Origin of the sequence: Pedobacter paludis, assembly GCF_003173575.1 — a bacterium.
In the GTDB taxonomy this organism is placed as follows: domain Bacteria; phylum Bacteroidota; class Bacteroidia; order Sphingobacteriales; family Sphingobacteriaceae; genus Pedobacter; species Pedobacter paludis.
Map to the genome: position 1 here is coordinate 173,014 of NZ_QGNY01000007.1, position 107,094 is coordinate 280,107.

The following is a 107,094-nucleotide window of genomic DNA, read 5'->3' on the forward strand; positions in this document are numbered from 1 at the left end:
GAAAAGAAGGGATATGGTGTTGTAAGAGATTTTGTTGGTCACGGACTTGGAAAAAGCATGCACGAAGATCCGCAGGTACCCAACTATGGTAAAAGAGGCAGTGGTTTATTGCTAAAGGAAAATCTGGTATTGGCAATCGAACCCATGATTAATCTCGGTAAAAAGGAAGTATTTATCGAAAAAGATGGGTGGACAGTGAGAACGAAAGACGGAAAACCTTCGGTACACTTTGAACATGATGTGTGCATTAAGAAAGGTGAAGCACTTATTTTATCTGATTACACACCTATTGAGGCTGCAGAAAAAAACAATGCAAATCTGAAATTAAGCTCCTAATCGTTAATGATAAAACAAATCCCGAATCAGGTTTGATGCTTTTTAAATGGCAAACAAGCCTGAAATAAAATAAAATTAAGGTGCTCAAATTGAAATAATTCTTTTGAACACCTTAAAATGGAGCGCGAAAAATTTATTTGAATTTTATCTCATCAAAGCTTTGCCCATAAAGCTTAGCAAAACTTTGGTCGGCACGCAGATGGTTGCGGTTCTGCTGAACCTGGCGATGTTTATTCCATAGAAATTTCCATTTAAATCAAATATGGGCGTTCCACATGCTGTGGGTTTAATGGCGCCATCCTGCGCAAAAACCTGCTCGAAACCATCTCTCCTCACGGATTTTCCACCTTCAAATTGCTCTGCAGGATGATTAAAAACAGCCTGTGCTTTTTGCTCTAGAGGAATAATCTTGGTTTTTTTTATGCCATCACTAATCCATTCAAAAGTCACTTCATCATCTGCCCAAAAATTAAGAATTGCCGGTGCAAACTCACTGGCTTTGGTTAGGCTTTTACCATTAATGGAAACAAGCTCATCTCCTACTTTTAAACCTGCTCTACCTGCTGGGCCATCTGGTTTAATTAATGAAAATTGAATCGGACTAGAATTGTAAACCACCATCGCACCCAAATAAGCCTGACTATTTACCTTTGGCAAACTAAAGACAGAACTACTTAAAATGCAATGAGTTAAACCACCATCTGGCATAACGGTATATAAAAACTTTCCCATTTCAATTTTTTGTTCATTGCCAGCCGAACTCAAATGGATTCCACCGTCTATATTTTTATCGGTCTGCAGAAGTATCAAATCATCATCTTGGTCTTTTGCAATTATCTTTAGGGGCATTTTTACACCACCCATAACCACCACCGGATTAGAGCCCACCATGGTGTTTTTGCTAAAAAACACCTGCTTTTTTTCTCCATTTAAACTTTGAAAATTAATAAGCGTTGCCCCGATATTTGCCAACGAACCTTTGAGATTGCTCTCTATAACGAAACTAACATTAGAAGCGGGCTTAATCCGGCTAAAATCTGGTTTTAGAAGCATTGATTCATTCTCCTGCTGGATAATCTTTTGCATTGGATCAACCGCAACGCTGTCTTTATTTTCTGGAAAACGATTATAATTATACCCTAAGTTTAGAGCTGTCCAATATTTTCGATAAAGATCAATCGGAATTTCGAAATTTTGATCTTCAGATACATCGATTGCACTATGCAGCCCAATAACCCTACCCATATAATCAAACAATGGCCCACCAGAATCGCCCGGTTCCATTTTACAGCTCGAGCGTATAAAGCCATAGGTATTTCTCACTTCTTCAATTCTTCCTAAGCGCAGGGTTGGCAAGTTTTGGTTCAAACTCTCCGGATAAGATATACTGATGCAGGGCTCATTTTTAACTAAACTGGAAGAAAAACCCATTTCTGCAAAGGGCCAAATCCCTTTATCCACAATTTTCATCATGCCCACATCGGGTATACCTGGTGTTTCCTTATTGTCTATTCTCCCCAAAGCCATTGCGATACATTCTTTTCCATCTGGAAAAAAGACCTTATAATTGTTTCCAGGGATAATGGTATGCGCAGCGGTAAGGATATATCCATCAGCAGATACTACAACTCCACTAAACTGAGCACTTGTGCGCTGGTTTTGCTGTACGTCAAACCCCCACATCCGAACACTTGCGCCATACGCTTTTTTAACTGCTGTGTTAATTTTAGTTTGAAATTTATCAATTTGCTTAGTCTGCGCATCAACATAGTGGTTAAAGCACAACAATAAAATTAGAGTGAAAAGACTTGGTTTTATTTTCATTGTTAAATTTTATATTTAATCAAGATCGGCAATAAAAAAGGTATGGCCATTTTATAGACCATACCGATCGCATAGGTAAATGAGTAATTAATTTTTTTTAGCTTCCTATAAATTTGCTTAATTAAATAGTTCTGCAAGTTTTTTATTTAAGGGTTCCCCTCTTAAACCATTTCCAATAATTTTGCCTTGAGCATCTACCAAGAAACTTGCAGGTACCGCACGAACGCCGTACAAACGACCAACCTCGTTATTCCAGCCTTTCAAATCGGAAACATGCAACCAGTCCAGTTGATCTTTTTCAATGGCTTCCAACCAGCGCTCCTTAACGTTATCTAACGAAACAGAGATAATTTCGAAACCTTTATCTTTATATGTTTTATATTGTTTTACCAGGTTTGGGTTTTCCGCTCTGCATGGTCCGCACCAGCTTGCCCAAAACTCTACCAATACAACTTTTCCTTTTAAACTAGCTAAAGAAATCGGTTTACCGACTACATCGTTCTGGGTAAATAAGGGCGCTGGCTTTCCAACAGCTGTAATTTCATTTGCTGAAATCCGCTGTGCAAGTTCTTTGCCCATATCCGTGGTTTGATATTCTTTTTTCAGTGCATTAAACAAGGGTTGCACCTTTGCTACATCCACCTTACTACCCGCAGCTTCAGAAAGTGCGACAAGCGCAAAATAAGATTCGGGGTGTTCTTTCGCGAAAACGAACTGCTTATCTGTACGATTTTGGATGTTTTTTCTAAAACGCAGATCAACATGACTTTTAAAGGTACTGTCTTTCTGCTGTTCTGGAGTACCGCTGTTAAAATCGGCATTCACAGCTTTGGTAAGTGCCATGATGGTACCACCGATTGCTTTATTGTAAGCATCATATTCCTGATATACCTTAGAACCGGAAAATACCGCGTTTTCTAAAGAATCCTTTGAAGTAATCGTTACCTGTTCTTTTCCAAAATAGAAATAGATCACGTCGCCAGTGTAAACCGCTTTTCCTTTTCCTCCTCCTGAATGATCGAGCGCCATCCGTGCATATGAATTGCCAGAAACATAGCCGGTAAATTTAAAACTGCCGTTAACTAAAGCAACAGAATCTTCATGTCCTACACCATTATCCATGTAATCGATATATGCCATGGCAGGTTTTCCTAAATTCCCGATTTTTCCCGTTAAGCTAAAATTCGGAGTCTGCGCCCAGGCCATTGCTGGCAACAAAAGAACGCTTAATACTAATTTTGATATTTTCATTTTCGTGTTTATGTTAAAGGTTTGAATGTGGCTTGTGGGCCAATTGTTATTTTCGGATTACGATATCTACAGGAGCTCCCGGTATACCATTAATGGTTTGTGTAATTACTCCGTTTTTGCCAACGCTTACATCAACCGTATAAACGGCGCCGGTTGCACCAACCGTAAGTGTGTTGTCGTCTGTACTAATCTTAAGCATAGATACCTTTTTGCCACCAAAGTCTGCATCCAGAACTCTCAAATCTTCATTAAGCGGATTATATCTGTAAATTTTATCGTTAGAGGTGAAATAGAATACATTTAAACTGTTTCTTTGCCATTTGGTGTCGGCATTAACCAAGGATGCACCTTTAAAAATGCGCTTGTACTCAGCTTTGATTTTCTTGTTTACCGAATCAAATTGATAGGTGAATGCCAGTTCATAAATACTTCCATCAGCGGCTTTGAAAAATGCATAGTATGTGCCAGATTGACCAGTTTGCATAAAAAGCAAATTATCCATCCCAATATTCATTGGATCGAAACCTGTTCCTGTTTGATCCACAATATAATCTTTACCGAGATAGCTTCCATCGCCTGCAAAGGTTACAAAGCCCTTAGATTTTGTATCAAAAGCAAAGTAGAAAGATCCCGCATGCGTAAAATATTTTGATAACGAATAATCGCCAGCCTGCTCGTTTGCAAACTTGCCGTAATCTGGCGCAAATGGAGCGGTAGAAAGAACGCCCACATAGAGTTTGCCATTTACAACACCAGTTGGCACCGTACCCATATAAGCCTCCAGATAACCGGGAACTATGGTGCCAGGCTGGGTAAAGAACTGGTCGTTAAAGTAACTTTTCCTCAACAGGGTACTGGCATCTAAAACAGGGCTTTTTTTAGTTTGATCGTTGCACAATATCCAAAACTCCTGTTTGGTAATGGGCTGGTATGGAAGCGGATCAGAAAAGTAGAGCTGTACCGGATTATTGGGTAAAACCTCTCCATGAAATGCATTGTAAATATCTGCGATTACCGTTTTATTATCGGGTTTTATAAATGATAACTTGGTTACCCCATTATCCACAGTCAGCACCAATTTACCTGAGGTAAACTGGGTACTTCCATTTACTTTAAAAGGCAATACATATTTAAGTCCATTACGTTTATCGGTAATAATCAGCTTTGCTGTACGTAAACCAGGACCCAGATTGTAAACAATTCTTAATGGATATCCTGTATAAACGGCTTCGCGAAGTTCTTCCTGTACGGTAATTCTCCACTCATAAGATAAATCGGTGAGCGGGTTTGCGCCCTCTAAAGCAACCTTGGGTTTTAACACCAGCGAATCACCAAGAAGTGCTGCAAAGGTAGAATCCTTGAAAGCACTTAAGGTTGGTTCTGACGGTGGATGATAATCGTAATTGCCCAAATCCTTTTTACAGGCCGTATATAAACTGGCCACAATGGCCAGTATTAAAATCAGTTTTAATTTCATCTTACTTTGTTTTAATGAAATGTTAAATAATAATTTGTTTTCCGCTCTCATCAATAAAGAAATAGCCGTTTACAGCTGCAAAGTATTTTAAGGTATAGCGCTTGGCAGGTGTGGCTTCGCTGTAGAAATCGTAATCGTTTGTGCCATCAGTTTTCTTGGTTAGCACATACCCCTTAGTCGGATTTCTTGCAATCCAGGTTGCCGGATCTTTAAGAAAAACCCTAAAGTTTTCGATATAATACAGGGTTCTCGGAATCTCTAAAAAGGCATTGGGTTTAGACATGTCTACCAAATCAACTGTACCTGAAGAGATCAAAAAGAGCTGATGTTTTATTCTGCCATACTCCCCAAGTGAAGATTCCCAATACATCCACCAAGCTGGTTTCTCCAATCGATTGGAGAAAATAATCTTCTTGCTTCTAAGTGCAACCGGTAAATCAGCAGAAAAATCTCCGCCCGAAACCGTTCTAAATCCAATGGTTACAGATTTATTCGACAAAGCATCATCCGTGTTTTTGATGATTAATGGAATTTTTGTTTTCCCAGAATCAGCAGGCAAAGTATACGAAGCTTTTAAAGCCTCGTAATGGATTCCTTTTACGGCTGTTGTTGAAGAATCTACAATATTTAGCACAAATTGTCTAGCATGCGAAACCCGTGGACCAGTAACTACAATTGGAACCCATATTGTATCCTGCGCCAAACTTGGATTGTATGCAAACGAATAACTTAGCGTTGTGGTGTCCTGATTCCCATCTTTATCCAGATAGCGGAGATAAACATTATCCTTTGATTGATAAGGCATCATCTCGTTTTTTTTGCAGGCAAATAATATCATGCTCAAAAGCAAAATATAAATGATATTCTTTTTCATCTTTATTGTCTGTTTAGGTTAATTTCTATAAGCCTGCTCATCTACCGGAAGTGGAAAAACAAAAAGCTTATCCGATGGCTGGTAGATTAATCCAGTAGTGGTAATGATATTTAAATTAAGACGCTTGTGCATAAAGAAATTTTGGCTCTCACCGTAAAATTCCTTGCGGTACTCTCCTTCCAGCTCGTTAATAAAATCTAATTTCGAAATACCGGCACTTAAGCTTGCGCCTATGCCTCGATGTGTGCGGAGTGTATTGAAATAATCTACAGCAACGCCCGGATTGGTATCAAAGCTTGCCTCGGCCGCAATCATGTACATTTCGCTTAAGCGCAAGGCAGGTGCTACAAGTGGATGCAGATTCTCAATCGGACTAGAATTTACAAGATATTTCTGCAGGTAAAATCGATCTGTATTGCCCGCACTTTTTACAATTCTAAACCATTGTTTGTACCGCCAGTCATCAGCGCCCACTGTGCCCAAATTATATATCGCGTTAATTTGATCGGCTGTTGCGGAGTAATCTGGGTTATCTCTAGAAAAAAGCCCAATTAACTGATCCTGAGACTTTGGAATAAACCAGCCAAATAAAATCTCGTTATAAAATATCCGGTCTCGTTTTGCAACATCTGCATTAAAGAAATCTTCCTTAATTGTCCACGGAAATTTTAAAGATTCTATTACTTCTTTTGCACTGCTTAAAGCATTTGCATTATCCGATTTATACAGATAAACCCGAGCCAATTCGCCTACAACCGCATAATAATTCATGCGATGTCTCCTGTTTTGCAGAAATAGAGATCCATTTTTCAGCTCTGTGGTCTTCTCTCCTTTTGGATAACCCACAACATAAGTTCCTGGAATTATGGGATCAATCGTTTTTAGCAAGGTCTTCGCCTGTTGCAAGTCTGCAATCACCTTGTCCATAATTTCAGATACGGTAGAGTAAGGTGTGGTTTTGGTACTAACCGTAGTTACATAGGGCATGGCCTTAAAAGAGGGGTTGTTTTTAAAAGAGGTACCAAACATCCTCAATAAATCGAAATGCATATAGGCACGCAATGCCAGCGCTTCCCCTTTAATAATCTCATAGTTATGGTCCCTAAACAAACCTTTGCGTTCATCTATCACTTCCAAAATCTGGTTTACATTGCCAATAGATTTGTAGGAGCTTGTCCATATGGTGTTTATCTTATCAACAAAACTTGGAAGGGTGTAATCGAAGGCCGCAATCCTTTGGTAGTTGCCATCGCTAAACTGATAGTTCTGCGCCATAATATCCAGATTGCTAAAGGTTAAATTTCCGCCGTACAAATTAGTGCTGGCAAAGCCTACATAGGCACCGTTTAAAGCCTCCTTAAAGCCTTCTTCGGTAGTAAACAGCTCTTCTTTAGAAACTTCGGATTCCGGCTGGATATCCAAAAACTTTTTACAGGAAGAAAAAGCGATAAGCGTGAATAATATAAATATGTATTTTTTCATTTTCTTAGATTTAGAATGAAGCCAATAATGAAACCGTTAAACTCCGTGCAAAAGGATAGCTTGTACCTCGCTCCATTTGAATGCTTGAAGTTCTAAAAATGTCGTTCAAAGTCATGGTAGTTCGTAGATTTTGGAAGCCGATCTTTTTGATTAATTCCCTTTTAAAATCGTAAGAGAGATAGATTGATCTAAGCTCCAGCAAATTGTCTTTTTGCACAAACCTCGATGAAACATTGGTAATCGATAAATCGGCAATATTTTTAAAGAAAGTCTGATCGCCAGGCTTAATCCATCTTTGATCCAATACCCTACTATCTACGTTAAAGCGTGGATCCGCATTTTCTATTCTGTCTACAAGTGTCTGATTATAGCTATACCCGCCAAAACGATAGTAAAAACTTAGGCTTACCATAAAATTTCTGTAACCAATATTGGCCGATAGGTTGCCCTCTGCCTTCGGTGCGCCATCAGCAACGGGCATAATGTCTTTCACATCCCATACATAACTTAGGGTTCCATCCTTTTTCAAAAAGATTTCCTTTCCGTTTTCCGGATCGATTCCCAATGAACGAACTGCATAAATAGCCGATAAAGACTGTCCCTCATTGTAGCGCAACAATGGTGTAGATTGCGCTTTTTTATCTGGGTTGGTTTGATACTGATCAATCTTATCATTAAGTGTTTTTAACGAATTAGAAAGCTTTACCAAGGTATTAACATTGTGGGCCAAATTACCCGTAATGTTAATGTTGAAATCTTTGTTTCTGAATGCATTCGCCGTTAAATACAACTCATAACCTTCATTGGCCATATCGCCCAGATTTTCCTTGTAGGTTGTAAAACCGGTTGATGGCGATAAGTCGATATCGGTAATTAATCCCTTGGTTAGCTTATAATAATACCTCGGCGAAATGACAAAACGATCCTTAAATAAGCCCAAATCGATTCCAACATCATAAGTCTTTGTTTTCTGCCACTGTAAATTACTGTTTCCATACCCCAGAACCTGTGCACCTAAACCGGTAGAATACCAGTTCGATGGATCATACTGATAAATAGATCTGGATAAATAAGCCGGGAAAGAAACCGAACCTACAATACCAGTGCTTGCTTTTAAACGCAACTGACTAACCACCTTCACGTTTTCCATAAAAGGTTCTTTGTGCATATTCCAGCCTATACCGGTTGACCAAAAGGGAGCAAATCTTTTATTGGAGCCAAAGGCTGATGAACCCTCGTATCTGAAAGATGCATCCAAGAGATATTTATTTTTAAAAGAATAATTGCCCGAGAAAAATGCACCGGCCAATCTATTTTCGGAAACATTACCGCCTGGTGCAGAATTCTCTTTATAAATCCGGGCAAAGCCGATATTGGTAAAACGATCGTTAGAAAAACCCTGCGCCTCAATAAATTTATCATCGCTTCTAACTGCAACCACATTTGTACCGAGCACCAAGTTAAAATACTGATCGCCTATTTGTTTATTATACCCCAAAGTGGCTTTTCCATCAATCGCCAAACGGTCACTTTCGCTCAGCGCATAAGAGCCTTTATTGTTTAACTTATCGCTTGCATAAGCATAAAAAACACTGCTCAATGGCGAAACAAATTTATCTCCGGTAGTTTTGCTTTTGTTTAAGCTAATCTGGCTTTTAAAAGTTAAACTAGGTGTAAGTTTCCAGTCTACAGAGAAAGCATCAATTAACTCTAAGTTTGATGATTTATCAAAACTGGCCAAACTGCCTTCAAAAAGCGGATTAAAAACATAGGTAGTTTTAATTTGATCTGGCCCATTCTGATGTGTATCTACCCTCCAGTTGGCAATTTCCTGAATTAAATCTCCATTCTGATTGGTTTTCGGATAGTATGGATTCATCCGTACATAGGTAGAAAAGTCGCCATAAGGAGAATTATTTCCATTAACCTGTGTAATACTAATCTCGTTTCTAAACAACAGTTTGGAACTTGGGTTGTAAGTAAAATTCATACCCCCACTGTAGCGATTGCGATCTGATTTTTGCATAACGCCGGGTTGCGTTTCGTAACGCAAATCAACCCCATATCTAAATTTTTGATCGCCACCTTGTACGTAAATAGAGTGTTTCTGGCGATAGGCATTCCTCAGCGCTTGAGACAACCAATAGGTATCAACCCCACTGGCCACATTTTTAAGCCTTGCAAAATACTCAGCATCCAGCTGATCTTGGTTATAAGCAGTTGTTAAACCGCCATCATATAAACCCGCCAGTTTTTCATAAGCCAGTTTATCCGCAGCATTTAAAACATGATAATCGGTTAAATCTGGTGCATTAACACTTAATTCATAGTTGTACGAGAGCTGAAGTTTTCCCGCAATGGGTGCTTTCGTTGTAATTACAATAACGCCATTGGCCGCTCTTGAGCCATATACGGCAGTCGCCGCCGCATCTTTTAACAACGTTACAGATTCAATTCTGTTGATATCGAGATCGGTTACCTTTTGGAGTGTAACTTCAAAGCCATCCAACATAAAAGCCGGAAGATTGTAATTGCTCGAAAGGTTATTTCGATCAAGTATGTTCTCCGTATCTTCTATGGATGGCAGAGCTGTTGCCCCACGGACATTAATTTTTGGTAACGCATTCGGATCAGAACCAAATAGATTATTGTCAAGTACCTTAAACGATGGATCGAAACTCTGGATACTCTTTAATAAATTCTGCGGATTGTTTTTCTTGAGTTCATCTCCACTTAGAGTAATGGCGTTTCCCGTATAGTTTTCTTTTTTAATGGTTTGATAACCGGTAACCACAACATCGTTCATCTGTGTAAGCTTGGAAGCCAGCTTGATGCTCAGGTTCTTATTGCTGGTAACTTTGGTTTCAAAGAGTTCATAGCCAACATAGCTAAAAACAAGAATCGTTCCTTCGTCTACACTAATTCTAAATTCGCCCTTATCATTGGTCATGCCAATACTTGAACCATTTTTAATTGAAATGTTTACGCCCGGCAGTGTTTCGCCTGTAGATTTGTCTGCAACCACACCCTTAATTTCTATTTTGGAAACGGGACGATTATTTTGATCCGGCAAATTTTCTTTATTACTGATTACAATTGTTTTGTTAACAATATTAAAACTCAAGTCCTGCCCTTTTAAAGAGGCACTCAATGCTTCCGTTAATGAGGCATTCTTAAGTTCGATAACAACATCAGGTCTACCCTGCAGCAACTGCCCTTTATAGAAGAAAAAATAACCGGTCTGTTTTTTAATTTCTTTAAATACGCTTTTAAGCGAAGTAGTTCTACGCGATAGGGTTACGGTTTGAGAAAAGCTGGCTGCCGATAAATGCATGGCACCAACAAGTAAAAGAATTGTAGTCAATTTCATGACCAATAAAAATTTAATCCTTACCCTCCGCATTTCGCATGCGGGGTTGTAAAGGGTAGTTAATTTCATACCTTTGTATTGAATGAGGTTAATAAATAGCAGCTTGCTTCGAAACCCAGCTGCTGGCCCAAATTTCTACCGGAAGCGTTCAAGCGCTTTCGGTTTTTTTTTAAGGTACGATTCTAAATTTCTGGTAATTTTTTCATCATAAAGTTTAGTTTGGTGGTTAATTGGTTGATTGGTTTTTGAGGTTGATGTTTGTTAATTTATTTCGTTCCTGATATGGTTAATACTTTTCCTTTAATATCTGTATGAACGTGGTTCAGTTCTAAGATTTCAAATACATCAGAAAGATTACTGTTTCGCGGAATCTCGCCCACATATTTTTCGTTTTTGATTTTGCCTTTATACACAACATCTATGTCGTACCAGCGTGAAATCTGACGCATAACCGTCTCCAGATCATCGTTATCAAAAGAAAAAATATTGTTTTTCCAGGCCATCTCTTTATCAAGGTCTAGCTGTTTATCTACAATTAGATTATTGTTTTCTTTATTCAATTGAGATTGCTCTCCAGGATGCAGCTTAACATTTGCCAAGCCACTGGTTACTTTTACCGAGCCCTCCAAAAGCGTTGTTTTTACAGCACCTTCATCATTATAAGAATTGATGTTAAAATGTGTTCCCAAAACTTCAACCGTTTCCTCTGCTGTTTTTACTCTAAAGGGTCTGGTTTTATCTTTGAAAACTTCAAAATAAGCTTCTCCATTAAGCTCAACCAAGCGCTCGCCCTTGCCAAAAGAATATGGATATTTTAATGTTGTGGCTGCGTTAAGCCAAACTTTAGAACCATCGGGCAGGCTGATTTGATATTGACCGCCCCTGGGAGTAGAAATTGTATTGATTCCGGAAATATCTGATGCACCCGCTTGGGCAACGTACTCAATTTCGCCGTTTTTAGTTTTGCGGATCAGGATGCCATTTTGATTGGCGATTTGACCCTCTTTTGCATCATCCAGATCCACCTTGCGCCCATCAGCCAAAGTAAGCACTGCTTTGTTGCCACCAGGTAAAACATCTTTTAGTTGCCTCTTGGCTGTAAATTGATTCAGATCGCTTTTGCGATTAAGAAAATAAAAGCCCACGGATAAGCAAAGTACAATGCTTGCGGCAACGCCAACCATTTTTAATAAAGGTAAAATGCTCGGTTTCCTGTTTTTGATCAATAGACTCCAAACCAAATTCTTGCTTTCTTCGATAATAGCCTGGCTGGGTGCCTCCTTTTCTATCGGCATCTGAATGTACCATTCTTCTACAAAAGAAATTTCTTCGGGTGTACAATTTCCCGAAAGGTATTTATCCAAGAGTTTTTTGGCATCTTTCTCCATTATAACAAAAATCTAGTTTGGTTGATTACTATATATACGGCGAAGCCATTACCTTGGGGGTAGATGAAAAATAGATTTTTTATAAAAAACCAGAAAAAGACCTTAAAAATCTTGGAAACGAATAAGATAAAAATTCATTCGGATAAAAATCAATGAATTTTTAATAGAAAAGCGAGATAAACAAATATACCTAAACGAGACTTTAGTATTCTAAGCGCATTTTTTACCTGAGTTTTAACTGTTAACTCAGAAAGGCCCAGTTCTATTGCAATTTCCTTATGCGATTTATTTTCTTTTCTGCTTAAAAGAAAAATCGTTCTCATTTTCGGTGGAAGTGCATTAATTTCCTGCTCAATTAGCGAAGCCATCTGTTTTTCTCTCACCAAATGATCGGTAAGCACATGATCCTGATCCAAGAAACTTTGTAGGGAATCAACATATTTATGCTCTACCTTTTGATGGGCGAAAACATCTAAAATTCGATTCCGAACAGCAGTATACAAATAGGCAGAAAGATTGCCATGCTGTTCCAATTGCCCTCGCTTAAGCCATAACGTTTCAAACAGTTGATGCACCACGTCTTTAGCCTCTTCCTCATCATTTAATCGCTTGCTGGCATGAATAAAAAGCAGCCCGAAAAAGCGATTGTAAATTTCTGTATACGCCTTCTCATCATTCTTGCTGAGCAAAAACGCCAATTCACTATCAGAAAGGGAATTATAGGAATACATAATAAGGATTACGCAAAGATAATATTAAATAAACCGAAATTCTAACGCTGTTTACGGTTCAAAGGGGAACGGCTGAGATCATCAAAATAGGTTTCAATTTGCACATCACTATAGATGTTATATCAAATTTCAGCTAGATTTCTTTATCATCCTTTTTATCAGTATGCAAATAAACCTCTTGCTGTGGAAATGGCACTTGAATTTGATTGGCTTTGAACGCTTGATTGATGGATATTAACAAATCACTGCGGGTAGGATTATTTTCTGACATATGTTTGGTCCAAAAATAAATCTTGATATCAATTGAACTGGCTCCGAACTGTTCAAACTGTACTACAGGAGCAGGCGTTTTACTAATTCTTTCTTCTGCTTCAAGGATCTCCCTTAAAAGCTGCCTACATTTTTCCAAGTCAGTATCGTAAGCAACACCAATAACTAGGGCCACCCTTTTTCGATTGCCGGCTAATGTCCAGTTCATAAGATGAGAATTTAGCAAATCACCATTGGGCATCACCAAATCTGCACCATCCCAGGTGGTGATTACACTACTTCTAAATCCAATTGATTTCATGGTACCGCCCTGACCATCAACATCAACAATGTCGCCAACGTTTACAGGTTTTTCAAATGCAATAATTAAACCGCTCACCAAATTATTAACCAGGGTTTGCAAACCAAAACCAATACCCACGCCCAATGCACCAATAATTATGGTAATCCGATCCATTGGAATACCCGAAGCTGCAATGGCGAGAAATAGACCGGTTGATAAAATAAAAATACGCACCAAAAGCACCCAACTGCCGAGTCTTTGCTTTTTTTGAGCTTTATCTTTACTCATCGTAAGGTGCTCATCCGAAGCAAAAAACGAAACAACTTTCGATACAATAACCGAAATCGTCATGATTGCAAAAAATAAAAACAAGGAGTTTATACTAAACGAATAATCTCCAATGGTTCTGCTTTTACTCAAAAAACCGAGCAAAGGCTGAGACAGGTATTCGAACAATGGAAAATTATGCCCCACTAAAATGATCCATCCAAGAACCAAAAAGACATAAAGTAAAAATGGAGCCCTTGCACCAACCCTTCCAAAGTTTAAATAAAATAGCTTTTTATCCTGCACAGTATACACATCAAAAGCCAATACCAAGCCTTCGTTGATGAATCTGACCACCCACAGGAACAGAATCGCAACAACCACATTAAGAAAGCCACCAATAAAAAGTGTTTTTGAAACATTATAGCGGCCAAAAATATTCATACCAGCCGCACCCAGCTCTAAAATCACCATAAATGCGATGGAATAGGCAATCCATTTCTCTTTCAGCTCATGATGGCGCTTTTGAAAAAGGATAACAATTCCGGATAAAATGCCCAATATCGACACCAAAAACATAAACCAACGTTCTATCCTTGATGCTTGAAGAACCATATTATCTACCGCAGCCAGAAAGAAAAAGACAACCATTAGCAACCAGACCGACATCCAGTATCTGGTAATATAACCTCTAAAAATAAGGGTGAGGCAAATGCAGGAAATAATCCAAAAAATAAAATTGAGAATAAATGGCGGCGAAATAAAGATAAATTGAAAAATACTGATCACCAATAAAAGCGCAGATAGCAAAGGATACCTAATAACGAGTTGTCCTTCATAATCTTTTGTCAACAATCTTTTTGCCGTATAAATATGCTTTAATGACCGGAGATAAATAAAAGACAAAACGGTTAGTCCGAACAATGATAGCAATTTCCCGATGTTATTTAAGGTATAAAACTCAAGTGTAAGGATACCTTTTATCCTAGAGAAACTCAAAATTTGTTCGAATGGACGGTAATAGCCCGGTTTATCTCCAATATTTGGAAATTCTCGCTGAAGTGTAGCCACGGCCATTTTCTGTTCATCACGTTCAATCTCATCAATACTCAATTTGAGCTGGTTAATTTCAGAATTGTAGTCATTAAGCAAAAGCTGCACATTTCGGCTAGCAAGCTTTAGTCCGGTATCTACAGGTTCAATTTCTTTCGCAACGGTTACTAGGCTATGGAGATAATCCATCAGCTCCAAAGAATCTTTCGGAAACTTAAAAAGCTCGGCAGTGGTTAACAGCGAGTCAAGTCGAAATCGATACCCATTGAGGTCTTTTTGTCGAGCATCAAGTCTGTTTTTTTTCTCCCTTGCTTCGCCAATCAACTCATTGATTATTTTTTTTGTGGCGGTTAGGTTACGATAGGTTTGGGCTGTTCCTTTATGAACAAAAACCCCATCAGCCGCTACCTTATAATCATCTCTAATCTCTTTAAGGGTTTCTTTAAGTGCCATCGTGTCAAGACCCGATTTTATGTAGCTTTTTGCATTCTGCATCGTAAGCCTCACTTCTTCGAAAATCTTCACCTGAACAGCTAGGGCTTTGTCAGATTCAAATTCTGCCCTGCTCCTGGTTGCAGATTGTTTGGCGAATTCCTGCATTCGCGCTACGAAGCCTTTGGCCGTGCTGTCTTTGCGGATCGAAGCTTTCGTATGATCATTGCCTTGTGCAAAACTGTATGCGCTTAGGCCACATAAAAATGCAAGCAGAAAAATCCTAAATAAGATTGGGAGATTCATAGTTGGGAGACTTAATTCAATAATACGGAAAAGGCCATTTTAAAACAATAAATCATTAAAAAAAGAACAAATTAATTTACATATACAACTGATTATAAGCCACCTACCCTCCTACTAATTTTTAAAATTAGATTATAAAAAAAACCAGCAAATGATTATTTTTGATTAAACATCACCTAAAATGAAAAAAATCTATCTATTCATCATCTGCACTACAATTGCATTTGGCAGCATGGCACAAAGCAATAAACTAGACATTTTGCAAAAAAACAATGGCGAAGAACTTAAAGGAAAAATAATTCGCATTACAGATACCGAAGTATCATTTGTATACGCTGGAGAAACCGCAGAGTACGTCATTAAGAAAGCCGACATCACAAAAATTACACATTCAAGCGGCAGGGTCGAAACCTTTGCTCAACAGCCGCTCCCTGTTGCAGAACGACAAAAAGATCCAGTTTCAATGACGGCGAGCCCAACAGATCATCATAATAAAATTGCCATTCTACCATTTACTTTTTTAATGGATAACCAACCAGGAGCCGACGCTATTGGATTAAAAGCACAGCAAGATGCTTACGGCCTGCTGAGTCAACATGTTGCAGGTTATACCATTTTAGATCCACGCACAACTAATGCAACATTGGTTCAGGCAGGTGCCACCAGAGATAAGATGATGGGTTTTACAATGAAAAACATTTGCGATATCTTGGGTGTAGAATATATTATTGATGGAACGGTAACTCAAGCTAAGGGTTACATGACCAGCTCAAGCAGTACCAGTGGAAACACCACCATTAAAAGAGATGATGCAGATAAGGTAAAAGCGGCTTCAGGTTATTCTTCATCAAATAGCAATGCAGCTCAGCGTTACGACGTTAGCGTAAGCCTGCAAATTTACATGGATAACAATGCAAGCATTTACAATGAAAACCATAAAGCCTTTTTTAGCAATACAGATGGCTCTTACAGTGGACCTCTTGAATATTTACTAAAAAGATGCCCGCTCTATACAAAGTAATCTATATTCCTTTTACAAGTCAATTTAAAAATTTTAAAGAAAGATAATTGCATCTTTACTTCAAAAATTTTTAAGCGCCAATTTCACAATGCCGCCCACTTTTAAAATTTGTTTAGGGATTTTAAATCAAAAACCGGACTTTGAATGGCTCAAAATCCGGTTGTATCTCGAAGGATTAAATTACATACTTAACTGACTTCTTACGGTCTTAGAGCAATTGTTGATGACAAAAATAGCATAGAATTCATATAAAAAATCTAGTTTTTTTTGAAAAGTGGTAACCGTTTATGTTAAGAATTTAGAATACATAAAATGGTTAACGAGTTATAATTTGTTACGAACACTTTTCTTTTGGTTAAATAAATTTTTCTTTAATATATAATTCCATTTAAAAATCTATTTTTTCTTAGCGTCCAATGTTAATCCAATTTCTACATCCTTAGAAATCACCCAGTTTTCAGGGCTACCTTCTGACTTATAATTAATTCCCCAGGCAGTTCTGTCTATAATAAACTTTGCCTTTGCGCTTACGCCCGATTGGCTTATAACAACCTTTGCAGGGAAAGTTACATTAAGTGTACTGTCTTTAAGTGTTAAATTTCCACTAATCAAATAATTAGGATCTGGCAATAATTCCGATTTTTCGCCCTTGAAAGCTTCAGCTTTTGTAATGACAAATTTTGCTGTTGGCATTTTAGCTGCATCAAAGAAGTCAGGACTTTTTAAATGACCTTCAAGATCGGTTGATTTTTTATCCTTTTCTGTTACAGATGCAGGATCAACATATACCGAATTCATATCAATTGTAAAATCACCACCACTAAGCGAGTCCTTATCAACCGAAAGCGATCCAGTAGTCACGCTGATTTTACCCCATCTTGGAGCAAGACCACCTTTGTGTGTTGCTTTCCAACTAATAGAAGTTGATGTTGTATCGATGTTAAACACCTCACCCTTTTGCGAGGCAACCACCTGTTCACTCGTGGTTTTTGCGGATTCATTATTTTGGTTCCCACATGAAACAAGGAAAAAAAGGGCTGGAAGTGCAGCCATTAAAATTTTAATTTTCATCTCTTTAAATGATTTAAACACTGTAAACATTATTTTTAAAACTTAGTCAAATGTATAAACTCAATGCGTAGCTGTAATTGATGTATGGTAATAATTCTGGGAGGTTAATATCCAACAAACAGCTCTGAAAAAAAAGCAAAATCTTATTTTGCATCATAAAATTTCGCCAACCTTTTAATCATGGCCGCTAACAATATTAAAGATGTCTACTTGATATCCAGTCGCTCTACAAAATATTACCCATCAAACGAACCTTAACTTCGTTGATGTGAATGCTCACCAATTCATGGATTTATTAAGAACCATAATTTTAGTTAACCCTAACCACTCAATGACAACAGCCATTCAGCAAAATTCCATTTGCCAAAGGCACCTAAAAATATTTCAGTATAAAAATATGCAACTTTGTTAATACTGGTGTGTCTATTATGCAAATTATTCTGGATAATGCGACATCGGAACAAAACTGAACCTGCTATTTTGGATGTTCATGTTTCAAGGCGCAAACCATCATAATTCCAAACATGCACTTACATTATACACATACCAATGAACAGATTGATTAAAACGATTCTATTTTGTGGACTTACATTCCTAATTTTCAAGACGACTAATGCACTGGCTAAGAATTTAGATTTTAGCATCCATACCACAGGGATGCGACTAAGGAACAACTCCGCCCATGCAGATCCTGACAGTACACTCAACAAACCGGCACCTCCCTTCACATTAAAAGACCGCTCTGGAAAATCAGTTTCACTTTCTGATTACAAAGGCAAAATTATCGTAATCGACTTTTGGGCAACCTGGTGTGTTCCGTGCAGAGAGTCTTTTCCAGCAATGAGGTTGGTTATGGATAAATACAAAGAAGACAGGGATATCAAATTTCTTTTTATCGATACCAGGGAGGTCAGTAAGGATAGTCAGGCTCTGGTAGAAAATTTTCTAAAAGAAACCGGATATAGCTTTGATGTTTTATTCGATGAAAAAGGTAAAGATGGAAAAATGAATAGATATTATTTAGAATACGTCATGCCAGGCATCCCTACCAAAATATTTATTGATAAGCAGGGTATTCTGCGGTCAAAATCCATTGGTTTCAAACCTGGCCAAACAGCAGAAGAAGGTGCAAAAGATATTTCCATAGAGATTGAAAACCTAAGAAAATAAATACCTTAATGGGTAGAAGAAAACCTGCATAATGTACCGCGAAAAGACATTACTACTTTCCGCGGTACATAAAAGTCCGTCCTGCAAATCAGATCAAAGGTATACTAGGGAAATACGTTATTGTGGGTATAATTGGTCCAGCTTAAAAAGCTGATATCCCCACCCGGAAGTCCGTCGCCATCAGGATTATATTTAGTATGGAGAAAATTTGTTTCGGTGGTATCATAACGTCTGTTGGCGATTTCTATTCCCGGCCAAATTTTACTTCCAACCGAACAGCTAACACAGCTTGGAGGGTTGGGTAATGTATTATTATAAAATTTATATTGGTATTTATAACCAGCCAGCAAACGGCTTGAGGATGCGGTATAGATTGAAATGTCACCTTGTATAGCCGCAAGGTTTGCCGCATAGCTAAAACCGGTAAGCGCATACTGAAAATGTACGCAGTCATTGTGCCCGCCCCCGCATATTTCACCTGGCATTGCCCCATCATCCTTAATCACAATTGGCAATACGTTTTTTATGATGTTCATCCCGTCCTGATATACCGCTTGGTCATCAATAAAGATCCCGATAGCCATTTTCGCATAACCCGCCGAAACCGTCCAGTTGTTGTTGATATTGTATCCAACGATATTGTTAATGTACTGGTTTTTAAGTCGATTGAGGAAGGTGACAAATTGTGTATTTTCTGAAGCGCTCCATGAGGCTGGCTGTCCGCCCACTGGCGTATAGTACTTTAGAATTTCAGCGGCAGCTGTAAATGTCGGAGCTGCCCAAGCTGCTTCAAGGGCAGGCTGGCGCCCTTCCGATCCACTCTGTACATAAATCGTTCTGAATGCACTGGCCCAGCCATTTAAAATTTGTTTTGCAGCAGCAGCATACGAAGCTGTCCCGGTTTTTGCCCAGCGAAGTGCTAGCGCATAAGCCAGTAGCGCATCTCCCTTGAAACTGGTTTCGTCTGCGGTAACCACACCTCCTGCTACCCCAACATTTGCTTTATAATTGTTGCTGGGGGAATGCTGATTACAATAATTCAATAGATTTTGATACGCAGAAAGCCTGGCTTGATCGTTACCATTTGCTTGTGAGGCAATAATATCCAGGCTTGATTTGGTGTTTAGGATTCCAGGATGCACAAATGTTACGGCCAGTCCTAATGCAGGGCTCGCAGATTCTTTCGTAATCGTTAACTGTTGTTCTGCCGATTGCTGATTTAACTGATCTTTACTGCAGCCCGTGTAAATAAGGTTCAGCATCAATACCATCAGCAATGCTACTGGATGAAATTTTTGTTTTTTCATTTTTTTAAGATTTGGTTAGAAGTTATCCGGTCTCCTTCATGATTATTGATTTTTCATTATGTTCTTATTCGTGAATCCAAAAAGAAAAACAGTCCAGAAATACATCAATCAAAAAGGAAAACCTAAACACAAATAACAGTTAATTAATTGAAATATAAGAACATACAAAATCTGCAATACGCTTTAACAGCATTGATATTTTTAAATATTTAAGTTGACAACGTCATCTACCCCAATATTTTTTTTTGAAAAAAAATCTTATGATACGCATGGGAAACATCAGGTTTTTAGTTTTTTTGGGCATTTGTAAGAGATATTTTCAAAACGAGTTCTTTTATCCGAATCCGTTTTCTATTCTTTTGCAATCTCAGCTAATGATGATTTGCCTCATTAGAGCTTGGCCAACAGCAGTACTTATTTCTCCCTCCCGGATTAAAATTCTTCAGATTATAAGAAAACAGCAACCAAATGCTTTAGGAAAGTTCATCCAACTGGATGTTGCAGAATTGGTCATTGATTTTTCAACGATCACCTTCTTTTATCCAATAGGGAGATTTAACCAATAAATAACAGCAGCATCATATTTTTAATAACTGCTAAAATTTAAATGATTTTGCAGGACTTCAAAAACCGCCAACTTTGTACAGGGTATACTGAAAAACAATGTGTCCGGAATCCATTGCCTCAAGGGGCGTCTCTTAAACCATTATTTAAAAAAATATGAAAACAAAATTATCAATCCAAAAACCGGCCAGGGTAGGAACTTTGGCCTTGTTATTACTTGCAGTAATCGTAACGCCGCAGAAAGTATCCGCACAGGCACCAAAAGTCAAAAATATTGTGTTGGTACATGGAGCTTTTGCCGACGGTTCGGGATGGAGTGCCGTCTACTCTATACTGACCAAAAAGGGCTATAAGGTAACAGTAGTTCAAAATCCAATGACTTCATTAGAAGACGACGTGGCGACCACTAAACTTGCATTGGATAAACAAGATGGTCCTACGATTTTGGTAGGCCATTCTTATGGTGGCGCCGTAATTACCCAGGCAGGAGACCACCCCAAAGTTGCCGCATTGGTTTACGTCGCAGCCTTTCAGCCAGATAAGGGCGAAACTGTGTTGCAGTGGGTAATGACCGCTCCACCAGCTCCTGAAGGCGGAATACTTAATCCAGATGAAAAAGGAATGGTTTATTATGATCTTGCAAAATTTCATGCAGGTTTCGGAGCGGATATTCCAAAAGCGCAGGCTGAATTTATGGCCGCTTCACAGGGTGCCTTCAATGTGAAGGGCTTTGTAACGCCACTTACGATTGCGGCATGGAAAACAAAACCAAGTTATGCCGTAGTTTCTACCGAAGATAAGACACTTGTTCCCTCAATTCAAAGAGCGATGTACAAACGCTCGAACACTAAAGTTACAGAGGTAAAGGGAAGTCATGCGGTATTTATTTCGCAACCTGAACAGGTTGCTAAAGTTATTGTAGATGCAGCGACAGCTGTTAATTAACAGGAATTTAACAACAAGGTGAAAAGATATTGATTTCCAGTAAATTAAACTGCTCTGCATAACAGTCTGTTCTGCAGAGCATATTTTATATATCATAATCTCCTTAACCAACTTTGCTACAGGCGTTTCAAGGCTGTTTTTCTGCAATGAAAATTAAAACTTAAACACAATGGAAGAAATTGAAAAAAAATACCCGGTTGAGAAGGATAAAGCACTTTCAAAAAAAACAAAAAAATTCCTTGCAAGGTTCAATGCCCTTGAATTGACCGCAGCAAATTTATCGGTTACTGATGCAAGAAAAGCTTTCGCTGATCTTCAGGCTTCGAGCGAAGTCGACTATTCTGGAATCGAGGAATCCGAACTAAACATCGATTCAGGTGGATATAAGATAAAATTAAATATTATAAAACCAGAGAACAGCAAAGGGTCTTTACCCTTTTTTGTTTTCATTCATGGTGGTGGCTGGATTTTAGGTGACTATCCGAGCCATAGACGATTGGTGAGAGATTTGGTAGTCCGGTCAGGCACAGCAGGGATTTTTATAAATTACAGTTTATCACCTGAAGCAAAATATCCACGGGCACTGGATGAAATTGCTGCAACACTGGATTGGGTATCAAAAAACGCTGATGATTATGGTCTTGATGCTACACGAATAGCGCTGGTAGGCAACAGCGCCGGGGCGAACATGGCAATCGCAAGTGCGATCCGGGGAATTGAAAACAAGGGTACAGAGATCAAACTACAAATACTAATGTGGCCGGTAACAAGTTATACCACAGATTGGAAATCTTATGAAAAATATGGCAGGGATAGGTTTTTGACTGCACAGAAAATGAAGTGGATGTTCGACAATTATACCAGCGATGAGCAGGCGCTTGGCAGTATCTACATCTCCCCTGTTCTTGCAGACCGCAAGCTACTTAAAAAGCTTCCTCCAACATTGATTCAGGTGGCAGAGGCTGATATTTTGAGGGATCAGGGAGAAAAGTTTGGCCGAAAACTGGATCAGGCTGGTGTAGAGGTAACCACCATACGCTATAATGGAATGATCCATGATTTTGGCTTGCTTAATCCTTTGGCAAAGCTGGCGCAGGCGAAATCACAAATTGCGCATGCATCCGCTGAGTTGCACAAATATCTTTGGACTTAAGCGTAACCAGACCTAATTTCTTACATAGATGAACAGACAATGCTAACCCTTCTTCAGCAGTTATTGAATTTTGAAAGTTTTTCAACAGTTCCCCATCACCAGTTAAATTGGCTGATCAAGCACAGTAAGATCAGAAAATTCGAAGGGGGAGCATTTGTGGGTATTCAGGGGAAAAAAATCGATGGACCACATTTTTTAATCAAGGGAAATATTTTAATGTTTATGTATCGTGGAAACGAGAAGCAGGATCTTTTGACACTGGAAACAGGCGATATCTTCGGATACCTTCCCTACTCAAGAAGCGATATCGCACCATTAAATGCACTTGCTCTCGATCAGGTCGAAGTGCTATCTTTTGAAACCTCAATGGTACGGGAAATGATCAGTTTACATTTTGAGCTTACCCAGTCATTGGTACATATCATGAATACCCGGGTCAGAAGTTACACCACGCTTCAGCAACAAAATGATAAGATGGCTTCGCTCGGAAAATTGGCAGCGGGCTTAGCCCATGAACTGAATAATCCGGCCTCAGCGCTCATCAGTGATGCTACAGCCCTCAAAAAACATCTTCGAACGGATCTATCATCCAATAGCGTCTTCGCAACGGAATGTTTGGAAAATATCCAAAGAGAAGACATAAATAATCGGCTTATAGAAATAATCTCGGGGCATCAGGAAAAAGAACTATCCTACAAAGAGCAAAACCAAAAGGAAAATTCCATCATTAAATGGATGGAGCATAATTCCATCAGCTATACTGAAGAAATGATCGAAGTCTTTGCAGATTTCAATATCCAAAACGACTCGCTTGAATTTTTCAAACGGAACTTTCCGATAAAAGCATTGGCAGCCTTATTTAAACACCTGACCAGCACCCTTGTTACCGAAAAAATTGCCCGTAACATTCAAGTGGCTTCATCGCGAATAGCAGATTTGGTCCGATCCGTCAAAATATACACGCACATGGACCGTGGCCAAGAGCGGGCATATTCTAATATCCATGAGGGAATTGATAACACCATCCGTATGCTGGGACATAAAATTCGAGCCGGAAAAATTCACATTGACAAGCGCTATGCTGAAGGCGTTCCACCGGTAAATGCGCATACCGGAGAACTTAATCAGGTCTGGACCAATCTGATAGACAACGCAATTGACAGCATGCTTGAAAACAAAGAGGGATTACTTACGATTATGACCGAACTTGCGGGAAATAACATCAAGATTAGCTTTACCGATGATGGACCAGGAATTCCTGAAAATATTATAAACAACATATTTGATCCCTTTTTTACAACCAAACCTATTGGATCAGGTACAGGCATGGGCCTAGAAAATGTTAGAAGGATTATACTTAGGCATGGCGGATCAGTTAAAGTATATTCAGTTCCCCGCAATACGGTCTTTACAGTTTGCATCCCAATCAACACTTAACAAACAGGCAATTAAACCATAAATGAAATGGAAAAACCTTTAATTTTTTTGATTGATGATGACCCTCAGGTACTCCATTCAATCACAAGGGACTTAAAGTCCCAGTATGAAAAAAAATATAAGATCATCAGCAACAGCTCCGCGCACCAAGCTTTAGAAACTATTGCCGAATTGAGGAATCAGTCCAAAGCAATTGCCATTTTTATCAGCGACCAGCGTATGCCCGAGATGCAGGGCGTAGAATTTTTGAAAAAAGCTATGGCCATTTTTCCAGATGCGAAACGGGTACTGCTGACTGCATATAGCGATACCCAAGCTGCCATTGAGGCGATTAACCATATTCAGTTGGATTATTACCTCATGAAACCGTGGGACCCGGCCGGGGAACGCTTATATCCCGTACTGGATGAACTCCTATCCGATTGGCAGGCTAATTACCGCCCTGAATTCAAAGGAATCAAGTTAATTGGTTTCCAATATTCGCCATTTTCGCACAAACTTAAGGATTATCTGGCAGGCAACTTGATTCCATATCAATGGCTGGATATCGAGAAAGATCCGGAAGCAAATCTGCTGCTTCAACTTAACGGATTAAGTTTGGAGAATTTACCTGTGGTCATAACAGAAGATGGAGAAGTTTTTATCCAGCCAGATGTTTCTGCTCTGGCTTTGGAAATCGGGGCAGATACCGGAGTAACGACCGAGATGTATGATGTCGTAATTATCGGCGGGGGCCCTGCAGGACTTGCATCTGCAGTTTATGGTGCATCCGAAGGTCTTAAAACCCTTATAATAGAGCGCAAAGCTCCGGGTGGACAGGCAGGAACGAGTTCCAGGATAGAAAATTACTTGGGTTTCCCTTCCGGATTAACAGGTGCTGACCTATCCCGAAGGGCGATTAGCCAGGCCATAAGACTGGGTGCAGAAATACTTTCTCCAAAAGAAGTGTTATCCATCAGCGAAACAGATAACTATAAAACAATTACGCTCCACGATCAAAGCTCGATCAAATGCCGGGCAGTTATTATAACTACGGGAGTCGACTATAAAAAACTAGAGATCAAGGGCATTAGCGATTTTACAGGTGCCGGAATTTATTATGGAGCAGCCGTAAGCGAGGCGGCTTCCTGTAGGGGGCAGGAGGTTTATATTGTTGGAGGAGGGAATTCTGCGGGCCAGTCTGCTGTTTACCTCTCTAAATTTGCTAAAAAAGTACATATTCTCATCAGACGAGAAAGCTTATCGAATACGATGTCATCCTACCTAATCAAACAGATCGAAAGCTTGCCCAACATCGAGGTTTTAACAAATTGCAAAATCAGGGAAGCTTCAGGCCAAAGCCACCTCGAAGATTTATTAATCGAAAATATTAAAAGCAAGAGTCTTGAAAAATACAAGGCGGCTGCATTGTATATTTTTATAGGGGCTAAACCATTCACCGACTGGCTCGGAGAGGCTATCGAACGAGATGTTAATGGCTTTATTAAAACGGGGCAAAATCTAAGGTACGACAGCAGGTTCGGGCAATTTTGGAAGCTTAAAAGAGACCCTTATTTACTGGAGACCAGTATTCCGGGTATTTTTGCAGCTGGCGACGTACGCTCCGGGGCAATGAACAGAATCGCTTCGGCAGTTGGTGAAGGATCGATGGCGATTTCCTTTGTCCACAAATATTTAGCAGAACACTAACGCAAAATTTTAAAACGATGTCAGAAAAAAAGATTCTATGCATACACATCAGGGAAATTAACAAAATCATGACCAGTGGGAAACTTGAATGCGAAGAATGCGTCAAAATTGGAGGCAAATGGGTTCATCTGAGGGTCTGCCAAAGTTGTGGAGCAACACTGTGCTGCGATTCCTCAGAACATAAGCATATGAGTACTCATGCCTTGTCAATGTCCCATCCGGTAGCCAGTTCTGCCGAACCGGGAGAGAATTGGATGTGGTGTTATAAAGATCTGCAGGGCGTAAACTTCGACTGATGTATTTGGTAAAACCAACGTCTCTATCTATGCTCAGTAACAATTAACCGTAAAGCCACACTGAGCACGCAGTTTTTCCAACATCATCATGCTTACATCCCTAAAATGTGTGATAAGAAATGCCAAAAGCTATTCCAATGTTTAATTCATATTCTTGAACACCAAATTTTAGTGCAGCATATATGGCAGTGTTACCAAAGTATAGACTACATAATGAAAACTATATTGATTATAGACCCGAACCTTAACCTGCTGGAAGTTCTTTGTCATGCGCTGGAGATGGAAAAATATGAAGCTATCGGTTACTCGGGGCACGAACTGGAACTGATCAAACTCATTCAGAATATAGCACCTTCACTAATCCTCATTAACCTTACTTTACCTTCCGATAAATCTATAGAGTGGTGCGGTCGAATGAAATCTTTATACCCTAACCTCCCCATCATTGCAATGAGTTGCGATGAAAGCATTCTCAAAAAAAAGAATCGCTGGTTATTTGACGGGAATATCGGGAAGCCGTTCGACCTTGCTTCATTTTATAACCTTATAGAGGCATACTAGAAAGACCTAACCAAAAACCAGTCAGATTAGAATCACCAGGTTCAATACTTTTGCTACGGAAATAACCCTCTTGGCTCTCAACTGGTCGATTTAACCCAAAATGAACTGCAGTTTACGAAAATTCCCGCCAGAACAACCAAGATGACTATCAAAATAATGATAACAGGTATAAGTCGTATGATTTTCCATTTTTAAAATTTCAAATGAACTTTATTCAAAATAAATCATGTGGTGATGAATTCAATTTAAGGCAATCTGGCGAAAATTTGTTCAGGAAAGTCTAAAGGACCTGCCGGTATAAGCTGTCACGGAAGCTGAACGACCAATAGATAGAGGTCTTCAATGCATAAAGGATTGAATTAACGCATTCTAATAAAATAAAAATATGGATAACACAATTAAAGGTATTCATCATATTACTGCGATTGCAGGTGATGCCAAAAGAAACTATGACTTTTATACCCGTATCCTCGGACTTCGGCTTATTAAAAAAACAGTGAATTTCGATGATCCCGAAACTTACCACCTCTACTATGGAGATAAGACGGGCACACCTGGTACCATTTTGACATTTTTTCCGAATGAAGGAATCCCGGCGGGACGACCCGGAACACGTCAGGCTACAGCCATAGGATACTCCATAGATAAGTCTGGTTTTGATTTCTGGAAGCAACGCTTTGATAGTAACGGCGTAAACTACCTCGATGTCGCTGAAAAGTTCAATGAACCATATTTAACTGTTTTCGACCCCGACGGACTTTGTTTGGAGCTGATTGGCTCATCAAGGGAAGATATACGCCAACCTTGGACATCTAAAGAAATACCCGCAAACAATGCACTGAAAGGATTTTACAATATAACTCTAACACTAAACGACTTAGCACCAACAGCGGATATACTAACCAAAGTATTTGCCTATCAATTAGTGGAGCAAAAAGATAATCTCTTCCGTTTTATCACCAACTCGGTTACAAATGCAGCAATTGTGGATATTTTGGTTTCGAAATCTGAAATTCCGGGCCACGTATCTATGGGATCGGTACACCACGTCGCTTTCAGAGTGAAGGATGAAAAGATTTTAATGCAGTTCCGGGATACGATTATTGGTCTTGGTCTACATGTCACTGAAAAGATTGACAGAAACTATTTCTACTCCATATATTTCCGCGAACCGGGAGGGGTTTTATTTGAGCTGGCTACGGAGAACCCCGGCTTTATGGTCGATGAACCGATAGAAACCCTTGGTGAAAAGCTGATGTTGCCCGAGCAGTATGAACAGTTGCGTGAAACCCTTGAAATCACATTGCCTAAACTAACATAAGATGGACGCAATACAAAGCAACTATTTAACCGCTGGACATCCAATTGAATCAGCCACCGGTGTACTCATCATGATTCACGGAAGAGGCGGTAACGCATTAGATATCATGGAGCTTTCTGATGAGTTACAAATTGAAGGAATGGCCATATTTGCTCCACAAGCATTGCAAAACAGTTGGTACCCGCATGGTTTTATGGCACCCATTGCTACAAATCAGCCATCAGTAAATATTTCACTGGGAATAGTTGCTGAGCTCGTAACGCATGCATTAAATTATGGTATTGTCCGAGAGAGAATTTTCTTTCTGGGATTTTCACAGGGTGCATGCCTAATGCTGGAGTATATCAGCAGAAATGCAGGTAAGTATGGAGGTGCAATAGCTTTTACAGGTGGTCTGATTGGAGAAGTTTTGGTAAATGATAATTACAAAGGTGATTTTTTAGGGACTCGGGTATTGATCACCACAGGAAATATGGATCCGCATGTACCACTAAAAAGAGTTAAAGAAACTGTAGCACAACTGGAACTTCAGCAGGCAAATGTCAGACTGGAAATTTATAAGGATAAGCCACACACCATCCTACCGAATGAAATGATCATCGCCAATGACTGGATATTCAGTTACAATGAGGTTTGAACGATTTAATCAGCTTATAAAATGACAAAGACAATCAAAGTCACACGCGTTTATACAGATGCGGAGGGCGAGAGCAACTTTCAGGAAGTTGAATATCCGCTTATGGATGCAGGGCCCATCGGTTTTCTTTCCGATCGGTTTCAAGTCAAGGAAATGATATTTAGAACGGTTAGAGCCGATTATAATGATGCTCATCAAGCCCCAGAAAGGCAATTTGTCGTGCTGCTCGATCTTGGTGTGGAAATCGAAACCTCACTGGGTGAGAAAAGGCAGTTTCAGCCGGGCGAGATCCTACTTATGGAGGATACCACCGGTAAAGGCCACCGAAGCCAAAACCTGGAGTACAAAACCAGGAACTCGCTATTTATAATCCTCAAATAATAACAACCGGAAATCCGGCATTCCATTAACTATAGTCTACAATAAATTTCCAACGGATGATTCAGCAGATAAAGCGCAGCCACAAAGGACTTTTATCCTTAACTTATGAATATACTACTTTATTTGCATGCATGCTTGTGATGTTCCAGGCTTACTTAATTGCACCTCTTTCGCCAAGCTTAGCAAGAGACTTTGCCTCACCATTGCCTGCGCTTGGCATTCCTGTGTTTGCGATAGCATTTTCTATCGCTGCCACAGCTACGGCCTATCTAAAAATTCATGTGCCAGTTCGTGGGTATTTGTTGCTTTCACTCGGTTCTATGGCACTAGGATGTTATCTGTTAAGTATTAGCGAGACTGCATTTTTTTTCCTCATAACAAGAGCGCTGGTTGGCTTTGGGACAGGTGCATTATTGCCAATTACGATTCTCCACAATGTTTGCCATACCAAAAAGCCAAAATCTTTAGAGCGTATCGCACCGGTTGTTTTTGCACTGGCCACGGGCATGACGTTTTCCCCCAGTATCGGAGGCTGGCTAAACGGTGTATTTGGCTGGCGAATGCTTTATCTATGTTTAAGCATAATATGTACTTTATTTTTGATTTTATGCCTGCTGAAGAAGGTAGAAAAATTTATTCCCTCAGGGATACTCATCGAAAATTCTGGAGATGTTAAGTCCCTAGAGCGCAATGCCGGCTTTATATATAGCTTTTCTTTTTTGACAGGTCTGTTTCATTCTGGGGTTTTTGTTTGGATCAGCCATTATTTCACTGTTCAATATCGCCTGAATGAATCTGAGATTGCAACCGAACTGTTTATTTTTGGTTTTCCGGGTTTTGCATTATCTTTTCTATTCCACCATTTGCAGATGGATAAGAAAATGATAACCTTTTTATACGCCACTATGGGGCTAACCATTTTAGGGCTTTTACTATTATGGGGAAATTTGTCGCTAGGCCTGGCCGAATGCCTGCTGGCTGTTATTTCAATTGGGTTCGGTTGTAGTCAACCATTATTTATGGGCCTTGTTAAGCTTCCTCAGGAAAGGCAAACGCTTTTGTCTCCCGCCGCTCATGGGACAGGATTTCTTTTTGGGGGCTACGGCATTGGCCCATTGGTAATGTTTGCATTGCTAAGCATCAACTTATCCACCGGGTTATTATTTTTGATTTCAACTGTAGCAGCACTAGCCTACATCTCAATCCGAGTTTGGAAGAAAAATGGTATTCCAGCAAATTCGGTTTTTATTAGTGGAAAATAACTAAAGGTTTATGGGGTATCCATATGTTATACATTCCTGATTTGGAAAGAAGCCCCATATCGCTAAGATTTTAATCCGATCACATACTGAGCCCTCCGAAACACGAATTGTTTTATAAAATACAAGGTCATTTCAATTAAATCCTTAGGCAACTGTTTAATCAAGAATTTTTATTCAACAGTTTCAAGCCGAATGTAAATGGTTATAACCGTCTTGCTTAACGAGGTTAAAATCCTGAGATGCCCTTTTCCAGCTGTGAAAATCAGCCATGGATCTATCCATCATGGAATGTATCAGCATCCACTAATCCACCAATGATAACTTCTCCATACCAACAGGCCAATTTTTGTTTAAAATATCTTCAAGGTATTTAATCTCGTCCGGATACGCAGTATTTTTGCGCTTGGCAAAATAAAGTGTGTTTTCTACTGGCGGACTTCCCTCCCATGCCAGCTTTATACCTTTTTCTGCGAGTTCTTTACCACACAGGAAATCGGGTACAACGGCAAAACCTTTGTTATTGGACATACACCTTAAAATTGACGCAAAAGAGGGCACCACATATTTTGGTCTGAAACTCGGTAATGCGTCGAAACTTGCTGACCAGAAGTTTTTAAGATATTCCATATCATACGCAGTGGTATACCAGATCTGATTGTTCAGCCAATCTCTAAGTGCAGGCCGGTTATCTTGAGAGAGGAGTTCTGCAAACTCGCTGGTATCCGTCTGGTTGCCACAGATTAGTATAATCTTTTCCGTGTTGAATGGCTTATAATCCAGGTTATGCTGCGTACCCTTTAGCGTGGTAAGAATCAGATCTAAAGTACCGTTATTCAAATCCTGAAGCATCTGCGGACAATCACCAAATCTGGTAACGAGATTGAAAGGCAAATCTGTGATATTGGACTCCAGTACGTGCTGAAAGATTTCCATCGACATAGCAACACTGACAGTTGGTTTTTCAGCCTTTGACTTTCTACGGAAGATATGTTCCGCTTCTTCAAGCTTATTCATGTGGTCGATTATAAAGTTATACAGCATTGTCCCTCTTTCTGTAGCTACCATTTTCCGGGTATCCCGGTCAAAAAGCCGATGGCCGGCAAAAGACTCAAGCGAGCTTAAGTGCAGGCTAACACCTGGTTGGGAAATAAACAGGTCTTTTGCTGCAGCCGAAAGTGTTCCGGCTTCATAAATGACTTTAAAGGTTCTGAACCATTCTAGATTAATCATTGTTTGTTGGTTTAAGGTTTTTTATTAATCGTTCGTTACAACTTGCTGCAGTACCATACCAAAAGAGTGTATCTATTGGATGTTCTGCTGCTCAACTTATATCGCGTTGTTTAGCCAGTGTATAATGTCCCGTGTAACAAGTCCATTGTACTTGTCATTGAGCAGGTCATGATAATGCCCTACATACATTTTCAATAGCTTATTTGAAGAGGATGCGTGTTTTTCAAAGTATTCACTTCCGGATGGCGAAGTTGCGCCATCAGCAGTACCATGAAGGATCAGTAGCGGGAGCTTAATCAAACTCATTTCTTCTTTAAGATATTCGGATGCGAGCAAAAGTTGCTGCATAGTCTTTGCAGGTTGCTTTTCATGGCTCAACAATGGATCATTGTTCATTTTAAGCACATGGGCAGCATCTCTGGAAAAATCTTCATTCTTTAATTTGACCAAACGGACATGAGGAATAAAACGGGCAAGAAATTTTATGGCCGCTAGAGCAAGTGCCGGCGCCGGAATTTTAAATGCAAAGCTTTCTGAGATCAAGCCCTGAAGCTTGTGCTGATTTTCCACAGCGTAAGCAGCAGAAAAAACGCCTCCAGCGCTATGCCCAAGCAAAAAAACGGGAATGCTTGGATGCCTGGATACAACAATATCAATCAGGGTATCGATGTCTGACAACACTCCATGAAAATCAGGTATATAATACCTTTCGCCTTCTGAGCGACCCCTACCGATCAGGTCCATAGCATAAACCTCAAACCCCTCTCCGTTAAGCTGAGATGCAAAATCTTCGTAATACGCACTATGAGAATTGAGCCCGTGAATAATTACGATTATCCCTTTGAGCTGGCTGGGGCTATTCCAGTTTCGATAAAAAATGTGCTGGCCATTCTGGTTTGCAAATGTTGCAGTTTGTTCATTCTGTGACTTCATAACTAAGCACCAGTCAATTATGTGCCATAAATAATAAAAAAGGGAAAGCACACAGAATTTATTTTAACACATTGATTATAAGCTAAATAAAATAATTATGAAAATGCATTTTGGTTTAAAAATTAAAAAAAACTCCAATTTTTTCGGAGTTTCATTAATGTAAACTCTGAAAATATCGGAGTTGGATATTAAAGAAAGCTTGAACAGGACATCACCAATTTGGAAGCTGATGCAGAAAAAATTCCGGTGTTGTGTTTTGGCAGCTCGGCCCAACCACGAACTTTTTAGTGATCACCTTATGTTTGAATCTTGATGCGATGTATTTATGATTTTAATAATACCTAGTATAAATAGCCTTATATACAAATTTTAGCATTGGCCGGTACTTTTGATATGCCACGATGACAGATCAGTTATGGTAGCGTACACTCACTATTAAGATAAATTTAATTGGAAAATTATGAAAAATCAAACCACGTATCACTTCATTGACATTAACGGTGTCAATATTTTCTACCGAGAGGCCGGACTAAAAACAGCTCCAACATTAGTGCTGTTACACGGTTACCCAACCTCCTCGCACATGTTCCGCAACCTCATGGACAGCTTATCGGACAAATATCATCTAATCGCCCCAGACTATCCTGGTTATGGCAGAAGTGAACAGCCTCCGATTGCAAACTTCGAATACACATTTGATAACTTTGCAGAGATTATAACCACCTTGCTTCAAAAGCTAGAGATATCAAAGTACAGCCTTTACCTGATGGATTATGGTGCCCCAGTGGGCTGGAGAATTGCTTCTGCAAGTCCAGAAAAAATTGACACATTAATTATTCAAAACGGTTGCGCCTATGAAGAGGGCCTGGAAACTTTCTGGGATCCATTTAAGGCATACTGGAAAGACAGAAATGATAAAGCAGCTGAAAGCACGCTCGAAACCTTTCATCAGCCAGATGGATTAAAATGGCAATATACTCACGGGGTGCCTGATACTTCAGTGGTAAGTCCGGATAATTGGGAGATTGATCTGCGTCACCTTGAAAGACCGGAAAATAATCAGATCCAACTGAACTTATTTTATGACTACGGAACCAATCCGCCTAACTACCCTAAATGGCAACAATACTTTAGAGACCATAACCCCGAAATGCTCATCGTTTACGGAAAAAACGACTACATTTTTCCTGTAAGTGGCGCTGAAGCATACAAGAAGGATGTAAAAAACCTTGAATACCATTTGTATGATGCAGGCCATTTTGCCCTTGAAAGTAAGGGGGATGAAATGGCAGCAGCAATTGAAGATTTTTTAGACCGTAAGGTTAAAAGATAATAAAGCTTCAAGGAAATTAAGCCAAAGAACTTTATACCCTCGCTTCCATAACATCATCCCAAATTAATATATGCGGTTCTAAACAAAAACGAAAACCCAGCATGTACACATTTGCTATCATCCCTTAACTATTCACAAAATCAAATCAATATGAAAAAATTAATTCTGTTATCTGTTAGTCTTATAACTTCACTTTACGGATTTGCACAAAAGCCGAGTCCGCAATTATTAAACCCTACTAACCATACACTGGTTTTAATAGACTATCAAAGTCAGATGGCATTCGCCGTCAAGAATCAATCCATTGAAGTGCTTCGAAACAATGCGGCCCTAACCGCAGGCGCCTCCAAAATTTTCAATATTCCAACTGTGGTCACAACTGTGGCGGCAAAATCATTCAGCGGTCCTATGTTTCCTGAAATCAGTTCATTTTATCCGATTGCCTCTACAACTGTTATTGATAGAACAACCATGAATTGCTGGGAAGATCTAAATGCGCATAAGGCAATTACGGGCAAGGGCAAAAAAATATTGGTTTTGGGTGGTCTCTGGACGAGTGTTTGCATAGTTGGGCCGGCCTTATCAGCTATTAATGAAGGTTACACCGTTTATGTAATTACAGATGCCAGTGGTGATGTTTCTACCGAAGCACATGATCAGGCCGTTACAAGAATGGTTAAAGCGGGTGTGCAACCCATAACATCGCTTCAGTATCTTTTAGAACTACAACGTGACTGGGCGAGATCAGAAACTTACAATGCCACTACCGATCTCATCAAACAGTATGGAGGAGCATATGGAATTGGTATCCAATATGCCAAGGAAATGATCAAACATTAAATAATTATAAGTTATATAGGGACAATGCATGCGTTGTCCCTTTGATCAAAGCAGTTCATGAAACGAATTAAAACAACCCTATTTTTGATCATTGTATGTTCTGGAAGTATATTTTCCCAGCAAAAGGTAGACAAAGTCATCCTAAACGGTAAAATTATTACGCTGAATGATCAACAACCAACTGTTGAAGCACTTGCTATTGCTGGTAATAGAATTATTGAACTTGGAAGTAACCAAAGAATAAAAAAATACATCGGCAAAAATGTTCAGGTGATAGATGCCAGGGGAAAAACAGTGATACCAGGAATCTATGATTCGCACCTTCATGTGATTCGCGGTGGACGATTTTACAATGCGGAACTAAGATGGGACGGATTAACCACATTGGCAGAGGCATTATCAATGCTTAAAGAACAGGCATTGCGTACACCCAAAGGACAATGGGTAAGAGTTGTAGGCGGATGGAGTGAGTTCCAGTTCAAAGAAAAACGCCTTCCTACCCTAGATGAAATCAACACCGCTACAGGAGCTACTCCAACCTTCATCCTGCATCTGTATGGGCAGGCATTTTTAAATAAGGCGGGTATTCAGGCTTTGAGTATTACCGGTGAAACGCCGAATCCAATTGGGGGGCTAATACAAAAGAATCCAAATGGGGAGCCTACCGGACTTTTGATTGCCGAGCCCAGTGCTTTTATATTGTATTCTACACTATCAAAGCTTCCAGAACTCAACATGGAAGAAAAAATCAATTCCACAAAACGGTTCATATCCGATTTAAATTCTTTGGGGGTAACAAGTGTAATGGATGCGGGAGGGGGATTCCAGAACTTTCCAGACGACTATCAGATTACCGATATGTTATCGAAGAAGGGAGAATTAAATATAAGATTACCATACTATTTATTTGCTCAAAAACCGGGAACAGAATTGGAAGACTACCTGAAATGGATTGGTATGGTTGATATTTCGGACCACCAAACGGATGATTCATTTGAAGGCAAGAAAACTGAATACCATGTCCAGGGTGCAGGAGAAAACTTAGTAGCGTCGGGCGGGGATTTTGAAAATTTCCTCAAACCGCGACCTGAACTCCCTCCGGCCATGGAGAATCAGCTAAAGGCAGTGATAACTGAACTGGTGAAAAACCGATGGCCATTTCGATTGCATGCAACTTATGATGAGAGCATCAGCAGGTTTTTGAATGTTATGGAACAGGTAAACCGTGAAACACCATTTAACGGACTGACCTGGTTTTTTGACCATGCGGAAACTGTGAGTGATGCAAATCTGGATCGTATAAAAGCTTTAGGTGGTGGTGTGGCGATTCAGGACAGAATGGCTTTCCAAGCAGAGGGATTTGTTTCAAGATATGGCAAAAAGGCTGCGCTCCATACCCCCCCAGTCCGCAGAATGCTAGACAAGGGTATACGTGTTGGGGGCGGTACAGATGGTACTAGGGTCTCAAGTTTCAACCCTTGGATTGGGATCTATCAATTTGTATCCGGAAAGTCATTAGGTGGATTGAAATTCGCATCCAGTGAAAATCAGGTCGATAGAATATCCGCACTGAAAATATATACCCTGGGTAGCGCTTCATTAATACATCAGGACAATGAACGCGGCATGCTAAAGAAAAATTTTCTGGCAGATCTGGCAATTCTTAACTCGGATTACCTTGGCATAAAGGAGGATGAAATAAAAGATATTCACTCAATCCTGACCATTCTGAACGGTAAGGTTGTATATGGTGCACAGGAATATCAAAAACTTGCTCCGAAAATCCCAAGTGCAATACCCAGCTGGAGCCCAATTAACTTCTATGGTGGCTACCAAAGCCATTAAGAAACCGATATAAAATTGTAACGCTGCATTGAAGGCAAACTTTTAATTAAGTATTTGCCTTTTTTGCATTTAGCCAATTCCTAGCGTTCATGAAATCAGCGTATTTGCAAAAATTGCCCTAGAACTTGAATGAGAGTTGCGTATTAAAGAATTTGGAATTAGCACTATTGGGGATGACATCCCGTAGAAAACGACCTACTCTATAAAATTGATAGCCGAAACTTATAGACAGGTATTTGTTTATCTGGTAATCTGCACTCCATAAATAGGTTGTGCCGATGTAACGTGCCGGTGAACTGGAGCCTCCGATATTAAAACTTCCACTTGGATGAAAGATTCCGTCCTGAAGTGAATACCGCCAGTTATAGACCAGATCAACTTGAAATAAAAGTTTCTCACTTGGATGGAGTGTTAGGAATGGATGTACATCTATAAGGTTTGATGGCCCAATTAACGGATTAAATCCGAAGTAGCCCCCTTTCGGATACAAAGGGTTAAAACTATTTAATTTTTTATCCAGAATATTTTTGTCGCCCGAAATGTAATCATTCCGCAGGCTTAATGTGGGTTTAAATTTGAGTTGCTTAAATACATAGCCCAGTTCAATTGCCATAGTCCATGCACTGATTTCATTTTGACCAAACTTTCCGAACTGGTAGGCTGTCTCGAGATTATATCTAAAACGGTTACTTTCTTTCCAGTAACGAATCGCAAGGGTATGCCGAAGTTCCCGACCCATCCCAGATTCAAATTGAGACTGCTCCCGCATCGCACCCAGATAGTAGATGTTAAAGTTACCGGTTTCTGCCAACCTCACGTCCGAATAAACGCCCCAAAGGTTTCCTTGTATTTTTGTTTTGTTATCAAACAGGCCGGGATGGGTTTTATCTGCAGCTAATACAAAAGCGTCAATTTTTAACCGAGATTTAATATAAGACAATTTCAATCCGGTAAAGTACTGTCGACTATTATTGCCATCTTTAACGGAGACCAGCCGTCCGGAACCATAATCAAGTTCCTGACGCCCAATCCTTAGCAAGAGTTTTAGCGCCGGGGCCGACGAAAAATCGTAATCCAAGAAAAGGTTCTGAACATTGAGCTTATCCTCATCCGTAGTGGAAACTGCATTGCGACTACCGTTTTCAAGGCTGCTGTTTAACTGAACAAACAACCGATACTTTTTTCCATAATTTACTCCGGCATGTAAGGAATAACGATTAAGAAAGGAGTGATTGAATCCTTCGTTGGCAATCCAGTTCTCATCCACTTTCACTGCCCACTCAGAGCGTATTTCACCGCCGAATGAAAAGCTAAGAGCAGGATTAGATGAAAGCTGTGAATACTTCAGTCGGTTATAGAAACTTCGGGTTGAATCCGACAGATGATGATAATCCTCTTCAAACCTAAGCAACATAAAATGCTGAGCCTGCATTTTTTTCGGAATGAACACCATAAGCGCAACGATAGCTGATAATCGGAATAAACATTTAACGCCGTTCATTGTGCCAATGGTTAAGTGATTATTTCGCCAAAACCTAATGCGAAATGCCTTCTTTAAGTTTTTGCTTCGCTCCTTAAATCTGGATTCTTCCTATAGCTTTTTCTAAAGCGTTATCCCGAGTTTCTGACAAAGCAAATCCCTCTGCCCTGCACACGGTCACGTTATCCATTCCAATAAAAGCCAACATAAATTTTAAGTAAGGGGTTAAAAAATCATTTTCAACATTCGCTCCTGAACTGTATATTCCGCCGGTTGTTATGGCAAGATAAACCTGCTTTCCGCTAAGCAGTCCTACAGGACCCTGTTGCGTGTATTTAAAGGTAATGCCTGCACGGGTTACGTGATCAAACCAGGCCTTAAGCGTTGAAGAAATCCCGAAATTATACATCGGTGCGCCAATAACTACAAAATCTGCGTTCATTAACTCTTCAATGGCTAAATTGGAATGTTTTATGGCTTCCCTGTGCGCTTCAGTATGCTGCTCTACAGGTGTTAAAAAAGCATTTAGATGAACTTCCTCTAAGTGAGGAAATGGCGATTTGGTTAGATCTTTGGTGTGCAGCACTGCTGATGGATAGTTTAATTGAAGCCTTTCGATAATAGCTTCTGAAAGTTTAATACTATTTGACGCATCCCCTCTTGGGCTGGAAATGATATGCAGGATATTGGGCATAATTGATAATTTTTGTTAAACATTTATTTAATTAATCTACGACCGATATCCACTATCCTAACTTTAGCCATGGGCTGATATGATCTTGTTTTCTTGATCGTCTGGAGTAAAATTACGACGGCACAGCATAGCATTTATCACATTTAACTGATATGATATATTAGTTTATTGATGGCAGAAAATAAGGCACCTCAACAAAACCCGGATATAAATTATGATCCAGTTTCCAACAACTCAGGCCTAAAGAAAATGGAACATCCGGATGAATTTTAAAATACTCGAAGTGGGACAAAAAATGAACAAATATACTCCATTATCACAATCCTGATAAGTTATATGATTTGCATTATATAAAACATGATGGGTCCCGGACTAATTTTGTTTTGCAATTTTACCCTCTGAATGATCATATATAAGACATGAAAATAAGGAGCTGGTAGAATATCCTTAATACCATATAAAATGAAAACACAGCATCAATCCCTTCTTACAGTACTGTTATTTGTCGCATTAATTTCAATGATATTTGCCTGCGGATCTCCCCAATCTAGAAAGGAATCGCAAACAGGCACCCTAAGCGAAATAAAAACAGGGGGCAGCAAACTTATCTCAGTTGACGGAAAATATAAGGTGTGGACAAAGAAGGTCGGAACAGGCAAAATCAAAGTATTGCTTCTACACGGTGGGCCAGGATTTTCACACGACTATTTTGAATGTTTTGAAGACTTTCTACCAAAAGAAAATATTGAATTTTATTATTATGATCAATTAGGCAGTGGCCTTTCTGATGCTCCTACAGATACAACACTTTGGAACACCCCACGGTTTGTTGAAGAAGTGGAGCAGGTTAGAAAAGGTCTGGGTCTAGAAAACTTTTACATTTTGGGTCATTCCTGGGGGAGTTTATTGGCGATGGAATATCTATACAAATACCAGAAACATGTAAAGGGTGCTGTCCTTTCAAATATGACAGGAAGCATAGCAGACTTTGTTGACTATAGTGCTGTGCTAAAGTCTAGGCTGTTTACAAAAAACGAAAAACAATTGTTTGATTCGTTGGATAATGCTAAAGCTTATTCCTCTCCCCGCTATGCGTCTTTATTAAATGAAAAACTTTATACTAAAGTAATTTGCCGAATGCCTCTTGAACAGTGGCCGGAACCCATAATTAGAACATTTAAAAAGCCCAACCAAACCATATACTTGCAAATGCAGGGCATAGATGAGTTTCATGTAACTGGCAACTTGGTAAACTGGAGTTTTTGGAATAAAATGCCCCAAATCAAGGTGCCAACACTGGTACTTGGCGGTGTGTATGACGAGATGAACCCGGAAAGCATGAAAAAGGAAGCACAATTGATTCCAAACAGCAGGTTCTACCTATGTCCGATGGGTAGTCATATGTCTATGTACGATGATCAAAGCAATTACTTCAATGCGCTTATTGGTTTTTTAAAAGATGTAGACACGCAACATTTTGCAGCGGATAAAAAATAGTAGCGGTAACGGTTTAGATCTTATGAAAATAAATTGAGATATGCGCAGATAATTTCCTCAACCTGTATTCTTTGTAAAGCAGTATAATTTTTAGCCAATATTAAATTTTAGCCATGAATATTAAAATGAAAAAACTAGCCTGTCTTGCCGGAGTGGTACTCGCATACTTCACGATATTCTTTTCTGGCCAAATTAATTTTGCCCATTGCACCGAGAGGGCCTTCGTTTGGCTACAAATTTCGGTTGAAGACAGAAGCAGATTGGCCGGAACCGAATTTCGTATGAAAAATACAAATCAGTCAATCAAATCAGATTTTGAACTGCTTTATAAAATCCCGGAATGTACAATCCTTAATCTGAGTAAAAAGTAATCCATAACAACCACCTGTCCATTACGGAAGATGGTCAGAAAAAATATTCGTTGATTAAAATACATGCATGATGAACTTGAAGAACAAACAACCTTTTTCAGCGACTTACATTGGAGGTCCTACCGTGATTTTTGAAATAGGAGGCTTGCGATTAATGACAGACCCGACATTGGACGAGGCTGGTAGTTTTTTCAAACTTAATGAGAATATGACTGAAACCAAGCTTAAAGGACCAGCGAAGATTCCCGAAGGATTAGTAGATATAGTCTTACTCAGCCATGATCATCATTTTGATAATCTCGATAATGCAGGTAGATCCTTTTTAACTCGGGCAGGCGTAGTTCTAACAACAAAGTCGGGTGCAAAACGACTTGGAGCCAATAGCATTGGCTTAGCGCCCGGAGAATGTCGGGAATTCCAAATTCCTGCTGGTGGAAGTCTGTTTATTACAGCCACAGCTGCTAGGCATGGGCCAGCAGGTATAGAACCAATAACCGGCGAAGTTATTGGTTTTCACTTAAGCATCGAAAATGAAGTCAGGCAGAGTCTGTACATAACAGGTGATACAGTTTACTACAACGAGATCGAAAAACTGGCTGAACAGATAAATCCCTCATATGTTTTTATTTTTGCAGGCGCAGCACGCCCCCGCGGTCCTTTCAATCTGACAATGAGCACCAACGATGCACTGGACACAGCTGCCGCATTCAAAAACGCCATAATTGTGCCCGTCCATGCTGAAGGCTGGTCACATTATACCGAGAACAATGATAACCTGTGGGAGGCTTTCAATATTCTGGGTATCGGATACCGGCTAATTTTGCTCGAACCCGGAATACCAACCAAACTATTCAATTAAAAGCATTTTAAATAAGTTAATAAAGATGGAAACAAGACCACCTATACCCCCATTTAATCTAGAAACAGCATTACAAAAAGTTCAGCTTGCAGAAGACGCCTGGAACACTCAGGATCCTTTGAGAATATCTTTAGCCTATTCAATTAATAGTGAATGGCGTAATAGAGATACTTTCATCAACGGGAGAGAGGAAATCGTAAAATTTTTAACAAAGAAATGGTCAAAGGAATTAAACTACCGTCTTAAAAAAGAGCTATGGGCATTCAATGAAAACCGAATTGCGGTCAGATTTGAGTACGAATATCAAAACGTTCAATCACAATGGTTTAGGGCTTATGGCAATGAGAACTGGGAGTTCGATACAAACGGACTGATGACCAAAAGATATGCGAGTATAAACGACCTTCCCATTCATGAATCTGAAAGACGCTTATAGTGAGCCTGTACATCAACTGAGATTACATAAGAAAATACCCTTAAAGTAAAATTTAATTTCGGCATTTGTAACAAATAAAAACAATTTCAAAGAGAAAAAATGAAAAAATTCAGCATGCTGATGACTACGGTTTTGATCGCGGCATCCAGCCTAACGATAACCCGTGCGCAAACGGTGAAGAGTTCCAAAACGCCAGTGCGTTCGCTTGCATCGCAAAAGCATTCACAAAGTTCAAATATTATGGAATATCGAAAAATAAAGGTGGAAGATACCGAAATATTTTATAGAGAGGCGGGTGAAAAGGCAAAACCAGTAATCCTACTCCTACACGGATTTCCGTCATCCTCCCACATGTACAGAAATCTAATCGCAAAACTGGCGCCAGACTACCACATAATTGCGCCCGATTATCCTGGTTTCGGGATGAGCAGCAGTCCATCTCCTGAAACGTTTAATTACACATTCGACCATCTTTCGGAGATTGTTGAAAAATTTATCGATAACCTTAAGTTAACATCCATTACCTTTTACCTGCAGGATTATGGTGGTCCGATTGGATTTCGGATTGCGACCCGCAGGCCCGAATTGGTTAAGGCATTAATCATCCAGAACGCCAATATGTATATGGAAGGAATTGGGCCTGATGTTCAGAAAATCGGTGCTTTAAGTGCGGCAAAGGATACTGAAGGCCTTAAAGCAGCGGCGAATTACATGATGTCTTTGGAAGGAATAAAGGAACAGTACCTATATGGCGCATCCCAACCCGAGCGAATCAGTCCTGACAGTTATTATATGGATCATTTCTTTTTTGAGCAGCCGGGCATAAAAGACATCCAAAAGGTGCTTTTCAGAGACTATGAAAATAATTTCCCAAAGTATCCAGAATGGCAAAATTACCTTCGCAAGCATCAGCCTCCAACACTTTTGGTCTGGGGAAAGAATGATAAAATATTCCCGGGTGCCGGAGCGACTGCCTATAAGAAAGACTTACCAAAAGCAGAAGTTCACCTCTTTAACGGCGGACACTTTCTGTTGGAGGAAAGCGGTGAAGAAGTAGCCGCTTTGATACAGAGCTTTCTGAAAAAATTAAAATAAAAGAATTAGGCCGGGCACATAAAAATGTCCGGCCTTTTCATTATTAAATCTCTTTTAATCTTTTGATTTCCTGTTCAAGCCGCTCTATATATGCTTTTTGCGGTTTTAAAAGTTCCTCGATCTCTTCAAGGGTATATTTTGGAACAATATGTTGTGGGCAGTTCCAATCGTAAGCGGATATTTTGAATGTCAACATCCATTCCGGTTTATGTTTATAGGCCTCAGGTTTCAATAGCTCATAAAGCCTTGGGTTTTTATCGATTTCAACAACCTCAGCTTTCGCATATATTTTTAGCCGTGCTTTCAGCGGGTAGGAAAGAAGAATAAGTGAAACATTTGGATTCCTGGAAATATTAGCTGCAGTAATGTACTGCCTGTTCCCTGTAAAATCAACTATCCCGATTGTACCTTTATCGATAACCTTAATAAAACCTTTGGGGCCTCCTCTATGCTGGATGTAAGGATATTGATTTTCCCCAAATGAGGCAATATAAAAGCTATCTATATCACTTATAAAGTCAATTTCAGAATCGGTAAGTCCATCTACAAAGCTTCTTTTTTCCATGCGGTCATAATTCAGCCGGCTACCAAGCTTCTCCTGTAGATTTTTAACTGCATCCGTAAATGCGAGCTGTGCGTAGTTCATAGTTTAAATTTAAGCTTTATTTTTTTTTATAAGGCACCAATCTGTCTAATCATTTGATTCGTAAATCCCCACTCATTATCATACCAGGACATCACTTTTACCAAATCACCCTCTACAACCCTAGTCATGGCTAAATCCACTATTGAGGCTAAGGGACTTTTTATAATATCGGTGGAAACCAGCGGTTCATCTGTTGTACCAACCACTTCTTTATACCTTGACGATAAGGATTCCTCTATCAAAATCTCATTGATCTCTTCGGCACTGGTGGGCCTTTCAGAAATAAATGTGACATCAGAAATAGATCCGACAGAAACCGGGACCCTAACGGCAACCCCATCAAATTTACCGGCATATTGTGGAAGTGCTTTTGTAGTTGCTATCGCTGCCCCTGTTGCAGCGGGCGCCAGATTAATTCCTGCAGTCCTGCCCATTCTGGGTTCTTTTTTCGAGGGAGCATCCATCAATGTCTGTGATGCTGTATAGGCATGAGTGGTGTTTAAAACCGCTTTTTTAATCCCGATTCTGCGGCCTAAAATTTCGATAATCGGACTTATATTATTTGTGGTACAGCTTGCACAGGAGAAGATATTAACTTTGCCTTCATCGGTATTTACCCCGTGAACAATTGTAGGGGTATCTTTTGTCGGCCCTGATATGACAACGAATTTTGCTCCGGAAGCCAGATGCTTTTCTGCATCGGCCCGGTTTGTGAATAGCCCCGTACTTTCGATCACCACCTCGGCCTGAAATTCACTCCAGGGCAAATCCGAGATTTCACGCACTGAACTGTAATGAAAAGATTTATCACCGATATAAACCATATTTTCACTATGCGTAACCTCACGCTCATAACGACCGTAAATGCTATCATACTTCAAGAGATATACTGCATTTTCGATACTCATCAGATCATTTACTGCAACCAGTTCTAAATGATCACTTTCCATGATTAATTTTAAGGATGCCCTTCCAATGCGTCCTAAACCGTTTATTCCTATTTTTTTCATATTATTTTGATTATCTATAATACCATATGATTGTGACTTTATGATGTAAACCTATCAAATTTATCTTGACAGAAAGCGGATTCAGCAATCAGAAAACTGATAGCAAATACTATTGAAGTGATAAATGGCAACAGCCAATAATTTTCGAAGCATCACAGCCAAAGCCAAAAAAATCAGCAAATCGCTGCCGGAAAGCTTGCAACGATTTTACCTCAACAAAGTGGGGATTACAGCAAGTGACAATCGTTTCCATACGACATCGAAAACCTATAGGGCTAGACATATTCGGTTCAGATTTTTATATTTTACTTTATCAGCATAACCGAAGCGCTGCGTCGACACCTTAGGTAAAAAGGAAATTAAGTTTTAACGTCTATTATCCCATTATAATCTGGTTTTAAGGGAAAGTGTGGGATAAAAACCTTCTTTTGAATATCCAACAGTCAGATTAATTAGCGCAGAAGATGCAGGAGCGAAATAGAGCCCGGCTCCAATACCATGGTGTAAACGGTTACTATGCTCACCGCGTTCCCAAACCCTACCAAAATCATACATCGTATTCAATCCAAATTCCCCGGGAAGGATGTAGCTTAAAAACTCCCCTAGTTTTATCCTGACTTCTGCATTATTAAACGCACTGTAATCACCTGTGAACCGGAATTTTCTATAACCGGTTAAATTATCAGTTCCCCCTAAATATGGCAGCTGAAAAAATTCTGGCCTTCCTGCACTGAGCCCTACACCCAGGCGGTTGCTGAAAACAACAGTTCCTGTTTTATTCAGTTTAATAAACAGTGTAAATTCAGAATTCAATACCCCGACACGACTGGCGCTTTGTCCGAAACCAGTCAGTAATTCAAGGTTTGATTTGAAAATTGTTCCGGATTGTGGAAGGACTTTCTTATCTCTGTTATCCATAAACAATTGGAGTATTGTGCCAATCTGAAAATTATTCAGACTAACTGGCCTGTTGGAATTGTTTTCCGCCAGATAACCATTAATGAATTTTTCTTTATTTTTTGAATCTGAATAATGAAAATACTGAAACAATGGTCCGAATGAAAAATTATTATCCGCCCAGCGCTTCCTGATCAAAGCCTTTAAGGTAAAAAGATCAAAACGTGCCCGGTAGAAACTAGCTGGCGAAGATTTCCGATCGAATTCACTTTCATTCCCAGCGCCAAAATAATTGCGGGTATTATTTGGGGCATTTACTTTTAGATCGATAAGCAGATCATTGTTTTCAATAGAATTCAGCCACTCACCCAAATAATGCAAGCTAAATGCTGAAGTATTCCATGCGTATAAAGCAGAAAATGAATGCGTACTTGCAAAAGGCTCTTTCCTAAAACCCGGTACAGTAAATCTGTGCGATACACCAATCATAGCACCATCATCCACATTAAATCCGAAGTTAGCAAGAGTTAATTTTCGAGAATAAAGATTAGTCGCAAAATAAGTAAAATTAGACGTATCGGTAGCCAGTCTCGTTTTCAGCCGGTGATTCACATCGGCAATATCATCCTGCGGCTTTCCATAAAAAATTAATGGTTTACCCTTCCATTGAACCTTTACATGTTTTATATCAGAACCTCCAATCAAACGAACCTTAATCCTTGAATCACCCGATTCCATCAAAACACTGTCCTTTCCTTCCCGAAGAAATATGCGCAACTCTTTAGTGATCGACGGATCAAATTCCCGCTGAAAGATTTGCGCTGAAGCGCTCTCCCCCATTCCAGGCTTGGAAACAATAAGTTGCAGATATCCATTGCCTTTTTCCATCAGGCTTACCCGTTCATCCTGATCGCTGAGAGGTACATCCACAATTCTGTTAAAGAAACGGTAATATTGATCCATCAGATCAGGGAGTGCATTTCGGCGCATCTTCATTTGTTCGAGCAGTTGTGCCCTAACATCCGGATCCGTCGAGTCAGGAAGTTTAAGTAGTGCCTGAGCAAGAAGGGAATCGGTCATGACAGCACAGAATTCTGTAATGGTATTATTCCATTGCAACTGACTGATGCCGGAAAACAGCTGTGAGTTTAGATTTCTTCCCTCCCATAAGAACCAGTTAATATTCTGAATATTTCTTTCATAACCCTGCATCATAGGCAATAGCCAGCTAGACTGTGCCAGCCGTTGTATGCTACCATCCGAACGGTAAAAAACCTGATCCCGGTCACGTGGTACTGGGGTGTATTCAGTGCCATCTGCTCTGGCGTCTACTACCCAGCGCCATTGATCTTCGTGCCTATCCCAGTCACCTAAAAGTACATCTAAAGCCTTTGCTTTTAAATAGGTTTGCCAGTCTACCCGATTTCGATAACTGCTTGCTATCTTCTTTAACATTTTTTCGGTGTTATCCGATTTGCCCATAGGCTCCCGTTCTTCTAAAAGACAAAGCGTATTAGCAAAGTCCTTTGCATAGACCCCCAGCCCAGCCTCTTGTGCAACAACTCCGATGATGGGATTACTATGGGGAATCCCGGCAGCTTGAGCCAAGACAGGAACAACAAGGGCTCCGAAAGGGTGTTGTGCAGACATGTTATCCTCTAAAATTCCCAACAGAAATGTTTCCCTAAGTGGAGCTGGAATCAAAACTGCAGGAAATTTCAATACCGACCTCAGCGTCCATTCCTGGCCACTAGCATCCCGTAGCCTTAGCGTCTTCGACTGATTGCCCCCTCCGGCTTGAATTGCGGTAAGTCCTCCCGATATCCGTGAAAGCCTGATTAAAGGAACTTTAACAGGACGGGCATAATCTTTTCGATAGTTTTCACCAAAAACCTTTCGGTGCAATCTGCCTACACGATCATATTTTGCCCAGGGTATTATGGTTACCGAATCCACTTTTTGATTCTGGCCTTTTGCTGCCGGAATGGCCAGCACGAAAGCAAGAATAAAAAAAATATATTGTCTAATCATGGCGATTAATTTTAGCATGCTGTAAGTGTCCTAAACTGAAGCATGAAGGTCAGGTTACAGCTGAATAAATAGAAATAATGATTTTCATAAATGCTATTATTTTGTTGATAGATCGATATCGATTCAAGACTCCAACCCACCATTTATTATAATTCTGATAAATACTATAACGGTTGTTTTGATGGCTTTCGCCAGCCTATGCCGTAATTTGAATACCCAAAGAACATAACATGCTTATGAAAATTTTTAGCCTGCTGATGCTGTTTACCATCTCAACTATTTCTGTAATGGCTCAAAACAGCAGCCTTGAAGAACTTCCTGTGTCAGAGCTAAAAAAAAGGCTTTCCCAGCACCATGCGGATACGATGAAAATAAAATTAAAAATTGCGCTGGGAAGAGTTTTGTTGGTTAAACCAGGCGGTGGAAGTCTTGAAATAGACACTGCGATGAGGTATTCAATAGAAGCAGAGCAATTAAGCCGTAGGATCGGATATTCTAAAGGCATCATCAACGCCATTTTGCTGAGGGCACTCACCTTAAATAAAAAAAATGAGGCTGACACGGGACTTAAAACTGCAAAACAGGCCCTAGCATATTCCATCAAAATCGGTGAAGAAACGGGAATTGCGGAATCGTATGTCGTAATTGGCCAGCATTACGCCATATCTAAACCGGAAGAACTGGTTAAGAGAATGGAATACTACCGAAAAGCAAGTGATATTTTTAGAAAAACGCACAATTTTTATCGGCTTGCCTCTTCTTTACAAGGTGATGCGGAAATGTTGTTGTTAAACAGGCAACATATGGAAGCGATAAAAATACTGTTCGAAGCCATCAATGTTAATAAGTCGATCGGGAACAAGTCCATTCAGGGAATATATTGGCTGATTGGTCGAACACTGAATGAACTTGGAGATTTTCCCAGTGCGCTGAAGTATTCGCTTCTCGCAATTAAATCCGCCAAAGCAGTCAATGACACAACCTTAACTGTTGCCAGCATAAATTTCACGACATCGAGCGTATATACTTATATGAAGGATTATAAGAATGCGCTTCCTTATGCGTTAAAGGCCTTAAAAATTGCGGAGCATTATAACGATTCGGATTATATATTTACAATCTCCATCTCCACAGCTTTTAATTACACGAGAGTGAATAAATTAGATGATGCCCTGAAACTGTTGAGAAATATTTGGCAATATGCAAAGAATGATGCGGATTCCCTTTATATCATGACCTACTTCTTGGGCAACCTTAATTATGCAAAAAAGTATAAAGAAGCGGCATTTTATGCAGGCGAGGTCACGCGTCTGCTCAAAAAGATCCCGCCAGATAATTTTAACAATAGGATTACGGCATATAATTTTTTAGCCGCTCACTATATTGATACCAGGCAGATAAAACTTGCCTACCAATATGCAGACGCATATGCAGCAGTCGTCAGATCCTTCAATTTCCCTATAGGCATTAGGTCGGTAGAAAACATGTATTATAAACTGGATTCACTGCAGGGCAACTATAAATCTGCCATTAAGCACCACTTATTGTCCGAAGAAATAAAGGACTCAATAGAAAATGTTACCAAAGCTTATCAGGTATCGCTTTTGCAAATTGAAAACGATACGGAGAAAAAGAATAACGATATTGACACCCTCACCAAAGCGGGGCATGCTAAGGATGATGCATTGAAGCGTACACAATTGATGCAAAAAGTTATTATGACCATGTCAGTTTTACTGGCCATTATTACTGCACTGATATTTAGCCGATATCGGCTTAAACAAAGAACCAACCGGAAACTTGAAGAAAGTCAGCGAGAATTAGACCAGAAAAATACTTATCTGGAAAGTATGAATACCGAACAAGAAAAGCTTTTGAAAGAAAAGGAATGGTTAATTAAAGAAGTTCACCACCGGGTTAAGAATAACCTCCAAATGGTTACAAGCTTATTGAGCTCACAAACAACATATCTTGATAATGATGCTGCAATTTTAGCTGTAAATGATAGTTTGCGTAGAATGCAGGCCATGTCGATGATTCATCAAAAGTTGTATCAGGATGATAACGTATCAACTATATTTATGCCCGAATATATAGATGAACTTATTCATTATCTTCGCGACAGCTTTGATGATAACCACAGGATTATTTTTAACCAGAAGATCGAAAACTTAAACCTGGATGTCACCCAGGCAATTCCTTTAGGTCTTATTATTACTGAGAGTATAGTCAATTCAATCAAATATGCATTTCTGAACAGCAAAGCTGGAATAGTTGATATCTCTTTAGGGCAAGAAGGTCCCGATCATCTGTTACTCTTCATTGCTGACAACGGAACCGGATTACCTAAAGGCATGGAAAAATCACCCTTGAACTCCCTCGGTTTAGACTTAATGCAGGGACTTGCCCGGCAACTGAAGGGAACGTTTCAGATCGAAAACAACAATGGCGTTCAAATAAAAATCAAATTCATTCATCCGGAAAATACAATTTAGCTAACTTTATATCATATGGCCAAGAAAGTGCTCATCGTTGAAGATGAATATGTAGTTGCAAATAACCTTCGTTTAATATTATCAAAAGCAGGTTACAGCATAATCGGCATTGCGATATCTGTAGAGGATGCCCTGGAGCAGATGCATAAGCAGAAGCCTGATATTGTTTTACTCGATATCATGCTGAATGGCGAACGCTCAGGAATTGAGTTAGCAAAAACATTATCCGCACAGCACATCGCTTTCGTTTATCTCTCCGCCAATTCTAACCAAACCATATTAGAGGAGGCGAAAAAAACAGATCCCTATGGTTTTTTGGTTAAGCCCTTTCGGGAAAAAGACCTGATTGTTACGCTGGATATTGCATGGTACCGACAGAAAAATAATGTTGAGGCAAGGCTTTTACAAGAAGCATCATTACAAAAACAATTATTGGATATTAGTAACCGAAAATCTGAGGCGAAGCAAAAATTATTGGAGGTTTGTCAGGCAATTAGGACCTTTATCCCTTTTGATTTGATTGCTACGCGGGCTAATTCAGATAGCGGATATGCAAATTGCGGATACTTAAGGACAGGTTTCAACGAATACGAGCTAATTGTTGAAAGTGAGCTGTTAGAAGCGCTAAATCCAAAACAATCTTTGCTCAGAAAAACCTTTAGCACCCTTAAGGAATCAGCGACCCTTCCGCATATCTCAGAGGATATAGAGATTAACCAAAATTCCACAATAGCAACCGATAGGATCTGGATGGATTATTTCAAAATGGAGTCTAACCTAATCTTCCGATTGAAGATTGGTAACGGGACCGAATTCTTCTACAGTTTCTATAGCCGGCAAAGAGATCTATATACGCAAAAGCACGCAGGTGTTCTAAAACTTTTCACAAAATGCCTGACTAATGTTACCGAGAAAATGGTTTTCCATGTAACCGCTCCACATACTGGAAATAGTCAGGACATTAATGATGAGATAAAAGTATTTGAGCGTCAAGAGTTTAATGGTATAATTGGCCGCCATTCTCTGTTGCTCGCTGCGCTGGATCTTACCATTCAGGTTGCGCCATACAATACCTCGGTTTTGATACTCGGTGAAAGTGGTACAGGTAAAGAGAAAATTGCACGTGCCGTTCACCAGTTATCACCACGAAAAGATCAGCCTTTCATTCAGGTAAATTGCGGAGCAATACCATCCACACTTATTGAATCGGAACTCTTCGGTCACGAAATGGGTGCATTTACGGGTGCAACGGAAAAAAGAAAAGGAAAGTTTGAACTTGCAAGCGGCGGAACAATTTTTTTAGATGAGATTGGAGAACTTCCATTAGATATGCAGGTGAAACTACTTAGGGTACTGCAGGAAAAAGAGGTCAGTGCTGTTGGAGGCAACGCCCCCTTTAAAGTTGACGTTCGCGTGGTTGCCGCTACCAACAGAAATCTGGAGAAAGAAGTGGCAGAGGGGAAATTCAGGCTAGACTTATATTATCGGTTGAACATATTTCCAATAACCATTGTTCCATTAAGGGAGCGTAAGAGTGATATTCCGGCCCTAGTGAATTTCTTTGTTAATAAATTTTGTCAAGAATTCAATAAGCCAATCCCCGAAATCGAAGCAGCAATGATGGAGCAGTTGTTTGGATACCAGTGGCCAGGGAATGTAAGGGAACTGGAAAACATAATAGAGCGTTCTGTTATCTTAAATGAGGGAACAAGTAAATTAAATTTAAAGCAGCCTCTTACTGACATTCTGAAAAACAACCCACCTAATGTTGCAATCGAGTCATTGGATGATGTGAAGCAGATACAGATGGAGACCGAACGTGCCCATTTAATATCTGTGCTGATGATAGCCAGGGGAAGAATCAGGGGGCAAAATGGGGCTGCAGAATTGCTTAAAATTAAGCCTACCACATTGGAATCAAAATTATTAAAATTAAATATTCGAAGACAGGATTATTTCCCGCCCCAGGAATCTTAATATTTAACCTTTGTACAAGAGAACACAAAATCTGTAATTTATAACAAATGCACAATCATAAAAATTAACTAGACGTAAATTCAAATCTTACTCTTTTCAAAAATGGAAGGCTACTTTCAGTTATACATATAAAAATCAAGAAGCAACTTGGTCTAGCTACATCTCCAGTGTTTCCTGTTTCCCTGCAAGTTCATTAGCTAAAGTACCAAATTCAATTTGTGAAGAAGCCTTTAATGGAAATTTCAGGAATATGGTCAGTCCGTTTTGATTCTTGATGCTAAACGATCCGCCAAGTTGTGCTGTCAATCCTTCCAAAAGGTTTATTCCAAGTGTATTTGCGTTGGGCAAGCTAAAATTCATGGGCAATCCTATACCATTGTCACTAATTTCCACTTCTACGAACAGATTTACTTTTTTAACGCAAATCGTTATGATGCCCTTTTGGTGATTTGGAAAGGCATATTTCAAAGCGTTAGTTACAGTTTCATTTAGGATTATACCTATCGGGATTGCCTGTGAAACATCAAGCATGAAATCCTCAATATCACATAATATCTCGATGTTATCAAAATCATTGTCCAGGAAGTCATATAACGAATCAACCAGTTCATTGATGTATAGAAATAAACTGATTTGCGTAATATTATCTGATTTATATAACTGGTCATGGATAAGTGCAATCGATCGAACCCTGCTTTGACTATCCAAAATAGCCTGCTGTGCGCTTTCGCTAGACAGATAAACAGATTTCGAAGCCAGCAGGTTCATTACAATCTGTAAGTTATTCTTAACCCGATGATTCACTTCCTTCAAAAGCAAATCCTTCTCTCCAAGAAGCTGATTCTTGTATGATACCAGATGTTTAAGAGAATCATTTTGCTTGTCGATCTCCAATTTTTGCGACAATAACATGGCATTGCTCCTCTGCTTTAACCGGTACCTGCTAAAGATCAGCGCAGTAAAAATCAATAGCACAATTATTCCACCAATGGTTACGCGTTGAATAAGTTCATTGCGTTTCATTTTGATATCATTGATTAGCGCATCTTTGGTAAGCATTTCAATATGTCGATTTCTCTCTATTGCTGCATTTTCAATATGCAACAGGGATATCTGATACGCTTTTGAAACATTATCAATCGAATCTTTTATTGCTTTTTCTTTTTGGAAATGCAATAGAGCAGATTTTTTATCTCCTTTTAGTGAAACCAGCTGATAGTATCGATATTCGGCGGTCTGAATACCTTTGGCATAATTTACCTTGTGTGCCAATTGCGCATGTAACGCTGTATGTTTATAAGCCTTGTTTACTTTCCCCGTCTCGGAATAATAATAAGCGAGTACATTATGAACATTCATTATTTGTTGAATGTTTTCCGGATAGATTTTTGGCAATAGGCCTTCCAGTTCGTTTACATATTCTTTAGCCTGCTCAAACTGTTTAGCATAAGCCAATGTATTGATGTACTCAATTTTGAGTGCTATATTTTTTAAAAACCCGCCCGGACGCCCTTTCATTTCATCAAGTATAGCCAATGCTTTTGGAATTTGGTTGGTGTGGGTATATGCCGAGGCAAGCTGGTAAGCCCCTGCACGTACAAATCCTTCATCATTATATTTTTTGGCCATGCTGACCACCTCTTTTGAATAGTGTATGGATCGGTAATAATCCAGCTTCTTTATATAACTAGAGGCGATAGTTAAATTGATAACACATACTTGCGTAGTGGTATCCTTAACCTTTCTGGCAGTTTCACGGGCCAGCAAAGTATATTTTAAAGCGTTTTCATAGTCTCCCAATCTAAAGGAGTTTCTGCCAATATTCCAGTAAATCCCCTCTACCGTTCTCAAGCTTACTCCTTTTCCCAGATTCAACGCTTCAAAAAGGAATCTAAGGGCTTCTGTAGTCCGATCGGCCTGAAAGAGCATATCCGCGTTTACCGTTAACATATCCGCAAGGGAGTGGAAGTTTTTATTTTTCCTGAAGATCGCAATAGCTTTATCGTTATACCATATTCGGGTGCGAAGTTCGGCAGGTGAATTTGGACTAAACTGCTTGGATAGCATATGATATGACCTTGCCTCACCATCGCTATTGTTATTTTGGCGAGAAAATGAAAGGGCGCTTTCTGCTAATTTTACAGCCGCTTTACCATCCCCTTTATCATATAAGGTTTCCACCCTCAACAACATAGAATTAATAATCCCGAAATGGTAATTAAGCTTTCGGCTAAGCGCTTGGGCTTCGTTAGCAAACTTAATCGCCGAATCTACGTCCTTAGGTCCCTTTGCGCCTTTCAATAACATTAAATGCCCAATGGCAAGCTGCAATTTCACCTTGGTAGTATCCTCCTTGCTCGTAATGAGTTTTTGCCTCAAGACCGGCATGGGTAACTCATCCAGACGACTCGTCTGGGCATGTACGCACATTGCCGATAAAGAAAGGATTATATATAAAATCGAATGTTTCATATAATTGGATTCAAGATTTCCTAAATTAACGTATAAATATATCAATAACCGTCAAGATTTTAAATATACACCTTGAAATACTCGGGGCCAAGACGAACATGTTAACCATATTTATTAGTCTTCGCTACCTGATTGAAAGTAATACAAGGCAACATACACCTACAACACCTTGATGAGGATGGGGATATGTCGATAAACTGCAGGCAGATAAGCCCATCCCACTATAAATCAAATTTAATAAATCATTAAATGGCATTGGTTGATGAATTCGGCAATAAGAAATTACACCATCTGAATTTTCCCATTAGGAAACCCTTCATTTAAAGAAAATAAAATAAAAGCCTAAAGGGATCAGCATCAACTGAGTTGGTAAACAAACAATTGAATATTGAAAAATTATAGGCTTAAATAATTGAGAACACACAAAAAACATGGATTACAATCGCTACGAGATTAAGGATTAACGATACCAAAAAGCTAAAACATCAACCATAAAAAGTTGAACAACGATTTCTAAAACATGAATAGCTAACAATTGATTGTTAGCTATTTAAAATTGTACCCTCTCGGAGGAATACTTTGAACACTTAAGTGCTTTCTTACAGGTTCTTGGGCCAATTATTGATGACTTAAAGAGCAAGGGATTTATATAAAAATCTAGTTTTTCGGAGAAGTGGCAACCGTTGCACTAAAAATTTAGAACACAAAAACTTGGCAAATATGAATGAGAATAGTTTTGCTTTTTTTCGTTGACAAGGACGAACAAATGAATTCGACTGGAGATTCCGCTAGGATTATTCAAGTCATTTCGGAACTCAAGATCAGAAAACCAAAATGTGAGTAAAAGGTTATATCCGATTCTTTGAACTATCCTTGCGACAATGAGTTTACCAATGCGCATCACCTCTATGTTCGACATAACTCTAATAAACTCACCAGACACGAACTGGATAAACCGAAGTAGATTGACCCCGTCTCGCCAGTTAAAAATATATTAAAACACACTATTTTCAAAGCATTTACAAATCATTAAAATCTGGTGCAAAGGGGTCAAATAAATTGGTTTGTGCACCATGAACATATAATTCTATTCTTTTGCTATTTCCAGTACGATCCGTCCACTGATATCTCCCTTTTTCATATTGTCAAATACCTGATTGATGTCTTCCAACTTTGCGGTATGGATACATGCATGGACTTTTCCGTCAACGGCAAAATCAATGGCTTCCTGCATATCTTTCCGGGTACCGACAATGGACCCCCTGACTGTGAGTCTTTTCAGAACCGTTTCAAAGATAGGAAGATCAAAGCTACCAGGCGGAAGCCCATTAAGGGAAAGGGTTCCTTTTTTTCTGAGCGCGGAAAGGCCTTGCGAAAAAGCGATAGGAGATACCGCGGTAACAAGCACCCCGTGCATGCCCCCTGTCTGCTTCTGCAGAACTGCACCTGGATCCTCTTCGCTGGCGTTGACAGTGAGATCAGCACCAAGCTTTCTTGCCAGTTCCAGTTTATCATCCGCAACATCGATTGCAGCGACCTGAAAACCCATTGCCTTGGCGTATTGAACGGCAAGATGTCCAAGCCCGCCGATGCCTGAAATCGCAACCCATTCCCCTGGCTTGGCATCAGTTTCTTTAAGCCCCTTATAGACCGTTACCCCTGCGCAGATGATGGGCGCCATTTCAGAGAAATTAATATAGGAAGGAAACCTGGCTACATAGCGGCTATCTGCGACCACATATTCGGCAAAGCCACCGTCTACACTATAGCCGCCATTCTGCTGGTCATCACAAAGGGTTTCCCACCCGGTAATGCAAAATTCGCAACATCCGCAGGCACTAAAAAGCCATGGTACGCCCACAACATCACCTTCTTTCATATTCTTTACACCATGCCCCAAGGCTGCTACTATCCCTATGGCCTCATGGCCTGGAATAAGTGGCATCTTGGCCTTTACTGGCCAGTCGCCGCTACAGGCATGGAGATCGGTATGGCAAACCCCGCAGGCAAGCACTTTTACCAATATCTGATATTCTCCAGGTTCTTTGACCTTGACCTGCTCAATCTGTAAGGGCGATCCAAAACTGTGGATCACGGCGGCTTTCATTGTTTTTGGAATCATTTTAAATATATTTAGTCTAGAGATTTTTAACAGACAACGGCCTTGTAGCCCTGAGGAAATACGAGCAACGGGAGTTCGGTAAGCCTGGCCATTTTTTGGCTATGGCTACCCTTTAGCACCCTGTCGAGAAAATCATGCGGACGATGAATCATGGCGAGGCAATCTACTTGCCCGTGTTCACTAAGCCATTCCAGTCCTCCCTCGACATCCTTATTGTATACATTTTTATAATAGATCTTATCGTAGTTGATCTCGGTCTTAAGCTGGGCAATAAAGTCATTGATCTTTCCTGTTCTTTCGGGCCCCGCCCCATTCTCGACAACGTGGACGATAAGCAGTTCTGCATTGAATGCTGCCGCAAGCCCCGCCAGGGACTGAATGGCCTCGAAATCCGCAGTGCTCAAATCGGTTGCGAACGCGATCTTAGTAAGGGTGCTGAATTTTACACTTTTCGGTATGAGCATCAAGGGTAGCTGCCCAGTATCTATCATGTCCCTGGTACTGCTGCCCAGAAAAAACCTCCGCATATCCCCGGCACCGGAAAGTCCCATCACTGCCAGATTAACCCTGGCGGTCAGAACTGCTCCACGCACTAAATCCGAGAGATCACCAACCTCTGCTTTTACAGAAACTTTGGGAAACGCATTATCGGGGAGACCGCTGGTATCAACGATCAGATTGGCATAGTCCTTCAGCGCTCTTTTGCTCTGAGTAATGACCGAATCATAATCCATTGGCCAGACCATTCCCCCGGGGATGGGCTCCGTGAGTGGAACAGTAATGGCATTGCAAAGTATCAGGTTAGCCTTAACCCTTTTTGCAAGTTCGAATGCATAACGTGACGCATTTTCAGCAGATTCTGAAAAATCGGTCAAAGCAAGTATTGTTTTCATCATTTTTGCAATTAATCAGTTTTACCACTGGACATTATGCCCAGAAGACATTATGTTCCAAGATCTGGATTTCTGAGGTTTGTGCCAATGATCGTTGTCATCTCAGTAAATACTCCTGATCATTATTTAATAAATTGTGCAGAAATTATCCTTAGCATGTCAATTGAAAACCGAGAACACGAAAGCTGATTCCCAGGTTTCCCGGATCTATTCTTTAGATTATAGCCACGTTCAAGTTTTTCTCGGAAAATATCATTTGAAAACAGTATAAAACATTGCAATCGACGCTCCTGCTACAGCTAAAAAAGTGACTATTAGAAGTATATTGGAAAACCAGCCATTTTTATATTCTTTCATTATTTTATCTTTTCTAGCGATATTAAAAATCAGAAACAATAGCGGGACTGCTGCAACTCCGTTCAAAACTGCGGCGTAGATCAGCGCCTTGACCGGATCTACGCCAACAAAATTCATCACCAGACCAATAATCGTAGCTGCGCAGATTGTTGCATAGAAAGCCGGTGCCCTCTTCAGTTTTTGGTTCAATCCCGATTTCCATTCAAATGCCTCACACACGGCATATGCAGCTGAGCCGGAGAGTATCGGTATTGCCAACAAACCCAGACCAATGATACCAAAAGAAAAAATCAGCTTGGCTAACAAACCTGCATGGGGAAAACTGTGAACAAGGGGCTCTATGGCTTTTGCCGCATCTGCAGCAGTTTTAATATCTTTAACACCACTGGTATGAAGCACGGTTGCACTTACAATTATTATACTCCAGGTCGTAAATTCTGAAAAAAGCATACCCACAGTATTGTCAATACGCATGCGCCTGATCTGGGCCCAGCTAACCTGGCGGCCCCTCTTTAAGACCCTCTCCCGCTGTTTCTGCTCTTCGACTTCCTGTGATGCTTCCCAGAAAAACATGTATGGCGAGATAGTGGTCCCCAATACGCCGGTAATGATAAACAGAAAAGTGAAAGAAAACTCAAAGTGCGGTATTATGGTAGCCTTAAAAATAATTGTCCATGGCTGATTGATGATGAGCATAGTAAACGGATAGGCAATTAGGGCAAGGGCTAGCCATTTCAGTATCTTGGAATATAACTTATATGAGGCAAATAACTCTAAAATAAGGATTATAGTAGTAAAAAGCAATGTTAGAATAATAAAAGGCAATGGCAGCAGCAACTTCATCGCCGCTGCCATTGCCCCAATATCCGCACCAATGTTTATGGTATTGGCCACCACAACAAGTCCGACTACCAAAAGCAGTACTGTACGGCTATAATGATCCTTTATGACAGCAGATATCCCCTTTCCGGTGACCAGCCCTATCCGTGCACATGATTCCTGAACAGCTATCATAAAAGGCAGCATGTATAATGCCGTCCACAACTGACCATAACCGAACTGGGCTCCGGTCTGAGAATAGGTGGCAATTCCTGAAGGATCATCATCGGCGGCTCCAGTTACAAATCCCGGACCTAAAATTTCAAGCAAACGGCGGATTTTAGTCTTGCGTTTTTTGGGAGATAGTCCTTTATTCATCTTATTTTATAACTCAAAACGTTTATTTTTACTTATTTATTCCTCTGTTGGTCTTCACTAGCCGGTTTCTCAGTTTAACCACTTCAAACCAGACGACAGAAACAAATCCCAAGACAATGCTGATCAAGAGCCTCGATAAACTAAGGGACTGAAATCCGAAAAAAGATGCCAAAGGTGGCAAGTAAATCAACGCACCTGAAATAGTAATGGTAATGGCTATCATGATGGGAACTAGGTTATTCTTATACCTTATAGTAGTAAAAAGCGAGTAGAAAAAAGAACGGTTAACCAGCGTGAGCGATATATTTGCGGATATCAGGCAACTGAACACCATGGTACGGGTGATGGGCTCATCCGTACCATCATTTACCGCATACTGATAGGCAGCAAGGGTCCCCGCAGTAATGAAAAGTCCCTGAATGATGCTCATGGATAATTCTTTCCAGCTAAAAAAGGTTGCAGTTAGGGGCCTGGGTTTCTGCAGCATTGTATTTTTCTCGATCGGCTCATTCTCATAGATTATCGAACAGGTTGGGCCCATAATCAGCTCTAAAAAGATGATATGAACAGGTGAGAAAATATTGGGATAAATCCAGCCCATTGCCAACGGTATAAACACGGTTAACATAATGGGAATATGAATGGATATAATATACTGTATAGCCTTTTTCAGATTGGAATAAATGCGCCTGCCCATCGCCACCGCATCAACCATCTTGGATAGATCATCCTCTAGCAATATCAAAGAAGCTGCCTGTTTGGCAATCTCGGTACCCTTTTTACCCATGGCGATACCGATATGCGCAGCTTTCAATGCGGGTCCGTCATTCACCCCGTCGCCGGTCATGGCTACTATTTCTTTACTGGCTTTGATGGCATTGATGATCTTTAGCTTGGCCTCGGGAAACATCCGGGTGAAAATATTGACGGATTTGACTTTTTCACTCAGCTGCGCTAAAGAAAGCGGCATCAGCTCATCGCCGCCTAGGCAATCTTCAGCACCCCTGAAATCAATCTGCCTTGCGATGGCGCCTGTGGTTTGTGCATTATCCCCTGTGATAATCTTAACAGCGATACCCGCTGCGTAAAAGGCATCCAGTACAGCGCTGATATTTTTCTTTGGTGGATCATAAAAGGCAAGGAGACCTTTAAATGAAAACTCATATTCCTGCTGGCTTTTTGGAAAATTATCCCCTTCAAAGCTCGCCTGTCCTACTGCCAAAACGCGGTAACCCTCTTTAGCCAATGAAAAAATCGCTTCATTTATGTTTTGTTTTTGAATCCCACTGAGGTGACTTACCATCATAAGCGCCTCTGGTGCCCCTTTGGCTGAGATAATCCGTTGCCCATAGGAGTTTTCAAACAGGTGGGTCATCATCGGGGGCTTCCCTCCCAGCGGATACTCATGAACCATATGGAATTCAGCTCGCTCGTCTTTTGCTGAATTTTTAAGGTATGCATCATGTATCGCTACTTCCATCGGATCGAAGGGTATGGGTTCACTGGCCCACATGCCCAGGGTTAAGATTTCCCGGGTGGCCGAATCGAAAAGATGACCTTCGACACCACAGATTTGATTGGTCTGCAGGGCATATATTTTTGTCAGGCTCATCCTGTTCTCGGTCAGGGTTCCGGTTTTATCGGTACAGATCACTGAGGCGCTGCCAAGGGTCTCAACGGTTTCCATTTGCTTGACGATGATCCCCATTTTCATCATACGCCAGGCACCCAGTGCCATAAAGGTTGTAAATGCCACAGGGATTTCTTCCGGTAAGATGCTCATCGCCAGTGTCAGGGCCTTGATCAGGCTGTCCAAAAAATTTGGAAATCGGAGGTAGTTTATTAACCACACACAGAGGAATACAATCCCTCCAACCATTACCATTTTCTTAACAAAACTGTTTATCTGCAGCTCAAGTGGTGTTTTTTCTTCTTTTATCGACTCCAGGCTATTCCAGATCCAGCCCAGGCGAGTTTTATCTCCTATAGCCTGTACCCTGGCAATAGCAAGACCGCTTGCAACGGTGGTTCCGTGAAAAATTAAATTCTCCTCAGAAGAACTGTCTTTATAAACTGCAAGCGACTCTCCCGTGAGTACGCTTTCATTGACAGAGAAATCATTGGAATGAACAATTACGGCATCAGCCGGTATTGATTTCCCTTCTTCAACCATCAGGCAATCCCCTATGACCAGCTCTGCCGAGCTTATCTCCAGCACCACCCCCGCTCTGATTACGCTGCATTTGGGCTGCGTAAAATCCTGTAATTTTGCCAGCGCGTTTCGGCTCCGCGAATCCTGATAGAGTGAGATGGTTGCCACAACCATTACTGCGAGGGAAAGAAAAATACCGTCACCTGGTTTCCCGGTGAGAAAATAAATCAGGGAAGCGGCCAACAACAAGATAACCATTGGCTCTTTTATAATTCTTTTCAGGGCATCCAGGAAGGCATTTTCCTTTTTATAAGACAAAATATTTGTGCCGTACTCTTCCCGGGACGCTTTTACCTGGATATCGCTCAAACCGCTAAGCCCAAAAGTATTTGTCTTCATAATAGGTGAATTATTTTCGCAAGGTTTTATAACACTATTTTAATTCAGATTAAAACTCCAAGATCAGCTTTACCCTGCGGCTCTTCAGATACATATTGGGTTTAACAAAAAATAATAACATGAGAGGGACTAAGCGTGATGACATTGAAAACACCTGCATTGCAAGGTTATTTATTGACCCTTGATATTTTTTTTATTTTTTCCATCCATTACCACTCCGTTGTATTTTTCCAATAATCCAATGTAGCGCTCTACTCAGTACCTGACTTCCATATCTTCTGCGACCAGTGAAGCACATATATCTGATTCATAATCATTAGATCGCACTGAAAACCCGTATATTTCCTCTAAAGCCATGGCAGATTTGATTCCGATGGTATTTTCAATCTTTATGATGGTCAAGGCATCAAGATTTTCTTCCCTGACCCATTGATATACCGTCGGCCGGGATCCATTTAATCTGCGCGCCAGTTTTAATATCCCAAAACCGCTCCTGCGTACACTCCGTTCCAGCAGAGCCCCGTAATTTTTGGCCATAATTATTGAAGTTTGATTAGCTGCCTTAGGCCATAACAAAAGGTATATCATTTCAAATTTATCGCTTGGGTAAAAAGGTAAGGATGACCAAAGTCATTATAACAAATGATTTTAATACCCGGCGCTTAACCCACCAAGGTATAAGATCCATAAAACCGGCAATCTGCTTCAGATTTTAAAAAATTAGCGAATCGCATTTGCAGCGTTGAATAACCTAAACGAAAAAAAGATTCTCAACAGACCTGAGGTAATGAATAAAAGGGCCATCCAAGAGACAATGTTGATCATGCCCATAAGCGGATTATCAAGGATTAAAAAAGAGAAAATGAAGATGATAACGCCGGGCAATAGGAAACCAAACCAATGCCGTCCCGAATAGGCTGTAGTATTCAAGGACCTTCCGATCTCCATAAAACCGTTCAACAACAGCCAAATCCCAATCAAAACAGGTAAAAGGATCATGGTCAGCATAGGGAAATAAAACAGATAAGCTGCTAATGCAATATCTATGATTGCCCCGCCCAGCAGCCATAACCAACCGGAAACCCTTCTGCGAAATGTAAATGCCAGATATAAATGAAAAAAAACGGATAAACCTAAGCCCACGGCCAATATCAGGCTTAATGAAAAGTATGCCTCTGATGGACTTATAAGTACATAAATACCTATAATAAACATCATTATCCCTGAAATCAACATCATCGGAAGAATTGGCATTATGCCCCTTGTTGAATGTTCGTTTTTCATATATTATAAATTATAAGCCCCTGGTGCCGAAGAAATATGCATATGGGAGCAGGTCATTATGAATTTACCGGGGTTTTCGGAACAAATCCTGAACCGAATACAAAATTACCGCATCTGCCCTGACCAGCTATGATTCTCATCATCCAGCGGCATGATACCGGTCAGCATTTGCAGTATTCTTTTTGGCCATATTTATTTCATAAAACAGGAAAATCATGAACACCAAGAAAAAAGCATCCACAAAAATGATCCTAATGCTTACAGAATTCAGCAACAGGGATAAAAACGCTACAGATGCAGCACTAAAACTCGCTGCGAAACTTGGACTGAACCTGATGCTTTTGCACGCGTACCCCATAACGGTCAATGCACAGTCAAATGCCCGGATAGAGAACACTAAATACCTATCAGAGATCGACAGACATTTTGATTGTGAAAAAGAAAGGCTGCTGGAGCTACTAAAAACAAATTACGGGGGAGTTTCCCAGCCCATCATTAAAAGCTATTCGGGTGAGGGCAGTTTGTCTGAAAACGTCTGCGGAATACTTGAAAAAGAAGACATCGTCATGATCGTCATGGGGGGGCGCCCAGCCAGGGACAATGACTACCTGTTCTGCACAGAAATCGACGAGATACTATATAAAACACCTCGCCCGGTGCTCATCATTCCCGAAAAGATGGGCCTGGAGATTTAATTGTCGGTTCAGTGAGAAATTTAGGCACTCTTTAACAGCACAATTCCCAAAGAATCCGCTGTCCACCCAAGAACATGAAGATTTAAAATGATGCCTTCCGCCTCGATGTGCAGGCATCTGTGAACTGTTGGCAGCATTTGTGCAAACAGACCTGCTTCAGCCTTTATGAAGTGGGAAGATGCCGGTATCGGTTTTTTTTTAATGGCAAATGGCATTATTTTTTTATCGAGCAGTTCAGTATGATCGAAAACCGGCCCATTTGGTTTATTTGTGTGCTCCTTTTCCTAGTTCTGTATTCTATTTGTGTAAAGAATAGATACCAGCGAATATGGAAACCTGTTGAGGAGCATAAAAGATTTCTGTTGTTTTAATAATATGAATAAGAAAACTATAAAGCTTCAACAAAAAAAGATCTTTACCCAAAGCCTCAAATAAGTTTTTCATGGCTAGGCGGAAAAACAAGAAAAGGAATCTGGATATGGTCAGCCATTCGCTTGGTCAAGCTTCCGGAAAACAAACCGTGGAAAAAGTTATGGTGCTTATGAACCATGACAAGCATATCGAGTTGCGCACCTGTAAGCAGGTAATCTATTCCATCATCAACACTTTTACTGATTACCTCCCTGAAATAAATGTTCGGATAATCGATACGATTGGTGAGGTGGCTTAAAAAGCAGTCGATTTTCTGATCATGTTGGCGCATGTCTTCTCTAGGCCCTTTACTGTGCATGATCAGTATATCCGCCTGGAAAGGCCTCATGATTTCAGCCAGAACAGCAATATAGTTAATGTCTCCCGTATCAAGGTCTGAGGCAAACGCGACCTTTTTGAAACTCCGGAATTTAGATGATTCTGGAATAAGCAGCAACGGAAGTTCACAATTTTTTATGGCTGATCTTACCGTACTTCCGCCAATTATCCTATTGATACTCGGTGCCTTGGTTATGCCCATGACAACAAGGTCCATTTTTCCTGCATCAAAGTGCTTACCTACCTCATCGATCACATTTCCCAAAAGAGAATTTCCATAAATCCTTGGCTTAAAATCCTGTACATTACAAGAATCTCTTATCTTATGCTCCAGGTTTATGGATAGCTCACTTAGTTTGGTTTGCGAAACTGTAGAAAGTCTCTCGAATTCATACTCAGGAAAGCGCAGAGAAGAGGCAAGCGAAGATTGAACGGCAAGAGGCAAAACATGTACCAGCTCGACGCTACCGCCGATCTTACAGGCCATCGCGCTGGCATAATATGCTGCATTTTCCGTTGCCGGGGAAAAGTTCACAGGAACGAGAATCTTTTTCATCTTATCATCATTGTGGGTTAGTAATTCTTTTCTGAAAACCAAAGGCTAAATCCTATAGGTCTAAACATGGCATCATATCCTTTTGAAAAGCTCCATTGACCGCTTCCGCTATTTTCTGGTTCCTGCAAGCTGAACCTTTGAGGGAAACATCATCTCTTCCAGTGCAGCATCTCTATTATAAATGTCAGGGTAAGACCTGAACATGCCATCATCGATCTCACAGGTAATATAGGTAATCTTTATAGGTACGGGACGAGTTAAAGCGAAATTTCTTCTTTGCATTTTTTCCAGTGATTCGTTCATCTTGGGGATCCTGCCGGCCGGCCCATCATATTCCAGAAGTAACCTGGCCAGGCGGTCTGCATTTTGCACCCGAACACAGCCGTGACTGAAAGATCTTGACTCTTTTTTGAAAAGTTTTTGTTCCGGTGTATCATGCAGGTAAATATCAAAACGGTTTGGAAATCTAAAGACAATTTTTCCCAGTGCGTTATCACATCCCGGTGACTGCCTTGCAAGGTAAAGACCGGGGTGTGCGGATATTTCCTGCAGTTTGTTCCGGGTAATGGCAATATAATTACCTTTTAGGTCGTAAATCCCATAGTGGTTGTTGTTCAGGTAACTGGAATCCCTTAACGCTTTAGGCAACAGTTCTTTTGCAAAAATCTTCTGGGGAACTTTCCATTCAGGTGCCGTGGTCATGTAGTTAACCTGGCTTTCGAGCTCCGGCGTCGGGGTGGAGGGTTTTCCTACTACGGTCTTGAAAAGTATGATGCTATCCCCCCGCAGAAGTTTAAGTGAATATGATGGAATATTAATGTGGATATAATAGTCCTCGCCGGAATTTATCCAGCGCATCCTTTCCATGTTGATCGCCATTTTCCTGGCATCACCTTCGGGAAATTCGTAGCAATCGTCGATGTACTGTCCTTTTACCAGATGGAGATAATCCTGCAAAAGCCTGTACATCTGCATTTTTGGCTGCGCCGAGACTACCGCTTCCATGAAGTCCCTTGCACAAAGGGCACCGGTTAAATGCGCCACCGGATCAAAACCGCTCTGCTTTCCCCCTTCCAGAACCTCCGAGGTGTACACGGGATTAAACTTGCCATAGTGCAGATGGATGACCAGGGTAATGAGCGCATCGGTTAAATAAACATCAAAATTACCCTTCTCCTGTGGATTTGACCGTGCCTGCACCAGTGGCTTCAAAAGATCATAGGTCAGTTTACCGGGATGAAAATCATCTCTGTTTAATCCAAACTGAAGTACACAGTCCATTAGAAGCATCGATCTGTAAATCTCCGACTTCACGGTGTCCGGTTTGACCCATATAATGGAGAATCTCCGGTTTTTGTAGAACTGCTCAACCAGTTTTGGATAGTTCAGCTGGGGTGATATATGAGAAAGTGCAATTTTGACGTAAGTGGAATCAGCCCGGGCGATTTCAGGTTTTGAGTGATCGGTATTCTTCACCGACGGCGCGGATGCAGCCACTGAAGCCGAAAAGCCGCATAAAAGTGCACAGGAAATAATTTTTCTCCTTAACATATTTTTCAGGAAATAAAAGTTCTGAGTTTTCATAATGAACTGTCTTATGTGGTAAAACTCCCAAGAATCCGCCTTATAAATAATGATCTGGATCATTAAGCGTGCTGATTATCGACACTATAAGGCAAAGGCGATCACTGCCGCTCAAACAGCCAGCTAAAGGGACGGAGTTTCTTTACTTTTTGCAGGCCGAATTTTTTGATGCTGTGCAGCTTGATGAACTCCTCGGCCTGTGAAATATCGTCGGTGATCAGAAAAAGATTGAGGTCAGCTTCGCTTATTGTCCCATTCTCCCTCATTTCAGCAATATGGCTCAATAGGTTTTTGTGAAATTCTTTTCCGAATATGATTACCGGAAAATCATGGATTTTGCGGGTCTGGATCAAGGTAAGGGCCTCAAAGCACTCATCAAGTGTCCCATATCCGCCGGGAAGGACAACGAAAGCAAAAGAATACTTTACAAGGAGCACTTTACGGGTAAAGAAATGATTCATGTTGACCCACCTATCCAGATAAATATTGGGTTTCTGTTCCCTGGAAAGAGAGATATTGCAACCCACTGAGCGCCCAGCTACGTCTTTTGCGCCCCGGTTCGCGGCCTCCATCAGCCCCGGTCCGCCTCCGGTCATGATGGTAAATCCAAGCTTTGCAAAAACGGAGGCTGCTTTTCTGGCAAATTGGTAGTGCGGATGATCCTGGGAAAAACGCGCCGAACCAAAGAAGGTAATACAGGGACCAACAAAATGGAGGCCCCTAAACCCTCTCACCAGATCGACCATTGTCCTAATGACAAAAATAAATTCCTTTATTCTGGAATGCGGACCTTCCAGAAATTCAATCTCTGATTTACTGTTCATATTTTTGGTTAAACGATACGTTGTCAATTCTGTTAAAAATGGTGCAGGTTATCCTCTGAACTACCTGAAATCATGGATATAAGTGTAGAAAGAAAATTTTTAGGATAAGCGGTATATATTTTTGCAGTAGCCCGATCAGAATCATTTAATTGCCTACGATTTTAATTGATAGGAGTATCTTTGGTCGAAATTTTCTACCTGTGCCTGTTGGTCCGGATGTCAAGGGCCATGTACAAGGGGCAAAACCCGAATATTCCGGTCCACAACAATATACCTGCAATACTGATCAGCGCCAACTCGGCACTTGCATTAAAAATACCAAGGATGTATGCTGGCAATATTGCAATTGCCAGCAGCGTCCTTAACGCCCTATCCAGTAGTCCCATATTTGTTTTCATTTCCATCGTCCTAATTTTTACAAGACACTTTTCCATTACTTCAGGAATTTTATTTGCTTAACGCTAAGGCAAATCAAGGTCTGCAGCGGATTTCAAAAAACAATATGAAAACCCCTATTCGCCTGATCAACAAATTCGCTAAAAATACTTAAAGCCTAAATGAGCCAGGTCATGGGTGATGATGATTGTTGATCTTTCAAATAAAGGTTATGGAGAGAACTGAATACTCCCGGAAACGCTAATCATTGATACCAGTGATCCCGATCAGCCGAGCAGATGGCCCGTATTACTAACTTTAGAAGTATACTCAAATTAATCCAATGCAACATACATTCAAATCCGACCGGGGCAGTTCAACACAAAATGGTACCGGCATCTACCTTGCATCCTTCGGTGCGGCACAGACCGTTACCGGGTCAAAACATATCCTTTATACCCCCGATATGGACATTCTCATTGATTGCGGGCTTTTTCAGGGGATCAAGTCGCTAAGAATAAAAAACTGGGAAGCACCGGGTTTTGAAATTGAACGCATTGGTGCGTTATGCCTCACCCATGCCCATCTGGATCATTGCGGTTATATCCCAAGACTTGTTGGGGCAGGATACAGGGGAAAGATATACATGACCGCTCCTACCCGGGAGCTCACGGAACTTATTTTAAGAGATAGTGCAAAAATCCAGGAAGAAGATGCATGGAAGGCGAACCGTTACGGCTATTCAAAACACCATCCCGCAAAGCCGCTATACACGCTGACTGATGTCGAACGCTGTCTACACCAGTTTGTAACTGTTGAGCCTGGGGTAGAGATCAGTATTGCAGGACAGGTGAGTATGAAGTACATGCCATCGGGCCATATTCCCGGGGCATGCTCCATAGAATTTACCGTATCTGATAAGACAGTGCTCTTTTCAGGCGATATTGGACGCACGCACTCGGGTTTTTTGGATGCTCCCCAGCACGGAGCGCCTGCTGACGCGGTTATTATGGAATCCACTTATGGGGACAGGCTCCATGGAACGCAATCGGCTGAAAGCGAACTGGAGGATGCCATCAACAGCACGCTTGAAATGGGCGGAAATGTGATGATACCTTGCTTTGCTGTCGGCAGAGCGCAGGAAATCATCAGGATTCTATATCTGCTCAAACAGGCAGGCAAAATCCCGCTGTCCCTGCCGGTTTATCTGGACAGTCCAATGGCCGCGGCAGCATCCGATATCTTATTGCGTTATCCGCAGTGGAGTACCTTGAGTGAAAATGAGTGCAGGATGATGATGAAGGGTCTTATCATCAATGAGAAGCATGAAAACACGATCGGCATAATAAAAAACAAAAAAAGCAAGATAATCATTGCTGGCAGCGGGATGCTCTCGGGTGGCAGGATCCTGGAATACCTAAAACACTATGCCGGAGACAAGCGTAACTGCCTTATACTTTCGGGCTTTCAGGCTGAGGGTACTCGCGGGCGGGCACTTCTTGAAAAAACCCATGAGATACGCATAGACGGCCAATATTTTCCGGTACGGGCAAGGACGGTTTCGCTGAACAACCTTTCCGCACATGCCGATCAGCATGAACTTATAGAATGGCTGAAATCATCATCAAAAAAAGAAACCCAGGTCTTTCTGGTGCACGGAGAACCCGGGGCCCAGGAATCCCTAAGGGTAAAGATCAGGGTTACACTGGGTTTTGAGGCCCGGATCAGCAGGGAGGGAGAAAAAATGAAGCTATTCGACATCCTCTAAAAAGCTGGTTAATAAAAGCTATAAACTAGCTAAATAAGTAGCGTGGCTTAATAAATACTGCTAATGGAAAACAGTACACCAATAAGAAAAACAAAATGGAAATACTGACCAGACAAAGCATTTTGTGCTCAGCGATGAACTATTACAAAAAATGGATGCGTACTGGCGCGCAGCGAATTACCTTTCTGTCGGACAAATCTATCTTTATGATAGTCCGCTACTCAAAGAACCACTGCAGTTGTATCACGTAAAACCTATGTTGGTGGGACACTGGGGAACCTCTCGCGGTCAGAACTTTCTCTACGTGTCCAACAGCTGTAAAGATCAACAATTGTCGGCCATTGTTATTATGAATAATCCCAAGCTGGTTTTCGAGGAATGTTTTAAGCTCCAGTAAAATAATCGGTATTTCATTGTCACTGTTTGGCCTCATACAAACGAGTCAAAAGGCTCATACGAGCTTAAAAAAAACACTGGGCAGTTAAATCAGATCACCTTTGGGAAAGGTTACTTACATTTTCATTGCAGTTGATACCATAAAACTGGAACTTGGAGTGCTTAAAATCTATACCCTGTTTTTTGTCTAGATAAACGCGTCCGAGATTTTTCATGATTTTACCCGTTCCAAGGATCAGTGAATCTCCTGTTTTTAGCAGCGCCAGTGGATTGGTAAAAACGGCATCTGCAGATTCGTCCGAGCGAAACCTGTAAGTGACAAAAAGCGTATCCCCTTGGTAGCTACCGGTAAATTTACCCTCATTTCTTTTGTGTTGGCATAGAGAATCGAAAGATGCCCGTTCACCGCGTTTTTTCCTGTAGTATTGATTTTCAGAAAAGCTGAATCTTTGCCATCGACTGCCATAAAACAGTCCGAGTTGGGCGGTAATTGCGTGAGTTTTTCCATATTTTCATTTTCGGAGCTATTGCGGCACATCATCAAAACTGGCAGAGCAAAGACGAGTAGGTAAGAATAGTTTATTTTCATGATTTGTGTTTTAAGGTTAGGCATAATTCTATCGCACCTTTTTTTCAATATAGTGTGGAGGAAATACCAGTAAGGGTGTGGTGGTATACCTTGCAAAACGTTTGGTTCTGCTTCCGCTGAATATTTTATCTAGTATGTTATGGTTCCTGTGGAGCATCGAGACAATGTCAATATCTTCCTGTTCCGCTATCCATTCAAGCCCCTTATCGATGTCGCTGTTCCAGACCGGTTCATAACGGATTTTATTGTAGCCTGTAAGTATTCTCATCTGGTCGATAAAATCCTCACCGATAGCCTGCATACCGGTGTTGAGATCCTTTCTCATCTCAATGATGTGCAGCACGCAGACTTCAGCTTTAAACCATGATGCAAGTTTACAGAGGTATTCCAGTGGCTTTATATCTTGCGGCGTGAGTGACCCAGCATAGACTATTTTCTTTATCCCGTGGTATCGGGCACCGAACGGGATAAGAAGTACTGGGCGATCACCTTTTTCTATAATCGCCATGCTGTTACTGCCCAAGACGAAGTTCACAAGTCCGCCCGCTCCGGACAGTCCCATTACGACCAGGTCAGTATCAATCTGTGCGGAAATCTGCTTTATCACTGAAATAACCGGGCCTTCAGCGCAGCGGTAGTCTACCAATGGACAGTTGCCAGGGTCATCCGGGCAGGAATCATCGAGTAGCTTTTTGACCATGAGGTCGAGTTTACCGCCGATGTTGCCTTCACGATCCGCAGTATCGATAACCGGCCATAGACCGCTTTCCGATACAGGTACCGGAAGAATAAAAGCATTAGCGATAGTTATCCTGGCATCTAACACCTTCGCCATTGAAATGGCATATTTTGCCGCATTTTCAGCGGGAGCTGAAAAGTCGGTCGGAACTAGGATTTTTTTCATTTCTTATTGTTTTAGCTTCGTTGAAAACCGCATTTAAGTTCATCTGCTATGGTCAATACATTTTCCATTGCCGGAATGACCATCATGCAGGGATTTCCAAAGTTAATACCTGAAGCACATGCCGGAAGATGACCCGGATTGGTCAAAAGAATGATTTAGAACAGCCGAGGGAATAAAATCCAAATTAAGCTTTACCACCTTGTCCCACTTTCGTATGGAACATATGTGGGAACACGAGAAATTAAAAAAAGCTGCTGTCCACCTTGTTAGAAGTGATTTTGATCAGTACTTCACTTGATTGTGCTCATTGGACGGGCATTTCTGTTAGGATATCTTTATAAACATGATTATAGCCTGTAAAGAGAAATGAATAAACCAACAAAGAGCGAAAACCGGACATCTTCTTTTAAGCATTCGATTACGGGATTTTTTGAAGATACCGGACACATCTCGGCTTTTGCCGGCAAGTTCTTTCGCGTAGGCTTCCGTCCGCGTTATGAGCATAAGAAGCTCTGTTTTATCGAGCGGGGAACGCCGGCATCTGTCATTATCAGACTTTCCCGCTTCTGGAATGCAGACATGATTGTTTTGGGGACGCATGGCAGAAAAGGGTTTTCCCATTTTTTGATGGGAAGCGTGGCCGAAGAGGTGATGCGGAATTCCAGCAAACCACTCATCATCATTCCCATATCTGAAAAGCAATGATAGAAATCCGAAAGGAAGGGATTCTGCTCTACCCTACAGATAGGCCCTTTGAATCCAGGGCGGTACTTAACCCTGCGGTTCTTCAGGAAGGAGAAAACATGGTCATGCTGTACAGGGCCGTTAATGCATCCGGCATCTCAACGATTGGCAAATGTATATTTAAGGGCCCGCTCGAAATCATCCAAAGAGATAAAGCACCGCTCCTAATTCCCTTAGGCGAAGAAGAAAGTACCGGAATGGAAGATCCCAGGCTGGTAAAAATAGATGGCACATATCTTTTAAGCTATACCGCTTTTGACGGAATGAATGCACTTGGTGCTGTTGCGGTATCTTCAGACCTAAAGACTTTTGAGCGTTATGGTGTTATTGTCCCCAAAATTGTCTTTCCGGCCTTCAGAATGCTTGCGGAACAATCTGGGGTATTGAATCCAAAATATGCCCGGTATGCTCACGACAAGACCCTGGCCAAGGGCAACAGGCCTCTTCTGGTCTGGGATAAAGACCTGGTTTTCTTTCCAAGAAGGATCAATGGTAAACTATATCTCATGCACAGGATAAAACCGGACATACAACTCGCCAGTGGGGTCAATCTTTCGGATTTTGACAAGCCTTTTTGGGAAGATAACCTGAAACACTTTCAGACACATATCCTGCTACGTCCCAGGTTCGCTCACGAGGTAAGCTATATTGGTGGCGGATGCCCACCGATCGAAACCGGATTGGGATGGCTGGTGATCTATCATGGCGTATGTGATACACCCGATGGATACCGGTACAGTGCGTGCGCTGCCCTGCTTGAGCTTGACAATCCCGAGCGGGAAATCTCCCGTCTGCCCTATCCGCTGTTTTATCCTGAAAAGAACTGGGAACGTGATGGTGAGGTTAATGATGTCTGTTTTCCGTCCGGCGCGGCTGTATTTTCGGAAAGGCTCTACATTTATTACGGAGCTGCAGACTCCTGCATCGCCTGTGCTTCGGTTGACCTCAAAGGTCTTTGCATGGAGCTCTGGCGTTTCCGTGATCTATAAAGAATCATGATAATCATTCCATTCAACACAAATGCCCGATTATCTTGAAACCTTGCTTTATAAAAAAAAATCTGGACCTATTGAACAATTATATTAATTCAATAGCTGAACCATAAAAAACCTTCATTCCTTATGCATCCTAGCCTGATCAGCTCGCCTAAAAAGTGTTTGCCTTTAATTGATTAAATTCTCCTGTAAAGTTTAATTATGCACTTGCCTTTCACCTAACCTAGCGGGACCGGGGCTAGTAGCGAAGCTCTGGGGAAAGATAATCAAGGGCACCCGGGTCCTGGAAATCATTCTTAAGGTTTTATCTCCCCCGAAGAGTTCTTCTATCATACTGTGCTTTTTGTGCACCATTGCCAGCATATCCGCTTCAGCGTTTTTGTCCAAAACCGCTAAGGCCTCCTCAAGGGTATCTTTTTGTTTGTGCCTGTAAAAAACCTTAGGGTAATCAATTGCCTGGGCTACCTTGTCCAGAAATTTTTTCTCTTTCTGCAGGAACTGTCCTCCCTTCTCAGCGGATATCCTGTTGTGAAAAATAAGCAGATCTGAATGATAAGCAGACGCGATTTGAGCTAAAAAACCAAGTGCTGTGATATCACTATCCCCAAAGTCAGTAGCGAAAACAATCTGCTGGATCGGTACAGGGGGAAAGTTCATGGGAACAAGCAGCACGGGCACACTGGTCCATTTGATCAGCTTACGGATCGTACTTCCGGGCAAAGTTCCCAAATATCTTTCCTCAGGCTTGATCCCCATGACAATCATACCCATATCCTTCTGGTTGAAAAAGGATTTTATCCCGGCCGCAGGAACACCAATTGTTGAGAAAACCTCGATTAGCGGCTTAGAGCTATCATTGCACAACTGGTCTGCATCCTGGTTAAGTTTTGCCTCCAGTAAAGACAATCTCTCCAATGAATCCTTTTCGGCAAGATCATATAAGCTGTCCTGGGAAAACATGGTCCCCTCTGCTACCATTGGTAAGCCAACCGAGTAGATGTGAATTATGGAAAGATTCATTCCGCATGAGCATGCCATCCGTAGCGCATAATCTGCCGCAGAAGCCGCTGCCCTGGAAAAATCTGTGGCAATCAATATTTTATACATAACAACTATTCTATTTTGAAGTTATAAATCTGATAAAACCAAAATTGGTAGCAGGTGAGGGAAATCAGCGGTACCGATGATACTGGAGATAAAGCAACAGAAGCCATGGGCAGGATTATTATAGGAGCTGACCGTTGTCATCAAAAAAACAAAGTCCTTCCCCTAGCTTAGCCAGATGAAAACAATATTGGTCATGACCGATTTTTCAAGGGCTGCGAAAAATGCTGCTCAAACCGCTTTAAACATTGCGGAACAATTTGGGGCTGAGCTACTGCTGCTGCACAGCTATCACCTGCCTCAAATTATTCTCGCTGAACCTTTAAAAATGGACTATAAGGAAATTGAGGAGAAGGCTGCAGTTTCGCTTGAAAAAGAAAAGGAAAGACTTTTAAAGCTAATGAAAACCCGCCAAGGGTATGTCAGAATCCACACGATAAACACCATTGCCCCGATATCTGAGATACTGTACGACATCCAGCAGGGCGAAAAACTAATGCTGGCTGTGATGGGCAGGCACAAAAGGCATAAAAGTAATTTTCTTTTTGCAAACCATATCCATATTGCCATGCGAAACAGCGATTGTCCGCTGCTTATATTATCATCCAGTGAATTCCTTCCGGACAGCTGCAGGATAAATTTCGCTTCCGACCTCAATGAGAAGGACATCGCGCTGCTTGAATCCATTGATAAGATCCGCAAAGCGTTCAAGGCCAGCCTGTCGATCAGTTACGTAATGGAGAGTCCAGGGCTAATTGCTGATTTTAATGAAGAAGGCCGTATAGCATCTTTTCAAGGCGTCTTGCGGAGAGATAAATTCAGCGATATCCCCTTTCATCTTTTAAAATCTCCTTCGATCGCCCATGAAATCGACCGTATGTTTCCTCCATCTAAAGATAATCTTTTACTACTTGTGAACAGGACCCATGGGTTGCTTCATGAGATTTTTCATTCCTCTCACTGCTATGCAATTATTAAAAAGCACCGTGGGGCCATCCTGGTGTTGCCTGAACATTGGAAACCGGCATGCCGGCCACTTACAGGCGCAGGAGCATCGGAACAGGTTTAAACCTGCTGGCTTGATCCTGCCTTTACGATTTCGAAGCCGATAAAATCATGGCTTCATCCACCCGAAAAAAAACATAAGTGATGGTGGTAGCCCGCTTAAATCAAATCCCTTTTAAAAACAATATGACAACCATCATTGACCCGAATGATCCCGGTCATTAATTAGTGTAAAAAAAAGAAACAATTTTAGCTATCAGTAGCTATCTGCATATCATCAGTTGAATAAAAACTGTGTATGAGCGGACGATTTACACCTCGCAGGAATCCCGGTGACTAATTTTTGTATATTTATGAAGTAGGCTAATATGTCTTTCAACCAAAAGATGAACAAAACCACGGGAATTGGTTTCGACCCCTTATTTGACAATGCCTCCATGGGTATTATTGTTGCCAATGATAGCGGGCATATTGTGATTACCAATCCATTTTTAGAAAAACAGTTTGGCTATGGTCCGCAGGAACTTAGCGGAAAGCCGATTGAAGATCTTATTCCGAGCAGGTTTACAGACAGGCACCAGCATCATGTTGAGGGCTATATCAAGCAGCCCAGGCCACGGCCTATGGGACTGGGACTCGATCTTTTCGGACTTAGAAAAGATGGAACTGAATTTCCCGTCGAGGTTAGCCTGAGCAGTTACCAGACAGATCAGGGAAAATTTGTCATCGGGTTTATAAGTGATATCTCAGCAAGAAAAAAAGCGGAGCTGGAGCTTAAAGTCTTAAACGAACAGCTGGAGGCCAAGGTCTTAAGCAGGACACGCTCACTGACAAGCACGGTAAAGCAGTTAGCAGAGCTGATCACCGAAACCGAGCTGAAGGATGTGGAGCTCAACAGGGCAAACACTTTTTTGAGGAGTATTTGGGGCCACGCAGAGGTAATCCTATATGTTACCGATTCAGGCGGAACGATAAAGATGTTCAATCCAGCTGCCGAACGGGAGCTGGGATATGTTGCCGAAGAAATCATCGATAGGCTTAGTCCCTCCGTCTTTCATTCTGCCCAAACACTTAAGCAAAGTGCGGACGAACTTACAAAATCCCTTCAGTTACCTGTTGCTGCCGACTTTGAGGCCCTAAAAATAAAAACTGAGCTGGGATTGGCGAATGAACGGGAAATTGAATACCTGAGAAAAGATGGGAGCCGTTTTCCTGCCTCCCTTACCATAACTGCGATGCATACAGCAACCGGGGATATTGAGGGCTATCTGGGGATTGCTATGAATATTTCTAAGCGGAAGAAAGCTGAAGAAGAAATTCTCCAGAGCCTGAAAAAGGAAAGGGAGATGAGTGAGTTCAAGTCCAGGTTTGTCTCAATGGCCTCCCATGAATTCCGGACCCCTTTGAGTACTATACTCTCTTCTGCCTATCTGATATCAAAATATACCACTGAAAATCAGCAACAAAAGCGGGAAAGCCACGTTAACCGGATAGCCTCCACGGTACAGTCTTTGACCGATATATTAAACGACTTTCTATCCCTAGAGAAAATTGAGGAAAACAAGGCAGAACCGCATTACAGTACTTTTGAGCTTGCGGATTATATCAAAAACGTGATTACCGAAATTGAAACCCTGAAAAAGAAAGGCCACCTCATCCGGTTTTCTCATCAGGGAGAAACCCGTGTGTATTTAGATCAGGTCATGCTCAAGCACATCATCATCAATCTTCTTTCCAATGCCATCAAGTTCTCCCCTGAAGACAGCCATATTGATATATGCAGTTTAGTTGACCAAAACCAGATAACCATTAAAATTAGTGACAAGGGATTGGGAATCCCTGAGCGGGATATGCATCATCTCTTTGAAAGGTTTTTTCGCGGAAGCAATGCCAACAATATCCCGGGGACGGGCCTGGGACTGCATATTGTCTCAAGATATGTTGATTTAATGGGCGGAAAAATTTCCTGTAAAAGCGAACTGGGATCGGGAACGGAATTTACTATAGAATTTGTAAAAACAAAACAGACCGAATTATGAAGAGGATTTTAGTTATCGAGGATAACCAGGACATCAGGGAGAACCTTTCAGAGATCCTTGAGCTGGCCAACTATGAAGTCGACCAGGCTGAAAACGGAAAGCAGGGTGTAGAAATCGCGCTTCAGCGAAGACCCGACCTGGTACTTTGCGATATCATGATGCCCATTCTGGATGGCTATGGCGTACTGCTCATGCTTCAAAAAAACCAGGCAACTGCGAACATCCCTTTTATTTTCCTCACAGCAAAGTCTGAACGTATTGAGGTGAGAAAAGGCATGGAAATGGGCGCGGATGATTATATCATAAAGCCTTTCGACGGAACCGATGTAATCAATGCCATAGACGGGCGGTTGCGCAAGGCAGCTTACCTAAGGGAAGAGGTTGCCCCGGGGATAAACGGCATGGACAGGCTTATCACGCTTAACGGTGGTAAAGACCATCTTGATCTGCTCAAAGAAAACCGCAGCCAGAACCAGTACAAGAAAAAACAGATCATTTATACTGAAGGAAACCTTCCTTCCAAGTTATTTTATCTGACCAAAGGAAAGGTCAAGACCTACAAACGGAACCAGGATGGAAAAGAGCTCATCATGGGGCTTTACAACCAAGGCGATTTTTTTGGGTATCTGCCTTTGCTTGAAGGGAGGAATTACCGTGAATCTGCCGAGGCTCTAGAAGATACCGAGCTTGCCGTGATTCCCCGTGCGGAGTTTGAGCAACTGATGGGCAGTAACCCACAGGTGATGAAAAAATTCATTTCTGTTCTTGCAAAAAATCTGATCGAATGTGAGGAACATCTACTGGCCACTGCATATAACTCCCTGCGCAAAAAGGTTGCAGATACACTGGTCACCCTTTACGAAAAATACAATCCTCAACAGCAGCAAACCTTCGAAATTGACCTGACAAGGGAGAATCTGGCTGCTATTGCAGGTGTTGCCAAGGAGTCCATGATCAGAATGCTTGGTGAGTTCAAGGATGAACGGCTCATCAGCATTACCGATAGTGTCATCCATATAGAACAGATCGATAAATTAAGACACATGCACAACTGATCTTCGGTCCGGGCAAGATGCCTCAAGGAAGATACTTTAAATATTTCTTTTGCCTATGTGCCAATTATTTACTCGCAGCGAAAAAATATCTTTACAAAACTGCGCACCCTGAGCAAACAAATCCCGGGATAAGCAGCTACCGGAAGACCGGAAGCTGCGCTGATTGTTTATTTTGGGTATCTGGATATCAAAGCTACATTATAACTATCATTCAATGGCTATCTGCCTTTTATGCTGAAGCTTTTTCCCACTTGACCTAAGTTCAAGTACCAACAGGCCATCCTTGTAGCTGGCCTTTACCTCTTCCAGCAGTATATCTCCGGGCAGGTTAAATGTTCTCTTGAAGGAGGACATGGAGAATTCTTTGCGTGTGTATTTATCTTCATCTTCTACCTTTTCCGATTCTTTTTCCGCGCTGATGATCAACAGGTCATCCTGGGTTTCGATCTTGAAATCCTTTTTATCAAATCCGGGTGCTGCCAGCTCCAAACGGAAACCTGTTTTGGTATTGCTGATATTGACTGCTGGAACGCTCATCCCTGCGCCCAAAGCCCCGGTAAACATATGTGGATTCAAGAGTTCATCCATTAAAGATTGAACAACGGGATATAGTGTTGATTTTGTTAGTGTTGTCATGACGATGTGTTTTATTTTTTTTTAAAACCTGCCGGCGGATTGCCCGCAGGGATAAAATTGTTGATAGCGGAAAACTTACCTGTCATCCGCTCTGAATTACCTTGAATAACCGGCATGAATGTCAGAAGGCAAATTCCGGCTCCACCACTTTTAAGTGGCTCTCCACGCGCATCACCCCGGGAGCGGACCATGCGGCATGTTCTGCCTGTTCTTTTTCGGCAAAGGAGTTTACAGTACCGGTGAGTACCACCTTATCACCCTGAAGGGAAACCATAAGGTTTGCCGCATCCAAAATGGCATTTCTGGTAAAGGCAGAAGAAATCTGACGGCTGATCTCCAAGGAGGTAACCCTAGGTTTCAAAGTGATCAGATTGATGACTGATTTTACGCCCAGTAAATGTTCAATGGCGGTACGGGCACTGTTTTTCTGAAACTCCCAGTCCACTTGTCCCTCCAGTCGCACCACACCGTCTTCCACTTTAATCTTGATTTTTTCCTGTTGTACGGCGGTATGCCATTTTAGTGCATTTACCACTGCTGATGCGATCTCAGCATCTGTTTTACGATAAATCGGGGCCAAACCGACCTGAATATCTTGGGCTATTGCCTTCACACCGGAAATCCTTTTTGCTGCATGCTCAGCAGCAAGCTTTTTGGAATAGCTATCTACCTCCCCCGATAATGTAACGATGCCGTCTTTCACGGAAACAGCAATTTCGGCTGCATTTAATAAAGGTTCCCATTTGAGCTCATCGAGAACATCTTTTTGAATCTGATTGTCTGTTTTCATAACTTTTAAAATAAAATGTACTGTTTAATTTGAATAACCAAAGAGAGCTATTATACGCTAAGCCTTCAAGAACCCTGCTCAGTAAAGCCGATGATATTCATTAGCGGAATGAAAGCAAGGGTAATCAAAACCCATGGGTCTACAAATTCAATGGGCCGTGGGGGAAAATTTCTTTTCAAGGATCAGACGTGCGGTTCTGACCCTGGTCTTTACTGTCCCGATGGGCTGGGCAGTTGCCAGGGAAATCTCACGATATTTATAGCCTGCACTGTACATGGTTATCGCCTGCCTGAGCGGATAAGGAAAACTGTTGATCACCCGATGGACATCATCGGAGATGAATTTCGAGAAAACGGTGCTTACCGAACAGCTGTTTCTGGAGGCTATTTCAATGTGCGTATGGTGTTCCATCACTCTGGAAGTTCTTTTAACCCTGTTAATAAAGGTGTTTCTCATGATGGTATACAGCCATTTGCGGATATCGGTTTCCATACAGAACTTCTCATAGAAGCGCAATGCCTTGAGCAGGGTATCCTGAACCAGATCCTCGATTTCATCGTTCTCATTGACAAAGTGCCTGGCCATACTTTTTAAGCCCCTGACTTCTGCCAGCAGCAGTTCTTCAAAGGATTTACGTTCGGTAAAAGAGTCTATCTGCTTTTCCATGTTTTACTTTTTAATGCCAAAATCCAAAAACCGGTACACTTATACGATGATTTCCCTCATGCGCTTCAATGATGCGAATGAGGGAAACATAAGCTGGCGGTCAGGGGACCATTCTACCGTAAGCCTGGCTCAAACCTATTTTCTGTTCAGGAAATCTTCACATGCTTTTTCACTGAAGACAGCTTGCCGGTTTTTCTGAGTGTCAAAGAGAGAATACCATCCCTGTATTTGGCGCTTATATGTTCGGGAGAAACATTTTCAGGAAGGCTGAACGCCCCGCAGAACGAAGAGCGCGAGAATTCTCTTCTCAGATAATTTTCCTCATCGCCCGCTTCGTGTTCGGCAAGGATATTGAGTACTCCGTTTTCAACATTTACAGAGAAATCTTTTTTTCGAAACCCGGGCGCGAGCACCTCGATTTTGAATTTGGTATCCCTTTCTATAACATTTACGGCCTTCTTTGGCTCATTAGGCTCATCAAAGAATTCAGGATCCCAAAAATCGTGTACCATGGAGCCTATCTCTTTTTTGTTTAAATTTTCTGTGACTGACATAACTTTTTTTTATATAAAGTTAACCTGCCTGAAACCGGGTTTAATTGATACCCGTCATTATCTGCTATGAGTTTGCTCATCGGCCGCGATGCTCCCTGCGGATTTTCCGGCAAGGGGAACTAAAGGACGCCCATTCTATAATCCGATGAAAAACCCGCTATCGCATACACTGCAAAATATCATCTCTTTTAAGGCTTTGGAGTTAAAACCAAGATAGACCATGTGATGATTTTTGCGCATATCCCTTCAGATCAGTATCATTGAGGGAAGTGATTTAAATCATCAAAGTATAGGGATAAACTTCTGAAATTGATGTTGATCCGGGGCACTTTAAAAGGGAGAAAGAAGCTGCGTTAGAAACCAGGAAAAAAAAGATGAAAAAAATTATGGTAACCACTGATTTATCCGACAATTCAAAGTCAGCTGTGCGTATGGCACTGCGGTTGGCCAAACTTAAAGGCTGTGCCTTAAGTGTGGTTCAGGTAAATCATGTACCCAAACCTTTTAACTGGACACAGCGGTCTTATGCCACGTTTTTGAAAAAGAGCATGGATAAGCTCACCGGAGAACTCGGCGCCTTTGTCTCTGCAATCTGCCGTTCCATCGATCTGGAACCTTTCAGGTTCAAATCTGTAGTACTTAATTCAACGGAGGTAGTTGATGCCCTAAGTGATTATGCCCGGACAGAGAAATTCGAGTATATCCTAATTGCTACACGGGGAGCTGGCACGGTAAAAAAACTTTTCGGCACCCATACCAGCAGACTATTGGCCAGTTCCAAAATCCCCATAATCGTTGTGCCCAGCAGATACCGCCACAGAAAAATAAAAAAAGTCATTTATGCAACAGACCTTCAGAATATTGAGCGCGAGCTGCCGGATCTGGTTGATTTTGCATCTCCCCTGGGTGCAGAAATCCAGATGCTGTATATGAAACTACCGTTTGAAGGGATGAGCAGCCCTGCAGAACTTGAGCTGAGGGTGAGAGAGAAATATAGTTATCCGATAACATTCATCCAGGTTAACCGAAACATAGAAAGGTCGGTAATAGAAGATATCCATCAGACCATAAACAACGGGCATAACTCCATTCTTGCCCTTTTCTCCCATCACGACCGCTCCGGATTTGACAAACTCCTGTTTCCCTCCAATGCCGAACAGTATTCATTCTATGCAAGGATGCCTTTATTGGTTTTTGCCAAGCATGAATAATTTTAGATGTACACTGAAAAGCTTATTGAGAAGATGTCATTTACCCAGAAAATCAAAACATGATGTTAGGAGAACTAAACGACGAGCAGATCGAAAAACTTTTGAGCAGTCAGGTTACAGGCAGGATTGCATGCAGTAATGACGGCGTTCCGTATATTGTTCCGATAAACTATTATTACGATGGAGAGAAAATCATTGGACATAGTGTAGAGGGAAAAAAGATTTCCATCATGCGCAAAAACCCTGTGGTATGTTTTCAGGTTGACCAGATCACAAACATTTTCAATTGGCAGAGCGTGATTGCATGGGGACGTTTTGAGGAGATTTCCGACATGGAGGAAAAGGGTAAGTGCATGGAAGCATTGAAAGCGCGTATCCGGCCTTTTTCAGCGCCCGGCCCTGACCACACTTCGCATGGGCTCAGTGGAAGAGCGGAAGACCTGGGTTTGCATCTGCAGCTCATTTTCTATAAAATCGTTCTTGTCATGAAAAGCGGCCGTTTTGAGAACAGCTGATTGAGAAATTTCAGATCAAGATATGTGGATATCCGCCAAAGGCGATCTGATAGATACCTTATACAAGTTAATAGGCAAAGCCAAAGGACAGCTTTACACCAAAAAAACTATGTGAAGCCCATCAGCAATTAAGGCGGCATTTCTATGGAAGACCAGCCCTGCTTCTGCAACATTCCCTCCTGGAATAGCTACATGGTAACCCAGTTCGTTAGAGAAGACCAGTAGCGCCGTTCTGTCAAAAGAAGCAGGCGTTTTATTAAATACAAAGGATGCGCCCAAGTCAGCGTGTAAATAGATCTGTTCAACAGGCAAAAATTTTATGCCCACCTTCAGTGGCAGGATCCTTGGATTTTTTAGGATTGAAGATGCTTTGTTCTCCCGGATAAGCTCCTGGCAGGCTGTATTTACGGTCAAAAAGACAACCCTCTGTTTAACTGGAAAATAAATCTGGACAGCGCCCCCTAAAAGAAGTTTATACTCCCCTATCATATTGCCTAAAGGCAATGCCAAATGGGTCCCTAAGTGAATGTATCCAGGGTTTTGCCTGCTGCTGTCCTGCTGCGATCTGGCGGCAGAGGGTTATGATAGGGCAAGAATCAAAAATAAAAAAAATGAGTATACGGAGTTTTTCATCTCTAAAGGTTCTTGTTGTGTAGCAGATCTTCCGAATCACCGGGGCAACCTCTCCCTTTACCTGTTGTGCGCAACCAGCAGCGAACATCTGCATTGGGCAATCAGGCCGTCTGCTATGCTGGGTATAAACCAACGGGATGTACTTCCCCTGCCATATGCGCCCGCCACAGTCAGCGTCCCCGGACCAAGTCCCTGCGCGTAATCAATGGCTGACTGCTTCTCTGGCCCGGATATGCACGTATAGATTGCACCCGGGCGATGACATTCCACCAAGGCTTTTATTTTTTCAAAATCCGGAATTTCCGCCTTCGGATCGGAACTTGTGACATACAGGACTTCTGTAGATGTATCCTGTTCTGCGGCGAAAAGTGAAAAAAACAATTTGATGGCATATACCGATCCGGGTTTGCCGTCGTAGAGAAGTAGAACACGACTGTGATTTTCAATGCGTTCATCAAGGAGCAGTACGGGACATCTGGAATCTGAAAGCAATTGTCTGGTAAATGTTGAAGGCAGCTGTGTCCCTATGGTGCTGAACCTTTCGCCTTTGGCGATGAGGATCATATCGGCGAAAGTACTTTCCTTTAGCACCTCGTCAATAGTAATACCCTCGGGGTGGCTAATGGAATAACTTATCTTTGCCTTTTTGCATCCATCGGCAAACAGCTTTCGTGACCTGGCCCTTTTTTTGGCCTCCTTCATAACGGCATGCCTGATTTTTACTGCGGAAATGCCGTTCTTCCCAAGCAGTTCGGCAAAGTCATACTCGTGATAAAGAAAAGATTCCGGAAAAACACCAACCAGGTGCGCGTCCGATTTCTTACAGTACCCGATAGCGAAGTCCATGGTCGATCCTGCAAAGTCCAAACCATCAAAAACAGTAGCAATTCTTTTCATACCTCTTATATTTTTGATTAAAGATAGACTCCGAAAAAATGAAAAGTAATGACCGCTGTCATGCCCGGCAATTAATTAGGATAAAAAACGGAAGATTATTAGCCTTCTTTTGGCACAGGCCATTTACGAGGCCCAAAATATAAAAACTACTTTTTAACCGGTCATTTACCGCTCAAAGAAAATAATAACCTTTTTGAAAGTTTTCCGGGAATATTAACAGTGGCATTTTTTGTTCAGAAATGGCGGCCTTTGAAGTGTTCTTTTTAAAAATGGAAACGAATACCGGTCTATGGTGTTCAGAAAGGGCAATCCAGCCCGCTTTTAGAATTTCGCTCCATTGCTCCAGCAGGCCAAATACATTACTGCCCATTAAATGCCGGTAGGTCAGGTTTTTTTTATCCAGGCGCTTCATCTCATCAACAAACCTTTGTTCACGCTCTATTTCTTCAGGGTGGATGCCCCGCTTGCACAAACCAGTTCATTTGACCCATTTCCGCCAATTTACTAAAATGCAGACAAGCAAAATTTTATAGCAAATTTATTTCTGGTGAGAGGGGGTCAACGTACTCTGGTTTATCCAGATCTAAGCCAAAAGTGCAATTTTTTATGATGAACTTTCTAAGAATTCCCTTTACTTCAGCTACATACTAGCCTGCGATACCAGCTAAATATTCGTCAACCATTTCCTTTGTCGGAAAATGATATTTTGGATAATAAAACTTCTTATTACTGGACAAAAGTTTGAGAAACTCACTCAAAGAAAGTTAGTTGTGTCTATAATATCCATTAATACAAACATAATTAATATTAAATAATTTCCCTTTATCGAGTTTTTTTTGACTAAAATCATTTCTCATACACTTTTGCAAAAACCCTCCAATCAAAAAATACCACAAAGTACTTTGGCTAAGTAGTCATTTGCATGAAGGTCATATATTTTAAGCAAAAGAAATATAACCTAAACGTTATATTTGCTTTACAGTGATCCCTATTGTTAATGCCTCAAATACAAAAAAAACCGATAAAAATTGGGGAGTTGCCCATTGGGCTACAAATCATCCTATTTATCCTAACTTTAGGCATCCTCTACTTTTTTAAACAAAGACAGGCGGAACTCGAAAAAAGGGCCAACATCCGCAAGCTCATTCCGGACATCCTCCGGGCGATTGATTCCTTTCGAAAGACGCAGGAATTGGTATTGTATTTTTCAAATCAGGATGCGGTTAAACTTAAGAACACTCAAAGCACATTAATAAAAGCAATACCCATTAATTATCAAAAGTGCGGTCTTGACGAGCAAGAAATTGCGACCATCAGCTATTTTGTATCCTACCATCAAAAATTGGACAACATCCGGAAGAACTATAACGAACGTTTCATCCCTCATGAAATTCGTGAGTTCAAAGACTTTCTAGCGCAGCTTGACGAATACCCGTTATCTGAGGAGCAAATGCGAGCGGTAGTCTGCGATGAAGACAACAACCTGATAATTGCTGGCGCAGGAACTGGAAAAACAACAACCATCAGTGCCAAGATCGCCTACATCCTGGAGAAAAACCTGGCACGAGCGGAAGAGTTGCTGGTGATATCCTTTACCAATACCGCCGTTGAAGAAATGTTCGACCGCACATGTAACTTTTTGAAAGATGATGAAATGGCTCGTCTGATTACTTTCAAGACCTTTAACAGTTTTGGAAACATGGTCACAAGGTATTGCAATCCTCATCCAAAGAAAATCGCGTTCGACGGCAAAGACTATAGGGCAAAGGTTTTTCTCCAGGAATCCTTCGAAAAGCTCTTTACTGATGATAGTGACTTCCAGCAAAAAGCCATTAATTTTATTGCTTTTTTTGCCCGTCCGCCCCGGGATGAATTTGAATTTAAGACCGAAACGGATTATCTACAGCATGAGCAGTCATTCCGAAATGTGGCCCTGAATGGCCTGGAATGTAAAAGCATGGAGGAAGTGATGATAGCGAACTTTCTATACCTGCACCAGGTTGAATTTGAATATGAGCGCTTTTACGCTTTGGAAGTGCAAGATCGGAACCCCGATTTTGGACATTATCAGCCGGACTTTTACCTAAAGGATTACGGCATTTACCATGAACACTATGGGATTGATGAGAATGGAAATGTACCGCCCCATTTTAAGTTTAAAGCACCCTACCGTTCTGCTACCGAGCAATACCAAAGCGGTATGCAATGGAAAGCCAAAATCCATGAAAAATATCAAACCAAACTCATAACAACCTATTCCTTTCAGAACAGAAGTGGTACGCTGCTCAAGGCACTCAAAATTCAGCTTGACCAAAACGGGGTGATCTTGAATAAGAGGCCTCCTGAAGAAATTCTCGGCAAAGTCAAAAGCCTCGATGATTATGAGGATTTCATGGGCCTGGTCTACACTTTCCTGAACCTGATGAAATCCAATAACGCCTCTGTAAGGGAACTAAAGACCAAGGCGAAAGATCAGCGCTTCAGGGTTTTCCTGGATGTTTTCGAACCATTATTTAAATCCTATCAGGCCGAACTTTCCCGAACAGGCAGCATCGACTATAACGACATGGTAAATCTGGCCACTCTGCACATATCAAAAGGAGAATTTCAGAAAAAATACAAGTACATCCTTGTTGATGAATTTCAGGACATGTCGCTGGGCAGGTATGATTTGCTCAAAGCCCTAAAATCCGCAAATCCCGGGGCGAAGCTCTATGCCGTTGGGGATGACTGGCAATCCATTTTCCGCTTCACCGGCAGCGACATCAGCATCATCACCGAGTTTTCCAAACATTTTGGGGTGACTGCTGAAAACGGGGTTTTGCAGACCTACAGGTTTAATGAGGAAATCCTGAATTTGAGCAGTGCTTTCATTCAGAGTAATCCTACGCAGCTAAAAAAGCGGTTATCTTCGCCATTCAAAGCAAAGCATCCGTCATTTGAATTAATCCCTTTAAGCACCTTTGGCAACAAAGCGAACCGCGCCCTACAAAAGTTCGATACCCTAAATGCCCTTATCGGCAGAATCGCCATCAACCATCCGAAAGCGACGATATTTTTGATCGGGCGCTATCACCATAACGCACCACCTGATTTACGCCAGTTGCAATTAGTATATCCCAATCTAAAGATTGCCTTCCACACCGCCCATGCCTGCAAAGGCCTGACCTGTGATGTATCCATAATCTTGGATCTGGATGCGGGGGTCTTTGGCTTTCCCTCTGAAATGGCTGATGATCCTATCCTAAATAACCTGCTACGTGAGGGCGAAACCTACGAAAACGCTGAAGAACGACGGCTTTTCTACGTCGCCCTGACCCGAGCCCGTCATCAGGTTTACCTGCTTCATAATCCCCACAACCAAAGTAAGTTCATAAAAGAAATTGTCGAACGATTTGGAATAGGTTCGACTAATGGACAACAATAGTCTGTTGTTTTTACTATACTACTAGTAAAACCGTGCCCCTAATTCAACCCGCTTTGCAGATTAATTTATTTACTGTTCTTTTGGTTTTAAGTTAACTTTTAAGTCTGTATATATTATGGCTATTTTTCTCCCTAGCGACTACATTTTTTAAAAATGTACGGACTGCAGTTATCGATAGTACAAAATAAATATTAATCTTTAAAGGACCTAACGCACGACACCTTTAAGTCTCTACAAATTAATTGACAACTTATTTACAAGAGATGCGGGTCAAATCTCTCTGACACTAGGTAATAGCCAAAATTTGAACTTCACTTCCTAATTTTGGATGGTATGATGGCGAATATTTAATTATATCCAATGACACAAAGTTATGAATACATTTATGATAAGTCGTGATAGATTTGATAGATGAAAGGGCCATCAATTTTTTTCCACTAACTCTGATGCTGTAAAGTTTTTGTTGCTCCCAGGATGTTGCTATTATTGCTACATAAAGACTTATATAACACTAAGACAGGTTATTTCTTTGTGCGAAAGACAAAAACCGTTTTATTTGAGATGCAATGATCTTATGCTATACTCTACATATCATCTCGGTTTAAACTAATTATCTTCTTTTTTGATAACCAAACTTGTATGAGACAAACACGATTAGATATACCGGACAAAATAACTTTCTGTCCTACAATAATTTAACAAATGCTACACGCGGCACCGATTAATGCGGCAGATTCACCGTATGTAGATATGTACACTGGGGCAGCGACTGACCTAATGCTTAAATAGTAACGAAGCTGAGGCAAAAATAATGGCCAGGCATTGGATATGTTGCCTCCCAGCACAATGCAGTCAAATGTTTCTTTTTTATAGATCTGGCTCAGGAAAATGCCAAAATTCATACTAAACTCATCAAACAGCTGGAGCATGGGACTTCCGAGCTCCGCCGCCTCGATAAGTTGCTTTACATTTGGCGCATCCAGTCCCGAATATTCGCTATACCTGGAAGTGAACCACCTTGAGGAAAAGAAGTTCTCGCAGATACCGCCCATAAAGGGGTACCGCCAGTAATCGGCATCGGTTGCCTTGCCGGATACCCCTTTGGCTGAACCGAAACCGGTGCCCAGCGTAAACCCCATGACCTTATCGTATGCCGAGGCCTTTCCGTGCGCAAGTTCACCCTGTAAAAAACATCCCGCGTCGTTGATGAAATGTATCTCACTGACCATCTGCCCCAATTCAGCAAGCATCATCTCCCGGACATTCATGCCGTAAAGCGCGTCATATTTGTCCATGCCCTTCATGTAGGACATGCCCTTTTCATAATCAAACGGTCCGGGCATGGCTATAGCGACCCTTCCTGAATGTGGGAGACCGTTTAAGGTTTTTGTGATGACCCTGCACCAGCTGTGGATAATCTCCAGGGCACTCCCTTTTGAATCGATCTTTTCCCTATTGGATGATTCGGGCACCAGAACCCCGGCCTTTACATCCACCAAAGCGGCCGTGATGTGGGAGCCACCGATATCGGCCCCAAGAATTACATGTTCATGCATTGCGTTTAATTATTTGATGTTCAACAATCCTAGCCGTCCGTAAAGCTCAGCGATGCAGGCCTCGTCAAGCAGCCATTTTGGCCTGGCCTTACTTTTCCCATCGGTGGCCCATTTGGCCGTGAGGAATCCATAACGGTCTCTGGAAAGTTCCCAGGCACGGTCAAGTTCTGTAGCTATCGAACTGAGATAGGCTGGATTATGATCCACCTTATATAGGGCCTCATATCCCCTGAACAGGACTGTAACAAACCAGGGGAGGTCGATACTGAAACGGAATCCAACTTTTCCCCGGGCAGAAAAAAAATCAAAAGCATGTTTAGCGACCAATTGGCCCTCATTGAGATATGTCCGGTCATTTGTAAAACGATACAGGAGTACCGCCGCCTCAAGCATAGAACCTGTGTTATAGGTATAATATGTAGGGTTTTGCGTGCCGTCCATTTTGATGTCGTTGTAATAAATACCGTCCGGATTTCTGAGATTGGCATGCATCCAGCTGTAAAACCGCTTGCCCCACTCGAGGTATTCCTTTTCTTGCGTGCCCTGATAAAGTTTTAGTGCCGCCAAGGTTGCCATTCCATTGCTACATGCAGGCTTTTGATCTTTGTGGCCTTCTAACCAGTACACTCCGCCCTGCAATTTTTCATCCCATCCACTTTCTATAAAACGGAATACTTCTTTTGCTTTAGTGATGTACACTGGATTTTTTGTATTGAAATAAGCTTCCATATAATCTATGCACACCAGCGCATTGTCATCGTAATAGCGATCGGCTTTTTCTAAGGCAACAGGATATGCCTGGTAACCAACAGGACTGCGCAGGGTATCTCTGTAAGCCAAAACACCTGCTGAAAGCGAATCGAGGTATTGTTTGTATTGCAGCTCTATATCTGGATATTTAACCAACACATTGGCGGCTGAGAACATACCTGAAAAGGGCCATAAAAAGCTTACTTTTTTTTCTGTAACGCCTGCACCTTGAAAATAATCGAGGTTAGCCGCTGTACCAGATGGATAGTTTTCACTAAATAGCCCGGTGTAACCCGCTACTCGATAGTGCTTCCAGATTTTGGTGAACATTTCCTCAGCCCTACTCTGATAGATGTTGTTTTGGGCAGTTTTCTGCGCATAAACATTTCCCGAGAAAAGCAGAATCAGGATATAGATGATTTTTCTCATACACATTTCGGAATAGTATTCTTTACTTACTGAACTGATGGCGGGGCTAACTTTGCACCCCAGTTTTTATTGGGTTTATTGCCCATCTTCAAGGTAAGTGTTCCTCCTTGCATCAATTCATCTCGATAGAGCCATGCCTGATTGAGCACCTTGCCATTCCATGTTGCCGATTGAATAAAAACATTGCTTTCTGAATTGTTGAGTGCTTTGATGGTTAAGCGCTTTCCATTGCCTAGGGTGACAACCGATTGATCGAAAACAGGGCTTCCAATCTGAATGGTAGGCCTAAAATCAGTCAATCCCTTTACATCGAACAACCCAAGTGATGACATCACATACCAGGAACCTAGCTGACCTTGATCTTCATCCTGACCATAGCCGTAACCATGGATGCTCTCTGTTCCATAAAATTCATCGCATATGGCTCTTATCCATTTTTGGGTAAGCCATGGTGCTGAAGAATAGTTAAACAACCAACTAATGTGCAGATTGGGTTGATTACCATGATTGTAGAGCGATTGTATGCCAGCAAATGCATCTATGGTTTTGCCTCCTCCGAAAGCATTTTTTCTGGAGGTTTCGAAAATTTCGTTAAGCCTGTTGTTGAAAGTTTTTTCGCCAATCTGATTGATCAGTGCTTTAGGATTCTGTGGCACGTAAAAAGTATATTGGGTTGCGTTACCTTCTTGAAAGCCACGCCAAGCTTCTAATGGATCAAATTTATCGATAAATGTGCCGTCTGCTTTCTTCGGATGCACCAGTTTTAATTCACTGTCAAATATGTTTTTCCAGCCATTTGAGAGTTGGATCAATTGCTGATAATCGGTTGTTTTACCCAATCTTTTAGCAAACTGCGCGGCCGCAAAGGCACTGTAACTGTATTCGAGCGTATGCGAGCCTGAAAAGTGGGATCCTGTTGAATCTGTTCTGTCTGCATCCAGGAACGGAACATAAGCCTTTGCAACAAAGCTTTTGGTATCCATTTTGCCTGAGCCTACCGACCGGTTTTTGTAGCCGAGTTCATTTCCCTTGACCGCTTCGTAGGCCAGGCTGAGATCGTAATCCCGGATACCGGCCTGATAGGCACCGGCAATGGCCAAGCCTACAAAATTTGTACCTACGCCCGATACGAAATTGCTGTTGGCGATGCCATCTCCAAACCAGCCTCTTTCTTTATAGATTTCTAGCTGCGTGTGGACAAAATCACTGTAATGTGTTGGATAAGACAGCGCCCATAATTGGGTAATGTTCCAGAAGCCGCCCCAAATGGCATCGGTATTCATAAAATTGTAGCTGAATTTTCCTTGTGGATCTTTGGGCAACTGCCCAATGCTTCCGTCGTGACGTGGAAAATTTCCGTTTACATCGCTTGCGATACCCCTACCTAATAGGGCATGATAAAGGCCTGTATAAAATTTCGTTTTATCGGCATTGTCTTTACCTGTTACTTTTAGCTTGCCTAATGAGGTTCGCCATTCGTTTTGAGCTGCTGCCTTGGCAGTGGCGAAGGTGAGTTTTTCAGCTTCGGTTTTAAGATTCAGTTTCGCGTTGGCTACTGAGGTGTAGGAAAGGCCAACTTTAATTTCGACAGTTTCGCTTTCTGCCGTGTTGTAGCCTAAATACAAGCCTGCACCAATTCCTTTCGATGATTTTTGGTTTGCTGTAGCCTTTTCATTATTTAGTGCACCAACGGCAAGGGGTTTTTTACTGAGTTCTCCGAAAAAATACATTGCCACGCGCCCACCTTCATCATAGGTTTTAACATATTTTGGATAGGTAATTACATAGCCTTGAAAATGTGTATCGTCAATCATTTCTACAGAAGCATCCGTTACTGGTCCGCTTTCGCCCTGAACATTTCCTATTGATAGGATAATCCTAGAACTGTCTGATTTTGGAAAAGTATATCTGTGGAAACCCACTCGTTTAGTTGCGGTAAGTTCTGCTTTGATCTTGAAATCGTCTAAAATAACTGAATAGTAACCCGGTTGGGCGATTTCATTTTTTCTGGAAAAATTGGAACGATAGCCGCTTCCAGGTTTGTCCAGCGCACCTGGAACGGTTTTTAGTGTTCCCGCAGTTGGCATAAAGCTGATCCCTCCTACCTGCCATTCATGAAAATGCACAAAACCCTCGATGGAGGTATGACGGGTATCATAGCCCACCGCCTCCCAGCCTTGCAGGTTGCCGTAGCTGCCGTTCGTAGATGGGGCAAGTTTGGCCATTCCGTAAGGTACGGCTGCAGGGGTGTAAAAAAACCACCTGCTGTGTGCGGTACCAATATTGGGATTTACAAAGCTCAAAACATCTTGTGCGAAGGACGCAATATTTATCAGGAGTAAAGCAAGGAGAACGGATAGAAGTTTATGACCTATTTTCATATAATTGGGATCTGATTTTAATATTTTGAGAGCATTGCCTGTAGCCTCTGCATCCAAGCTTGATCTACGGTTTCCATTTCTGTTGAGCGATTCTGACCATCAAAACCGGCAAAGAAATAATAACCCAAGTTAGTGGTATTTCGATTGGCAATATTGAGTCGATTGATGTTTTCTTTGGCGTACACGAGCCAAGATTCATTTTTATCTGCTTCGTAAAGTCGGATCATTGCTTGTGAACCCCAAGCACACCACGCTGGGTTGATTCTGCTCTCGGCCGTGTTAAAGACGTAGCCCTTGTAAAGTGCATTCCAGAGCGTAGTATTCATGGCCCTGCCTAAACTCTGCGCTTTGGTTAAATATGCTGGATCATTCATTACCTTGCTGTAAATCAGGAAGGCTTCTACCATTATGGCATTATCATAGGTAAATTTCTCTGTGTGTTTTAGGCCTTCTCCAGCGCCGTCTATTTTCCAGATGTAAAGTCCTGTATTGGAATCAAACATTTTTGCACTTAACCAGGCATCAACTTGCCTTGCCCAGTCTCTGTAAATTGATTCTCCTGTTAAGCCATAAAGTTTAGCAAACAGTTGTAGTGTAAGTCCGTTGGTTTGTGTTGGTTTTTCGGGTTTCAGTGTATTCCAATAAAAGCCCCCACCATAAACATTATCCCACAGGCCACTATTGATCAGCCAATCTGCGCATGCCTTAGCTTTTGCAAGATAGGCTTGCTTGTCGGCTCCTGTTGTTACTTCATAAGCTTCTAGGTACACCATCCCGCTTAGGGCATTATCATCTACATACTTATCGCCGCCTGCGCCGCTACCATCCAAATTAACGGAGGCAAAGTAACCACCGCGCAGATCCTTTTTATCCCACATGTTTTCCATGAACTTAAAAGTATTGTTCATGTAAACCAAGTAGCCACTCTCTCCCGCTGCAACCATTGCAGCATCTGCATAAATCTGACTTACGTTATACCATTCAAAGCAATTTGCCGCTTTGGATGTTGTATTTGCTCTGTAACTATAGCTGCCAGTAAGCAGATTGTTTACGGTAAAGTTATGGGTTTCTTTGGCCAGCTGAAGGTAATTAACTGGCGCACCAGGCACTACCGGAGGGGTTACAGGTGGTGGGGTTACTGGAGAAGGATCAGCTCCTTTTTTACAGGAAACCACTAAGAAGAGGGCGAAAAGTAGTACGGTGTATTTGAGTATTGCTTTCATAAAATAGGTTTAAACCACCGGCAACACACCGGTGGTAGAGCATAACTTATTGGTTAACAATGTTATGCGTATATGGTCCGGTTGCACCTAGGTTAACCGTTGCTTTGATGCTTTTATTATCGGCAGAAGGATTGAATTTATAGGTATTGTTCCACTGATCGTTGGTAACGGCGTTTAGGTAGAAATAAGAAGCGGCCTGACCAACAGGGCTTACATTATTTACATTGCTACTGCCCATGTATTTGATGCCTGCTGAAGTATGGAGTGCAAATTTATAACGCTCATCTCTTCCCCAAGAAAACTGGTAGAATACAACAGGTATTACTCCAGATTGCCATGTACCCCCAGACGTGTAGCTTAACTGCCCGATTTCGGAAGCATATGCAGACATATAAAGACCAACACTCTGAATTTCACTCATTTCAACTACACTGGCTACATTAAAATCGTATTTTAAGTAATAAACTTTTGTGCTCCCGATAACGGTAATTGCGGATGTGCCTTCCTTTAGCAATGCACCTTCAGCATAAAACTTTCTTCCCGCAGCAGTTTGTTTGTCGGTAAGTTGATAAGTTCCGGCTTTTAAGGAAGTATATAACTCATAAACACCATCTTCAAGTTTTTTAAATTTGATTCCTTTGGTCACATCATCGCCGCTTTCAGTAGCCGAACCGGTTAAATAGAGGTCGGTTGGCACCTCAGCAAATCCTGCCGGGCGTTCGAGTTGAAGCGATCTGCTTTCTTGCCCAACTTTTTTACTGCTGGCCTTGGAAGCGATTACCGTCCAGTTTACTTTACCTGTAGAAGAAGAATTGATGCCACACAGTGCAGCAATTTTGGTTAAGTCTTTGTGCGATATGGTTACTTGAGGTTGTACCCCTCCACCATCTGAAACCACTTTAAAAACCGGGTTGGTGAAATTTCCACCTTCTTTATCAAAGGCTACCTCATAAAGGATGAGCCCTCCGTCTTCAGGCGTCGCAGCTGTCCACTTAAACTGTTGTGAGGCAGATGCATTTGATGGGGTGAGTTTTATGCTGGCCTGATTTGCTGGCAAGCTTAACCCGCCAATTGTGCTAATGTTTTCATTGAGTGCTTTTTCATCTTTTTTGCAAGAGATTGCAGCGGTGCATACAACTAGCACCATGGCGAATAACTTTTTAAAATTTTTCATGTCCATATAAGGTTTAATAACCAGGGTTTTGTGTTAAATTTTTGTTTAAGCTTACCTCACTTGATGGAATTGCCCATAAATAATCCCTTTGAGGATTGAATTTGCGTTGCTGGGTTCTGATGTATCCATTATCAATGTTTTGATCGGTTGCAAATTTTGCACCATGGGCAAAGCCATTCATGGTTACTTCTGCTACTTTCCAACGTCTAATGTCATCAACTCTTAAACCTTCCATTGCCAGCTCAGCTCTGCGTTCGCGGCGGATAACTGCCGTTAGGTCGCCTGCTGGAAAACTCAAAGCTGCTGCATCTGTAAAACCAGCCCTTGTACGAAGCGCACCAATTGTTTTTGCCCAAACTGAGGCATCCATCTGCCCCAAGGCATTTTTTGCCTCTGCATAAGTCAACAGTACTTCCGCATAGCGAAACAGGTGCAGATTATTGCCAGAAACAAAGCTTGATAAAGCAATCGGGTCAAAATATTTCCTCCAGTAATAACCTGTTGCAGAAGCACTTTGCGAACCTGGCGAATATTCATCCAAGCCTGGTTGAACAGGATCTGAACCTGGTCTGATGTAAATTGTTTTGGTTGTATTGTTCGGGTTTACCCAGGTGTATCGGTCGTAAACTACTGTTGCGGTAAGTCTCGGATCACGGTTTACATAAGGATTGGTTTCCACATAGCCCGAACCCGCTTCTTTGATTCCTTTACCGTTTAGCATCACGTAGTCATCTACCAGTTCCTGTGTAGGTGCCATAGCACTTACCCTTCCCCCAACTGTTCTTGGCGCAAAATCCCAGAAGTTTTGCCAGGTTCTAACCGTTGGAACGTATTGTAGAGACAATATGCTTTCGCTATTGGTTTTGTTGGTTGCCGGATCGCTAAATAAAGCACTGTAATTTGGTGTTAAAGAATAGGTTCCATAAGTTGCCTGATTGTTGATTAACTTCTCGCAAACCGCCACTACTTCGGCCATTTTACCTTGATAAAGCAATGTTCTCATCTCTAAAGCCAGTGCCGCACCTTTTGTAATCCTGCCATTTTCGCTGGCTGGAAGTTGATCTTTACTTGGAAGATTTGGAATGGCTGCTTCAAGCTGAGCAATAATGTAATCGCTAACTGCTGCCTTTGATGTACGTGGAATTACCTGAGCCTCTTCTGGCGTAAGGTCGTGATCAGGAAGGGGCACATCGCCATACCATTTGGTTAGGTTAAATAATGCAAAAGCCCTCATGAATTGATTTTCAGCCTTCATTCTGGCAATTGTTGCCGCCGGAAGGGTTTTGTTCTGGTCTACATTATCCAAAAAGATGTTGACCGATTTAATGGTTTTGTAATAACTTGCCCAATCGCCAGCAAACTTTGCGGTAAGCGAAGTTGCATTTCCGCTAGCAATTAGGTTAAGATCTCCTGATGGCGAATAGGCATTATCAGAAAGTGCCTCAGGCTCAAAGTATAAAGAGCTGTTGTAAAGCAAGCTGTAGTTGTTGTTAAGCGCATTGTTTACGTTTACATCCACGGTCCAGAACGTTAAATCTGAAAACCGATCCGTTGGCGCAATATCGAGCTTTTTACATCCTGCGAGTGCAAGGAGGCTGAAAGCGATGATGTGGGTTTTATTTAAAAATTTCATATGAGTAATTCTAGCCGTAAATATTAAAATGTGATGTCTAAACCTGCCCCGTAAAAAATTGGCAATGGATATTGGCGGGCACTGTTTGAACTTGATCCGGTGCTCACATTATTTCCGAATTCTGAAGTTTCTGGATCGATAAATTTAAGTTTTGAAAGCGTAAACAAATTCTGTCCAATTAGGGAAACCCTTAGCCGCTGAATACCTGCCTTTTGCGTTAATGCCTGCGGCAAAGTATAGCCGATGTTTACATTTTTTAAACGTGCGTAAGCTGCATCATATTTGTAAAGATCAGAACCAGTTCTCCAGTTGTTGGTGTTGGATGGGGATCCAATGTTTGCAAAAATTGGGTAGCGTGCATCGGGATTTGCCGGGCTCCAGTAATCGGTCATGTGTTCATAAACTGTTGCACCATAACCGTAATGGAATGGCTCAACAAGCTCTCCACGAAGGAAGGTTTCGCGTTTGCCCACACCTTGGATAAACAACTGAAGATCGAAACCTTTTACAGCCAAGCGGTAAGTAAACCCGAAAGTATATCGTGGAAAAGGATTTCCCAACACCGTTTTGTCTTTCGCATCAATTACGCCATCATTATTTAAATCCTTAAATTTAACATCGCCTGGTACAACTGCGTTTCCAGCAATTTTAGGTGAGTTATTGATGTCTGCCTGATTTTGGAAAAACCCATTGGTTTGATATCCGTAATATTGAGTAATCGGCTCACCTACGCGTCTAAGCAATTGGAACACATCTTGATTGATGATCTGTTCGGTAGCACCGCCTGATAATTGAAGCAATTTGTTTTGGTTGTCTGCAACATTAAGGCTGAAACTTTGGGTTACATTCTGCCCACGTAAATTGTAGGTTAGCGTAGCTTCCCAACCTTTACTTCTCACTTTTGCTACGTTGAAATCGGGTGTAGCGGCACCAAAAATTGTTGGAATATCCTGTCTTGGTTGAAGAATGTCTCTGGTTACTTTATTAAAATAATCAAAAGTAGCGGTTAAAGTATTATCGAAAAATCCTGCTTCCAAACCGATGTTTAAGGTTGATGCTTTTTCCCAGGTCAAATCTCTATTCGATAACAAGGTACCTGCACCACCTACTGGAACATTGTTAAAGCCGTAAGCACTTGCATAGTTGAAGTAGGTTGTTTGATATTGGAAGTTACCCACATTCTGATTTCCCAGTACACCATACGATGCACGAAGCTTCAGGTTACTTATCGTATTCTTAACCGATTGCATGAAGGATTCTTGAGAAATCAGCCAGCCTGCGCTTACTGATGGGAAGAAACTTCCGCGATTGCCTTTTGCAAATTTTGATGAAGCATCATAACGAGCAGTAGCTTCAAGCAAGTAACGATCTTTAAATGAATAGTTTAACCTACCAAACAAAGATTGTAAGCTATTGGAATTGATGGCGATACTATTATTGGAATTAATGGGATCCACGATCGTTCCTGTTGTTGGCGTGCCTAATAATTGATCTGTTAAGGTTTTTTGAAGTTGGAAGCCACGTTGCGAAAAATTTTCGCTTGAGGCACCTAGCTGAACTTTAAAATCGTGTTCTGCTATTTTCTTACCGTATTCTAAATAAACTTTGGTATTGAAAAGTTGCGATTTGCTATTGGCATCTAATACGGAGCGATCATCTCCGTAGACGCCAGAAGGCAGGTAATTTACCTGGGTACGGCGGAAGAAAGTACCATTGTTTTGCAATGTACCACCAAACTCACCGGTCAATTTCAAATCTTTGGTAATGCTAAACTGACCATTGAATGAGCCGAAGACCTCATCATTATCTGCCTGATTGTACCCCCCTTTTTCCAGTACGCCATATTCGTTGTATTGTGAAGCAAAAGGATTGGTTAGATAATTGCCATTTTCATCCTGCCAGTTGAAATTATGTGGAACCCTATTGGCATCTGCAAAGATATTGTTATCGCCTACGCTATTGGTTTTGTTTCTGGTTTTGGTGTAAAGCAGGATAAAATTGGTACGGAATTTCCCCATCACGTTGGTTTGGTTTAACCTGAGGTTGTATTTCTGATATCCAAATTTTGAGCCCTCGCCACCATTGCCGATGAAATTGCTTTGCTGATCTTGAAAACCTGCAGAGATGTAGAACGCACTTTTCTCGCCCCCACCTGCAATATTGATGTTATGAGACTGTTGCGGTGCGGTACGCAATAGGTGTTCAATATCCCAGGTACCGTCTCCCTGATCTTTAAGCTGCTGAATTTGATCTGGCGTATACGCAGGACTTAAGCCTGAGTTCACTAAAGATTCATTTTTATAGTAGGCATTTTGCCAAGCCGGAACCTTGTCTACTAACACATTAGCATCTTGAATACCATAACTACCATTATAAGAAACGGTAGTTTTTTGATTCAGCTTACCTGCTTTGGTGGTGATCAAGATTACCCCGTTTGCTGCCCGTGATCCGTAAATGGCGGCAGAACCGGCATCTTTCAATACCGATACACTGGCAATGTCGTTTGGATTGATTGTGTTTAAATTCCCTCCAACGATACCATCCACAACCACTAAAGGTGTATTGTCGCCCAGAGTACCTACCCCCCTGATGTTTACGGTAACATCGCTTCCCGGATTTAAGTTGGTTTGCTGGATAATTAAATTGGGTGCCTCACCTTGCAACGCTTGGTAAGCATTTAGCACAGGCTTGTTTTCGATGTTTTTCGCATCAATTGTACTTACTGAACCCGTTATCGATACCCTTTTTTGAGTTCCATAACCCACCACAACAACATCGTTTAGGGCATTACCTGCTGTAGGCGCCAACTTCACGTTTATTGTTTTTTGAGATGCGATAGCAACCTCTTGACTGGCATAACCAACGTAAGAGAAAGTTAAGCTTGAAGAGGCCATATTATCTGGAACGGAAATGCTGTAATTGCCGTTGGCATCCGTAACCGTGCCTATTGATGTGCCTTTGATTTGCACACTTACCCCTGGAAGGCCAATGCCCTTCTCATCCGTTACTTTTCCACCTACGTTAATGTTTTTAGTGCCCTGCTCTACTGGTGTTAAAGCGAAGGGTTTAGCTGAGAGGTATCCGGGCATGAATGGCACCAGTACTGACACCAGCAAGGCAAGCTGCCTGCGAGACAGTCGCCTAAATTTTTGTGTTTGGTAAATTTTTAGTCTCATAACATTGTGATTGATTAGGATGCTTATGGGCATCTGAAATATATGGTTAGGTTCTTTTGGTGTTTATTTCTTATTTAATTGATGGCTTTTTTGCCAGTGTTCATCAATTTCTTCGAGCGATCGGCCTTTAGTTTCGGGTATGAGTTTCCAGGTAAGGAGCAGTGCCGGTGAACAGCAAATGGCGAAAATCCAGAATGTCCACGATGAGCCCAGGCCCTGAAGCATAACTGGTGTAAGTTGCCCTACAAAGAAATTACCACTCCAAAGGGTTAGCGTAGCCAAGGACATGGCTTTTCCGCGAATGCCGTTTGGAAAAATTTCTCCGATAACTACCCAACATACAGGCCCAAATGAGAAGGCAAAACAGGCAATAAAGGCAAGGATAAATATGAGGATCCAAGGGCCAGAGATGACGCCGAATTGGAATAGCATTCCGATAATGATGAGCGAAATGACTGCCCCTCCAACCCCGATATAGAGCAAAGGCTTTCTTCCCCATTTATCAACCGTAAAAATGGCAACAAAGGTGAATACCACATTTACCAGGCCGATGGTTACCTGCCCACCAAGTGCATTATTTAGCGTAAAGCCTGCTTGTTCTAATATTCTTGGCCCGTAATAAATGACCGCGTTGATGCCGCAAACTTGAGAAAGAAAAGGAAGCAAAAGCCCAATCCACAGCGCCTTACGGTACACAGGGTTAAACAGTGTTTTGAATGAACCATCTTCTTCTGAGACTTTGCGACCTGAAAAAGCTTCTAACTCTTTCCTTGCCGCAGCTTCACCATCGATTTTGATGAGTATTTTTTCTGCCTGTTCTTTGCGTCCCATCGTTAATAACCACCTTGGCGATTCAGGGACAACGAATAACGCCAATAGGAAAACAAGTGCAGGTATTGCGCCCAAACCAAGCATGGCACGCCACACTTCGCCAGACAATATTCTTTGTACATCTGCATTTGCATAGGCATCTCCTGTGTGGCTTGCCAAATAAGCATTGGTAAAATATGCCACTACAATGCCGATGGTTAAAGCAAGCTGATATAGGGAAACCATCGTTCCTCTAAGTCTGGATGGGGCAAATTCTGAAATATAAAGCGGAGATACCATTGAGGCAACACCAATTCCAATTCCGCCGATTAGCCTGAACGCAATTAAAGACGAGAAGGTTCCTGCATACATGCAGCCTAGCGCAGAGGTTAGGAAAAGGAATGCCGATAGAATTAAGACGATTTTCCTTCCAAACTTATCACTGAGTTTACCTGAGATAATTACCCCGATGATGCAACCTAAAAGTGCACAGCTCACAAACCATCCCTCACTCACTGCATTTAGGCTATAATCTTTTGTAACCAAACTTATTGTTCCGGAAATTACGGCTGTATCGAAGCCAAATAAAAAACCACCCAAAGCTGCCACCAGGCAAACGAGGGGCAAATAGGATCGGCTTTTTTTAATATCGATATATGTATCTTGCATCATGGCGATTTATTTTAAGAAGGCTTTGATTACTTTGGCCTGCTGGTTAGCGTTGTTTACAATCTTATAGCTTTTTGCCGCTGCCGGAATTACGAAGGTTTCTGCATACTGAAAACTCATGGTCGATCCGTCGGCAGTGGTTACGGTAACCGATTCGCCTTCAACAAGCATCAGTACGTGGCAGACATTTTCGGTTTCCACTTCTGCGAATGAATCAAAATCCAGGCGATGCACATCGTAAAAATGCTCTTTATGTGTAGGGAGATGGTAACAGGTTAACCCATCTTTTTTAAAGAGCACGCTCGGTTTAGAAATGAGTTCTTGTTGTACCTTTTCGCCTTTACGAGAAAAATCCAGGTTTTTAAAGGCATGTTCGATGTTTATCGGGCGAGGTTTGCCGTTGAGATCTAGCCTTAGCCAGTCGTACATCTTAAAAGTGAAAATATAGGGTGTTGCACTAATTTCAAGCACCAGATTTTGTGCCCCTGCACTATGAATGGTTCCGTTAGGGATTAAAAACAGATCGTGTTTTTCTGCCTTGTGGCATTGTACATATTGCTCAATATCAAGCTCTACTCCATTTTCATTGCTGTCTTCCAACACTTTTTTGAATCCATCTGGATGAATATCTTCCTGAAAGCCGAGATATACACTTGCATCTTTGTTGCAGTCGAGTATGTAGTAGGTCTCATCTTGGGTGATGTTTTCACCAAACTCTTCTCTAATGTAGTCAAGGCTTGGATGGCATTGTATCGACAAGTTTCCACCGTCGAAAGTGTCTAGAAAGTCGAAGCGTATCGGAAACTCATTTCCAAAACGTTCGACATGTTTGCCTAGCACATTTTCTGCCTGCGCAAACATCAGCAAATCGAAAGAAACTTCTAAAAGCAGGCCATCGCTTTCAAACACCAGTCCATTTTCTGGAACGATCAGTTCGAAAGACCATGCATAATTCACTTCGTTTTGGTCGAGTTGCGGCATGCGGTGTTTCATCCACTGTCCTCCCCAAGCACCTGGCGCAAACCATGGCCTTGCACGGAAAACTGAAGTAGACATTTTCTTAAGGCCTGCCCGAACCGCGTCTCCATAGCCCCAATTAATCTCTTCCTCCCACTGGGCATCAACAAAAACATCAACATTTTTTGCCAATTGCTCTTTATGGGCATTTAGCAACACCCAATCAACAAAGTAGAAACGCTTGTACATTTCTGTTTGCTCCTGCGGACTCGACTTGCCTAAATTGCAGACTGCTCCGGCACTCATGCGGTGCTGCAACTCATTCTTTGGTAAATCAACATAAATCAGAGCTGCATCCCATCCACTCAATGAAGCTCCACAACCAATAATCAGGTTTATATCATAGTTTTCATCAGCTTCAGCATTCCTTAATGCTTCTAGATCGAGGAAATCACCTAAGTTTAAAGTAGTCTTTTTACCCCATACAGCGCCATTCTCACCCAAAAACGCTGCCGTAATCTCATCTATCAAATCTTCTTCCTTTAAAAAAGTAGCGGTTTCTATAACGTTTAAACGCAGACCTTTTGAAGCAAGCTCCTTTTTTAGTGAGCTGATTAAAAGATTCCAATACACCCCTACATAACCATCAATGATTACAGTTTTTTGACCAGCGATGTATTCAGCTAAAGTTGCATAACCATTGAAAATTTGTTTTTCGCCAAGCGTAAAGTATGGGTAAATATCATATCCTTGCGGCTTGCTGATTTCTTTCCTAAATGCCGGCATGATTTCTTGCTCGGTCTTTCGCATCGGTTCTTCTATTGACATATCGATATTTGGATTCTGATAAATTATATTTTGAATTTGGTTCATGTCCATACAATGTTCCTGCATCAGCAGATTTTAAGCATTAAAAAGAAATTCCATTGTTTTGATAACATTGCCGTAATTTTAAATACGGAAGCACCATTATATCGAAACCGATAAGGAAGATGGTTAGAAAAAGCATCTGGCTCTACATCATCAAAAACTTTGAAATTGAATAAATCATTTGGTTAGATAGTACATTCTTTACTATGTATGTACAAATGTATTATTAAATAAATCATTTCCAAATTATTATTAAATTATTTTTTGCAGTTTATGCTTTGGCTGGCATAAAAAAGTGTAATGGTCACGGAAAACAATAGAATGTATATACATAATAGAAATGAGTAGAAATTTTCATATTATTGTATCGAGTATGAAACTAACAATAGACCATAAAAGTCAGGTGCCATTACATGTACAGGCGGAAGCATTGTTAAGGAAACTGATTGAAAGCCCTGAATATGTTGGCGGCAAACTGCTCCCTAACGAAGTAGAGCTATCAAAGGAACTGGGCATATCCCGTACTACCCTACGCCAGTCGATTAACAAACTGGTTTATGACGGTTTGCTCAGCAGAAAAAAAGGTGTGGGCACGAAGGTAGCCGAGTCGAAATCGCTGAGCTCGAAGTCCAAGAACTGGATGAGTTTTTCCCAGGAAATGAGCGCCAGGGGAATTCCGATCCGGAATTTTGAGCTGCATGTAAGCTGGGTATACCCTGATAAAAGACTGGCAGGTTTTTTCCAGATCAAAGAGGACAAAAAAATTTTGAAACTGGTTAGACTAAGGGGCCGTCCCGAAGGCCCTTTTGTATATTTTGAATCTTATTTTCATCCAAATGTAGGCTTGACGGGTGAGGAGGATTATAAAGCTCCGCTTTATGAAATGCTGGAAAAGGAGCATTCGGTTGTTGCCATGGTATCCAAAGAGGAAATCAGTGCATTACTTGCTGATGAATTGATCGCAAGTAAGCTAGAGACAAGTGTTGGGTCGCCAATCTTATTCAGGAAACGTTTTGTGTATGATATTGACGAAAGGCCAATCGAGTACAATCTGGGGTTTTACAAAGCGGACAGTTTTGTGTATACAGTGGAAAGCAGGCGGGAATAGATATCCCGCCTTGGTGTTCCAATAGGATATATAGGTTTTTCGTATAAGAAATCATCCAGCTCCATCCGCAATGAGCCATTCGATCTGTTTTGAGTCTGTTGAATTTTGACAAACATTTATCTCTTAAAGATATCTGAATGGATAAAATGGGGGATTTTCTACTCTGTGATTGACAACGAGAAGTATGAAGACAAGAAATAATACCCAGTCAATGATTATTGTACTTTTTATGACCCAGCTTAAGAGCAGCACAGAGGCTATTTTTTTATTTATATAGCTAAAATCATCTTTAAAAATTTTGAATACTTCGGGGTATCTGGTTTCAAAGTTACTGGTCTCTTCCGTGATTTCAGATCTCAGTTTTTTCAGATCCTTATCATATAAATATAGGTACCAACAAATAAAAAAAATATAAATTGCGAGCATTGCAAGAATGAAGTAAAAAGTAACTACATCCGCCTTAATCTGGAAAAAAGCATATACGGAAGTCCCTATCGATAGCGGTACTGCCACAACCTGTGATTTTATTTTATCCTGAGCCTGGTTCAGCGCATCGAAATAGCTTCTTTTTTCGTCCTTTAATTCCCTTGAAATTTTCTCGAAGGCCATTGCTAGCTTATAGATATTTATATTCTTGGTATCCTTAAAATCAAATGTTGAGGCTTTGTCGTTAAACTCAATATTGAAGCCATCTTTTTTTCTGGCCAAAATTATACATAGAAACCTCGTTTCATTGAAAATATAGTCAGCAAAAAGATAGTAACCGCCGGTTGCGAACACCTCATTTTCTATCCTGCTCGCCAAATTATCCAGACTTGCTTTGGTGTAGCTCAAAAAAACCTCGTCAGTTTCCGCCAGAAGGTTCTTCTCTGTATTCAGCATAACCGTATTGGTGACCTGTTCTGGGATAAACTTGCAATGCCTTGTTTTATCAAGTTCGAAGCTTTTATGGATTTCCTCAAACATCCTGTCTATTCCGGGATCTGGGGGCATAAGAGAATTGGAAGAATTATAAAGTCGATACCCCGTGTTTTGCTTTCTTTCTCAAGCTGATGGATGGCGAGTCTCGATACTTTCATTATTGCGTTAATTTAAGATTGAATGGAGAGTCTACTATATATTTGTTTTCTAAATTAATCAATAGTCGTTACAATTTTAAATTAACACCTACATTTTTTCAGTGTTTTGTTTAAATGAAAGAGGAGCCTTTTCCACCAGTCCAAACCTTATCATATTATTAGAACTGACCTAACGCGCGGAGCGCGACCGGCGATTTCAAGGATTAAGTGGCTTTGTGCCACTTAATCTAACTCATTTCAATAACGCCTTTTTTTGCGAATTGATGGCATAGGTTGAACGCACTTTGCGATCGCTGCATCCCCGTTCCGTACATAATGCTTTTGAACTTGCTTTCTTCATTTTTGAAGTTCCGCACATTCTGAAAATAACCGGTAATGGCGTTGTACGTTCCAAAAAGGGTATTCTGTGTTGTGATCTCCTTTTGGGTCGGGTTTGTGGCTGAATATTCGAGTACACCATCGACAATATTACTGTAATGCTTTGAGAGTTCGTTGCACTTTCCGTCATTGAGAGTTTGAAGCACTTCTTTGCTGGGCGCCATGGCCATCTGCACCAGTTTTTTTGTCTCTTTATCGCTTATGCGGACCTTTGCCCAATGGTTGAATATTTCGCCGATTTCCTTAGCAAACAGATTACTGATGCCCATTAGCCTGTGCGCCTGTTTAAGTTTTTCTGTTGCGTTTACGGTGTGTCTGATTTTGACGGTATTGGTGCAGTTCCGCAAAGCTGCATTGAGGGTATTCTGACAAACAATTCTTACGGGCGTAAACGATGCGGCAATGCTCCCGAACCCGTCGTGTGAGGTGGTCAAAAAAATATACTGCTCCAAAAGATCATCACGGCCTATTCGGATGTATTCGGGCAGTTTGGCGGTAATAAAAATCTTTTCGCCTCTGCCAAGAGCGCCAGCGGTTTCGTAACGGATGCCCTCGCCCGAACCCACAATGCTGTCAAAAAACGAAAAAGCCTCGCGATATTCTGTACGACATGGTAATCCTTCCTGACCACGCCCAAAACTTCCTGTGTATCTGTTCTAAGGGTAGAATAGTAATGGGGAACCAAAATTTGTGCACTAACGTTTTCCGTTAAACTCTCGCAGTCGGGGTTGTTAAAAATACTACCGCTGTGGTTATCCAATGTAAAAAGCGGTCTTTTTTCAACGGTATAGTCAAGTCCTGCATGTAAAAGTGCTTCGGCACTTGTAGGAAAGTCTTCGATGACCGTACCCAGACTGTGCCAGGCCTTTTCCCTTACGGAAAAAAAGCTGTGTTTCTGTTTTGCCGAATTGTAGTTAATATTATGCGCCATGGTCTCTGTTTTTTAGGTTTCTTGTTTTTGTGGAGAGTATCTCGGAGGTCAGGACTTTGACCTTCGGTGTATTGGTTATAAAAAACCTCGAGGTTTTTTCCATTTCCTTTAGGGTTTCATCGATGTGTCCATGTTCGGTTCTTACCTCAATGCGGACGATAAAAAATATTTCTTCTGTTTTCATGGTGATTTAATTTTGGTAGTCGTTTAAGAATTCATGGAAGTGAAACCTGAAAATTGTGGGGTTTTGTTCGAGCAGTCCCTCTGCGTAGCCTTTCCAGTATAACTGGTCTAAAAGTTCAAAAAATGCTTCGTACATAGCTTTAGAATTTAGGTTAAACCCTGCCCGAACTGGGCAGGGCAAAACGCGGTTAAGCAGGGATAGTAATTTCAGCTTCGATTTCGCCAAGCCTGTTTGTGCATAGGTTGGGGATTATCCAAAAAGTGGCCACCGTTTTTTACTCAAAGTGGCCACTTTCTTTTCAGCTAAAGTGGCCAGTATATACCGGTAAAAGTGTGCACTTGACTGATTTATAGCCGTTTTAAGCCTGCTA

Annotated in this window: 87 protein-coding genes and 1 pseudogene (1 of these 88 only partly in view); 35 read left to right on the forward strand and 53 right to left on the reverse strand. The window is 41.3% G+C overall.

Features of this window, described 5'->3' with window-relative positions; translation table 11 throughout:
- Nucleotides 1–336 carry the final stretch of a type I methionyl aminopeptidase gene (gene map / locus DF947_RS18395; protein ID WP_109931651.1) on the forward strand. It extends 462 nt beyond the left edge of the window, so only the last 336 of its 798 coding nucleotides appear in the window; its start codon lies off the left edge, out of view; the stop codon is at nt 334–336.
- 144 nt (nt 337–480) lie between these two features.
- Here the strand turns inward: map and DF947_RS18400 are convergent, their stop codons facing one another.
- The 9 genes from DF947_RS18400 to DF947_RS18440 all read right to left on the reverse strand — a co-directional run bounded on the left by DF947_RS18400 (nt 481) and on the right by DF947_RS18440 (nt 15,344).
- Nucleotides 481–2,160 (reverse strand): S1C family serine protease, encoded by a 1,680-nt coding sequence (locus tag DF947_RS18400; protein WP_109931653.1) that lies wholly within the window; start codon nt 2,158–2,160, stop codon nt 481–483.
- 117 nt (nt 2,161–2,277) lie between these two features.
- The gene (locus DF947_RS18405) at nt 2,278–3,411 is read right to left on the reverse strand and encodes a TlpA disulfide reductase family protein (protein WP_109931655.1); all 1,134 of its coding nucleotides are present in this window, start codon (nt 3,409–3,411) and stop codon (nt 2,278–2,280) included.
- Nucleotides 3,412–3,457: 46 nt separating this feature from the next.
- On the reverse strand, nt 3,458–4,888 hold the full coding sequence (locus DF947_RS18410) for a PKD-like family lipoprotein (RefSeq protein ID WP_158526294.1): 1,431 nt from the start codon (nt 4,886–4,888) through the stop codon (nt 3,458–3,460).
- A 22-nt stretch (nt 4,889–4,910) separates the two neighbouring features.
- Nucleotides 4,911–5,762, reverse strand: a complete 852-nt coding sequence (locus tag DF947_RS18415; RefSeq protein WP_109931659.1) for a DUF4843 domain-containing protein — start codon at nt 5,760–5,762, stop codon at nt 4,911–4,913.
- A gap of 18 nt (nt 5,763–5,780) precedes the next feature.
- Nucleotides 5,781–7,244 carry a RagB/SusD family nutrient uptake outer membrane protein gene (locus DF947_RS18420; RefSeq protein WP_109931661.1) on the reverse strand — a complete coding sequence of 488 codons (1,464 nt, stop codon included), beginning with the start codon at nt 7,242–7,244 and terminating at the stop codon, nt 5,781–5,783.
- A 10-nt stretch (nt 7,245–7,254) separates the two neighbouring features.
- Nucleotides 7,255–10,683 (reverse strand): SusC/RagA family TonB-linked outer membrane protein, encoded by a 3,429-nt coding sequence (locus DF947_RS18425; RefSeq protein ID WP_109931663.1) that lies wholly within the window; start codon nt 10,681–10,683, stop codon nt 7,255–7,257.
- A 197-nt stretch (nt 10,684–10,880) separates the two neighbouring features.
- Complete coding sequence (locus tag DF947_RS18430) at nt 10,881–12,002, reverse strand: FecR family protein (RefSeq protein ID WP_109931665.1); 1,122 nt, start codon at nt 12,000–12,002, stop codon at nt 10,881–10,883.
- A 149-nt stretch (nt 12,003–12,151) separates the two neighbouring features.
- Nucleotides 12,152–12,733, reverse strand: coding sequence for an RNA polymerase sigma factor (locus DF947_RS18435; protein ID WP_109931667.1), 582 nt, complete (start codon nt 12,731–12,733; stop codon nt 12,152–12,154).
- Between the two features lie 133 nt (nt 12,734–12,866).
- Entirely contained in the window at nt 12,867–15,344 is a 2,478-nt protein-coding gene (locus DF947_RS18440) for a mechanosensitive ion channel domain-containing protein (RefSeq protein WP_240615413.1), read from the reverse strand.
- 181 nt (nt 15,345–15,525) lie between these two features.
- Between DF947_RS18440 and DF947_RS18445 the strand changes: the two genes are divergently transcribed.
- Nucleotides 15,526–16,365 carry a hypothetical protein gene (locus DF947_RS18445; protein WP_109931670.1) on the forward strand — a complete coding sequence of 280 codons (840 nt, stop codon included), beginning with the start codon at nt 15,526–15,528 and terminating at the stop codon, nt 16,363–16,365.
- A 396-nt stretch (nt 16,366–16,761) separates the two neighbouring features.
- Here DF947_RS18445 and DF947_RS18450 read toward each other — a convergent pair whose 3' ends face one another.
- Nucleotides 16,762–17,436 carry a YceI family protein gene (locus DF947_RS18450; RefSeq protein ID WP_167398028.1) on the reverse strand — a complete coding sequence of 225 codons (675 nt, stop codon included), beginning with the start codon at nt 17,434–17,436 and terminating at the stop codon, nt 16,762–16,764.
- Between the two features lie 549 nt (nt 17,437–17,985).
- On the opposite strand from DF947_RS18450, the gene DF947_RS18455 reads away from it, so the two are divergent.
- Complete coding sequence (locus tag DF947_RS18455; RefSeq protein ID WP_109931672.1) at nt 17,986–18,606, forward strand: TlpA family protein disulfide reductase; 621 nt, start codon at nt 17,986–17,988, stop codon at nt 18,604–18,606.
- Nucleotides 18,607–18,710: 104 nt separating this feature from the next.
- Here the strand turns inward: DF947_RS18455 and DF947_RS18460 are convergent, their stop codons facing one another.
- Nucleotides 18,711–19,913 (reverse strand): alginate lyase family protein, encoded by a 1,203-nt coding sequence (locus DF947_RS18460; protein WP_109931675.1) that lies wholly within the window; start codon nt 19,911–19,913, stop codon nt 18,711–18,713.
- 720 nt (nt 19,914–20,633) lie between these two features.
- On the opposite strand from DF947_RS18460, the gene DF947_RS18470 reads away from it, so the two are divergent.
- From DF947_RS18470 to DF947_RS18515, 10 genes are all read left to right on the forward strand, one after another.
- Nucleotides 20,634–21,422, forward strand: coding sequence for an alpha/beta hydrolase (locus DF947_RS18470; RefSeq protein WP_109931679.1), 789 nt, complete (start codon nt 20,634–20,636; stop codon nt 21,420–21,422).
- Between the two features lie 169 nt (nt 21,423–21,591).
- Nucleotides 21,592–22,575: an alpha/beta hydrolase gene (locus tag DF947_RS18475; protein ID WP_109931681.1), complete on the forward strand. Its 984-nt coding sequence runs from the start codon at nt 21,592–21,594 to the stop codon at nt 22,573–22,575.
- A gap of 39 nt (nt 22,576–22,614) precedes the next feature.
- Nucleotides 22,615–24,012 (forward strand): ATP-binding protein, encoded by a 1,398-nt coding sequence (locus tag DF947_RS18480; protein ID WP_109931683.1) that lies wholly within the window; start codon nt 22,615–22,617, stop codon nt 24,010–24,012.
- A 27-nt stretch (nt 24,013–24,039) separates the two neighbouring features.
- Nucleotides 24,040–25,701, forward strand: a complete 1,662-nt coding sequence (locus DF947_RS18485; RefSeq protein ID WP_109931685.1) for an FAD-dependent oxidoreductase — start codon at nt 24,040–24,042, stop codon at nt 25,699–25,701.
- A gap of 68 nt (nt 25,702–25,769) precedes the next feature.
- Nucleotides 25,770–25,997: a UBP-type zinc finger domain-containing protein gene (locus tag DF947_RS18490; protein ID WP_240615421.1), complete on the forward strand. Its 228-nt coding sequence runs from the start codon at nt 25,770–25,772 to the stop codon at nt 25,995–25,997.
- A gap of 213 nt (nt 25,998–26,210) precedes the next feature.
- A complete protein-coding gene (locus DF947_RS18495; RefSeq protein ID WP_158526295.1) occupies nt 26,211–26,558 on the forward strand; it encodes a response regulator in 348 nt (115 codons plus the stop codon).
- Between the two features lie 385 nt (nt 26,559–26,943).
- Nucleotides 26,944–27,879 (forward strand): ring-cleaving dioxygenase, encoded by a 936-nt coding sequence (locus DF947_RS18500; protein ID WP_109931691.1) that lies wholly within the window; start codon nt 26,944–26,946, stop codon nt 27,877–27,879.
- A 1-nt stretch (nt 27,880) separates the two neighbouring features.
- Complete coding sequence (locus DF947_RS18505; protein ID WP_109931693.1) at nt 27,881–28,516, forward strand: alpha/beta hydrolase; 636 nt, start codon at nt 27,881–27,883, stop codon at nt 28,514–28,516.
- Between the two features lie 21 nt (nt 28,517–28,537).
- Complete coding sequence (locus DF947_RS18510; protein ID WP_109931695.1) at nt 28,538–28,897, forward strand: cupin domain-containing protein; 360 nt, start codon at nt 28,538–28,540, stop codon at nt 28,895–28,897.
- Between the two features lie 56 nt (nt 28,898–28,953).
- Nucleotides 28,954–30,159, forward strand: coding sequence for an MFS transporter (locus DF947_RS18515; protein WP_109931697.1), 1,206 nt, complete (start codon nt 28,954–28,956; stop codon nt 30,157–30,159).
- Between the two features lie 303 nt (nt 30,160–30,462).
- Here DF947_RS18515 and DF947_RS18520 read toward each other — a convergent pair whose 3' ends face one another.
- Complete coding sequence (locus DF947_RS18520) at nt 30,463–31,389, reverse strand: LysR family transcriptional regulator (protein WP_109931699.1); 927 nt, start codon at nt 31,387–31,389, stop codon at nt 30,463–30,465.
- A gap of 96 nt (nt 31,390–31,485) precedes the next feature.
- Complete coding sequence (locus DF947_RS18525) at nt 31,486–32,322, reverse strand: alpha/beta hydrolase (protein WP_109931701.1); 837 nt, start codon at nt 32,320–32,322, stop codon at nt 31,486–31,488.
- Nucleotides 32,323–32,782: 460 nt separating this feature from the next.
- Between DF947_RS18525 and DF947_RS18530 the strand changes: the two genes are divergently transcribed.
- The 3 genes from DF947_RS18530 (at nt 32,783) to DF947_RS18540 (ending at nt 36,340) form a co-directional block, all read left to right on the forward strand.
- Complete coding sequence (locus DF947_RS18530) at nt 32,783–33,655, forward strand: alpha/beta fold hydrolase (protein ID WP_109931703.1); 873 nt, start codon at nt 32,783–32,785, stop codon at nt 33,653–33,655.
- A 150-nt stretch (nt 33,656–33,805) separates the two neighbouring features.
- On the forward strand, nt 33,806–34,495 hold the full coding sequence (locus DF947_RS18535) for a hydrolase (protein ID WP_109931705.1): 690 nt from the start codon (nt 33,806–33,808) through the stop codon (nt 34,493–34,495).
- A gap of 57 nt (nt 34,496–34,552) precedes the next feature.
- Nucleotides 34,553–36,340, forward strand: a complete 1,788-nt coding sequence (locus DF947_RS18540; protein ID WP_109931707.1) for an amidohydrolase — start codon at nt 34,553–34,555, stop codon at nt 36,338–36,340.
- A 118-nt stretch (nt 36,341–36,458) separates the two neighbouring features.
- On the opposite strand, the gene DF947_RS18545 is transcribed toward DF947_RS18540, so the two are convergent.
- The gene (locus DF947_RS18545; protein WP_205940818.1) at nt 36,459–37,772 is read right to left on the reverse strand and encodes an alginate export family protein; all 1,314 of its coding nucleotides are present in this window, start codon (nt 37,770–37,772) and stop codon (nt 36,459–36,461) included.
- A gap of 142 nt (nt 37,773–37,914) precedes the next feature.
- A complete protein-coding gene (locus DF947_RS18550) occupies nt 37,915–38,514 on the reverse strand; it encodes an FMN-dependent NADH-azoreductase (protein WP_109931709.1) in 600 nt (199 codons plus the stop codon).
- A gap of 462 nt (nt 38,515–38,976) precedes the next feature.
- On the opposite strand from DF947_RS18550, the gene DF947_RS18555 reads away from it, so the two are divergent.
- The 5 genes from DF947_RS18555 to DF947_RS18575 all read left to right on the forward strand — a co-directional run bounded on the left by DF947_RS18555 (nt 38,977) and on the right by DF947_RS18575 (nt 42,772).
- Entirely contained in the window at nt 38,977–40,011 is a 1,035-nt protein-coding gene (locus DF947_RS18555) for a proline iminopeptidase-family hydrolase (RefSeq protein WP_109931711.1), read from the forward strand.
- Nucleotides 40,012–40,136: 125 nt separating this feature from the next.
- Complete coding sequence (locus DF947_RS22315) at nt 40,137–40,382, forward strand: hypothetical protein (RefSeq protein WP_158526296.1); 246 nt, start codon at nt 40,137–40,139, stop codon at nt 40,380–40,382.
- A gap of 67 nt (nt 40,383–40,449) precedes the next feature.
- On the forward strand, nt 40,450–41,241 hold the full coding sequence (locus DF947_RS18565; protein ID WP_205940819.1) for an MBL fold metallo-hydrolase: 792 nt from the start codon (nt 40,450–40,452) through the stop codon (nt 41,239–41,241).
- 25 nt (nt 41,242–41,266) lie between these two features.
- The gene (locus DF947_RS18570; protein WP_109931715.1) at nt 41,267–41,677 is read left to right on the forward strand and encodes a nuclear transport factor 2 family protein; all 411 of its coding nucleotides are present in this window, start codon (nt 41,267–41,269) and stop codon (nt 41,675–41,677) included.
- A gap of 99 nt (nt 41,678–41,776) precedes the next feature.
- Nucleotides 41,777–42,772, forward strand: coding sequence for an alpha/beta fold hydrolase (locus DF947_RS18575; RefSeq protein ID WP_205940820.1), 996 nt, complete (start codon nt 41,777–41,779; stop codon nt 42,770–42,772).
- 43 nt (nt 42,773–42,815) lie between these two features.
- Here DF947_RS18575 and DF947_RS18580 read toward each other — a convergent pair whose 3' ends face one another.
- The 3 genes from DF947_RS18580 to DF947_RS18590 all read right to left on the reverse strand — a co-directional run bounded on the left by DF947_RS18580 (nt 42,816) and on the right by DF947_RS18590 (nt 47,374).
- Nucleotides 42,816–43,337: a pyridoxamine 5'-phosphate oxidase family protein gene (locus DF947_RS18580; protein WP_240615414.1), complete on the reverse strand. Its 522-nt coding sequence runs from the start codon at nt 43,335–43,337 to the stop codon at nt 42,816–42,818.
- A gap of 107 nt (nt 43,338–43,444) precedes the next feature.
- On the reverse strand, nt 43,445–44,428 hold the full coding sequence (locus DF947_RS18585; RefSeq protein WP_109931719.1) for a type I glyceraldehyde-3-phosphate dehydrogenase: 984 nt from the start codon (nt 44,426–44,428) through the stop codon (nt 43,445–43,447).
- 384 nt (nt 44,429–44,812) lie between these two features.
- The gene (locus tag DF947_RS18590; protein ID WP_109931722.1) at nt 44,813–47,374 is read right to left on the reverse strand and encodes a BamA/TamA family outer membrane protein; all 2,562 of its coding nucleotides are present in this window, start codon (nt 47,372–47,374) and stop codon (nt 44,813–44,815) included.
- Between the two features lie 212 nt (nt 47,375–47,586).
- Here DF947_RS18590 and DF947_RS18595 point away from each other — a divergent pair, with 212 nt between their 5' ends.
- Together DF947_RS18595 and DF947_RS18600 are read left to right on the forward strand one after the other, a co-directional pair.
- Nucleotides 47,587–49,851 (forward strand): histidine kinase dimerization/phosphoacceptor domain -containing protein, encoded by a 2,265-nt coding sequence (locus tag DF947_RS18595; protein ID WP_109931724.1) that lies wholly within the window; start codon nt 47,587–47,589, stop codon nt 49,849–49,851.
- Between the two features lie 15 nt (nt 49,852–49,866).
- Nucleotides 49,867–51,828 (forward strand): sigma 54-interacting response regulator, encoded by a 1,962-nt coding sequence (locus DF947_RS18600; protein ID WP_109931726.1) that lies wholly within the window; start codon nt 49,867–49,869, stop codon nt 51,826–51,828.
- A 156-nt stretch (nt 51,829–51,984) separates the two neighbouring features.
- On the opposite strand, the gene DF947_RS18605 is transcribed toward DF947_RS18600, so the two are convergent.
- The 7 genes from DF947_RS18605 to DF947_RS18635 form a co-directional block, all read right to left on the reverse strand.
- On the reverse strand, nt 51,985–54,300 hold the full coding sequence (locus DF947_RS18605) for a sensor histidine kinase (protein ID WP_109931729.1): 2,316 nt from the start codon (nt 54,298–54,300) through the stop codon (nt 51,985–51,987).
- Nucleotides 54,301–55,387: 1,087 nt separating this feature from the next.
- Complete coding sequence (adhP, locus tag DF947_RS18610) at nt 55,388–56,422, reverse strand: alcohol dehydrogenase AdhP (RefSeq protein WP_109931731.1); 1,035 nt, start codon at nt 56,420–56,422, stop codon at nt 55,388–55,390.
- Between the two features lie 26 nt (nt 56,423–56,448).
- Entirely contained in the window at nt 56,449–57,318 is an 870-nt protein-coding gene (locus DF947_RS18615; RefSeq protein ID WP_109931733.1) for a universal stress protein, read from the reverse strand.
- Between the two features lie 249 nt (nt 57,319–57,567).
- The gene (locus tag DF947_RS18620) at nt 57,568–58,869 is read right to left on the reverse strand and encodes an Nramp family divalent metal transporter (RefSeq protein WP_109931735.1); all 1,302 of its coding nucleotides are present in this window, start codon (nt 58,867–58,869) and stop codon (nt 57,568–57,570) included.
- A gap of 28 nt (nt 58,870–58,897) precedes the next feature.
- Nucleotides 58,898–61,420 carry a cation-translocating P-type ATPase gene (locus DF947_RS18625; RefSeq protein ID WP_109931738.1) on the reverse strand — a complete coding sequence of 841 codons (2,523 nt, stop codon included), beginning with the start codon at nt 61,418–61,420 and terminating at the stop codon, nt 58,898–58,900.
- 255 nt (nt 61,421–61,675) lie between these two features.
- Nucleotides 61,676–61,957, reverse strand: coding sequence for a hypothetical protein (locus tag DF947_RS18630; RefSeq protein ID WP_146202945.1), 282 nt, complete (start codon nt 61,955–61,957; stop codon nt 61,676–61,678).
- A 183-nt stretch (nt 61,958–62,140) separates the two neighbouring features.
- On the reverse strand, nt 62,141–62,704 hold the full coding sequence (locus tag DF947_RS18635; protein ID WP_109931742.1) for an HdeD family acid-resistance protein: 564 nt from the start codon (nt 62,702–62,704) through the stop codon (nt 62,141–62,143).
- A 215-nt stretch (nt 62,705–62,919) separates the two neighbouring features.
- Here DF947_RS18635 and DF947_RS18640 point away from each other — a divergent pair, with 215 nt between their 5' ends.
- On the forward strand, nt 62,920–63,399 hold the full coding sequence (locus tag DF947_RS18640) for a universal stress protein (protein WP_109931744.1): 480 nt from the start codon (nt 62,920–62,922) through the stop codon (nt 63,397–63,399).
- 20 nt (nt 63,400–63,419) lie between these two features.
- Here DF947_RS18640 and DF947_RS22320 read toward each other — a convergent pair whose 3' ends face one another.
- From DF947_RS22320 to DF947_RS18665, 5 genes are all read right to left on the reverse strand, one after another.
- Entirely contained in the window at nt 63,420–63,614 is a 195-nt protein-coding gene (locus tag DF947_RS22320) for a hypothetical protein (protein ID WP_109931746.1), read from the reverse strand.
- Between the two features lie 212 nt (nt 63,615–63,826).
- Nucleotides 63,827–64,705: a universal stress protein gene (locus DF947_RS18650; protein ID WP_109931748.1), complete on the reverse strand. Its 879-nt coding sequence runs from the start codon at nt 64,703–64,705 to the stop codon at nt 63,827–63,829.
- Nucleotides 64,706–64,813: 108 nt separating this feature from the next.
- The gene (locus DF947_RS18655) at nt 64,814–66,289 is read right to left on the reverse strand and encodes a L,D-transpeptidase family protein (protein ID WP_158526298.1); all 1,476 of its coding nucleotides are present in this window, start codon (nt 66,287–66,289) and stop codon (nt 64,814–64,816) included.
- Between the two features lie 101 nt (nt 66,290–66,390).
- Complete coding sequence (locus DF947_RS18660; RefSeq protein WP_109931752.1) at nt 66,391–67,113, reverse strand: LOG family protein; 723 nt, start codon at nt 67,111–67,113, stop codon at nt 66,391–66,393.
- A gap of 194 nt (nt 67,114–67,307) precedes the next feature.
- Nucleotides 67,308–67,547: a YgaP family membrane protein gene (locus DF947_RS18665; RefSeq protein WP_109931754.1), complete on the reverse strand. Its 240-nt coding sequence runs from the start codon at nt 67,545–67,547 to the stop codon at nt 67,308–67,310.
- 284 nt (nt 67,548–67,831) lie between these two features.
- Here DF947_RS18665 and DF947_RS18670 point away from each other — a divergent pair, with 284 nt between their 5' ends.
- A complete protein-coding gene (locus DF947_RS18670; protein ID WP_109931756.1) occupies nt 67,832–69,256 on the forward strand; it encodes an MBL fold metallo-hydrolase RNA specificity domain-containing protein in 1,425 nt (474 codons plus the stop codon).
- A 124-nt stretch (nt 69,257–69,380) separates the two neighbouring features.
- Entirely contained in the window at nt 69,381–69,653 is a 273-nt protein-coding gene (locus tag DF947_RS22535; protein WP_262510089.1) for a phosphoketolase family protein, read from the forward strand.
- A 252-nt stretch (nt 69,654–69,905) separates the two neighbouring features.
- On the opposite strand, the gene DF947_RS18680 is transcribed toward DF947_RS22535, so the two are convergent.
- Both DF947_RS18680 and DF947_RS18685 read right to left on the reverse strand, forming a co-directional pair.
- The gene (locus tag DF947_RS18680; protein ID WP_146202946.1) at nt 69,906–70,241 is read right to left on the reverse strand and encodes a hypothetical protein; all 336 of its coding nucleotides are present in this window, start codon (nt 70,239–70,241) and stop codon (nt 69,906–69,908) included.
- 28 nt (nt 70,242–70,269) lie between these two features.
- Nucleotides 70,270–71,145: a universal stress protein gene (locus DF947_RS18685; RefSeq protein ID WP_109931760.1), complete on the reverse strand. Its 876-nt coding sequence runs from the start codon at nt 71,143–71,145 to the stop codon at nt 70,270–70,272.
- A gap of 366 nt (nt 71,146–71,511) precedes the next feature.
- Between DF947_RS18685 and DF947_RS18690 the strand changes: the two genes are divergently transcribed.
- The gene (locus DF947_RS18690; RefSeq protein ID WP_109931762.1) at nt 71,512–71,850 is read left to right on the forward strand and encodes a universal stress protein; all 339 of its coding nucleotides are present in this window, start codon (nt 71,512–71,514) and stop codon (nt 71,848–71,850) included.
- Nucleotides 71,847–72,878: a glycoside hydrolase family 130 protein gene (locus DF947_RS18695; RefSeq protein ID WP_109931764.1), complete on the forward strand. Its 1,032-nt coding sequence runs from the start codon at nt 71,847–71,849 to the stop codon at nt 72,876–72,878. The genes DF947_RS18690 and DF947_RS18695 overlap by 4 nt, the downstream gene beginning before the upstream one ends.
- Nucleotides 72,879–73,079: 201 nt before the next feature.
- Here DF947_RS18695 and DF947_RS18700 read toward each other — a convergent pair whose 3' ends face one another.
- Nucleotides 73,080–73,991, reverse strand: a complete 912-nt coding sequence (locus DF947_RS18700) for a universal stress protein (RefSeq protein WP_109931766.1) — start codon at nt 73,989–73,991, stop codon at nt 73,080–73,082.
- Between the two features lie 175 nt (nt 73,992–74,166).
- Between DF947_RS18700 and DF947_RS18705 the strand changes: the two genes are divergently transcribed.
- From DF947_RS18705 to DF947_RS18715, 3 genes are all read left to right on the forward strand, one after another.
- The gene (locus DF947_RS18705; protein ID WP_109931768.1) at nt 74,167–75,057 is read left to right on the forward strand and encodes a universal stress protein; all 891 of its coding nucleotides are present in this window, start codon (nt 74,167–74,169) and stop codon (nt 75,055–75,057) included.
- Between the two features lie 322 nt (nt 75,058–75,379).
- Entirely contained in the window at nt 75,380–77,032 is a 1,653-nt protein-coding gene (locus DF947_RS18710; RefSeq protein WP_158526299.1) for a sensor histidine kinase, read from the forward strand.
- Complete coding sequence (locus DF947_RS18715; protein ID WP_109931773.1) at nt 77,029–78,087, forward strand: response regulator; 1,059 nt, start codon at nt 77,029–77,031, stop codon at nt 78,085–78,087. Before DF947_RS18710 ends, DF947_RS18715 begins: the two co-directional genes overlap by 4 nt.
- A 207-nt stretch (nt 78,088–78,294) precedes the next feature.
- On the opposite strand, the gene DF947_RS18720 is transcribed toward DF947_RS18715, so the two are convergent.
- The 4 genes from DF947_RS18720 to DF947_RS18735 all read right to left on the reverse strand — a co-directional run bounded on the left by DF947_RS18720 (nt 78,295) and on the right by DF947_RS18735 (nt 80,733).
- Nucleotides 78,295–78,723 carry an Hsp20/alpha crystallin family protein gene (locus tag DF947_RS18720; protein ID WP_109931775.1) on the reverse strand — a complete coding sequence of 143 codons (429 nt, stop codon included), beginning with the start codon at nt 78,721–78,723 and terminating at the stop codon, nt 78,295–78,297.
- 121 nt (nt 78,724–78,844) lie between these two features.
- A complete protein-coding gene (locus tag DF947_RS18725) occupies nt 78,845–79,513 on the reverse strand; it encodes a BON domain-containing protein (protein WP_109931777.1) in 669 nt (222 codons plus the stop codon).
- Between the two features lie 147 nt (nt 79,514–79,660).
- Nucleotides 79,661–80,179, reverse strand: coding sequence for a sigma-70 family RNA polymerase sigma factor (locus tag DF947_RS18730; RefSeq protein ID WP_109931779.1), 519 nt, complete (start codon nt 80,177–80,179; stop codon nt 79,661–79,663).
- Nucleotides 80,180–80,325: 146 nt separating this feature from the next.
- Complete coding sequence (locus tag DF947_RS18735; protein ID WP_109931782.1) at nt 80,326–80,733, reverse strand: Hsp20/alpha crystallin family protein; 408 nt, start codon at nt 80,731–80,733, stop codon at nt 80,326–80,328.
- A gap of 386 nt (nt 80,734–81,119) precedes the next feature.
- On the opposite strand from DF947_RS18735, the gene DF947_RS18740 reads away from it, so the two are divergent.
- Together DF947_RS18740 and DF947_RS18745 are read left to right on the forward strand one after the other, a co-directional pair.
- Nucleotides 81,120–81,944, forward strand: a complete 825-nt coding sequence (locus tag DF947_RS18740; RefSeq protein ID WP_262510091.1) for a universal stress protein — start codon at nt 81,120–81,122, stop codon at nt 81,942–81,944.
- A 59-nt stretch (nt 81,945–82,003) separates the two neighbouring features.
- Nucleotides 82,004–82,459, forward strand: a complete 456-nt coding sequence (locus tag DF947_RS18745) for a pyridoxamine 5'-phosphate oxidase family protein (protein ID WP_240615417.1) — start codon at nt 82,004–82,006, stop codon at nt 82,457–82,459.
- 93 nt (nt 82,460–82,552) lie between these two features.
- Here the strand turns inward: DF947_RS18745 and DF947_RS18750 are convergent, their stop codons facing one another.
- The 3 genes from DF947_RS18750 to DF947_RS18760 all read right to left on the reverse strand — a co-directional run bounded on the left by DF947_RS18750 (nt 82,553) and on the right by DF947_RS18760 (nt 84,461).
- The gene (locus DF947_RS18750) at nt 82,553–82,948 is read right to left on the reverse strand and encodes a hypothetical protein (protein ID WP_109931788.1); all 396 of its coding nucleotides are present in this window, start codon (nt 82,946–82,948) and stop codon (nt 82,553–82,555) included.
- A gap of 201 nt (nt 82,949–83,149) precedes the next feature.
- Nucleotides 83,150–83,989 (reverse strand): universal stress protein, encoded by an 840-nt coding sequence (locus DF947_RS18755; RefSeq protein ID WP_109931790.1) that lies wholly within the window; start codon nt 83,987–83,989, stop codon nt 83,150–83,152.
- Between the two features lie 172 nt (nt 83,990–84,161).
- The gene (locus DF947_RS18760; protein WP_146202948.1) at nt 84,162–84,461 is read right to left on the reverse strand and encodes a hypothetical protein; all 300 of its coding nucleotides are present in this window, start codon (nt 84,459–84,461) and stop codon (nt 84,162–84,164) included.
- 525 nt (nt 84,462–84,986) lie between these two features.
- Between DF947_RS18760 and DF947_RS18765 the strand changes: the two genes are divergently transcribed.
- On the forward strand, nt 84,987–87,416 hold the full coding sequence (locus DF947_RS18765) for a UvrD-helicase domain-containing protein (protein ID WP_109931794.1): 2,430 nt from the start codon (nt 84,987–84,989) through the stop codon (nt 87,414–87,416).
- A gap of 695 nt (nt 87,417–88,111) precedes the next feature.
- On the opposite strand, the gene DF947_RS18770 is transcribed toward DF947_RS18765, so the two are convergent.
- The 9 genes from DF947_RS18770 to DF947_RS18810 all read right to left on the reverse strand — a co-directional run bounded on the left by DF947_RS18770 (nt 88,112) and on the right by DF947_RS18810 (nt 103,002).
- Entirely contained in the window at nt 88,112–88,972 is an 861-nt protein-coding gene (locus tag DF947_RS18770; protein ID WP_109931796.1) for an ROK family protein, read from the reverse strand.
- 9 nt (nt 88,973–88,981) lie between these two features.
- The gene (locus tag DF947_RS18775) at nt 88,982–90,151 is read right to left on the reverse strand and encodes a glycoside hydrolase family 76 protein (RefSeq protein ID WP_109931798.1); all 1,170 of its coding nucleotides are present in this window, start codon (nt 90,149–90,151) and stop codon (nt 88,982–88,984) included.
- A gap of 26 nt (nt 90,152–90,177) precedes the next feature.
- A complete protein-coding gene (locus DF947_RS18780) occupies nt 90,178–92,532 on the reverse strand; it encodes a GH92 family glycosyl hydrolase (protein ID WP_109931833.1) in 2,355 nt (784 codons plus the stop codon).
- Between the two features lie 17 nt (nt 92,533–92,549).
- Nucleotides 92,550–93,755 (reverse strand): glycoside hydrolase family 76 protein, encoded by a 1,206-nt coding sequence (locus DF947_RS18785; RefSeq protein WP_109931800.1) that lies wholly within the window; start codon nt 93,753–93,755, stop codon nt 92,550–92,552.
- Nucleotides 93,756–93,801: 46 nt separating this feature from the next.
- Nucleotides 93,802–94,929 (reverse strand): SusE domain-containing protein, encoded by a 1,128-nt coding sequence (locus tag DF947_RS18790; protein ID WP_109931802.1) that lies wholly within the window; start codon nt 94,927–94,929, stop codon nt 93,802–93,804.
- Between the two features lie 13 nt (nt 94,930–94,942).
- On the reverse strand, nt 94,943–96,562 hold the full coding sequence (locus DF947_RS18795; protein ID WP_109931805.1) for a RagB/SusD family nutrient uptake outer membrane protein: 1,620 nt from the start codon (nt 96,560–96,562) through the stop codon (nt 94,943–94,945).
- 23 nt (nt 96,563–96,585) lie between these two features.
- Nucleotides 96,586–99,738, reverse strand: coding sequence for a SusC/RagA family TonB-linked outer membrane protein (locus tag DF947_RS18800; protein WP_167398029.1), 3,153 nt, complete (start codon nt 99,736–99,738; stop codon nt 96,586–96,588).
- 63 nt (nt 99,739–99,801) lie between these two features.
- Nucleotides 99,802–101,220, reverse strand: coding sequence for a sugar porter family MFS transporter (locus tag DF947_RS18805; RefSeq protein WP_109931807.1), 1,419 nt, complete (start codon nt 101,218–101,220; stop codon nt 99,802–99,804).
- 6 nt (nt 101,221–101,226) lie between these two features.
- Nucleotides 101,227–103,002, reverse strand: a complete 1,776-nt coding sequence (locus DF947_RS18810; RefSeq protein ID WP_109931837.1) for a class I mannose-6-phosphate isomerase — start codon at nt 103,000–103,002, stop codon at nt 101,227–101,229.
- A 382-nt stretch (nt 103,003–103,384) separates the two neighbouring features.
- Between DF947_RS18810 and DF947_RS18815 the strand changes: the two genes are divergently transcribed.
- Nucleotides 103,385–104,152 carry a GntR family transcriptional regulator gene (locus DF947_RS18815; RefSeq protein ID WP_240615418.1) on the forward strand — a complete coding sequence of 256 codons (768 nt, stop codon included), beginning with the start codon at nt 103,385–103,387 and terminating at the stop codon, nt 104,150–104,152.
- Between the two features lie 123 nt (nt 104,153–104,275).
- Here DF947_RS18815 and DF947_RS18820 read toward each other — a convergent pair whose 3' ends face one another.
- The 4 genes and pseudogenes from DF947_RS18820 to DF947_RS22615 all read right to left on the reverse strand — a co-directional run bounded on the left by DF947_RS18820 (nt 104,276) and on the right by DF947_RS22615 (nt 106,859).
- Nucleotides 104,276–105,145, reverse strand: a complete 870-nt coding sequence (locus DF947_RS18820; RefSeq protein ID WP_109931811.1) for a nucleoid-associated protein — start codon at nt 105,143–105,145, stop codon at nt 104,276–104,278.
- Between the two features lie 313 nt (nt 105,146–105,458).
- A pseudogene (locus DF947_RS18825) lies at nt 105,459–106,540 on the reverse strand (DUF932 domain-containing protein).
- Entirely contained in the window at nt 106,530–106,724 is a 195-nt protein-coding gene (locus DF947_RS22140) for a hypothetical protein (RefSeq protein WP_146202949.1), read from the reverse strand. Before DF947_RS22140 ends, DF947_RS18825 begins: the two are co-directional and overlap by 11 nt.
- A 6-nt stretch (nt 106,725–106,730) precedes the next feature.
- Complete coding sequence (locus DF947_RS22615; RefSeq protein WP_262510090.1) at nt 106,731–106,859, reverse strand: hypothetical protein; 129 nt, start codon at nt 106,857–106,859, stop codon at nt 106,731–106,733.
- Between the last annotated feature and the right edge of the window lie 235 nt (nt 106,860–107,094).

Excerpts from the sequence above, each read along its gene's own strand:
- DF947_RS18585 (WP_109931719.1), bottom strand. The coding sequence starts at position 44,428 with ATGAAAAAAATAGGAATAAACGGTTTAGGACGCATTGGAAGGGCATCC.
- DF947_RS18480 (WP_109931683.1), top strand. The coding sequence starts at position 22,615 with ATGCTAACCCTTCTTCAGCAGTTATTGAATTTTGAAAGTTTTTCAACA.
- DF947_RS18810 (WP_109931837.1), bottom strand. The coding sequence starts at position 103,002 with ATGTCAATAGAAGAACCGATGCGAAAGACCGAGCAAGAAATCATGCCG.
- DF947_RS18495 (WP_158526295.1), top strand. The coding sequence starts at position 26,211 with ATGAAAACTATATTGATTATAGACCCGAACCTTAACCTGCTGGAAGTT.
- DF947_RS18710 (WP_158526299.1), top strand. The coding sequence starts at position 75,380 with ATGAACAAAACCACGGGAATTGGTTTCGACCCCTTATTTGACAATGCC.
- DF947_RS22615 (WP_262510090.1), bottom strand. The coding sequence starts at position 106,859 with ATGTACGAAGCATTTTTTGAACTTTTAGACCAGTTATACTGGAAAGGC.
- DF947_RS18515 (WP_109931697.1), top strand. The coding sequence starts at position 28,954 with ATGATTCAGCAGATAAAGCGCAGCCACAAAGGACTTTTATCCTTAACT.
- DF947_RS18755 (WP_109931790.1), bottom strand. The coding sequence starts at position 83,989 with ATGAAAAGAATTGCTACTGTTTTTGATGGTTTGGACTTTGCAGGATCG.
- DF947_RS22140 (WP_146202949.1), bottom strand. The coding sequence starts at position 106,724 with ATGAAAACAGAAGAAATATTTTTTATCGTCCGCATTGAGGTAAGAACC.
- DF947_RS18565 (WP_205940819.1), top strand. The coding sequence starts at position 40,450 with ATGATGAACTTGAAGAACAAACAACCTTTTTCAGCGACTTACATTGGA.
- DF947_RS18580 (WP_240615414.1), bottom strand. The coding sequence starts at position 43,337 with ATGGAAAAAAGAAGCTTTGTAGATGGACTTACCGATTCTGAAATTGAC.
- DF947_RS18775 (WP_109931798.1), bottom strand. The coding sequence starts at position 90,151 with ATGAGAAAAATCATCTATATCCTGATTCTGCTTTTCTCGGGAAATGTT.
- DF947_RS18805 (WP_109931807.1), bottom strand. The coding sequence starts at position 101,220 with ATGATGCAAGATACATATATCGATATTAAAAAAAGCCGATCCTATTTG.
- DF947_RS18600 (WP_109931726.1), top strand. The coding sequence starts at position 49,867 with ATGGCCAAGAAAGTGCTCATCGTTGAAGATGAATATGTAGTTGCAAAT.
- DF947_RS18485 (WP_109931685.1), top strand. The coding sequence starts at position 24,040 with ATGGAAAAACCTTTAATTTTTTTGATTGATGATGACCCTCAGGTACTC.
- DF947_RS18555 (WP_109931711.1), top strand. The coding sequence starts at position 38,977 with ATGAAAACACAGCATCAATCCCTTCTTACAGTACTGTTATTTGTCGCA.
- DF947_RS18455 (WP_109931672.1), top strand. The coding sequence starts at position 17,986 with ATGAACAGATTGATTAAAACGATTCTATTTTGTGGACTTACATTCCTA.
- DF947_RS18660 (WP_109931752.1), bottom strand. The coding sequence starts at position 67,113 with ATGAACAGTAAATCAGAGATTGAATTTCTGGAAGGTCCGCATTCCAGA.
- DF947_RS18405 (WP_109931655.1), bottom strand. The coding sequence starts at position 3,411 with ATGAAAATATCAAAATTAGTATTAAGCGTTCTTTTGTTGCCAGCAATG.
- DF947_RS18725 (WP_109931777.1), bottom strand. The coding sequence starts at position 79,513 with ATGAAAACAGACAATCAGATTCAAAAAGATGTTCTCGATGAGCTCAAA.
- DF947_RS18640 (WP_109931744.1), top strand. The coding sequence starts at position 62,920 with ATGAACACCAAGAAAAAAGCATCCACAAAAATGATCCTAATGCTTACA.
- DF947_RS18435 (WP_109931667.1), bottom strand. The coding sequence starts at position 12,733 with ATGTATTCCTATAATTCCCTTTCTGATAGTGAATTGGCGTTTTTGCTC.
- DF947_RS18440 (WP_240615413.1), bottom strand. The coding sequence starts at position 15,344 with ATGAATCTCCCAATCTTATTTAGGATTTTTCTGCTTGCATTTTTATGT.
- DF947_RS18665 (WP_109931754.1), bottom strand. The coding sequence starts at position 67,547 with ATGGAAAAGTGTCTTGTAAAAATTAGGACGATGGAAATGAAAACAAAT.
- DF947_RS18615 (WP_109931733.1), bottom strand. The coding sequence starts at position 57,318 with ATGATGAAAACAATACTTGCTTTGACCGATTTTTCAGAATCTGCTGAA.
- DF947_RS18510 (WP_109931695.1), top strand. The coding sequence starts at position 28,538 with ATGACAAAGACAATCAAAGTCACACGCGTTTATACAGATGCGGAGGGC.
- DF947_RS18650 (WP_109931748.1), bottom strand. The coding sequence starts at position 64,705 with ATGAAAAAGATTCTCGTTCCTGTGAACTTTTCCCCGGCAACGGAAAAT.
- DF947_RS18475 (WP_109931681.1), top strand. The coding sequence starts at position 21,592 with ATGGAAGAAATTGAAAAAAAATACCCGGTTGAGAAGGATAAAGCACTT.
- DF947_RS18595 (WP_109931724.1), top strand. The coding sequence starts at position 47,587 with ATGCTTATGAAAATTTTTAGCCTGCTGATGCTGTTTACCATCTCAACT.
- DF947_RS22320 (WP_109931746.1), bottom strand. The coding sequence starts at position 63,614 with ATGCCATTTGCCATTAAAAAAAAACCGATACCGGCATCTTCCCACTTC.
- DF947_RS18605 (WP_109931729.1), bottom strand. The coding sequence starts at position 54,300 with ATGAAACATTCGATTTTATATATAATCCTTTCTTTATCGGCAATGTGC.
- DF947_RS18425 (WP_109931663.1), bottom strand. The coding sequence starts at position 10,683 with ATGAAATTAACTACCCTTTACAACCCCGCATGCGAAATGCGGAGGGTA.
- DF947_RS18570 (WP_109931715.1), top strand. The coding sequence starts at position 41,267 with ATGGAAACAAGACCACCTATACCCCCATTTAATCTAGAAACAGCATTA.
- DF947_RS18800 (WP_167398029.1), bottom strand. The coding sequence starts at position 99,738 with ATGAGACTAAAAATTTACCAAACACAAAAATTTAGGCGACTGTCTCGC.
- DF947_RS18545 (WP_205940818.1), bottom strand. The coding sequence starts at position 37,772 with ATGCAGGCTCAGCATTTTATGTTGCTTAGGTTTGAAGAGGATTATCAT.
- DF947_RS18520 (WP_109931699.1), bottom strand. The coding sequence starts at position 31,389 with ATGATTAATCTAGAATGGTTCAGAACCTTTAAAGTCATTTATGAAGCC.
- DF947_RS18740 (WP_262510091.1), top strand. The coding sequence starts at position 81,120 with ATGGTAACCACTGATTTATCCGACAATTCAAAGTCAGCTGTGCGTATG.
- DF947_RS18460 (WP_109931675.1), bottom strand. The coding sequence starts at position 19,913 with ATGAAAAAACAAAAATTTCATCCAGTAGCATTGCTGATGGTATTGATG.
- DF947_RS18815 (WP_240615418.1), top strand. The coding sequence starts at position 103,385 with ATGAGTAGAAATTTTCATATTATTGTATCGAGTATGAAACTAACAATA.
- DF947_RS18635 (WP_109931742.1), bottom strand. The coding sequence starts at position 62,704 with ATGAAAAACGAACATTCAACAAGGGGCATAATGCCAATTCTTCCGATG.
- DF947_RS18790 (WP_109931802.1), bottom strand. The coding sequence starts at position 94,929 with ATGAAAAATTTTAAAAAGTTATTCGCCATGGTGCTAGTTGTATGCACC.
- DF947_RS18780 (WP_109931833.1), bottom strand. The coding sequence starts at position 92,532 with ATGAAAATAGGTCATAAACTTCTATCCGTTCTCCTTGCTTTACTCCTG.
- DF947_RS18450 (WP_167398028.1), bottom strand. The coding sequence starts at position 17,436 with ATGAAAATTAAAATTTTAATGGCTGCACTTCCAGCCCTTTTTTTCCTT.
- DF947_RS18765 (WP_109931794.1), top strand. The coding sequence starts at position 84,987 with ATGCCTCAAATACAAAAAAAACCGATAAAAATTGGGGAGTTGCCCATT.
- DF947_RS18625 (WP_109931738.1), bottom strand. The coding sequence starts at position 61,420 with ATGAAGACAAATACTTTTGGGCTTAGCGGTTTGAGCGATATCCAGGTA.
- DF947_RS18690 (WP_109931762.1), top strand. The coding sequence starts at position 71,512 with ATGAATAAACCAACAAAGAGCGAAAACCGGACATCTTCTTTTAAGCAT.
- DF947_RS18410 (WP_158526294.1), bottom strand. The coding sequence starts at position 4,888 with ATGAAATTAAAACTGATTTTAATACTGGCCATTGTGGCCAGTTTATAT.
- DF947_RS18820 (WP_109931811.1), bottom strand. The coding sequence starts at position 105,145 with ATGCCCCCAGATCCCGGAATAGACAGGATGTTTGAGGAAATCCATAAA.
- DF947_RS18535 (WP_109931705.1), top strand. The coding sequence starts at position 33,806 with ATGAAAAAATTAATTCTGTTATCTGTTAGTCTTATAACTTCACTTTAC.
- DF947_RS18525 (WP_109931701.1), bottom strand. The coding sequence starts at position 32,322 with ATGAAGTCACAGAATGAACAAACTGCAACATTTGCAAACCAGAATGGC.
- DF947_RS18655 (WP_158526298.1), bottom strand. The coding sequence starts at position 66,289 with ATGAAAACTCAGAACTTTTATTTCCTGAAAAATATGTTAAGGAGAAAA.
- DF947_RS18750 (WP_109931788.1), bottom strand. The coding sequence starts at position 82,948 with ATGATAGGGGAGTATAAACTTCTTTTAGGGGGCGCTGTCCAGATTTAT.
- DF947_RS18745 (WP_240615417.1), top strand. The coding sequence starts at position 82,004 with ATGATGTTAGGAGAACTAAACGACGAGCAGATCGAAAAACTTTTGAGC.
- DF947_RS22315 (WP_158526296.1), top strand. The coding sequence starts at position 40,137 with ATGAAAAAACTAGCCTGTCTTGCCGGAGTGGTACTCGCATACTTCACG.
- DF947_RS18540 (WP_109931707.1), top strand. The coding sequence starts at position 34,553 with ATGAAACGAATTAAAACAACCCTATTTTTGATCATTGTATGTTCTGGA.
- DF947_RS18530 (WP_109931703.1), top strand. The coding sequence starts at position 32,783 with ATGAAAAATCAAACCACGTATCACTTCATTGACATTAACGGTGTCAAT.
- DF947_RS18715 (WP_109931773.1), top strand. The coding sequence starts at position 77,029 with ATGAAGAGGATTTTAGTTATCGAGGATAACCAGGACATCAGGGAGAAC.
- DF947_RS18575 (WP_205940820.1), top strand. The coding sequence starts at position 41,777 with ATGAAAAAATTCAGCATGCTGATGACTACGGTTTTGATCGCGGCATCC.
- adhP (WP_109931731.1), bottom strand. The coding sequence starts at position 56,422 with ATGATTCCAAAAACAATGAAAGCCGCCGTGATCCACAGTTTTGGATCG.
- DF947_RS18795 (WP_109931805.1), bottom strand. The coding sequence starts at position 96,562 with ATGAAATTTTTAAATAAAACCCACATCATCGCTTTCAGCCTCCTTGCA.
- DF947_RS18500 (WP_109931691.1), top strand. The coding sequence starts at position 26,944 with ATGGATAACACAATTAAAGGTATTCATCATATTACTGCGATTGCAGGT.
- DF947_RS18490 (WP_240615421.1), top strand. The coding sequence starts at position 25,770 with ATGACCAGTGGGAAACTTGAATGCGAAGAATGCGTCAAAATTGGAGGC.
- DF947_RS18685 (WP_109931760.1), bottom strand. The coding sequence starts at position 71,145 with ATGAAAAAAATCCTAGTTCCGACCGACTTTTCAGCTCCCGCTGAAAAT.
- DF947_RS18720 (WP_109931775.1), bottom strand. The coding sequence starts at position 78,723 with ATGACAACACTAACAAAATCAACACTATATCCCGTTGTTCAATCTTTA.
- DF947_RS18785 (WP_109931800.1), bottom strand. The coding sequence starts at position 93,755 with ATGAAAGCAATACTCAAATACACCGTACTACTTTTCGCCCTCTTCTTA.
- DF947_RS18735 (WP_109931782.1), bottom strand. The coding sequence starts at position 80,733 with ATGTCAGTCACAGAAAATTTAAACAAAAAAGAGATAGGCTCCATGGTA.
- DF947_RS18695 (WP_109931764.1), top strand. The coding sequence starts at position 71,847 with ATGATAGAAATCCGAAAGGAAGGGATTCTGCTCTACCCTACAGATAGG.
- DF947_RS18630 (WP_146202945.1), bottom strand. The coding sequence starts at position 61,957 with ATGGCCAAAAATTACGGGGCTCTGCTGGAACGGAGTGTACGCAGGAGC.
- DF947_RS18620 (WP_109931735.1), bottom strand. The coding sequence starts at position 58,869 with ATGAATAAAGGACTATCTCCCAAAAAACGCAAGACTAAAATCCGCCGT.
- DF947_RS18505 (WP_109931693.1), top strand. The coding sequence starts at position 27,881 with ATGGACGCAATACAAAGCAACTATTTAACCGCTGGACATCCAATTGAA.
- DF947_RS18670 (WP_109931756.1), top strand. The coding sequence starts at position 67,832 with ATGCAACATACATTCAAATCCGACCGGGGCAGTTCAACACAAAATGGT.
- DF947_RS18550 (WP_109931709.1), bottom strand. The coding sequence starts at position 38,514 with ATGCCCAATATCCTGCATATCATTTCCAGCCCAAGAGGGGATGCGTCA.
- DF947_RS18430 (WP_109931665.1), bottom strand. The coding sequence starts at position 12,002 with ATGGAGAAAGATGCCAAAAAACTCTTGGATAAATACCTTTCGGGAAAT.
- DF947_RS18400 (WP_109931653.1), bottom strand. The coding sequence starts at position 2,160 with ATGAAAATAAAACCAAGTCTTTTCACTCTAATTTTATTGTTGTGCTTT.
- DF947_RS18420 (WP_109931661.1), bottom strand. The coding sequence starts at position 7,244 with ATGAAAAAATACATATTTATATTATTCACGCTTATCGCTTTTTCTTCC.
- DF947_RS18770 (WP_109931796.1), bottom strand. The coding sequence starts at position 88,972 with ATGCATGAACATGTAATTCTTGGGGCCGATATCGGTGGCTCCCACATC.
- DF947_RS18730 (WP_109931779.1), bottom strand. The coding sequence starts at position 80,179 with ATGGAAAAGCAGATAGACTCTTTTACCGAACGTAAATCCTTTGAAGAA.
- DF947_RS18705 (WP_109931768.1), top strand. The coding sequence starts at position 74,167 with ATGAAAACAATATTGGTCATGACCGATTTTTCAAGGGCTGCGAAAAAT.
- DF947_RS18680 (WP_146202946.1), bottom strand. The coding sequence starts at position 70,241 with ATGAAAATAAACTATTCTTACCTACTCGTCTTTGCTCTGCCAGTTTTG.
- DF947_RS18590 (WP_109931722.1), bottom strand. The coding sequence starts at position 47,374 with ATGCTAAAATTAATCGCCATGATTAGACAATATATTTTTTTTATTCTT.
- DF947_RS18470 (WP_109931679.1), top strand. The coding sequence starts at position 20,634 with ATGAAAACAAAATTATCAATCCAAAAACCGGCCAGGGTAGGAACTTTG.
- DF947_RS18445 (WP_109931670.1), top strand. The coding sequence starts at position 15,526 with ATGAAAAAAATCTATCTATTCATCATCTGCACTACAATTGCATTTGGC.
- DF947_RS18700 (WP_109931766.1), bottom strand. The coding sequence starts at position 73,991 with ATGTATAAAATATTGATTGCCACAGATTTTTCCAGGGCAGCGGCTTCT.
- DF947_RS18415 (WP_109931659.1), bottom strand. The coding sequence starts at position 5,762 with ATGAAAAAGAATATCATTTATATTTTGCTTTTGAGCATGATATTATTT.